Origin of the sequence: Streptomyces sp. NPDC021115, from assembly GCF_044333065.1 — a bacterium.
Classification (GTDB): Bacteria; Actinomycetota; Actinomycetes; order Streptomycetales; family Streptomycetaceae; genus Streptomyces.
The window spans coordinates 1-114076 of sequence record NZ_JBIRQF010000009.1 but is presented as its reverse complement, the minus strand read 5'-3'; the positions used below and the strand labels follow the sequence as shown (position 1 = coordinate 114076).

Annotated in this window: 94 protein-coding genes and 3 pseudogenes (1 of these 97 cut by a window edge); 49 read left to right on the top strand and 48 right to left on the bottom strand. The window is 71.8% G+C overall.

Annotation, left to right across the window (positions count from 1 at the left end; all coding sequences use genetic code 11):
* Positions 1 to 90: the 3' portion of an alpha-N-acetylglucosaminidase gene (locus tag ACH4TL_RS26475; protein WP_398320382.1), read on the top strand. It extends 3048 nt beyond the left edge of the window; only the last 90 of its 3138 coding nucleotides appear in the window; its start codon lies off the left edge, out of view; the stop codon is at positions 88 to 90.
* Between the two features lie 91 nt (positions 91 to 181).
* A complete protein-coding gene (locus tag ACH4TL_RS26470) occupies positions 182 to 2167 on the top strand; it encodes a hypothetical protein (protein WP_398320385.1) in 1986 nt (661 codons plus the stop codon).
* A gap of 22 nt (positions 2168 to 2189) precedes the next feature.
* Here ACH4TL_RS26470 and ACH4TL_RS26465 read toward each other — a convergent pair whose 3' ends face one another.
* From ACH4TL_RS26465 to ACH4TL_RS26450, 4 genes are read right to left on the bottom strand one after another with little or no spacing between them, the layout of a single operon-like run.
* The gene (locus tag ACH4TL_RS26465) at positions 2190 to 3596 is read right to left on the bottom strand and encodes an alpha-amylase family protein (protein ID WP_398320388.1); all 1407 of its coding nucleotides are present in this window, start codon (positions 3594 to 3596) and stop codon (positions 2190 to 2192) included.
* A gap of 23 nt (positions 3597 to 3619) precedes the next feature.
* Positions 3620 to 4450 (bottom strand): sugar ABC transporter permease, encoded by an 831-nt coding sequence (locus tag ACH4TL_RS26460; protein WP_398320391.1) that lies wholly within the window; start codon positions 4448 to 4450, stop codon positions 3620 to 3622.
* Between the two features lie 5 nt (positions 4451 to 4455).
* Positions 4456 to 5391: a carbohydrate ABC transporter permease gene (locus ACH4TL_RS26455; RefSeq protein ID WP_398320394.1), complete on the bottom strand. Its 936-nt coding sequence runs from the start codon at positions 5389 to 5391 to the stop codon at positions 4456 to 4458.
* Between the two features lie 11 nt (positions 5392 to 5402).
* Positions 5403 to 6677, bottom strand: a complete 1275-nt coding sequence (locus ACH4TL_RS26450) for an extracellular solute-binding protein (RefSeq protein ID WP_398320397.1) — start codon at positions 6675 to 6677, stop codon at positions 5403 to 5405.
* Between the two features lie 266 nt (positions 6678 to 6943).
* On the opposite strand from ACH4TL_RS26450, the gene ACH4TL_RS26445 reads away from it, so the two are divergent.
* The 6 genes from ACH4TL_RS26445 (at position 6944) to ACH4TL_RS26420 (ending at position 13405) form a co-directional block, all read left to right on the top strand.
* On the top strand, positions 6944 to 8605 hold the full coding sequence (locus tag ACH4TL_RS26445; RefSeq protein WP_398320400.1) for a glycoside hydrolase family 13 protein: 1662 nt from the start codon (positions 6944 to 6946) through the stop codon (positions 8603 to 8605).
* Positions 8606 to 8630: 25 nt separating this feature from the next.
* Positions 8631 to 9656, top strand: coding sequence for a LacI family DNA-binding transcriptional regulator (locus tag ACH4TL_RS26440; protein WP_398320403.1), 1026 nt, complete (start codon positions 8631 to 8633; stop codon positions 9654 to 9656).
* Between the two features lie 50 nt (positions 9657 to 9706).
* Positions 9707 to 10510 (top strand): phosphatase PAP2 family protein, encoded by an 804-nt coding sequence (locus ACH4TL_RS26435; RefSeq protein ID WP_398320406.1) that lies wholly within the window; start codon positions 9707 to 9709, stop codon positions 10508 to 10510.
* Between the two features lie 177 nt (positions 10511 to 10687).
* A complete protein-coding gene (locus ACH4TL_RS26430; RefSeq protein WP_398320690.1) occupies positions 10688 to 11488 on the top strand; it encodes an HAD family hydrolase in 801 nt (266 codons plus the stop codon).
* Between the two features lie 109 nt (positions 11489 to 11597).
* Complete coding sequence (locus ACH4TL_RS26425; protein WP_398320409.1) at positions 11598 to 12749, top strand: pyridoxal-phosphate dependent enzyme; 1152 nt, start codon at positions 11598 to 11600, stop codon at positions 12747 to 12749.
* Positions 12746 to 13405 (top strand): transcriptional regulator, encoded by a 660-nt coding sequence (locus ACH4TL_RS26420; RefSeq protein WP_398320412.1) that lies wholly within the window; start codon positions 12746 to 12748, stop codon positions 13403 to 13405. The genes ACH4TL_RS26425 and ACH4TL_RS26420 overlap by 4 nt, the downstream gene beginning before the upstream one ends.
* 1 nt (position 13406) lies before the next feature.
* On the opposite strand, the gene ACH4TL_RS26415 is transcribed toward ACH4TL_RS26420, so the two are convergent.
* From ACH4TL_RS26415 to ACH4TL_RS26405, 3 genes are all read right to left on the bottom strand, one after another.
* A complete protein-coding gene (locus ACH4TL_RS26415; RefSeq protein ID WP_398320415.1) occupies positions 13407 to 14963 on the bottom strand; it encodes a hypothetical protein in 1557 nt (518 codons plus the stop codon).
* Positions 14960 to 17113: a hypothetical protein gene (locus ACH4TL_RS26410; protein ID WP_398320418.1), complete on the bottom strand. Its 2154-nt coding sequence runs from the start codon at positions 17111 to 17113 to the stop codon at positions 14960 to 14962. The genes ACH4TL_RS26415 and ACH4TL_RS26410 overlap by 4 nt, the downstream gene beginning before the upstream one ends.
* A 75-nt stretch (positions 17114 to 17188) precedes the next feature.
* Positions 17189 to 17869 (bottom strand): response regulator, encoded by a 681-nt coding sequence (locus ACH4TL_RS26405; RefSeq protein ID WP_398320421.1) that lies wholly within the window; start codon positions 17867 to 17869, stop codon positions 17189 to 17191.
* A 174-nt stretch (positions 17870 to 18043) separates the two neighbouring features.
* Here ACH4TL_RS26405 and ACH4TL_RS26400 point away from each other — a divergent pair, with 174 nt between their 5' ends.
* From ACH4TL_RS26400 to ACH4TL_RS26380, 5 genes are all read left to right on the top strand, one after another.
* Entirely contained in the window at positions 18044 to 19021 is a 978-nt protein-coding gene (locus ACH4TL_RS26400; RefSeq protein ID WP_398320693.1) for a Bug family tripartite tricarboxylate transporter substrate binding protein, read from the top strand.
* Positions 19018 to 19548, top strand: coding sequence for a tripartite tricarboxylate transporter TctB family protein (locus tag ACH4TL_RS26395; protein ID WP_398320424.1), 531 nt, complete (start codon positions 19018 to 19020; stop codon positions 19546 to 19548). Before ACH4TL_RS26400 ends, ACH4TL_RS26395 begins: the two co-directional genes overlap by 4 nt.
* Positions 19549 to 19552: 4 nt before the next feature.
* Positions 19553 to 21046 (top strand): tripartite tricarboxylate transporter permease, encoded by a 1494-nt coding sequence (locus ACH4TL_RS26390; protein WP_398320427.1) that lies wholly within the window; start codon positions 19553 to 19555, stop codon positions 21044 to 21046.
* A gap of 55 nt (positions 21047 to 21101) precedes the next feature.
* Entirely contained in the window at positions 21102 to 21659 is a 558-nt protein-coding gene (locus ACH4TL_RS26385; protein WP_398320430.1) for a GNAT family N-acetyltransferase, read from the top strand.
* A 70-nt stretch (positions 21660 to 21729) separates the two neighbouring features.
* Positions 21730 to 22359: a maleylpyruvate isomerase family mycothiol-dependent enzyme gene (locus ACH4TL_RS26380; protein ID WP_398320433.1), complete on the top strand. Its 630-nt coding sequence runs from the start codon at positions 21730 to 21732 to the stop codon at positions 22357 to 22359.
* A gap of 13 nt (positions 22360 to 22372) precedes the next feature.
* Here the strand turns inward: ACH4TL_RS26380 and ACH4TL_RS26375 are convergent, their stop codons facing one another.
* Both ACH4TL_RS26375 and ACH4TL_RS26370 read right to left on the bottom strand, forming a co-directional pair.
* Complete coding sequence (locus ACH4TL_RS26375; protein WP_398425351.1) at positions 22373 to 22873, bottom strand: hypothetical protein; 501 nt, start codon at positions 22871 to 22873, stop codon at positions 22373 to 22375.
* A gap of 30 nt (positions 22874 to 22903) precedes the next feature.
* Positions 22904 to 23452: an SMI1/KNR4 family protein gene (locus ACH4TL_RS26370; protein WP_398320439.1), complete on the bottom strand. Its 549-nt coding sequence runs from the start codon at positions 23450 to 23452 to the stop codon at positions 22904 to 22906.
* Positions 23453 to 23605: 153 nt separating this feature from the next.
* Between ACH4TL_RS26370 and ACH4TL_RS26365 the strand changes: the two genes are divergently transcribed.
* From ACH4TL_RS26365 to ACH4TL_RS26355, 3 genes are all read left to right on the top strand, one after another.
* On the top strand, positions 23606 to 24688 hold the full coding sequence (locus tag ACH4TL_RS26365) for a hypothetical protein (RefSeq protein WP_398320442.1): 1083 nt from the start codon (positions 23606 to 23608) through the stop codon (positions 24686 to 24688).
* Entirely contained in the window at positions 24685 to 25842 is a 1158-nt protein-coding gene (locus tag ACH4TL_RS26360; RefSeq protein WP_398320445.1) for a hypothetical protein, read from the top strand. Before ACH4TL_RS26365 ends, ACH4TL_RS26360 begins: the two co-directional genes overlap by 4 nt.
* 117 nt (positions 25843 to 25959) lie before the next feature.
* Entirely contained in the window at positions 25960 to 29208 is a 3249-nt protein-coding gene (locus ACH4TL_RS26355; protein WP_398320448.1) for a bifunctional [glutamine synthetase] adenylyltransferase/[glutamine synthetase]-adenylyl-L-tyrosine phosphorylase, read from the top strand.
* Between the two features lie 7 nt (positions 29209 to 29215).
* Here ACH4TL_RS26355 and ACH4TL_RS26350 read toward each other — a convergent pair whose 3' ends face one another.
* The 4 genes from ACH4TL_RS26350 to ACH4TL_RS26335 all read right to left on the bottom strand — a co-directional run bounded on the left by ACH4TL_RS26350 (position 29216) and on the right by ACH4TL_RS26335 (position 36488).
* Positions 29216 to 33529, bottom strand: coding sequence for a trypsin-like peptidase domain-containing protein (locus ACH4TL_RS26350; RefSeq protein WP_398320451.1), 4314 nt, complete (start codon positions 33527 to 33529; stop codon positions 29216 to 29218).
* A gap of 100 nt (positions 33530 to 33629) precedes the next feature.
* The gene (locus ACH4TL_RS26345) at positions 33630 to 34010 is read right to left on the bottom strand and encodes a universal stress protein (protein WP_398320454.1); all 381 of its coding nucleotides are present in this window, start codon (positions 34008 to 34010) and stop codon (positions 33630 to 33632) included.
* Positions 34011 to 34054: 44 nt separating this feature from the next.
* Positions 34055 to 35473: a sugar porter family MFS transporter gene (locus ACH4TL_RS26340; RefSeq protein WP_398320457.1), complete on the bottom strand. Its 1419-nt coding sequence runs from the start codon at positions 35471 to 35473 to the stop codon at positions 34055 to 34057.
* A gap of 64 nt (positions 35474 to 35537) precedes the next feature.
* Positions 35538 to 36488, bottom strand: a complete 951-nt coding sequence (locus ACH4TL_RS26335) for a sugar phosphate isomerase/epimerase family protein (RefSeq protein ID WP_398320460.1) — start codon at positions 36486 to 36488, stop codon at positions 35538 to 35540.
* 295 nt (positions 36489 to 36783) lie between these two features.
* Between ACH4TL_RS26335 and ACH4TL_RS26330 the strand changes: the two genes are divergently transcribed.
* Positions 36784 to 37842 carry a LacI family DNA-binding transcriptional regulator gene (locus ACH4TL_RS26330; RefSeq protein WP_398320463.1) on the top strand — a complete coding sequence of 353 codons (1059 nt, stop codon included), beginning with the start codon at positions 36784 to 36786 and terminating at the stop codon, positions 37840 to 37842.
* Between the two features lie 31 nt (positions 37843 to 37873).
* On the opposite strand, the gene glnA is transcribed toward ACH4TL_RS26330, so the two are convergent.
* Positions 37874 to 39235, bottom strand: coding sequence for a type I glutamate--ammonia ligase (glnA, locus tag ACH4TL_RS26325; RefSeq protein ID WP_398320466.1), 1362 nt, complete (start codon positions 39233 to 39235; stop codon positions 37874 to 37876).
* A gap of 425 nt (positions 39236 to 39660) precedes the next feature.
* On the opposite strand from glnA, the gene ACH4TL_RS26320 reads away from it, so the two are divergent.
* The 4 genes from ACH4TL_RS26320 to ACH4TL_RS26305 all read left to right on the top strand — a co-directional run bounded on the left by ACH4TL_RS26320 (position 39661) and on the right by ACH4TL_RS26305 (position 44820).
* On the top strand, positions 39661 to 41256 hold the full coding sequence (locus ACH4TL_RS26320) for a multicopper oxidase family protein (RefSeq protein ID WP_398320469.1): 1596 nt from the start codon (positions 39661 to 39663) through the stop codon (positions 41254 to 41256).
* A 111-nt stretch (positions 41257 to 41367) separates the two neighbouring features.
* A complete protein-coding gene (locus ACH4TL_RS26315; RefSeq protein WP_398320472.1) occupies positions 41368 to 43128 on the top strand; it encodes an NAD+ synthase in 1761 nt (586 codons plus the stop codon).
* A 118-nt stretch (positions 43129 to 43246) separates the two neighbouring features.
* Complete coding sequence (locus tag ACH4TL_RS26310) at positions 43247 to 43654, top strand: YciI family protein (RefSeq protein ID WP_398320475.1); 408 nt, start codon at positions 43247 to 43249, stop codon at positions 43652 to 43654.
* An 8-nt stretch (positions 43655 to 43662) separates the two neighbouring features.
* Positions 43663 to 44820 carry an RNA polymerase sigma factor gene (locus ACH4TL_RS26305; protein WP_398320696.1) on the top strand — a complete coding sequence of 386 codons (1158 nt, stop codon included), beginning with the start codon at positions 43663 to 43665 and terminating at the stop codon, positions 44818 to 44820.
* On the opposite strand, the gene ACH4TL_RS26300 is transcribed toward ACH4TL_RS26305, so the two are convergent.
* Positions 44817 to 45443, bottom strand: coding sequence for a TetR/AcrR family transcriptional regulator (locus tag ACH4TL_RS26300; protein WP_398320478.1), 627 nt, complete (start codon positions 45441 to 45443; stop codon positions 44817 to 44819). The genes ACH4TL_RS26305 and ACH4TL_RS26300 overlap by 4 nt on opposite strands.
* An 81-nt stretch (positions 45444 to 45524) precedes the next feature.
* Here ACH4TL_RS26300 and ACH4TL_RS26295 point away from each other — a divergent pair, with 81 nt between their 5' ends.
* On the top strand, positions 45525 to 46457 hold the full coding sequence (locus ACH4TL_RS26295; RefSeq protein ID WP_398320481.1) for an NADP-dependent oxidoreductase: 933 nt from the start codon (positions 45525 to 45527) through the stop codon (positions 46455 to 46457).
* A gap of 55 nt (positions 46458 to 46512) precedes the next feature.
* On the opposite strand, the gene ACH4TL_RS26290 is transcribed toward ACH4TL_RS26295, so the two are convergent.
* From ACH4TL_RS26290 to ACH4TL_RS26275, 4 genes are all read right to left on the bottom strand, one after another.
* Positions 46513 to 47718 (bottom strand): MFS transporter, encoded by a 1206-nt coding sequence (locus ACH4TL_RS26290; protein ID WP_398320484.1) that lies wholly within the window; start codon positions 47716 to 47718, stop codon positions 46513 to 46515.
* 131 nt (positions 47719 to 47849) lie between these two features.
* A complete protein-coding gene (locus ACH4TL_RS26285; RefSeq protein WP_398320487.1) occupies positions 47850 to 48875 on the bottom strand; it encodes an endonuclease/exonuclease/phosphatase family protein in 1026 nt (341 codons plus the stop codon).
* Positions 48876 to 49115: 240 nt separating this feature from the next.
* Entirely contained in the window at positions 49116 to 49766 is a 651-nt protein-coding gene (locus ACH4TL_RS26280; protein WP_398320490.1) for a TetR/AcrR family transcriptional regulator, read from the bottom strand.
* Positions 49763 to 51358 carry an MFS transporter gene (locus ACH4TL_RS26275; protein ID WP_398320493.1) on the bottom strand — a complete coding sequence of 532 codons (1596 nt, stop codon included), beginning with the start codon at positions 51356 to 51358 and terminating at the stop codon, positions 49763 to 49765. Before ACH4TL_RS26275 ends, ACH4TL_RS26280 begins: the two co-directional genes overlap by 4 nt.
* A gap of 189 nt (positions 51359 to 51547) precedes the next feature.
* On the opposite strand from ACH4TL_RS26275, the gene panB reads away from it, so the two are divergent.
* From panB to ACH4TL_RS26260, 3 genes are all read left to right on the top strand, one after another.
* A complete protein-coding gene (panB, locus tag ACH4TL_RS26270; protein ID WP_398320496.1) occupies positions 51548 to 52426 on the top strand; it encodes a 3-methyl-2-oxobutanoate hydroxymethyltransferase in 879 nt (292 codons plus the stop codon).
* A gap of 118 nt (positions 52427 to 52544) precedes the next feature.
* Entirely contained in the window at positions 52545 to 53567 is a 1023-nt protein-coding gene (locus ACH4TL_RS26265) for an ATP-binding cassette domain-containing protein (RefSeq protein WP_398320499.1), read from the top strand.
* Positions 53564 to 54388, top strand: coding sequence for an ABC transporter permease (locus tag ACH4TL_RS26260; RefSeq protein ID WP_398320502.1), 825 nt, complete (start codon positions 53564 to 53566; stop codon positions 54386 to 54388). Before ACH4TL_RS26265 ends, ACH4TL_RS26260 begins: the two co-directional genes overlap by 4 nt.
* A gap of 21 nt (positions 54389 to 54409) precedes the next feature.
* On the opposite strand, the gene ACH4TL_RS26255 is transcribed toward ACH4TL_RS26260, so the two are convergent.
* Positions 54410 to 57712: a BTAD domain-containing putative transcriptional regulator gene (locus tag ACH4TL_RS26255; protein ID WP_398320505.1), complete on the bottom strand. Its 3303-nt coding sequence runs from the start codon at positions 57710 to 57712 to the stop codon at positions 54410 to 54412.
* Between the two features lie 43 nt (positions 57713 to 57755).
* Positions 57756 to 58310 (bottom strand): Uma2 family endonuclease, encoded by a 555-nt coding sequence (locus ACH4TL_RS26250; RefSeq protein ID WP_398320508.1) that lies wholly within the window; start codon positions 58308 to 58310, stop codon positions 57756 to 57758.
* Positions 58311 to 58463: 153 nt separating this feature from the next.
* On the opposite strand from ACH4TL_RS26250, the gene ACH4TL_RS26245 reads away from it, so the two are divergent.
* Positions 58464 to 59261: a site-2 protease family protein gene (locus ACH4TL_RS26245; RefSeq protein ID WP_398320511.1), complete on the top strand. Its 798-nt coding sequence runs from the start codon at positions 58464 to 58466 to the stop codon at positions 59259 to 59261.
* On the opposite strand, the gene ACH4TL_RS26240 is transcribed toward ACH4TL_RS26245, so the two are convergent.
* The 6 genes from ACH4TL_RS26240 to ACH4TL_RS26215 all read right to left on the bottom strand — a co-directional run bounded on the left by ACH4TL_RS26240 (position 59251) and on the right by ACH4TL_RS26215 (position 64594).
* Positions 59251 to 59463, bottom strand: coding sequence for a hypothetical protein (locus ACH4TL_RS26240; protein ID WP_398320514.1), 213 nt, complete (start codon positions 59461 to 59463; stop codon positions 59251 to 59253). The two genes, ACH4TL_RS26245 and ACH4TL_RS26240, sit on opposite strands and share 11 nt — an antisense overlap.
* Before the next feature lie 106 nt (positions 59464 to 59569).
* Positions 59570 to 60307, bottom strand: coding sequence for an NADPH-dependent F420 reductase (gene npdG / locus ACH4TL_RS26235; protein ID WP_398320517.1), 738 nt, complete (start codon positions 60305 to 60307; stop codon positions 59570 to 59572).
* 24 nt (positions 60308 to 60331) lie between these two features.
* Complete coding sequence (locus ACH4TL_RS26230) at positions 60332 to 61201, bottom strand: carbohydrate ABC transporter permease (protein WP_398320520.1); 870 nt, start codon at positions 61199 to 61201, stop codon at positions 60332 to 60334.
* Positions 61198 to 62154 (bottom strand): carbohydrate ABC transporter permease, encoded by a 957-nt coding sequence (locus ACH4TL_RS26225; RefSeq protein ID WP_398320523.1) that lies wholly within the window; start codon positions 62152 to 62154, stop codon positions 61198 to 61200. The genes ACH4TL_RS26230 and ACH4TL_RS26225 overlap by 4 nt, the downstream gene beginning before the upstream one ends.
* Positions 62151 to 63488, bottom strand: a complete 1338-nt coding sequence (locus ACH4TL_RS26220; RefSeq protein ID WP_398320526.1) for an ABC transporter substrate-binding protein — start codon at positions 63486 to 63488, stop codon at positions 62151 to 62153. Before ACH4TL_RS26220 ends, ACH4TL_RS26225 begins: the two co-directional genes overlap by 4 nt.
* Positions 63485 to 64594 carry an exo-alpha-sialidase gene (locus tag ACH4TL_RS26215; protein WP_398320529.1) on the bottom strand — a complete coding sequence of 370 codons (1110 nt, stop codon included), beginning with the start codon at positions 64592 to 64594 and terminating at the stop codon, positions 63485 to 63487. The genes ACH4TL_RS26220 and ACH4TL_RS26215 overlap by 4 nt, the downstream gene beginning before the upstream one ends.
* A gap of 236 nt (positions 64595 to 64830) precedes the next feature.
* Between ACH4TL_RS26215 and ACH4TL_RS26210 the strand changes: the two genes are divergently transcribed.
* Positions 64831 to 65439 (top strand): hypothetical protein, encoded by a 609-nt coding sequence (locus tag ACH4TL_RS26210; protein ID WP_398320532.1) that lies wholly within the window; start codon positions 64831 to 64833, stop codon positions 65437 to 65439.
* Between the two features lie 308 nt (positions 65440 to 65747).
* Here ACH4TL_RS26210 and ACH4TL_RS26205 read toward each other — a convergent pair whose 3' ends face one another.
* A complete protein-coding gene (locus ACH4TL_RS26205) occupies positions 65748 to 66749 on the bottom strand; it encodes an aldo/keto reductase (RefSeq protein WP_398320535.1) in 1002 nt (333 codons plus the stop codon).
* Positions 66750 to 66877: 128 nt separating this feature from the next.
* Between ACH4TL_RS26205 and ACH4TL_RS26200 the strand changes: the two genes are divergently transcribed.
* A complete protein-coding gene (locus tag ACH4TL_RS26200) occupies positions 66878 to 68188 on the top strand; it encodes an MFS transporter (protein WP_398320699.1) in 1311 nt (436 codons plus the stop codon).
* 396 nt (positions 68189 to 68584) lie between these two features.
* Here the strand turns inward: ACH4TL_RS26200 and ACH4TL_RS26195 are convergent, their stop codons facing one another.
* Positions 68585 to 68809 carry a hypothetical protein gene (locus ACH4TL_RS26195; RefSeq protein WP_398320538.1) on the bottom strand — a complete coding sequence of 75 codons (225 nt, stop codon included), beginning with the start codon at positions 68807 to 68809 and terminating at the stop codon, positions 68585 to 68587.
* A 59-nt stretch (positions 68810 to 68868) separates the two neighbouring features.
* Between ACH4TL_RS26195 and map the strand changes: the two genes are divergently transcribed.
* From map to ACH4TL_RS26165, 6 genes are all read left to right on the top strand, one after another.
* Positions 68869 to 69726: a type I methionyl aminopeptidase gene (gene map, locus ACH4TL_RS26190; RefSeq protein ID WP_398320541.1), complete on the top strand. Its 858-nt coding sequence runs from the start codon at positions 68869 to 68871 to the stop codon at positions 69724 to 69726.
* 93 nt (positions 69727 to 69819) lie between these two features.
* On the top strand, positions 69820 to 70470 hold the full coding sequence (locus ACH4TL_RS26185; protein ID WP_398320702.1) for a heme oxygenase (biliverdin-producing): 651 nt from the start codon (positions 69820 to 69822) through the stop codon (positions 70468 to 70470).
* A 163-nt stretch (positions 70471 to 70633) separates the two neighbouring features.
* A complete protein-coding gene (efeO, locus tag ACH4TL_RS26180; protein WP_398320544.1) occupies positions 70634 to 71767 on the top strand; it encodes an iron uptake system protein EfeO in 1134 nt (377 codons plus the stop codon).
* A gap of 10 nt (positions 71768 to 71777) precedes the next feature.
* Complete coding sequence (gene efeB, locus ACH4TL_RS26175) at positions 71778 to 73037, top strand: iron uptake transporter deferrochelatase/peroxidase subunit (protein WP_398320547.1); 1260 nt, start codon at positions 71778 to 71780, stop codon at positions 73035 to 73037.
* A 46-nt stretch (positions 73038 to 73083) separates the two neighbouring features.
* A complete protein-coding gene (gene efeU / locus ACH4TL_RS26170; RefSeq protein WP_398320550.1) occupies positions 73084 to 74055 on the top strand; it encodes an iron uptake transporter permease EfeU in 972 nt (323 codons plus the stop codon).
* Positions 74006 to 74914, top strand: a complete 909-nt coding sequence (locus tag ACH4TL_RS26165; RefSeq protein ID WP_398320553.1) for a hypothetical protein — start codon at positions 74006 to 74008, stop codon at positions 74912 to 74914. Before efeU ends, ACH4TL_RS26165 begins: the two co-directional genes overlap by 50 nt.
* Before the next feature lie 119 nt (positions 74915 to 75033).
* On the opposite strand, the gene ACH4TL_RS26160 is transcribed toward ACH4TL_RS26165, so the two are convergent.
* A complete protein-coding gene (locus ACH4TL_RS26160) occupies positions 75034 to 75780 on the bottom strand; it encodes a bifunctional DNA primase/polymerase (RefSeq protein ID WP_398320556.1) in 747 nt (248 codons plus the stop codon).
* Positions 75781 to 75949: 169 nt separating this feature from the next.
* Between ACH4TL_RS26160 and ACH4TL_RS26155 the strand changes: the two genes are divergently transcribed.
* Positions 75950 to 76852 carry a glycerophosphodiester phosphodiesterase gene (locus ACH4TL_RS26155; RefSeq protein ID WP_398320559.1) on the top strand — a complete coding sequence of 301 codons (903 nt, stop codon included), beginning with the start codon at positions 75950 to 75952 and terminating at the stop codon, positions 76850 to 76852.
* Here the strand turns inward: ACH4TL_RS26155 and ACH4TL_RS26150 are convergent.
* Positions 76839 to 77465 (bottom strand): TetR/AcrR family transcriptional regulator, encoded by a 627-nt coding sequence (locus ACH4TL_RS26150; RefSeq protein WP_398320562.1) that lies wholly within the window; start codon positions 77463 to 77465, stop codon positions 76839 to 76841. The two genes, ACH4TL_RS26155 and ACH4TL_RS26150, sit on opposite strands and share 14 nt — an antisense overlap.
* A gap of 45 nt (positions 77466 to 77510) precedes the next feature.
* On the opposite strand from ACH4TL_RS26150, the gene ACH4TL_RS26145 reads away from it, so the two are divergent.
* On the top strand, positions 77511 to 78533 hold the full coding sequence (locus ACH4TL_RS26145) for a small ribosomal subunit Rsm22 family protein (RefSeq protein ID WP_398320565.1): 1023 nt from the start codon (positions 77511 to 77513) through the stop codon (positions 78531 to 78533).
* 1 nt (position 78534) lies between these two features.
* Here the strand turns inward: ACH4TL_RS26145 and ACH4TL_RS26140 are convergent, their stop codons facing one another.
* Both ACH4TL_RS26140 and ACH4TL_RS26135 read right to left on the bottom strand, forming a co-directional pair.
* Positions 78535 to 79560: a serine hydrolase domain-containing protein gene (locus tag ACH4TL_RS26140; protein WP_398320705.1), complete on the bottom strand. Its 1026-nt coding sequence runs from the start codon at positions 79558 to 79560 to the stop codon at positions 78535 to 78537.
* Positions 79561 to 79577: 17 nt separating this feature from the next.
* Positions 79578 to 80909, bottom strand: coding sequence for a multidrug effflux MFS transporter (locus ACH4TL_RS26135; RefSeq protein WP_398320568.1), 1332 nt, complete (start codon positions 80907 to 80909; stop codon positions 79578 to 79580).
* 85 nt (positions 80910 to 80994) lie between these two features.
* Between ACH4TL_RS26135 and ACH4TL_RS26130 the strand changes: the two genes are divergently transcribed.
* From ACH4TL_RS26130 to ACH4TL_RS26110, 5 genes are all read left to right on the top strand, one after another.
* A complete protein-coding gene (locus ACH4TL_RS26130) occupies positions 80995 to 81993 on the top strand; it encodes a Gfo/Idh/MocA family protein (protein ID WP_398320571.1) in 999 nt (332 codons plus the stop codon).
* A 70-nt stretch (positions 81994 to 82063) separates the two neighbouring features.
* Positions 82064 to 82780, top strand: a complete 717-nt coding sequence (locus ACH4TL_RS26125) for a DUF6879 family protein (RefSeq protein WP_398320574.1) — start codon at positions 82064 to 82066, stop codon at positions 82778 to 82780.
* Positions 82781 to 83194: 414 nt separating this feature from the next.
* On the top strand, positions 83195 to 84400 hold the full coding sequence (locus ACH4TL_RS26120) for a helix-turn-helix domain-containing protein (protein WP_398320577.1): 1206 nt from the start codon (positions 83195 to 83197) through the stop codon (positions 84398 to 84400).
* A gap of 100 nt (positions 84401 to 84500) precedes the next feature.
* On the top strand, positions 84501 to 85046 hold the full coding sequence (locus ACH4TL_RS26115) for a hypothetical protein (RefSeq protein ID WP_398320580.1): 546 nt from the start codon (positions 84501 to 84503) through the stop codon (positions 85044 to 85046).
* Complete coding sequence (locus tag ACH4TL_RS26110; RefSeq protein WP_398320583.1) at positions 85046 to 85471, top strand: hypothetical protein; 426 nt, start codon at positions 85046 to 85048, stop codon at positions 85469 to 85471. The genes ACH4TL_RS26115 and ACH4TL_RS26110 overlap by 1 nt, the downstream gene beginning before the upstream one ends.
* Here the strand turns inward: ACH4TL_RS26110 and ACH4TL_RS26105 are convergent.
* A complete protein-coding gene (locus tag ACH4TL_RS26105; RefSeq protein WP_398320586.1) occupies positions 85434 to 87056 on the bottom strand; it encodes an alkaline phosphatase D family protein in 1623 nt (540 codons plus the stop codon). The genes ACH4TL_RS26110 and ACH4TL_RS26105 overlap by 38 nt on opposite strands.
* Positions 87057 to 87229: 173 nt before the next feature.
* Here ACH4TL_RS26105 and ACH4TL_RS26100 point away from each other — a divergent pair, with 173 nt between their 5' ends.
* The 3 genes from ACH4TL_RS26100 to ACH4TL_RS26090 all read left to right on the top strand — a co-directional run bounded on the left by ACH4TL_RS26100 (position 87230) and on the right by ACH4TL_RS26090 (position 89804).
* Positions 87230 to 88006: an SDR family oxidoreductase gene (locus ACH4TL_RS26100; protein ID WP_398320589.1), complete on the top strand. Its 777-nt coding sequence runs from the start codon at positions 87230 to 87232 to the stop codon at positions 88004 to 88006.
* A gap of 165 nt (positions 88007 to 88171) precedes the next feature.
* Complete coding sequence (locus ACH4TL_RS26095) at positions 88172 to 88828, top strand: hypothetical protein (protein WP_398320592.1); 657 nt, start codon at positions 88172 to 88174, stop codon at positions 88826 to 88828.
* Between the two features lie 100 nt (positions 88829 to 88928).
* Positions 88929 to 89804, top strand: a complete 876-nt coding sequence (locus ACH4TL_RS26090; RefSeq protein WP_398320595.1) for a glycosyltransferase family 2 protein — start codon at positions 88929 to 88931, stop codon at positions 89802 to 89804.
* A gap of 16 nt (positions 89805 to 89820) precedes the next feature.
* On the opposite strand, the gene ACH4TL_RS26085 is transcribed toward ACH4TL_RS26090, so the two are convergent.
* Positions 89821 to 91497, bottom strand: a complete 1677-nt coding sequence (locus ACH4TL_RS26085) for an ABC-F family ATP-binding cassette domain-containing protein (protein ID WP_398320598.1) — start codon at positions 91495 to 91497, stop codon at positions 89821 to 89823.
* A gap of 301 nt (positions 91498 to 91798) precedes the next feature.
* Positions 91799 to 92692, bottom strand: coding sequence for a LysR family transcriptional regulator (locus ACH4TL_RS26080; RefSeq protein WP_398320601.1), 894 nt, complete (start codon positions 92690 to 92692; stop codon positions 91799 to 91801).
* A 103-nt stretch (positions 92693 to 92795) separates the two neighbouring features.
* Between ACH4TL_RS26080 and ACH4TL_RS26075 the strand changes: the two genes are divergently transcribed.
* The gene (locus ACH4TL_RS26075) at positions 92796 to 93887 is read left to right on the top strand and encodes an alcohol dehydrogenase catalytic domain-containing protein (RefSeq protein WP_398320604.1); all 1092 of its coding nucleotides are present in this window, start codon (positions 92796 to 92798) and stop codon (positions 93885 to 93887) included.
* Positions 93888 to 93952: 65 nt separating this feature from the next.
* Here ACH4TL_RS26075 and ACH4TL_RS26070 read toward each other — a convergent pair whose 3' ends face one another.
* Positions 93953 to 94915: a helix-turn-helix transcriptional regulator gene (locus ACH4TL_RS26070; RefSeq protein ID WP_398320607.1), complete on the bottom strand. Its 963-nt coding sequence runs from the start codon at positions 94913 to 94915 to the stop codon at positions 93953 to 93955.
* A gap of 61 nt (positions 94916 to 94976) precedes the next feature.
* On the opposite strand from ACH4TL_RS26070, the gene ACH4TL_RS26065 reads away from it, so the two are divergent.
* Both ACH4TL_RS26065 and ACH4TL_RS26060 read left to right on the top strand, forming a co-directional pair.
* On the top strand, positions 94977 to 95558 hold the full coding sequence (locus tag ACH4TL_RS26065; RefSeq protein ID WP_398320610.1) for a DinB family protein: 582 nt from the start codon (positions 94977 to 94979) through the stop codon (positions 95556 to 95558).
* A 1-nt stretch (position 95559) separates the two neighbouring features.
* A complete protein-coding gene (locus ACH4TL_RS26060) occupies positions 95560 to 95997 on the top strand; it encodes a VOC family protein (RefSeq protein ID WP_398320613.1) in 438 nt (145 codons plus the stop codon).
* Between the two features lie 12 nt (positions 95998 to 96009).
* Here the strand turns inward: ACH4TL_RS26060 and ACH4TL_RS26055 are convergent.
* Both ACH4TL_RS26055 and ACH4TL_RS26050 read right to left on the bottom strand, forming a co-directional pair.
* Positions 96010 to 96234 (bottom strand): annotated as a pseudogene (locus ACH4TL_RS26055) (beta-mannosidase); the annotation flags it as partial.
* Between the two features lie 41 nt (positions 96235 to 96275).
* A pseudogene (locus ACH4TL_RS26050) lies at positions 96276 to 97076 on the bottom strand (IS200/IS605 family accessory protein TnpB-related protein); the annotation flags it as partial.
* Between the two features lie 175 nt (positions 97077 to 97251).
* Here ACH4TL_RS26050 and ACH4TL_RS26045 point away from each other — a divergent pair.
* Both ACH4TL_RS26045 and ACH4TL_RS26040 read left to right on the top strand, forming a co-directional pair.
* Positions 97252 to 97455 (top strand): hypothetical protein, encoded by a 204-nt coding sequence (locus tag ACH4TL_RS26045; RefSeq protein ID WP_398320616.1) that lies wholly within the window; start codon positions 97252 to 97254, stop codon positions 97453 to 97455.
* 349 nt (positions 97456 to 97804) lie between these two features.
* Positions 97805 to 98080 (top strand): annotated as a pseudogene (locus tag ACH4TL_RS26040) (LysR family transcriptional regulator); the annotation flags it as partial.
* Positions 98081 to 98848: 768 nt separating this feature from the next.
* Here the strand turns inward: ACH4TL_RS26040 and ACH4TL_RS26035 are convergent.
* The 9 genes from ACH4TL_RS26035 to ACH4TL_RS25995 form a co-directional block, all read right to left on the bottom strand.
* Positions 98849 to 100900 carry an FAD-dependent oxidoreductase gene (locus ACH4TL_RS26035; RefSeq protein WP_398320619.1) on the bottom strand — a complete coding sequence of 684 codons (2052 nt, stop codon included), beginning with the start codon at positions 100898 to 100900 and terminating at the stop codon, positions 98849 to 98851.
* Positions 100897 to 101688 (bottom strand): SDR family oxidoreductase, encoded by a 792-nt coding sequence (locus ACH4TL_RS26030; protein ID WP_398320622.1) that lies wholly within the window; start codon positions 101686 to 101688, stop codon positions 100897 to 100899. The genes ACH4TL_RS26035 and ACH4TL_RS26030 overlap by 4 nt, the downstream gene beginning before the upstream one ends.
* Complete coding sequence (locus tag ACH4TL_RS26025) at positions 101688 to 102824, bottom strand: acyl-CoA dehydrogenase family protein (RefSeq protein ID WP_398320708.1); 1137 nt, start codon at positions 102822 to 102824, stop codon at positions 101688 to 101690. The genes ACH4TL_RS26030 and ACH4TL_RS26025 overlap by 1 nt, the downstream gene beginning before the upstream one ends.
* Positions 102825 to 102826: 2 nt before the next feature.
* The gene (gene aroA, locus ACH4TL_RS26020) at positions 102827 to 105799 is read right to left on the bottom strand and encodes a 3-phosphoshikimate 1-carboxyvinyltransferase (protein WP_398320711.1); all 2973 of its coding nucleotides are present in this window, start codon (positions 105797 to 105799) and stop codon (positions 102827 to 102829) included.
* Between the two features lie 237 nt (positions 105800 to 106036).
* On the bottom strand, positions 106037 to 106960 hold the full coding sequence (locus ACH4TL_RS26015; protein WP_398320625.1) for a LysR substrate-binding domain-containing protein: 924 nt from the start codon (positions 106958 to 106960) through the stop codon (positions 106037 to 106039).
* A gap of 56 nt (positions 106961 to 107016) precedes the next feature.
* A complete protein-coding gene (locus ACH4TL_RS26010) occupies positions 107017 to 107967 on the bottom strand; it encodes a class I SAM-dependent methyltransferase (protein WP_398320627.1) in 951 nt (316 codons plus the stop codon).
* 62 nt (positions 107968 to 108029) lie between these two features.
* Complete coding sequence (locus tag ACH4TL_RS26005) at positions 108030 to 109628, bottom strand: bifunctional 3-(3-hydroxy-phenyl)propionate/3-hydroxycinnamic acid hydroxylase (protein WP_398425348.1); 1599 nt, start codon at positions 109626 to 109628, stop codon at positions 108030 to 108032.
* Positions 109629 to 109652: 24 nt separating this feature from the next.
* On the bottom strand, positions 109653 to 110429 hold the full coding sequence (locus ACH4TL_RS26000) for an arylamine N-acetyltransferase (protein WP_398320633.1): 777 nt from the start codon (positions 110427 to 110429) through the stop codon (positions 109653 to 109655).
* Positions 110430 to 110455: 26 nt separating this feature from the next.
* Positions 110456 to 114055: an SDR family NAD(P)-dependent oxidoreductase gene (locus ACH4TL_RS25995; RefSeq protein ID WP_398425354.1), complete on the bottom strand. Its 3600-nt coding sequence runs from the start codon at positions 114053 to 114055 to the stop codon at positions 110456 to 110458.
* Positions 114056 to 114076: the final 21 nt, after the last annotated feature.

Genomic DNA, 114076 nt, shown 5'->3' with positions numbered 1-114076 from the left:
GCGCAGGACGCCGGGCTGTTCATGAGCGCGGCGAACGGCGGCAGCGGGGCGCGCGGCACGGTCGAGTTCAGCGGCTGGCGCGTGAGCTGACGCCACACTTCCGGGTGAGGCTCCGCCGCCGCTTCCGGTGGCGGAGCCGTCCGCTTTGTGACCTCCGCCCGCTGCCGCTCGTTTACGCCACGTGGAGCAGCAGCAGGCGACAGCCATCCCCCTCGACGACACTGACGACACCGACGACTTTGCCGACACCGCGGGCCCGATCGATGTCGAGCAGGCCGAGGCCGCCATCGTCGAGCACTATCCGCGGCTGGTGCGGCTCGCGTATCTCATCCTGCCGCCCGGCATGGGCCGCACCCGGCGCGTGCTGGCCGCGCACGCGCTGGCGCAGCGGGCCCTGCCGCGCAACCAGGGCAGGCCCGAAACCCAGGAGGTCGAGCTGCCGTGGCAGCGCGGCACCAAGGGGACGGCGGGCGACGCGGGGTACGCCTACGTGCGGCTGCGCGTGCTGCGCTCCGCGCTGCGGGCGGGCCGGCCGCGGCGCCCCTGGGCGCTGTCCGCGCCGCTGCCGCTGGTGTGGGGGCTGCGGCTGTTCCCCCGGTCCGGCGGGGCCGATGAACTCGCCCTGGACAAGGCGCTGTCCGAGCTGTCAGGGCCAGGGCGGGCCGCGTACGTACTGCGCGAGCTGGAGCGTCTGGACGACCGCGAGGTGCGGGCGCTGCTCCACGCCGCGGGCGTCGAGGACGCGCGGGACGCGCTCGACGAGGCGGACGAGGTGCCCGAGCCCGCGGGCAGCCGGGACGACGGTTCGCTGCTGGAGTCGGCCGAGTTCGACCCGTGTTCGCTCCAGGCGCGGCCCACCGATCTGATGCGCCGCCGCCAGCATCTGCGGGCGCTGCTGGTGACCCTGGTGGCGCTGGTGGTGTGCGGATCGCTGCTGGGGATGCCGGGCGACGGCTGGGGGCAGAGCGGCGCGGCGGCGCCGAGTTACGCCCGTAACCCGTCCTCCGAACGGGCCCTGGACCCGGACCGGTTGACGCGCGCCGAACCCTTCGCGTGGCGCACCGCGACCCGCGCGGACTTCTCGTCCTGGCCCGCCCGCGGCGACCGGCTCGGCGACACCGCGCTGCTGCGCCGCGCGCTGGCGGTGTGGGCGCGGCCGGGGCGTTCGGTGCGGGTGTCGGCGACGGCGGGCACCCAGTCGGGGCCGCCGTCCGGGCCGCCGCAGCTGCTCTACGCGGGCGTGGTGGACCAGGCGGCCGTGGTGTTGCTGTACGACGGGCTGCGGGTCGCCCGGTACGCGGAGGGGGCGGAGGACAGCGGCGGCGGGGACGGCACGGTGGCCCTCGACCTCGCCCGCCTCGACGCGGCGGACGCCGCGGCGTCGACCGCGCTCGTCCTGGGCCGCACGGACGGCAACGTCCGCTATCTGACCGCCCCCTGGGTGCGCCACACCTCCGTACGCGACCTGCTGCGCCCCGCCGAGCGGCCGCGCCCGGTGCGCATGACCACCGACGGGGTGACCGACCCGGTGCGCACCGTGCCCCGGCTGCGCCCGTGCCGGGGCTGGCCCGCGGTGCGGTTCGGCTCGCACCTGGTGGCCGACCTCGGCGAACTGGCCCCGGCCCGGCTGACGTACGGCGCCCCCGGGTCCGCCGCCCGCGGCGGGCCGCGCGATGTGGCGGGCCGGGACGCCCTGCTGAGCTGGGAGCGGACTGCGTGCCGGCTGCCGCTGATGACGGGGCGCGGGGTGCGGTCGGTGAACATCTGGCGGTTCGGGACCCAGCGGCTGCCCGAGGCGGGCGGCCGGGCGGCCTGGCTGTGCACCCGGGCCGAGACCTGGCGGGGCGCGGGCAGCCGGGTGCTGGCCCAGTTCCAGCCGTGGACCACCCGGCGCGGCGCGGCGGGCGCGGTCGCCGCCACGGCGGACGGCTCCGCGGCCTGCGGGCCGCGCGCCCCGCGGGTGCTGGCGGGCGTACTGTGGAAGGCCCGCTCCGGCCACTGGTTCCTGCTGGCCGCGGGCAGCCGCCAGGTCACCGCGATCACGGCGACCGGCGGCGTCAGGGCCCGCTCCGGCCACCGGGCCCTGACCGCCCCCGCCAAGCCCGGCGCCCACGCCACCCTCAAGGCCAGGATGGCCGACGGCACCCGGCTGGGCGCCCTGCGCTAGCACCCGGCGGTGTGCTCGACCGTCAGGGGACCTCGGCCGATCCGCAGTCGCGCGCGCCCACGTGCAGCGCCACCGCCGTGTCGGCGCCCAGGGTGGCGGTGAACCGGCCCGAGGAGTCGACCGTGACGGTCCTGCCGCTCTGCACGTCGCAGTAGCCGCCCGGCGGCAGCGAGGTCTGGAAGGTCCGGGTGAGGGAGCCGCTTTCGTGGTTGATGGCCACGTACGCCTTGTCGCCGCGTCCGAAGGCGATGGCATCGTTGCCGTTGTCCCACCAGTCGGTCACCGGCGTGCCCCGGGCGGTGTTGCGGAGGGCGACCATGCTGATGATCTCGGGCCACTTGTGCTGGCACTTCCAGCCGTCCCGGTAGCAGGCGCCCACCGTGCCCCCGCCCGGCGGACCGGCGTCGTTGTCGCTGAACTCGTAGCCGGAGTGGACGTCCGGGGAACCATAGGGCCAGGCCAGCATGAAGACGTTGGCCAGGGTGTAGTCGGCGTCGTCCTTGTAGCTGAGGGTGGAGCCGTTGCGTTCGGTGTCCCAGTTGTCGACGAAGACACCGGCCTGGCCGCTCGCCAGGTAGCCCCAGCCCTCGCCGAAGTTCTTCAGGTACGCCAGCTTCTCGTCCCGGAACACCCGCTTGAGGTCACGGCCGTAGCGGAACTCCTGGACGTCGCCGTTGCCCAGGTACTCCGCCGGGGAGACGGCCTCGCCCTCGCCGTGGATGACCTCCTGTTTCCAGTAGACGCCGGGGTCGCTCAACTGACTCTTGATGGCGGCCAGGTCCTCGGCCGGTATGTGCTTGGCGGCATCGACGCGGAAGCCGTCCACGCCGAGCGAGAGCAGGTCGTCGAGGTACTGCGCGAGCCGGGTACGGACGTACGGCTCACCGGTGTCCAGGTCCGCGAGGCCCACCAGCTCGCAGTGCTGCACGTTCCAGCGGTCCTGGTAGTCGCTGATCTGCGCAATGCAGTCGTCCATGTCCTGGGGCTGGTAGATCCCGGAGTAGGTGTACTTGGTGTACGAGGAGCCGCCGGTGCCGGTGCCGCTTCCGGCGGACATGTGGTTGATGACGGCGTCGGCGACGACCTTGACGCCCGCGGCGTGACAGGTGTCGATCATGTTCTTGAAGGCGGTGCGGTCGCCGAGCCGCCCGGCGATCTTGTAGCTGACGGGCTGGTAGGACGTCCACCACTGGCCACCCTGGATGTGCTCGGTGGCCGGGGACACCTCGACAAGGCCGTATCCGGCGGGGCCCAGGGTGCTGGTGCACTCCTTGGCGACGGAGGCGTAACTCCACTCGAAGAGTTCGGCGGTGACGTCCTTGGTACCGGGCGGTGCCGCCTGGGCGGTCTGTGGGGGTACGGCGACGAGCGCCGCCGCGCCCGCCGCGAGGGCGAGCGCGGTGGCGAGGGGGGTGCGGCTGCTGGCCATCGTTCCTCCGTGGGGGAGTCCCGTCATGACTTGGTCGCTCCGGCCGTGAGCCCCGCCACCAGATGGCGCTGCACCCAGGCGAACACCAGCGCCGCCGGGACGGCGATCATGACGGCCGCGGCGGTCATGGCGCCCCAGTCGGAGGTGTACTGGTTGACGAACGTCTGAAGGCCCGCGGCGAGGGTCAGGTTCTCCTCGCCCGTCATGAAGGCGGAGGCGTAGGCGACTTCGGCCCATGCGGTGATGAAGGTGTAGAAGGCGGTGACCGCGATGCCCGGCTTGGCGAGCGGGACGACCAGCCGCCAGAAGGCACCGAAGGGGTTCAGCCCGTCGACCCGCCCCGACTCGTCGATCTCGGCCGGGATGGTGTCGAAGTAGCCCTTCATCATCCAGGCGCAGAACGGCACGGCCACCGTCAGATAGGTGACGATGAGCGAGATGGGCTGGTTGAGCCAGCCGAGCGTCGACATGATCGTGTAGAGCGGCACGATGAGGATGGCCACCGGGAACATCTGGGTGATCAGCAGCAGCCACATCAGCGGCCGCATCCCGGGGAAGCGGAAGCGGCTGACGGCGTAGCCGGTGGTGGCCGCGATGAACACTCCCAGCACGGTCGTGCAGCCGACGACCAGAGCTGAGTTCCCGAACCAGGTCAGGAACTCCGTATCGCCCAGCACATGGGTGTAGTTCCGCAGCGTGGGGTCCTTGAGCACGGCGGTGCTGAACGCCTCGCCCCGGGGTTTGAACGAGGTCGCCAGCAGCCACAGCGGTGGGAAGACCGCGACGGCCGAGGCGAGGACCAGGGTCGTGTGCAGCCCGATCGAGGCGAGCGGGCCGCGTCGCCGGTCGCGCATGGCGATCACACCTCTCCCTGCTTGCGGAGCGCGCGGCGGTAGACCACCGCGAAGAGCATGAGGATGAGCAGGATGAGGACGCCCCACGCGGAGGCGCCCGCGTAGTCGCGCGGGCTGTTGACGAAGGAGATCCGGTACGCGTACGTCACCAGGATCTCCGTGGTGTCGCCGGGCCCGCCCCGGGTGAGCAGGTAGATCACCGGGAACATGTTGAAGGTCCAGATGGTGGAGAGCAGGACCACGGTGGCGGAGACCGGCCGCAGCCCGGGCAGGGTGATGTGGCGGAACCGCTGCCAGGGGTTCGCGCCGTCCATCTCGGCGGCCTCGTACCGCTCGCCGGGGATGGACTGGAGCCCGCCGAGCAGGGCGACCAGCATGAACGGCACCCCGATCCAGACGTTGACGGCGATCACCGAGACCTTGGCCAGGGTGGGGTCGTTCAGCCAGGGCACGGCGTCGATGCCGCCGCCGTCGAGGAGCTTGTTGAGGATGCCGTTCCGCTCGTTGTAGAGCAGCCGCCAGGCGAAGACGGAGACGAAGGCGGGCACCGCCCAGGGCAGGATCAGCAGCGAGCGGTAGACGGCGCGCCCGGCGAACCGGCGGTTCAGCAGCACGGCGAGGCCGAGGCCGAGGCAGAACGTGACGGTGACGCAGGAGACGGTCCAGGTCACCGTCCACAGCAGCCGGTCAAGGAAGACCTGGTCGGTGAGGACCGCGGTGAGGTTGTCGAGGCCGGTGAAGCGGTAGGTGGCGGGGATGTGGTTGATCCCGATGGTGCGCTCGACATTGGCCTCGTTGGCGTCGGTCAGCGCCAGATAGACCCCGCGGCCCAGTGGATAGCCGATGATCAGGCCGAGGACGATCACGACGGGCGCGACCATGGCCCAGGCGTACCAGTGGCGGGCCAGCGCGGTGCGGATGCGGCCGGTGTCGGCGGTCATCGTCACCGGCCCTACTTCCAATCGCCCTTGAGGAGCTTGCGGTACGCGTCCCCGACCGCCGTCGCGGCCTCCTTCGGCGGCGTCCTGCCCGCGAGCACGTTCGGCAACTGGACCAGGATCGCCTGGAAGAGGCTGTTGCCCTCGGGGATCCACGGGCGCTCGACGGCCTTGTCGACGGCGGCCTTGAAGAACTTCACGTTCGGGTTGGCCGCGACCGTCTTGTTCCGGTAGACGGAAGTGCGGGTGGGCAGCAGGCTCAGCTTCTCGGTGGTCTTCGCCTGCACCTCGGCCGAGCTCATGTACTGGGCGAAGGTGTACGAGGCGTCGAGGTTCTCGGAGCCCGCGTAGACGGTGAGGTTGTGGCCGCCCTGCGGGGCGCCCTGGCCGCCGCTGCCCGCCGGGACGGGGACCACGCCGAGGTTGGACGGGTCCTTGAACGCCTTGCCCGCCAGGGTGTCCTCGATCGCCCAGGGCCCGTTGAGGGTCATCGCCACGTCGCCGTTCTTGATGGCGTGCTGCATGGTGTCCCAGCCGTCGGTGGCGTCGGTCTCGGCCGCGCCGGAGGCGACCAGGTCGCGGGCGGCGGCGAACGCCTTGACGCCGGGCGCGTCGTCGACGGTGATCTTCTTCGCTCCGGTGTCGAGCAGATCACCGCCCTCGCCGTAGAGGAACGGCAGATACCAGTAGGCGTCGTCGCCGCGCAGATAGAGCCCGGTCTTCCCGGTCTTCTGCTTGATCTTCTCCGCGGCGGCCTTCAGCCCGGTCCAGCTGGTGGGCGGCTCCACCCCGGCCTCCTTGAGCATCTTCTTGTTGTAGAAGAGGCCGAGGGTGTCGATGACCTGGGGTACGCCGTAGGTCGCGCCCTTGAACTTCGTCCCGGCGGCCGCCTTGGGCAGATAGTCGGACTGGTCGGCGAGGGCCGGGGTGCCGTCCAGCTTGGCGAGATAGCCGATGTTGGCCAGGTCCTGGGTCCAGGCCACCTCGGCGCGCAGCACGTCGGGCGCGCCGGAGCCGCCGGAGCCTGCGGCGTTCTTGAACTTGGCCAGCGCCTCGCCGAACGGGACGTTGACGTAGTTCACCTTCACGTCCGGGTACTTCTTCTGAAAGCCGAGGGCGAGCTGCTTGTACGTGCCCTTCTCGGCCTCGTTCGAGGTGTCCCAGTAGGTCACGGTGCCGGAGATCTTGCCGTCGGCACCCTTCCCGCCGCCGTCGCCGTCACCGCCGCACGCGGTCGCCGTGAGCGCGATGGCCGCTACGAGCGCGGTGGCCGCCATGCCATGTCGCATCCGAACCCCTCCCAAACCGACCGGCGGCGCCATCGCGGCGCCGGATTGCGGAGGAACGTAACAGCGGCACTGTCACCCGGAAAGACCCCGGAAAGACCTTGCGTAAGTTTTCTGCAAGCGGACCTGATCGTTACGCCCGCGTATCCCGTCGGTAGCCACCCAGGCGCTTGACAGGGGCGCCGCAGGGCCCCGTAGTGCGCCTTCGCGCGCCACGCACCCCTGCAAGCTCTTTCGCAAGACATTGCAGAGCTGTTACGTTCACCGGCATGACCCAGGAGCTCACGACCTCCCTCCAGGCCGGGCCCGCGCGATCCTCCGAGGGGACCCGCTGGTGGCGGGACGCCGTCATCTACCAGGTGTACGTCCGGTCCTTCGCCGACAGCGACGGCGACGGCATCGGGGATCTGCGCGGTGCGCGCGAGCGGCTGCCGTATCTCGCCCGGCTCGGGGTGGACGCCGTCTGGCTGACGCCGTTCTACGCCTCGCCGCAGGCCGACGGGGGCTACGACGTGGCCGACTACCGCGCCGTCGATCCGCTCTTCGGTACCCTCGGGGACGCCGACGACCTGGTGCGCACCGCCCATGAGCTGGGGCTGCGGGTGATCGTCGACGTGGTCCCCAACCACACCTCGGACCGCCATCCGTGGTTCCTCAGCGCGCTCGCGGACCGGCCTCGGGGGGCGGCCCGCGAGCGCTATCTCTTCCGTCCGGGCCGGGGCGCGGACGGTGAACTGCCGCCGAACGACTGGGAGTCCGTCTTCGGCGGCCCCGCCTGGACCCGTACCACAGGACCGGACGGCACCCCGGGCGAGTGGTATCTGCACCTCTTCGCTCCCGAGCAGCCCGACCTGAACTGGGACTGTCCTGAGGTCCGCGAGGAATTCGACTCCGTGCTGCGCTTCTGGCTGGACCTGGGCGTGGACGGATTCCGTATCGATGTCGCGCACGGCATGGTCAAGGCCCCGGGGCTGCCGGACATCGGCCGCACCGAGCAGGCCAAGCTGATCGGCTCGCAGGTGCTGCCGTTCTTCGACCAGGACGGGGTCCACGAGATCCACCGCGGCTGGCGGCGGCTGCTGGACTCCTACCCCGGGGAGCGGATCGGCGTCGCCGAGGCATGGGCGCCCAGCGCCGAGCGGCTCGCCCTGTACGTACGCCCTGACGAGCTGCACCAGGCGTTCAACTTCCAGTTTCTCAAGTGCCCGTGGGACGCGGCCGCGATGCGCGAGGTGATCGACGAGTCGCTGGCCGCCACCGCCTCGGTCGGCGCCCCCACCACCTGGGTGCTCTCCAACCACGACGTGGTCCGGCACCCCACCCGGTACGCCGACGGCGGCCCCGGGCAGGGGCTGCGGCGGGCCCGGGCCGCGGTGCTGCTCACCCTGGCGCTGCCGGGGTCCGCGTATCTGTACCAGGGCGAGGAGCTGGGCCTTCCCGAGGTGCTCGACCTGCCGGACGAGGCCCGCCAGGACCCGGCGTTCTTCCGTACCTCCGCCGAGGGGCAGGACGGCCAGGACGGTCAGGAGGGCCGTCGCGACGGCTGCCGGGTGCCGCTCCCCTGGTCGCGTTCGGGCCCGTCGTACGGGTTCGGTCCCGGCGGCAGCTGGCTGCCGCAGCCCGCCGGATGGGCGGACACGTCCGTGGAGGCGCAGACCGGCGACCCGGAGTCCACACTGGAGCTGTACCGCGCCGCGCTCGCCCTGCGCCGGGAGGTGCCGGGCCTGGGCGACGGGCCGATGAGCTGGCAGCCGGCCCCGGCGGGGGTGCTCGCGCTGTCGCGTCCGGGCTTCCTGTGCACGCTCAACACCCTCGGCGACGAGGTCCGGCTGCCCGTCCCGGGGCGCGCGCTGCTGTCCTCAGCACCGCTGGCGTACGACGCCGATACGGTGCGCATTCCCGCCGAATCCTGCGTGTGGTGGGCAATCTGACATGCGACCGGTAAGGTCCCACTCCATGACCGCACGGCTTGCCGACATCGCAGCCCAGGCGGGGGTCAGCGAAGCCACCGTCAGCCGCGTCCTCAACGGCAGGCCGGGGGTGGCCGCGGCCACCCGCGAGTCCGTCCTCGCCGCCCTGGACGTCCTCGGCTACGAGCGGCCGGTGCGGCTGCGGCAGCGCAGCGCGGGGCTGGTGGGACTGATCACCCCCGAGCTGGAGAACCCGATATTCCCCGCGCTCGCCCAGGTGATCGGGCAAGCGCTGACCCGCCAGGGCTACACCCCGGTGCTGGCCACCCAGACCCCCGGCGGCTCGACCGAGGACGAGCTGACCGAAATGCTGGTGGACCGGGGGGTGGCCGGGATCATCTTCGTCTCGGGGCTGCACGCGGACACCTCGGCCGATATGCAGCGCTATGACCAGCTGCGCGGCCAGGGCGTGCCGTTCGTGCTGGTGGACGGCTTCTCGCCGAAGGTGCGGGCGCCGTTCATCTCCCCCGACGACCGGGCGGCGATGCTGCTGGCCGTCACCCATCTGGTTTCCCTCGGGCACACCCGGATCGGGCTGGCGCTCGGGCCCAGGCGGTTCGTCCCCGTACTGCGGAAGATCGAGGGCTTCCAGCACGCGATGCGGGACCGGCTGGGGGTGCCGCCCGAGGAGTCCGAGGAACTGATCCAGCATTCGCTGTACACCCTGGAGGGTGGTCAGGCGGCGGCGGGCGCGCTGATCGACCGGGGCTGTACGGCGGTGGTGTGCGCGAGCGACATGATGGCGCTGGGCGCCATACGCGCGGCCCGGCGGCGGGAGCTGCGGGTCCCGCAGGACGTCTCGGTGGTCGGCTTCGACGACTCCCCGCTGATCGCCTTCACCGACCCGCCGCTGACCACCATCCGCAAGCCGGTGCAGTCCATGGGGCAGGCGGCGGTGCGGGCGCTGCTGGAGGAGATCGGGGGCACTCCGGCGCCGCCCAGCGAGTTCGTCTTCCTGCCCGAACTGGTGGTCCGGGGGTCCACCGCGGCGGCTCACGGCGCCCGCCCGTAACGGGACATAACCGCACCCCGTATCGGACATCTCTGGCAGACTGTTGCCCTATGGGTGAAGCGACATCTCGGACCGCGATGGACCGGCTGCGGACGCCGCGGCGGCCCCGGCTCTGGTTCGAGAGCGTCCTGATCGTGGTCAGCTACTGGACGTACTCCCTGATCCGCAACGCCGTCCCGGAGCAGCGCGCCGAGGCCCTGCGCAACGCGGGCTGGATCTGGACTTGGGAGCACCGGCTCGGCATGGCCTTCGAACGCGGCGTCAACCATGCGAGCGACTCGATCAGCTGGCTGATCGTCGGCATGAACTACTACTACGCCACGCTCCACTTCATCGTGACGCTCAGCGTGCTGGTGTGGCTCTACCACTGGCACCCCGGTCGTTACGCCGCCATGCGGCTGGCCCTGTTCGCGACCACCGGCGTGGCCCTGCTCGGCTACTACCTCTTCCCGCTGGCCCCGCCCCGGCTGATGCACGGCGGGCATTTCATCGACACGGTCGTGGTGCACCACACCTGGGGCTCGATGGCCTCGGGGAACCTGGCCACCATGTCCAACCAGTACGCGGCGATGCCCTCGATGCACATCGGCTGGTCGCTGTGGTGCGGCCTCACCATCGCCACCCTGGCCCGCCCGGTGTGGGTGCGGATCCTGGGGCTGCTGTACCCGACAGCGACGCTGCTGGTGATCGTCGCGACGGCGAACCACTTCTGGATGGACGCGGTCGGCGGTGTCATCTGCCTGTCCTTCGGCTTCGGACTGTCGTACGCCTGGTACGGAGAGCTGCCGTACCGGCTGCCGAAGCAGGTGACCGGCCGGCGGCGGGCCCCTGAGGGCGAGCTGCGCCCCGCCTAGCCCTTTTCGGCGCCTGCCTGCACGGTTTGATCGGCCCCGGCCGACCCGCCATTCTGATGCACCGTGTACATCACCGGCGCCACTTCTGCGACTCCCGCACCCATCGTCACTCCCGCCACCGCCGCGTCGCCGGAAGCCCTGCTCCCGCGCCCCCGGGCCGCGGGGCCGCGCTTCCGGCTGGTGGCCACCGACCTCGACGGCACCCTGCTGCGCGGCGATCTGACGGTCTCGCCGCGCACCCGTGCGGCGCTGGCCGCGGCGGGCCGCGCCGGGGCGCGGCACCTGGTCGTCACCGGGCGCCCGGCCGCGTCCTGCCGGGAGTTCCTGGTGGCGATCGGCTACCGGGGGCTCGCGGTGTGCGGACAGGGCGCGCAGCTGTACGACGCGACCGCCGACCGGCTGCTGGTCTCGGCCGCGCTCGACCGCGACCTGGGCCGGTCGGTGGTGGAGCGCACCGAGGCGGCCCTGGGCGCGGGCCCGCTGGAGCTGGCCGTGGTGACCGCCGCGCCGGAGAACCACTTCGTGGTCACGCCCGGGTTCGCCGAGGGGCGGCGGCCGGGGTGGGACCGGATGGTGGACCGGGAGGCGCTGTGGGCGGGGCCGATCGAGAAGGTGCTGATGCGCCACCGGGAGGTGGCGGACGACCGGGTCGCGGCGGCCGCGGCCCGGATGGGCGCGGGCGAGGTGTCGGTGACCCACTCGGAGAAGGGCATGGTCGAGGTGCTGCCCTCGGGCATCACCAAGGCGGTGGGTGTCGAGCTGGCCGCCGACCGGATGGGGTTCACCCCCGCGGACACCATCGCCTTCGGCGACATGCCGAACGACATCCCGCTGCTGGGCTGGGCCGGATACGGCGTCGCGATGGGCAACGCGCATCCGGATCTGATCGCGCTGGCCGACGAGGTGGCACCGCGCAACGACGAGGACGGGGTGGCGGTGGTGCTGGAACGGCTGTTCGCGCACAGGGCGTCCGCTTGAGCGCATCGTGATCCCGGCTTGCGCCCGACTTGCTCGCGACTTGCCCCCGACTTGCGCCCGGCTTGAGTCGCCCCCAGAGCCCTTGACGGTGATTACACAACTAAACAGAATGTCCAAGGTGCGAGTTGAACCCCATTACGTCGACGAGCGCTCCGGCGCCACATACCCGATCGACGAGCCGCGCTGGTGCGGCGACGACGGCGCCCCGCTCACCGTCTCCGCACTGCCCGGCATCACCCCCGCGCAGGTGGACACCGGGGTCCGGTCGCTGTGGCGCTACCGAGCGGCCCTCCCGGTGCGCATCGACACCCCGGTGTCCTTGGGAGAAGGATGCACACCGCTGGTCGAGAAGGACTGGGGCGAGGGTCGGGTCCGCTTCAAGCTGGAGTGGTTCAGCCCCACCGGCAGCTTCAAGGACCGCGGCACCAGCGTGATGATCTCCCTGCTGGCGCAGCGCGGCGTCCGCGAGGTCATCGAGGACAGCTCCGGCAACGGCGGCGCCTCCGTCGCCGCGTACTGCGCCGCCGCCGGAATCCGGGCCCGCATCCTCGCCCCGGAGTCGACGTCACCGGCCAAGGTCCTCCAGAGCCGGGCGTACGGCGCCGAGGTGCGGCTGGTGCCCGGCGACCGGGACGCCACCGCCGCCGAGGCGCTGCGCCAGTCGGCCGCCACGTACTACGCGAGCCACAACTGGCACCCCTTCTTCCTCCAGGGGACGAAGACCCTCGCGTACGAACTGTGGGAGGACCTGGGCTTCACCGCCCCCGACGCCGTGGTGACGGTGGCCGGCGCCGGGTCCACCGTGCTCGGCTGCGACCTCGGCTTCGGCGAGTTGCTGACGGCGGGCCAGATCGCCCGTAGGCCCCGGCTGCTGGTCGCCCAGCCGGCCAACTGCGCGCCCATCCACGCCGCGTTCCACGGCGGGAGCGCCGCCCCGGCCTTCGCCCCCACCGTCGCCGAGGGCACGGCCATCCGCGAACCCGTCAGGCTGCCGGAGGTGGTGAGCGCGGTCCGCCGCTCCGGCGGCGACATGGCCGCCGTCCCCGAGGACGCCATCGTCGCCGCGGTCCGCAGGCTGGCCGCGACGGGGCTGTACGCCGAGCCGACCAGCGCGACCGCGGCCGCGGCGATCGACGTCTTCCGGGCCCGCGGCGCGATCCGCCCCGGGGAGACGACGGTCGTGCTGCTGACCGGCTCGGGGCTGAAGGCGGCGACGACGATGGGCGCCCTGTTCGGCCCGGAGGGCGGTGGGCCGCGATGACCGATACGACCGACGAGCAGCCGCGCGGCAGCGCCGAGGACGAACTGCTGCTGCGCGAGGCCGAGAAGATCGTCACCGCCATCGGCCGGATGTTCCCCGGTCTGTGCGAGGTGGTGCTGCACGATCTGCGCCGCCCCGACCAGGCCATCCGCGCCATCGAGTCCAATCTCTCCGGCCGGTCGGTCGGCGATCCGGCCACCGAACTCGGCCTGGCCCGCATCGAGGACCCGGACTTCCCCGGCATCGTCCAGAACTACTCCAACCGTTTCCCGGACGGCCGCCCGGCCAAGAGCACGTCCATCGGCATCAAGAACAGCGCGGGCACCTACATCGCCGCCGTCTGCCTCAACCTCGACGTCTCCCTCTTCGCCAGCGTCGCCCGCAGCCTCACCAACCTGGTCCGCACCGACGACCAGGAACAGCCCCTGATGGAGACCCTGCGGGCCCGGACCGTCACCGAGCTGCGCACGGTCGTCGAGGAGTTCGCCGCGGCCCGCGGCCACACCCCGCGGGGCCTCGGCACAGCCGCCAAGAAGGAACTCGTCCGCTCCCTCCAGACCCGCGGCTTCCTCCAGGTCAAGCACTCGGTGCAGGTGGTCACCGAACTCCTCGGCGTCTCCCGCGCCACCGTCTACAACTATCTGCGCTCACCGTGACTCAGTCCGGCGCCGCCGTGCACTGCTCGGAGGGCGGGCGGCCGTCCGGCCAGGCCAGCTTCTCGAACACGATGTGCCGGTCCTTCCTCGGCGACAGCCGCACGATGGCCACCGCCTTGTCGTACGGCGTCCCGTAGCCGTTGAGGCAGATCCAGCCGCTGGCCCCGCGCACCATCTGGTCCCCGTGCAGCCGCGGCCACGCCGCCGCGATGGAGCCCAGGTCCGGCACCTGCCCCTTGGTGGTGGTGCGGTTGCGGATGCCCGCGACGGCCGTCGTCGCCGAGTCGTAGGTGGTGATCGTCCGGCCGTCGGCGAGCCCGGTCGGGCCGATGTCGCCGACCTCGGAGGACTTGCCGCCGCCACCTCCGACGAGCTTGCTGAGGCCGCGGAAGTCGACCGCCGAACCGCCCGTCGCGGGCGGGCTGCCGGTGGTCCAGGCGCTCTCATGGGTGATGGTCGCGTACTCGACGGTCAGCCCGGCGCCGTAGGAGAACGCGCCCCAGTCCATCGAGGGGTCGTACGCCAGCGTCGACGCGCCCGAGACCGTGACCACGCGGTAGTGCTGGTCCGCGCACCCGCGCTTGCCCAGTGCCCTGATCAGCTGGGCGAGCGCGGGTGGGCGGCCGGAGAAGTAGACCGTGGTGGCCCGGGAGTCGCAGAGGTTGTTGACCATCTGGACGAAGTCGTTCGGGATGGCCTTCGACGAGTCGTACTCCTCCGAGTACGGCGTGCCCCGCGTCTCCTCGCGGAACGCGGCGCGCAGCGACCGCGCGTAGAGGTCGTCGGCGTGGGTGTCCTCCACCAGGAAGGTGTCCCGGGGCTTCACCTTCAGATGGTGGGTGAGCGCCTGCGCCTGGTCGCGGTTGGACGGCACGACCTTCGCGAACCCCGGGTATCTCCGGGGGTGCGCACGGTCGTTGCCCAGATCGTCAGCGGTGATCGGACCGCCGACGACCGCGATGCCCTTCTCCCTGGTCAGATAGGCGATGGTCTGCTCGGTGCGGGTGACGCTCAGGTTGAACCCGAAGACCGCGCGCAGCCGGTCCTTCCCCGACCGCGCCATCCCGGCGAGCTGGTCCGACACCTCCTTCCAGCGGGTCATGTCGCGGCCCGGGTTGGCGAGCACCAGACGGATCGCCGGTTCGTCGTCGCTCTCGTGGTTCGCCCGGTACTGCGCGAGATACGCGCCCTGGACCTCCCGTACGACCTGGGCACGCTCCGCCACGTCGTCCTCCCGGAACGTCATGGGGATCATCAGGGCGATGGTGGCGTACGCCTTGCCGCCCTCGGTGACCCTGGCGTTCTCGGCCTTGATGCGGTCCGACACCGGGCCCAGCCCGGGCATGAAGGCGTAGCCGCCGTCGGTGACGCCCGTGCACTCGTCGTCGTCCGCGCGCTTGTCGACCCCGGCGCCGCACGAGCGGTCGGGCGTCAGCGTGACGACGCCCACCGCCACCAGGGCGCCCACGACCACGCCGGCCAAGGCCCAGTTGAGGGCGCGGCGGATCGGCGGGAGGGCGGAGTGCCAGTTCCGGATGGCTCTGAGGGGATGGTTCATCGGCTGCTTCCCTTGACTGGGAGGTCAGGGGCCTGCACCCCGCTGACCAGGGCGTCGATCCAGCCGCCGGCCGCGATGGCGTCGACATACGCGTTGTACGCCCGCTCGCGGCGCGGGCTGTTGCCGTAGTCGGAACACAGCGCTTCCAGCGCTGTCCCCACATGCACCAGGTCGGCGTCCCGGTAGCTGGGCGGCACCGCCGACAGCGGCGCCGACAGCCGCCATACGGTGGCCAGCAGCCGCCGGATCGCGGCGTGGACGCGCCGATCGGTCCCGGGCTCGCAGGACGCGCACGGAGGCAGGTCGTCGGTCGCCTCTTCCGGCGGGTCCTCGGTGGCGAAACCGGCCCACGCCTGGGGCGCGGCCGCGATCAGGTTGAGATCGCCCAGCCACTCGGCGGGGGTGCGGTGGAGATAGCGGTAGTGCAGCGCCCGCACCACCAGGGTGTCGATGCGGCCCTGGGCGAGCGCGTGGTGCAGATAGCGCGGATCGTGCCGGTCCGAGTCGTGGGAGCGCACGTCGCCGTCGTTGTAGCGGGCGGCCGACAGGGCGTGCAGCCGGGTCCAGGACGCCTCGTCGGCCCCGGCTCTCAAACAGTGCAGCAGGAGCGCGCGCAGCGCCCGGTCGGTGATCAGCGGCGGCTGCCCGGCGGGCCCCGGCGGCCAGGGCCTGTGGTACCAGTGCGGCCGCTCGAGGGTGGCGTCCCGCAGCCGCCTGACCCGCAGTTCGGGGCTGAGGCCGGGCAGCGCGGCGCGATCGGCGCGGAGCAGTCGCGCCGCGGCCTCCGCGTCCAGCGCGGGCGCGATCCGTAAGCCCTCCGCCCGTACGTCCCGGTCGGGCAGCAGCCGGGCCAGCAGCCGCGCGCCCACGGGTTCCGCCGCGCCGGGTACGGCAAGTGACAGCAGCTGATCGAGGGCGAACGGTTCCGGCCCGCGCAGCCGCGCCACCGCGGCCCCGGCGAGCGCCAGGGCGTCGCCCGTACGCCCGCCGCTCAGCCGGTCGATCACGGTGGGCAGCGACGGCGGGTACGCGGCGTCGCCGAGCATCGTACGGATCTCCGCCTCGCCGACCCTGGGGATGCCGAGCCGCAGCAGCCACGCGTGCGGCGGGCACCGCTCCGGCTTCGTCCACGGGGGCGCGTCGGTGGTGAGCGCGCCCGGTGCGGAGCCGTCCCCGAGCGAGGTGACGAAGACGGCGGGGAGCATGACGCGCCCGCGCCCTCGCCACTCCCGGGTCTCCCGTGCGTACCGTGCGACGAACGGGTCGAGGAAGCGCTCGCGCAGCGCCTCGTCCACGTCGTCCAGCAGGATCAGCGACGGATGCTGGGTCCTGCGCGCCCAGGGGCCGTACGCGCCGTTGATGTCCGCCAGCAGCGCGGCGATCAGATCGGCCTCCACCTCGGCCCGGTCCGCCCCGCCCCTGCGGAACTTCCGCACCAGCGCGAACAGCCGCTGCACGGCGTCGCCGTCGATCCGGTCCAGATGGGAGCGCCACCACGACGAGCCGTCCCGGCCGTCGTCGCCCCGCGCGAGCAGGGTGTCGGTGGCGGCGCTCAGCACCTCCTGGAGTCCCGGCACCCCTGGCAGCAGTCCCGCCACGACCCCGCCCAGCGCGTTCAGCCAGCGCCCGATGACCACCTTGCGCGCCTGCGGGTCGGGGTTGCGCTGCGCCAGGATGTCGCCCAGCTCCTCCTCCGCCGCCACCAGATCGGCGGGCGCCACCTCCGCGCGATCGTGGTCGTCCGGCCGCCAGGCGGTGATCACCAGCAGCGCGGGGAAGAGCCGGGGGAAGGTCAGGGTGCGGCTGTTGCCGTCGCGCTCGTAGCCGAGCTGATGGGAGACGGTGAAGAGCAGGTTGGTCACCGGGGACGCGTTCGCGGTGTCCAGCCGGGCGCGGTCGCCCTGATCGTCGGCCGAGTACGGCCCCTCCCCCAGGTCCACCCGGGCCGTGGGCACCGCCGCGTGATAGCCGTCGTAAAGGGCGTCCAGCAGCGCCGTCTTGCCGCTGGCCCGGCCGCCGACGACCTCCACCACGGGCTCACCCGCCGGGAACCGCCGCTTCTCCCACGGCCCGCCGCCCGGCGGCATCCCGAGCAGGGCAGGGGCGAGCGTGTCCATGACGCGGCTGAGGTTGTACAGGCCGCTCCCCATCGTGCCCCCCGTGGCTCGCCCTTCCCCCGCTATACCCCCGTGGCGCGCCCCTGTACCCCGGTGCCCGTACGGAGGTCAGGCGATCCAGCGGTAGCGGTGCTCGGGGCGGCCCGTGCCGCCGTAGCGCAGGGTGACCTCGGCCTGGCCCGTATCGGCGAAGTACTCCAGATAACGGCGCGCGCTGACCCGCGAAAAGGCGCCCGCCTCGGCGCATTCGGCGGCGGACAGCCCGTCGGCGTGGGCCCGCAGGGCCCGCTCGACGAGGTCGGCGGTGTGCGCGGCCAGCCCCTTCGGCAGCTCGCGTGAGGCGCGCGGGCGCCCGCCGAAGATCTGGTCCACGTCCTCCTGGCGCGCCTCGCCGAGGGCGTCGAGCCGGGCGCGCAGGGCCGCCGCGTGCCGCAGCTGGTCCTGGAGCGCGGCCCGGTCGAACGGCTTGATGAGGTAGTGCAGCGCCCCCGCGCGCAGCGCCTCGCGCACCACGTGCGCGTCCTTGGCGGCCGTCACGAACAGGGCGTCCACATGAGGCCCGCCGTCCCGCTGCCTCGCGCGCAGCTCGCGCAGCACGCTGATGCCGTCCATGTCCGGCAGATAGATGTCGAGGAGCAGCAGGTCGGGGCGGAGCTCTTCGGCGGCGCGCAGCGCCTCGGCCCCGGTGTGCGCGACCCCGGCGACAGTGAAGCCCTCCGTGGCCGCCACGAAGCGGCTGTGCAGCTTGGCGACCATGAAGTCGTCCTCGACGACCAGCACTGTCGTCACCGGTCGCCTCCCTTCTTACGAACGCCCCGCGGACACAACGACCACAAAATCCTTTAATACCGGAAGCGAGACAGCCCGGTAACCCATAGGCAACATGTGGCCCACCTCACAGGCAAGCCCGAAAGGTGGTGTCACCAGGTGCGACAGCGTTCGAGCCTGCCGCTGCCCCCTGCCCTGCGTACCCCGCTCGCCGTCCTCTCCGCAGCCCTCCTCGTCCTCCTCGCGCCGCCGTTGCTCAGCTCCGGGGACGGCTCCTCGAGCGGAACCCACATTCCGGGCCTGCGCTTCATGGTGCCCAACACCCCCGGCGGCGGCTACGACATCACCGCGCGCACGGCCGCCAAGAGCGCCGAGGACGCCGATCTCGCCAACAACATCGAGGTCTTCAACCTCCCCGGCGCCGGCGGCACGGTCGGGCTGAGCCAGCTGGTCGCCGAGCGCGGCAACGGCAAGCTCGCGATGTCCATGGGGCTCGGCGTCGTGGGCGCCGTCCACACCAACCACGCGCCCTCCTCGCTCGCCGACACCACGCCCATCGCGCGGCTCACCGAGGAGCCGGACATCGTGGTCGTCGCCAAGAACTCCAAGTACCGGACCTTCGAGCAGCTCCTCGCCGACTGGCGCAAGAAGCCGCACGGGCTCCCGGTGGGCGGCGGCTCCTCGCCCGGCGGGCCGGACCACATCGCCCCCATGCTCATGGCCAAGGCCGCCGGGATCACCCCGAAGACCGTCAACTACATCGCGTACGACGGCGGCGGCGAGCTGCTCGCCTCCGTCCTCGGCGGCAAGGTCGCCTTCGGCGTCTCGGGCATCGGCGAATACCTCGACCAGATCAAGTCCGGCGATCTGCGGGTGCTCGCGGTCACCAGCGCCGAGCGGCCCAAGGGGCTCGACGCCCCGACGCTCAAGGAGTCCGGTCTTGACGTGACGTTCACCAACTGGCGCGGCATCGTCGCCCCGCCCGGCCTGAGCGACAGCGAACGCGACAAGCTCACCGGCCTGATCGACGAGCTGCACGCCTCGCAGGAGTGGAAGGACGCCGTCAAGCGCAACCAGTGGACCGACGCCTATCTGCCGGGCGAGGACTTCGGGCGCTTCCTGGACGCGCAGGACAAGCGCGTGGACACCGTGCTGAAGGAGCTGGGCCTGTGACCGACACCCCCGACACCCCCGAGGCCCCCACGCTCGCGGACCGCCTCCGCGGCCGCTCCGAACTCGGCGTCTGCGCGCTGCTGCTGATCCTCGGCGTCCTCGTCCTCGGCGACGCCCTCACCATGGACGCGAGCTTCACCCAGCGCGGCCCGGTCGGCCCCAAGACCGTGCCCGTCGTCGTCGGCGCCGGGCTGCTCCTGGTCGCCGTCCTCCTCGCCGTGGACGTACTGCGCGGCGGGCGCGGCGAGGCCGAGGGCGGCGAGGACATCGACCTGAGCGCGCCCGGCGACTGGCGCACCGTGCTCCTCCTCGGCGGGGTCTTCCTCGGCAACGCCGTCCTCATCCAGCCGCTCGGCTTCCCCATCTCCGGCGCGCTGCTCTTCTGGGGCTCCGCGTACGCGCTGGGCAGCCGCTCCTTCCACCGTGACCCGATCATCGCGGCCGTCCTGTCGGTGGTCACCTTCTTCGTCTTCGACCGGCTGCTCGCGGTGCCACTGCCCGGCGGGCCGCTCATGGGGGTGCTCTGACCCGATGGATTCCCTGAACTCCCTCCTGGACGGCTTCGGCACCGCCCTCTCCCCGCTCAACCTGCTGTGGGCGGCCGTCGGCGTGCTGCTCGGCACCGCGATCGGCGTGCTGCCCGGCATCGGCCCGGCGATGGCGGTCGCGCTGCTGCTGCCCGTCACGTACGGGCTCGACCCCACGGCCGCGTTCATCATGTTCGCGGGCATCTACTACGGCGGCATGTTCGGCGGCTCCACCACGTCCATCCTGCTCAACACCCCGGGTGAGACGGCGGCCGTGGTCGCCGCGATGGAAGGCCATCCCATGGCCAAGTCCGGGCGCGGCGCCCAGGCCCTCGCCGCGGCCGCCATCGGGCACTTCGCGGGCGGCATGATCGGCACGACCCTGCTCGTGTTCCTCGCCCCGACCGTCGCCGACCTCGCCGTCGACATCGGCGCCCCCGACTACTTCGCCATCATGGTGCTGGCGTTCGTCGCCGTGACCTCCGTCCTCGGCAGCTCCCGCATCCGCGGCTTCGCCTCCCTCCTCATCGGCCTCACCCTCGGCCTCGTCGGCCTCGACCGGCTCACCGGACAGCAGCGGCTCACCTTCGGCTCGCTCCAGCTCGCCGACGGCATCGACGTCGTGATCGTCGCCGTCGGGCTCTTCGCCATCGGCGAGGCACTGTGGGTGGCCCTGCACCTGCGCACCCGCCCCGACCAGCCCATCCCCGTCGGCCGCCCCTGGCTCGGCAAGGCCGAACTGCGCCGCACCTGGCGCCCCTGGCTGCGCGGCCCCGCGATCGGCTTCCCCTTCGGCGCCATCCCCGCGGGCGGCGCGGAGATCCCCACCTTCCTCTCCTACGTGACGGAGAAGCGGCTCTCCAAGCACCGCGACGAGTTCGGCAAGGGCGCCATCGAGGGCGTCGCGGGCCCCGAATCCGCGGCCTCCGCGTCCGCCGCGGGCACCCTCGTCTCCATGCTCACCCTCGGCCTGCCCACCACCGCCGTCGCCGCGGTGATGCTCGCCGCGTTCCAGCAGTACGGCATCCAGCCGGGCCCGCTGCTCTTCGAACGCGAACCGGACCTCGTCTGGGGCCTGATCGCCTCGCTGTTCATCGCCATGGTCCTGCTGATCGTCCTCAACCTGCCGCTCGCCCCCCTCTGGGCCAAGCTGCTGAAGGTGCCCCGGCCGTACCTCTACGCGGGCATCCTCTTCTTCGCGGCGGTCGGCGCCTACGCGGTCGGCGGCGAGCCGCTGGACCTGGTCATCCTGCTCATCATCGGCCTGCTGGGCCTGCTCATGCGGCGCTACGGACTCCCCGTACTCCCCGCCGTCATCGGCGTCATCCTCGGCCCCGGCGCCGAACTCCAGCTGCGCCGCGCACTCCAGATCAGCGACGGCAGCCTGACGGGCCTGGTCAACACGCCCTTCGCGGTGACCGTCTACACCGTGATCCTGCTGATCGTGGCCTGGCCGCTGGTCCGCAAGCTGCTCCCGCGCGCGAGGACGGGAGCCTGAGGCGGCGTTGTCCCGGTCTTGCTCCGCGGAGCGGGCCGGGGCAGCATCCCCGTCCATGGGACAACCTGCCGAAATCCTCCGCAACGGCCAAGTCGAGCTGCGCCGTTGGCGTGCGACCGACCTCGATCCCCTGCACCGGGCGATCGAGGAGTCACTCGATCACCTCATGCCGTGGATGCCCTGGGCCGCCGTCCAGGAGCGGCAGCAGACCGCCGCGTACCTGGAGCGGAGCGAGAGGGAGTGGGATTCGGGCGAGGTCTACGGCTACGCCATCACCACGGAGGACACGGTCGTCGGCAGCTGCGGGCTCGCGCGCCGGATCGGCCCCGGCGGACTCGACATCGGGTACTGGCTCCACCCCGCGTGGACGGGCCATGGCCTGGCCACGCTGGCGGTGGAGGCGCTGGTCCGGCAGGGTTTCGCACTGCCGGGGATCGACCGGCTCGAGATCGTCCACGACGAGGCCAACCTGCCCAGCGCCGCGATCCCGCGCCGCCTGGGCTTCACCGAGGTCGCACGTCACCAGGTCCCCGGCGGCCCTACTGCCCCCGGCGAGGTGGGCATCGATGTGATCTGGCGGATGCACAAGCCGACCACCGCACAACACTCATAACCACCGCTTCTTCCCACCAGACCAACCAGCTCTTGGACTTATGGCCCCGGCTCCCGTCACCCTGAAACACATGGAGACCACGGGGACCATCAAGGACGCGATCGCGGCCGAACGACGCGAACTGGCCGACCTGTTGGACACCCTCACCCCCGCACAGTGGGACACCCCCTCGCTGTGCGCGGGGTGGCGGGTCCGGGAGGTGGCGGCGCACATGTCCCAGGGCTTCCGCTACGGGCTGCCCCGCACACTCCTCGCACTCCTCAAGACGCGCGGCAGCCTCCACCGCGTGACCGACCGCCTCGCCCGCCAGGACGCGGCCACCATCCCTCCCGCCCAACTCGCCGCACACCTCAGCGACAACGCCGACCACCCCTGGAAGCCCCCGGTCGGCGGCATCACCGCGGCACTGGGCCACGACGTGATCCACGGCCTGGACATCACGGTCGCCCTGGCCCTGGACCGCCACGTCCCCGAGTCCCGCCTACGCCCCCTCCTGGCGGCCGTGTCCCCCAGAACCCTGAAGTTCTTCGGCGCCGACCTCACCGGCGTCCAGCTCCGCGCCACCGACCTCGACTGGACCTACGGCACGGGCTCCCGCGTGACCGGCGCCGCCCAGGACCTGCTGCTGGTCGCCTACGGCCGCAAGCTCCCGCCGGGCCACCTCCACGGCGAACCCGCCGCGCGGTTCGTCACCGCCTGAGTAGCAATCACCTTCATGTCAACTGCGGGCCCTCGTAAAGGAAGTCGTAATAGTCCTCACTTCCGACAAGGACGGAGGTGAAATACACCGGAAGGCCACCGGGGCAGCGTGGAACCTCTTGTGAGGTTCGCCGGGTGAACCCGAACGAGACACCGGGAATGTACGCGTATTCACCATCCGCCGGATCGACGCTCCAGCCACGGTCGGCTGCCCGCTGAAGGATGTCGTCGGCAGGCGTCTGGAATACGTCGTCGCCCTCCAGGAGCACCCGCGTACTCGTTTCCCGCCCTTCGCCGGGCCACCACAGTTCGACCGCCGTGACGCGCTGGGCCTTCTCCAAGAGAACCTGAACACCGACTCGGTCACAGACGGTGGAGATATCCGCGGAAGCCCCGCCGCGGCGCTGGTGCACCTTGGGCTCTCCCCAAGGGGACACCGCGGCCACCGCCTCGTTCAGCGTCATTCCGAGCCGTACGGGCGCCACCCCACGAGGCGGATCCAGTACAAGGTCCATCGACGGTCACCCATTGCCTTCCGGTGCGGATTACCACAGTTGGAGGATGTCAGCGTTTGAATCAAACCGGCCCCTGTCTCCACCGAGGCCGGGGAGACAGTGGGAGCGGAGCGCCCCGGTCATGGCGGAGATCAGGAACTCGGCACACGAATGCGGATGATGTTCCCACTCGGGACCGCGCCCTTCGTTGAGCATAGTGGACCAGTCATTGGGTATTTGGCCGGGCTTCGCGAGCCAGTAAAGGTAGGCCCCGCTGCCTTCGACATAGGCCCAGGGGATGAGACGGGCACCCTTTTGCGCCAGTTCGACAGGCACCGGCTCACCAACCTCCCAGAGTCCGGCGAGGACTTCCGCACGTCTCGCGGTGAGAGAAAGGAGGTTGTAGTCCTCAACAGGGCAATACGGGTCGAGCAACCATATGGTCTCGTTGAAGACACCTCCCCCGTAGATATGGACGAGCTGCTTGTAGTCGCCGGGCAGCTCCGTCGTGAGTTGCCGCTCGACGGGCCGCCAGTCGCGCAACAGCGGGGTGGAGGGCGGTGTGATGAGCTGGGTGACGCTTTCGACCGCAGGATGCATGGGCCTCTCGTATCACGCCACTTGGGGTGGGCGAGGACGGAGTCGAACGCGCACGACCGGACCGCGACCGGATGCACTTGCCATGCCCGCTTCACACCCAAGGGGAGCCGATGGGTACCATCGGCCGTCACACGGGGGACGGGGTTAGGGACGATGAGGCAGTTCATACGCGCGCGCCGCAGGGTCGTTTGGGCCGGGGTCGCCATCGCGGTGGCCGTGGCGGCGGGGTTGGGTACGTGGGCCACGGGCACGTGGCCGTTCAACGGCAGGGGCACGTACTGCTGGGGGGCGTGGGAAGAGGACAGCGGGCCGGAGTTCCTGAGCGGTGAGGCCGAGCGTACGTCCGAGGAGACCGCGCCGACCGCGGAGCGGCCGCGTGGCCGGTGCACGGTCGCGTTGCATGCCGAGGAAGTCGGCAGCGACGGCGAGAAGAACGTCGACACGACCGAGATCAGGGTCGGTTACGGCCCCGCGCCCGAGGGTGCCGCGCGGCGTATGACGTGGATCGGCGGGTATCTCAGCGGCCGTGCGATGCCGCTGCCGGACGGGCTGCCGGGGGTCACCGACGGGAAACACGCGCTGCTGGTGCTGCCCGAGCGGTGCGATACGCGGGACGGGCGGCCGACCGCCGTCACGCTGGACGCGAAGGCGGAATCGACCTGGAGCGGCGGCACGTTGCCGGCGGACGCGGGGCTCGGCGATGCCCGTTCCGTGGCCGAGCTGCTCGTAGCGGCCGCCAACCGGGGCATGGAGGCGGCGGGGTGTGCCGGGGCGAAGCCGCTGCGGGTCGTCTCGCCGGTGCTCACCCTGCCCGAGGAAGTGGAGTCCTACCGCTCCCCCATGTGCCGGATCAGGGGGCTGGAGCTGGGCAAGGCGGCGGAGTACCTGGAGTACCAGGTCGGCGCGGTCACCCGGGACCTCCAGTTGTGTTCGGTGCGGACCAGGCCCGGCGGGGACCGGTACTTCGACGCCGTGATGGTCGCCCAGCCGCGGCTCGCCGCGCTGTTCGACGGCGCCACGGGCAGCAAGGCGCCCGCGCGCGGATGGCGCGGCACGGGGGTGTTCGCCGACGACTACAAGGTCGTACGGGCCGACTGCGCGGGGCGCCCCGCCACCTTCCTGATGCTGGCCCCGTCCCTGCGACGGCAGACCGCACCGCACTTCGTCACCTTCACCAACGCCGTGACGCAACACATCGGTTGCGCGCCTGTCGCACCCGGGGGGTCCGGTCGATGACCGACGTGGAGAGCAGCGGCGTGGAGAGCAGTGACGTGGAGAGCAATAAGGACAGCCGGTCGTGGTGGCGGCGTCTGACCCGTGGGCGGCTGCGGCTCGGCGTGACCATGGGGGTGGCCGGGGCCGTCGCCGGGGCGTTGCTGGGCGGCGCGGGAGTGGCCTGGCAGGCGGAGGCGGGTCCGTTCGCGGACGACCGGGCCTGCTGGGGTGCGCTCGACCGGGACGATGTGGCGGCGCTGTTCGGCGGCAAGACGGACATCAAGACGTCCGAAGTGCCCATCACCGCGGGTCGCGGCGGCAGCGAGGGCCCGTCGGGCATCTGTCGTCTCACCTCGCCGCGCGGCTCGCAGGTCACCGCCCAGGCGCACCGGCTGGACCCCCGGTTCGGCGGCGCGGGCGACCGGTGGGCCGATGAGTACCTGTCCTCCCGGCTCACTCCGCTGGGCGGCGGGCTGCTGGGCATGGCCTCGGACTCCCGGGCGTGGCTGGCGGTGCCCGAGGGCTGTGTCGGCCGGCAGAGCGATATCGACGGCCCCGTCGTGATCGACGTGGACGGCGGCTGGACCATCTACGACGACGGGGTCAATACCGCGGCGCGCGATCAGCTCGCCCGCGCCGTGGTGAAGCTCGTCAACGGCTACATGGCCGACCGGGGGTGTTCCGGCACCCTCGCCGACCCGGTGGACCGGTTGCCGAAGCCCGCGCGGTTCCTGGAGGAGAAGCCGGACGCCCTGTGCGGCATCGAGGGGCTGCGCCTCCCCGGCGCGGACAGGCACTATGCGCTGGAGCGTCCCCTGGTGACCCGGGGCGCGGGCCCGGTGCGCACCTGCGACCGCGATGTGCTGTTCGGCCACCCGAAGCTGCGGCTGATGACGGTCGAGGACCCCCGGCTGGCCGCGCTCTACGGGTCGCTGTCGCTGGACGGCGCCGCCCACCGGATCAAGGCCCGGGACCGTGACGGGGTCGGCTTCGTCAGGGACGACCTCGGCCTGTTCCAGGCGGAGTGCCAGACCGGCCCGGTCACCTTCCTGGTGCGGGCGGACGACGGCAGCCGCCCAGGGGACATCCGTGCGCTCCTCCCCCGCTACGTGGCCGCGGAGGCCGACCGCATCGGCTGCGGGCCGCTCCGGATCACCGTCCCCGGGGACGCCTGACGGCCCACGGCTTCGGGGGCGGGACCTGCCGCACCGCGGGGCCTGTCGCTTAGGCTCGGCAGCGGGCCTTGATCACGGCAGGGCGTGGGACGGAGACACGGGACGGAGGCGGCACGCATGGCCGTACCGCAGGGACGCAGGAGCAGCACCTTCACCCGGCTGCTCCGGCACGGCTTCACCGACCCCTCCGCTGCGCAGCGGCTGCTGGACTCGCCCGAGGTGGCGGGCGTACGGACGGACTCGGTGCTGCTGGACGCGCTCGGCGGGACCGCCGATCCGGATCTGGCGCTGCGCGGGCTGGTGCGGATGGTGGAGGCGCTGCCCGAGGAGTCCGGCGACGGTGAGGAGGCGGGGACGCGGCAGGCGCTGCTGGACACGCTGGTCACCGCCAAGCCGCTGCGGGACCGGCTGCTGGGGGCGCTCGGGGCGTCCGAGGCGCTGGGCGATCATCTGGCCCGGCATCCGCAGGCCTGGCACGCGCTGGTGACGTACGAGCCCGCGGATCTGCATCCGACGACGCCCGAGTTCGAGCAGGCGCTGGCCGAGGGGATCTGGGGCGGCCCCGGGGCTGGGGTGCCGCGGCCGGACGCGCTGCGCGTCGCGTACCGCCGGGCGCTGCTGGCGATCGCGGCGCGCGATGTGTGCGGGACCACCGATGTCACGCAGGCGGCGGCCGAGCTGGCGGATCTGGCGACGGCGACGCTGCGGGCGGCGCTGGAGATCGCCGCCGAGGAGCAGCCCGAGGACGCCGCGGCGTGCCGCCTGGCGGTGATCGGGATGGGGAAGTGCGGCGGGCGCGAGCTGAACTACGTCTCGGACGTCGACGTGATCTTCGTGGCGGAGACCGTGGACGGGGTGGAGGAGGGCAAGGCCGTACAGGCGGCCACCCGGCTGGCCGCGCGGCTGATGCGGATCTGCTCGGATGTGACCATCGAGGGCACGATCTGGCCGGTGGATGCCAATCTCCGGCCTGAGGGGCGCAACGGGCCGCTGGTGCGGACGCTCTCCAGCCATCTGGCCTACTACCAGCGGTGGGCCAAGACATGGGAGTTCCAGGCGCTGCTGAAGGCCCGGCCGGTGGCGGGCGACGGCGCGCTCGGGCAGGCGTACGTGGACGCGGTGGCGCCGCTGGTGTGGCAGGCGTCCGAGCGCGACAACTTCGTCTCCGATGTGCAGCAGATGCGCCGCCGGGTCGTGGAGAACATCCCGGTCGCGGAGATCGACCGGGAGCTGAAGCTGGGCCCCGGGGGCCTGCGGGACGTCGAATTCGCCGTACAGATGCTCCAGTTGGTGCACGGGCGGACGGACGACACGCTGCGCAGCGGCACCACCCTGGACGCGCTCGCCGCGCTCGCCGCGGGCGGCTACGTGGGGCGTACGGACGCGGCCGCGCTGGACGAGGCGTACCGTTTCCTGCGCTCCATGGAGCACCGCATCCAGCTGTACCGGCTGCGCCGCACCCATCTGGTGCCGGAGGACGAGGCGGATCTGCGGCGGCTGGGCCGGTCGCTGGGCTTCCGTACGGAGCCGGTCGCCGAGCTGGGGACGGCGTGGCGGCGGTACGCGCGCGAGGTGCGGCGGCTGCACGAGAAGCTGTTCTACCGGCCGCTGCTGGACGCGGTCGCCCAGCTGGAGCCGGGCGAGGCGCGGCTCAGCTCCCGGGCGGCGGGGCAGCGTCTGGAGGCGCTGGGCTACGCGGATCCGAGCGGCGCCCTACGTCATTTGGAGGCTTTGGCGTCCGGCGTGACCCGGAAAGCGGCGATTCAGCGTACGCTGCTGCCCGTGCTGCTGGGCTGGTTCGCCGATTCCGCAGACCCGGACGCCGGGCTGCTGGGCTTCCGCAAGGTCTCCGACGCGCTGGGCAAGACGCCCTGGTATCTGCGGCTGCTGCGGGACGAGGGCGCGGCCGCGGAGAATCTGGCGCGGGTGCTCTCCGCCGGGCGGCTCGCCCCCGATCTGCTGCTGCGCGCCCCCGAGGCGGTCGCCCTGCTCGGCGATCCGGAGGGGCTGCGGCCGCGCGGCCGCGGCCATCTGGAGCAGGAGGTGCTGGCCGCGGTGGGCCGCGCGGACGGGGCCGAGCAGGCGGTGGCCGCGGCGCGCGGGGTGCGGCGGCGCGAGCTGTTCCGTACGGCGGCGGCGGATGTGATCGAGAGCGCGCGGCTGGCCAACGGGGCGGTGCGGCCCACCGTGAGCTGGCCGCCGCCGGGCGGCGACGAGACGCAGGCCCCCGGCGCGGCCGCCGGGCCGTCTGCCGCCGGACGGTCTGCCGGACCGCCTTCCGGACCTTCGAAGGCGCCTGAGGTGCCGCGCGCGCTGCGCGACTCCGAACCCCACGTCCCGGCCCGCCCCGCGGCTCATGCGGCGCCCGCCGAGGAGCCGACGACGGACGCGGCGACGCTGGCCGACATGGTCGGCGACGCCGTATCCGACCTCAACGCGGCGACCATCGCGGGCGCGCTGCGCGCCGCCGTCCGCGACACCTGGGGCGACGAACTGCCCACCCGGTTCGCCGTGATCGGCATGGGCCGGTTCGGCGGCCACGAGCTGAGCTACGGCTCCGACGCGGACGTGCTGTTCGTCCACGAACCGCGCGAGGGCGCCGACGAACAGGAGGCGTCGCGGGCCGCGTTCGCCGTGGCCAACGAGATGCGGCGGCTGCTCCAGCTGCCCACCGCCGACCCGCCGCTGCTCATCGACGCCGACCTGCGCCCGGAGGGCAAGTCAGGACCGCTGGTGCGCACCCTCGCCTCGTACGCCGCGTACTACCGGCGCTGGTCGCTGGTCTGGGAGAGCCAGGCGCTGCTGCGCGCCGAGCCGGTCGCGGGCGACCCGGAGCTGGGGGCGCGGTTCATCGAGCTGATCGACCCGCTGCGGTATCCGGCCGAGGGGCTGGGCGACGACGCCATCCGCGAGATCCGCCGCCTCAAGGCCCGGATGGAGTCCGAGCGCCTGCCGCGCGGCGCCGACCCCACCACCCACGCCAAGCTGGGCCGCGGCGGCCTCAGCGATGTGGAGTGGACGGTGCAGCTGCTCCAGATGTGCCACGGCTGGGCGGAGCCGGGGCTGCGCACCACCCGCACCCGCCGGGCCCTGGCCGCGGCGCACGCGGCCGGGCTGATCGGCACCGAGGACGCCCAGACCCTGGACGAGGCGTGGGTGCTGGCCACCCGGGTCCGCAACGGCGTGATGCTGGTCCGCGGCCGCCCGGGCGACACCTTCCCCAGCGACTCGCGCGAACTGGCCGCGGTGGGCCGCTACTTGGGCTACGGCCCTGGCCACGTGGGCGAGATGCTGGACGACTACCGCCGCACGACGCGCCGGGCGCGGGCGGTAGTGGAGCGGCTGTTCTACGACTACGAGGACTGACCCGCCGTTACGAGCAGGGCGCGTCGCGCGGGGCGCCGGGCGGCAGCAGTCTGCGCTCGGCGGCGGTGAAGTCGCGGCCCACGGCGGCGCAGAGGCGGCGGAAGGCGCGGTCCGGGTCGAGGTCGGTGGCCTGGAACCAGCCGTCGCCCATGGTGAGGAGGCGGCCGTCGCCGACGGTCGCGGCGCGCATCTTGCTGAGGTAGGGAAATTCCGCGACCGAACCGCCGGTGTCGACGTCCCAGACGGTGAAACGGGGCTCGAACGCAGACATACCTTGAGTGACCAACCGGTCGCGTGCGGCGAAGCCGACCAGGTCATCGTTGGCACCGATCGGCAGGGTCTTGTCCAGCACGGTGCCCTGGTCGACGTCCCACACCCGCACGAAGTTGTCGGAATTCTCCGTCGCCATGCGCTCCCCGTCGCGGGTGAAGCCGATGCTCCGGTTGGTGCGCTCATCAACGTTCCGCCCCTCGACGGGACCCACCGAGAGGGTCTTGAGGCGCTTGCGTGCGCGCAGGTCCCACAGCTGGACTTTTCCGTCCCTGAGTCCGTCCCGCGTGACCACCGCTACCTGGCCGGGGTGCCCGGGCCGGGCGCGGAACTGCCCGTAGGACGCGAAGGGGTCGGAGGCGGTCTTGGGCGTCATGCGCCCGACGTTCACCGGCCGGGTCAGGGGTTTGCCGGTGGCCGTGTCGATCCGTACCAGCGTGCCGTCCGCGGTGAGAACGGCGACTTCGCTGCCGCGCAGGGGCTCTACTGCCTCCACCTCCTCACCCGATCCGCCGGGCAGGATCGCCGCCAGATCCAGCACGATGCCCCGCCTTGGATCGTCCGTGGAGACCACGTGGAGACGCCGCGGTCCCCGGCTCCAGAGGATGAGCCGTCGTGAATCCGCCGTCCACGACGGATTCCAGCCGTCCGGCAGTCCGGACGCCGAGGGCGGGGTCGCCGTCCTGCTCGCTCCCTCATCTGTGGGCAGGAGCTCCAGACGCTTTCCGGAGACCGCGGCCACACGCTTGCCGTCCGGGGAGGGGGCCATGCGCAGGGTGGTCGCCTCGGCACCGGGGTCGTGCCGGGGCAGCGTCACCGGCACGGCCCGAGCGGTTATGAGCGCGTCCCCTGCGGCGACGAAGACGGTCAGCGTCCCATCGGCACGCGCCATGGCACCCACGCCGTGGTCCTCGATCGCGTCGACGGAGGAGGACAGCGGCACCCTGGTCCCGTACGTCTTGCCGGTGCGCAGCGCGGTCAGCGTCAGCTGGGCGTAGTGCCCGTCGTCGGAGGACTCCGGCGAGAGGGTGTACTCCGCGGTGACGTCCGGTTCTGTGCTGGTGTCGTCGGGCGCGTTCGCCACGTGCCTGGCCGTGCGGTCGGCCTTCAGCACCCGTGAGACGAGCCCCTTGCCCATCAGGAGGAGTTCACCACCTCCCCTGATATCTGCGGAGTCACCTCCGGGCACCTTCCGCACCAGACGGCCCGTGCGCAGGTCGCGGAGTTCCGCCCGAGCGCGGACACCTTCGTGGGAGACGCTGGTGAGCACCACCATGCCCGGATCGGCGGTGAAGGCGGCGCCCGAGAGATACTGGTCGAATTTCAGGTCCCGCCCCAGGGGCAGCCGGCGGCCGGTTCGCACGTCCCATGCGGAGAATCCGGGACGGCGTTCGTTCTGCGACGTCAGCGTTCTGAGCAGCCGTCGGCCGTCGCTGCTGAAGTCCAGGGTGATCTCGCTGACCTTGAGGCCCGCCTCGTCGTCCGTGCGCAGGACGCGCGGCCCCGTGCGCTCGCGCAGGTCCCAGACGCGGACGTCCCCGTCCGCCGTGCCGATGGCGTAGCTGTGGCCGTCCGGGCTGACGGCACCGCTGGCCTCCGAAATGGGGACACCCGACAGTCGCCATGGGCGGGGGCGTCCCTCCGGCAGGCCGGTGACCACCGTCACGACGCCGCGCTTGCTCCGCTCCGGCACCGAGCGGATCACCACCGTACGGCCGTCCGGCGTGGCCGTCATGCGCGAGAAGCGGCCCGGCCACAGGGCGGGGTGGCTGCCGGTGAGCCGCAGCCCCCGGACGTACTGGCGCAGCAGTGCCGCCGACGCCTGCGGGGTGCCGCGGGTGCGCCAAGCGGCGAGGGCCAGTTGCAGCGAGGTGGCGGGCTGGCTGCCGAGGCGGCGGTTGGCGGCCTCGGCGAGCAGGCCGGAGGCCTCGGTGCGCCGCTGCTGCTCGATCCGCTGCTGACCGCTCCAGGCGACGAACGACAGCGCCGCAGCCACCAGGACCAGGGCGGTGAGCCCGGCGGTCACGATTCGCCACCGCCGTCTGCCGCGGCGCTCATGGCGGCGGCTCAGCTCGATGTAGTGGCGTTCCGCGGGGGTGATGTCCTCCGGCTTCCGGGCCAGGCGGTCGACGGCCGTCGCCAGGGTGCCGCCGCGCAGCAGGTCCGCCGGTTCCTCGCCCTGCTCCCGCCAGCGCCGCAGATCGCCGCGGAGCCTTTCCTGCCAGGCCCGGAACTCCTGGGAGTCCACGAGCCAACGGTGGAGCCGCGGCCAGAGCCGGGTCAGCGCCTCATGGGCCAGGTCGACGATCTCCTCGCCGTCGGGCGCCCGGCCGTGGACGACCAGTTTGGTGGGGCTCAACCGGCTTGCGAGGTCCCGCAGTTCGGGTTCGAGGTCGGCCGTACGGACGGGCAGGCGGGAGAAGCCGCCGCTGTCGTCGGGGCGGGTGAGCTGCGCGAACAGCCGCCGGACGGTGGGCTCCTCGGCCTCGGTGACACGGTCGCGGAAGACGTCCTCGGCGTAGCCGACCAGCGCTCCGGGGACGCCTCCCAGGGCGTCGTACGTGGCGTGGGTGAGCATCGACTCGCTGCGCCGCTCCCACAGCCGGGTCAGGGCGAACTCGACCAGGGGCATCCGCCCTGGCTCTTCCGCTGCGTCGGCGGCGATCCGCTCGGGCAGCCCCGGCTCGAACCACAGCCCGGGGACGGCGTCGACCGGGGCGGTGATCGCGCGGAGCAGATGGTGCGAGGAGAGCGGGGCGAGGAAGCGGGTGGCGTCGCTGAGCACGTTCGCCGTGTGCGGGGTCACCAGGGTGTCGAGGGTTTCGGGCCGGGCGGTGACGACGATGCGCAGGGCGCGCTCCCGGGGCGGCCCGGCCTCGCCGCCGAGGGCGATCAGGAGGCCGAACAGCTCGCGTGCGGCGGCGGGTTCCGAGGCGGCGTACTCCTCGAACTGGTCGACGAAGAGCAGATGCCCGCCCTGGCCGCCCAGGGCGGCCAGGCGCGCGCCCAGGTCGGCCGCCACGCCGTTCGACGCCTGCCGGGAGTCGGGCGCACGGACGGCATCGGGCTCAGGCGCCGCGGACCCCTGGAGCAGTGCGGCCAGCTCCGCCGCCCTCCGCAGCCGTTCCACCTCCCCCGCGTCCGGCTCCAGCAGCGGCATCACCGTGCGGGCGAGGGCGGCGGCCGGGGGCGCCCCGGGGACCGGGCGGAGTTCGGAGACGGTCACCCCCCGCGCCCGTAACGGGGGCAGCAGACCGGCCCGGACCAGGGACGACTTACCGCATCCCGACGGGCCGACGACCACGGTGAGCATCCCGCGGTCGAGGGCGTCGCGCAGCCGCCGGGCGTCGTCCTCCCGCCCGTGGAAGAACTCCTCGTCCTCCTCCCGGAACGGCGACAGCCCCCGGAAGGGGCAGCGCGGGCGCAGCACCCGCTCGTCGACCAGCGACGCGGACGGGATGAGATAGGCGGTGGTCGAGGCGTCGCCCCGCTGGACGGCCACGGTCATGCCGACGACGCCGCCCTGCTCCTCGTCCCACACCGGGGACCCGCTGAATCCGGGCGAGACGCGACGGCCCGTCGGCTCCGACTCCATCTGGAGCCAGCCCGCGCCCTGCGGCCCGCGCAGCGTCCCGGCCGCCCATACGCCCTGTTCGCCGCCCCGGGGGTAGCCCAGTACGCGGAAGCCGTGGCCCCATACCTGGGTGCCGTCGACCAGCGGCACCGGGCGGGCGCCGCGCACCGGGCCGTCGAGCCGCAGCAGCGCGACGTCGGCGCTGCCGTCGTCGGCCCACCGCCAGGTGACGACGGTGGCACGGCCGTCCGGTACGGCCCCTTCCGCGTCCCGTAGCAGCGGGAAGTCCAACGCCACCGCGTCGGCCGGGGGTTCCTCGGGGACATCGTCCAAGTCCAGCGCCCGGGCGACGACATGGGCGCAGGTGCACACCACGTCCGCGGCCACGAGGAATCCGGCTCCGACCACGGTCCCGGAGCTGGTGCGGATCCGCACCAGCGCGGCCGTCAGGACATCCTGTTCACGAACAGCCGTCACCGCATGTCCCCCGGCCCCCGTCGTGTCAGCCCCGCGCAGCCCCCTGGCTGCGGCGCGTCACACTTCACGGTAGCCGACACCGGGTCAGGGGGACGAGGCATCAGCCCGAAGAGCCCTCGCCCGGGGCCGGGGGCTTGACCGCGACGACGGGGATGGGGCTCTGCAACAGCAGCCGCTGACTCACGCTGCCGAGCAGCGCCTTGCCCACCGCTGAGCGGCGGCGGATGCCGATGACCAGCCGGTCGATGCCGGGGCGGGCGTCGATTTCGTCCAGGACGGCGTCGACGGGGTCCCGGTCGCCGGGGCCGCTGCGCTCGACGAGCGTGATGGTGACGTCGTCGGGCAGACCGGAGTGGTCCAGCGCCGACAGCCGCAGGTTGACGACCACCAGATCGGTGGCCAGCAGCCGGGCTTCGGCGATGCCCGCGGCCAGCGCGTGGTCTCCTTCGCGGCCCTCGGCGACGGCAGTCATGACGGTCATGATGGGTGAACCCTTCTCTCGTACAGCGGGCGGGACGGGCCGGATCAGGAGTAACGCGCGCGGAAGTCGTCCTCCAGCTCCTCCAGCGAGCGGTCCTTGGTCTCGGGGACGCAGGTCCCGATGAAGATGAGGGCCACCACGCCGAAGGCGGCGAAGGCGAGGAAGGTGTTCGAGATGCCCAGGGCCTTCACCACGGGCGGGAAGCCGAGGGCGACCAGGGCGTTCGCCATCCACAGCACGAAGATGCTGATGCCGATGGCCATGCTACGGATCTTCAGCGGGAACATCTCGGAGAGGATGAGCCAGACCAGCGGGCCGATGGTGGCCTGCATGGAGAAGACGAAGAGCACGACGAACACCAGGATGAACCAGGCCTTCGCGCCGCCGTCGGGCATCAGCATCGCGGAGAGGCCGACGAGCAGGTGGAACGTCGTGGTCAGGGCGAAGCCGCCGAGCAGCATGGTGCGCCGGTTGATCTTGTTGATGACCGACAGGCCCACGGTGATGCCGATGACGCTGAAGGCGCCGTTCAGGGTGTTCGCGATGATGGCCGAGTTGCCCGAGAACCCGGCGTCGCCGAGGAGCTGGGTGCCGTAGTACATGACCGAGTTGATGCCGGTGAACTGCTGACAGATGCCCAGCGCGGCCCCGATCAGGATGAGTACGCGGACCCAGCGCACCCCGAGGTCCACCGCACCGGCGGTCTTGGACGCGCGCTCCTCCTCGGCGAGCCGGTGGACCTCGGCCATCTCGGCCTGGGCGCGCTCGGCGGTGCGGACTTGGGAGAGGACCGCGAGCGCCTCGTCGTCCCGGCCCTGGGCGACCAGCCAGCGCGGGCTCTCCGGCAGCCGCAGCATGCCGATGAACAGCCCGATCGCGGGCAGCACGGCGACCAGCAGCATGAGCCGCCAGATGCCGTCGGTCTCGCCCCAGACGTTGAAGATGAGCGCGTTGATGACGAACGCGGCGAACTGACCGCTCACGATCATCACCTCGTTGCGGGTGACGATGCTGCCGCGGCGTTCGACCGGGGCGATCTCGGCCAGGTAGACCGGCACCGTCGCCGAGGCGCCGCCGACGGCGAGCCCGAGGATGAACCGGAAGAGGGCGAGGACCTGCCAGTTCGGCGACAGGACGCAGCCCACGGTGCCGAGCATGAACACCAGGGACAGCATGATGATGTTGTGGCGGCGGCCGTACTTGTCGGACAGCGAGCCGCCGATCATGGCACCGAAGGCGGCGCCGAAGACCAGGATGCTGACGACCACTCCCTCGGTGAACGCGGTCAGACCGAGATCGGCGGTGAGCGGTTCGAGGGCGCCGTTGATCACGCCGGTGTCGTAACCGAACAGCAGGCCGCCGAAGGTCACGATGACGGAGACCAGGCCCAGCCGTCGCGTATGGGGTCCCGGTGCGTCCGGAGGCAGTCCGTGGGAGGTGGGGCTCGGGCTGGTCCTGGTCATGCCTGTGGCTCCTCTGGGGACGTTCGTGAAAGGAGGGGGAAGGGTCCTGGGGTCCGCCGGGTGGTTACCGCGCCGCCGCGACCGGCCCGGCCGGGAGCGCGGCGCGCAGCAGATCGACCGACCGGCGGACGCCGTCGGTGGGGGTGCGGGCGAGGTCTTCGTGCTCGATGCTCAGCGTCCCTGCGTAACCGGCCGCGCGGAGTGCGGAGAGGAACGCGGACCAGAAGCCGGTGCCGCCGGGGTGGCCGTCGCCGAGGGTGACGTAGTTCCAGGACCGCTCGTGGACGCGGTCGAACGGCAGGGTCTCCAGCCGGGACGTCAGCCCCTGCCGTTCGGTCTCGAGCCGGGTGTCCTTGGCGTGCACGTGGTAGACGGCGTCGCCGAGCGCCTCGATGCTGCGGATCGGGTCGGCGCCCATCCACATCAGGTGGCTGGGGTCCAGGTTGGCGCCGACGACGGGGCCGACCGCCTCGCGCAGGCGCAGCAGGGTCGGCGCGTTGTAGACGAGCTGGTGGGCGTGCATCTCCAGGGCCAGCCGCACCCCGTGGTCCGCCGCGAAGGGGACGAGCTGCCGCCAGTACGGAAGGGCGGCCTCCCACTGGCGTTCCAGCACCTCGGTGTTCTCCGGCGGCCAGCAGGTGGTGATCCAGTTGGGGGTGGTGTCGCCGGGCGCGGCCGGGAGCCCCGACATGAGGACGACCGTGTCGACGCCGAGCAGCCCGGCGAGCCGGATCGTGCCGTGGACGACGCGGTCCTGTTCGGCGCCGGTGACCGGGTGGAGCTGGTTTCCGTTGGCGTTCAGCGCCGAGATGCGCAGCCCCCGGCGGCTCACCGCCGCGCCCAGTTCGGCGCGGGCGGCGTCGTCGGCGAGGAGGCGGTCGAGGTCGACATGCGGCGCGGTGGACCAGTTGCCGGTGGCGAACTCGACGGTGTCGAGCCCCAGGTCGGCGGCGAGGTCCAGCGTTTCTACTGTGGTCAGCGCCGCGACGCTGTCGGTCATCAGTCCGATGTCCATGCTCGTGCCTCCTCGTTGAGGACGTGGGGGGGGGGGGGGGACGGTGCGGCCGTCCGCGCCCGGGGGCGGAACGGCGGTGATGGCGGTGACGGCGGTGATGGCGGGGTCGCCTCGACGGGTGCGGTCGTCCCCGTGCCGAGTGGGTGCGGGCATGGTTCAGCCGCTGGCAGACAGCGTCCGCGTGTCGTGTGTGACGAACCACCGGGCGCTTGTTCGTACTACTAATACGTACTAGTTCCCCGGTACTATGTGCCTCGGTGTTATGCATGTCAATACCTGAACGCGGGAGGCGCACATGCGAGACCCAGGGGTCACCGGCCGGGCGGACGAGCCCGCGGCACCACCCGCGATTCGCCCCAAACGCCCCACGATGTCCGACGTCGCGGCGCGCGTCGGGGTGTCACAGGCCCTCGTGTCCCTGGTGTTCCGCAATCAGCCCGGCGCGAGTTCCCTGACCCGCCAGCGGGTGTTCCAGGCGGCCGAGGAGCTGGGCTACCGCCCCGACACCGCCGCCCAGCTCCTGCGCCGCACCCGCAGCCGCCAGTTGGGCGTGCTGTTCACCATGCGCCACCCGTACGACGTGGGCATCGTGGAGGCCCTGTACCCCGCCGCCCAGCAACACGGCTACCACCTCGCGCTCAGCGCCATGGTCGCCACCCGCGACGAGCGTCAGTCCGTGGAGCAGCTGCTCGGGCTGCGCAGCGAAGCCATCATCATCATCGGCGCCGAGTCCAGCCCGCAGCACCTGGTCACGGTCGCGGGCCACACGCCCCTCATAGAGATCAACCCCTGCACCAGGGCCGCCGGGGTGGACGTCGTACGCACCGCCAACAGCAAGGGCATCCGCCAGGCCGTCGACCACCTCACCGCACTCGGCCACCGCGCCATCACCCACATCGACGGCGGCACGATGCCCGCCGCCGACGAGCGGCGCCGCGGCTACCGCACCGCGATGCGGCGCCACGGGCTCGCCGAGCACATCCGGATCCTCCCCGGCGACTACACCGAGGAGTCCGGCGCCCGGGCGGCCCGGGAACTCCTACGCCAGGGCGAGCTGCCCACCGCCGTCATCGCGGGCAACGACCGCTGCGCCCACGGCGTGCTCAACACGTTCCTGCGCGCCGGTCTCACCGTGCCCACGGACGTGTCGATCGTCGGCTACGACGACAGCCAGCTCGCCCAGCTGTCCTTCATCGACCTCACGTCCGTGCGCCAGGACGCCGCCCAGGTGGCAGGGCTCGCCGTCCAGGCGGCCGTCGAACGCCTCGACGAGGGGCGCACCGTCGACCGCGACATCATCATCGACCCCACCCTCGCAGTCCGCGGCAGCACCGGCCCGCCCCGGGACCTCTGACCCCGGGGCGGGCTACGCCACGACGAAGGGGCTACAGCACCGGCAGGCTCTTGCGCAGCTCGAACGGAGTGACCTCCGACCGGTACTCCTCCCACTCCTGCTTCTTGTTCCGCAGGAAGAAGTCGAAGACGTGCTCGCCGAGCGTCTCGGCGAGCAGCTCGCTGCGCTCCATGAGGGTGATGGCCTCGCCGAGGTTCTGCGGCAGCGGCTCGATGCCGAGCGAGCGGCGCTCGGCGTCGGACAGCGCCCAGACGTCGTCGTCGGCGCCGGCCGGGAGTTCGTAGCCGCCCTCGATGCCCTTGAGTCCGGCCGCCAGCAGGACGGCGTAGGCGAGGTAGGGGTTGGCGCCGGAGTCCAGGGAGCGGACCTCGACCCGGGTGGAGCCGGTCTTGCCGGGCTTGTAGAGCGGGACCCGGACCAGGGCGGAGCGGTTGTTGTGGCCCCAGCAGATGTACGAGGGGGCCTCGCCGCCCGCGCCCGCGGTGCGCTGGGAGCCGCCCCAGATGCGCTTGTACGAGTTGACCCACTGGTTGGTCACGGCGGAGATCTCCCCGGCGTGGCGGAGCAGCCCGGCGATGAAGGAGCGGCCGACCTTGGAGAGCTGGAACTCGGCGCCCGACTCGTAGAACGCGTTGCGGTCGCCCTCGAAGAGGGAGAGGTGGGTGTGCATGCCCGAGCCGGGGTGCTCGGAGAACGGCTTCGGCATGAAGGTGGCCTGGACGCCCTGCTCCAGCGCGACCTGCTTCATGACCAGGCGGAAGGTCATGATGTTGTCGGCGGTGGAGAGCGCGTCGGCGTAGCGCAGGTCGATCTCCTGCTGGCCGGGGGCGCCCTCGTGGTGGGAGAACTCGACCGAGATGCCCATCGACTCGAGCATGGTGATCGCCTGGCGGCGGAAGTCCATGCCGATGTTCTGCGGGGTGTGGTCGAAGTAGCCGGAGGAGTCGGCGGGCACCGGGCGGCTGCCGTCCATGGGCTTCTGCTTGAGCAGGAAGAACTCGATCTCGGGGTGGGTGTAGAAGGTGAACCCGAGGTCGGAGGTCTTGGCGAGGATGCGCTTGAGGACGTAGCGCGGATCGGCGAAGGAGGGGGAGCCGTCCGGCATCAGGATGTCGCAGAACATCCGGGCGGTCCCGGGGGCCTCGGCGCGCCAGGGCAGGATCTGGAAGGTACCGGGGTCCGGCTTGGCGATCATGTCGGACTCGTAGACCCGGGCGAAGCCCTCGATGGCGGAGCCATCGAAGCCGATGCCCTCGTCGAAGGCGCCCTCCAGCTCGGCGGGTGCGACGGCCACGGACTTGAGGAAACCGAGGACGTCGGTGAACCACAGCCGCACGAACCGGATGTCGCGCTCTTCGAGGGTACGGAGCACGAACTCCTGCTGCTTATCCATGGTCCCCTATCCTTGCAGGTCAAACGGCTCTTTCAGCGGGCGCGGGGCACCTCTACGGCCCCAGTATCACGCGGCGGGGTTTCGGCGAGGTTTCGGACCCGGCCGGACCCGCTCCTCGCGCTCCGGCACGATGTGTGCATCGTACTTTCATGCGGCCCGCTCACGGACCCGTGCGTACGGCGACTCAAGGCCGCCTCCGGCCCCGCGACGCCCCTTTTGATACCCCTTGGGGGTAGTCTGTCGTATTGTCTTGATCATCAGACCATGAGACCGGGGAGAACGGCGGTGCGCGAAGGCCACCGGCTGCTGGTGCAGCGCATAGAGCGGCGCGTCCGCCGCACCCCGCGCCGATAAGGGCGCGCGGGACGCGGCGGCCGCGCCGGCCGCTCATGCGCACATCTCCCACCAGCATTGGGGTCTCATTCATGGACGCACCCTCTCGCCGCGCCGTGGTCGGCGCGGGAATCGCCGTCGCGGGCGGCGGTCTGCTCGGCGCCTGTAGTTCCTCAGGCGGCCGCCACGGAACGGACAACCCCGGGGCGGGCGGGCGCGCGGGACCGGCCGCGGCCACCCCGTCGGAGTACCTCTCCCCGCACGGCCCCGAGGTCCGGGACCGCGAACGTCAGCGGGGCCTCGGCCCGGTCCGGCGGCTCCAGCTCATCGCCGCCGCCACCACCCTCGACCTCGGCGCCCGCCAGGTGAAGTCCTGGGCGTACGACGACCAGGTCCCCGGCCGGGCGCTCCGCGCCACCGCGGGCGAGACCCTGGCGCTCACCCTCGTCAACCAGCTGCCGGAGCCGACCAGCCTGCACTGGCACGGCATCCGGCTGCGCAACGACATGGACGGCGTCCCAGGCATCACCCAGCCGCCGCTCAGGACCGGCACGGCCTACGACTACCGCTTCACGGCGATCAACCCCGGCACCTACTGGGTCCACCCCCACAACGGCGTGCAGCTCGACCGGGGGCTGTACGCGCCGCTGATCGTCGAGGATCCCAAGGAGCCGCTGAAGTACGACAAGGAGTGGATCGTCGTCCTGGACGACTGGCTCGACGGGGTGGGCGGCCGCACCCCCGACAAGGTGCTGCGGCAGCTGAACGGCGGCCGGACCATGGCGCACGGCATGGAGACCGCCGCGAGCCACATGCCGCCGATGCCCCGGCACGTCGGCAAGCCGTCCCCCGCCCGCTCCGCCGCGTCCGGCCTGCTGACCGGCGCCACGAGCGCGCTGCTCGGCGGCGACGCGGGCCATGTGGCGTACCCGTACTACCTCATCAACGGGCGCACCCCCGACTCCCCGCAGGTCTTCCGGGCCAAGCGCGGCGACCGCATCCGGATCCGGATCATCAACGCGGGCGGCGACACCGCCTTCCGGGTGGCGCTCGGCGGCCACCGGATGACCGTCACCCACACCGACGGCTATCCCGTGCAGCCCACCGCCACGGACGCGCTGCTGCTGGGCATGGGCGAGCGGTACGACGTGCTGGTGACCGCGAAGAGCGGGGTGTTCCCGCTCGCCGCCCTCGCCGAGGGCAAGAAGCGGTCCACGCTGGCCGTGCTGCACACCAGCGGCAAGGGCTCCAGGAAGTTCAAGCGCCCCAAGGAGCTGGACGGCAAGCTGGTCTGGGCCGGCCAGCTGAAGGCCGCCGAATCGGTGCGGCTGGAGTCCCGGACTCCGGACCGCACGATCAGGCTGCGGCTCACCGGCTCGATGAAGAAGTTCGACTGGGCGATCAACGACAGGCCGTACGAGCCGACGCAGCGCTATCCGGTCCGGGCGGGCGAGCGGGTGCGGCTGACCTTCATCAACGCCACCCCGATGTGGCACCCCGTCCATGTGCACGGCCACACCTACGCGCTGCCGGACGGCGGGCCGCGCAAGGACACCACGGTCCTGCTGCCGCACCGGAAGGTGAGCGTCGACTTCGACGCGGACAATCCGGGGCTGTGGATGATCCACTGCCACAACGTGTACCACTCGGAGTCGGGGATGATGACCATCCTCGGCTACCAGAAGTAACGACGTCCCGCCGGTTCCCAGCGGGGTGGGACCCGGCGCGGGCCCGGTACGCGGCTTTCGGTACGGACACGCACCGGCTATCGCGTCAGACAGACGATTACACTGGGCGCCGTGCCTCAACTTCGCCTCGCTCTGAACCAGATCGACTCGACCGTCGGCGACCTCGCCGGGAACGCCGAGTCGATAGTCCACTGGACCCGGCACTCCGCCGAGCAGGGCGCCCATATGGTGGCGTTCCCCGAGATGGCGCTGACCGGGTACCCCGTCGAGGACCTGGCCCTGCGCTCCTCCTTCGTCGAGGCGTCGCGCGCCGCGCTGCGCGCGCTCGCCGAGCGGCTGGACGCCGAGGGCCTGGGCGAGCTGCCGGTGGTCGTCGGCTATCTCGACCGCAGCGAGCGGGCCCGGCGCTACGGCCAGCCCGCCGGCTCCCCGCAGAACGCCGCCGCCGTGCTGCACCGCGGCGCGGTCGTCCTCACCTTCGCCAAGCACCACCTGCCGAACTACGGCGTCTTCGACGAGTTCCGCTACTTCGTGCCCGGCGACACCATGCCCGTCGTGCGCGTCCACGGCATCGACGTCGCGCTCGCCATCTGCGAGGACCTGTGGCAGGACGGCGGCCGGGTGCCCGCCGCCCACTCCGCCGGGGCCGGGCTGCTGCTGTCGATCAACGCCTCGCCGTACGAGCGCGAGAAGGACGACACCCGGCTGGACCTGGTCCGCAAGCGCGCCCAGGAGGCGGGCTGCACCACCGCGTACCTGGCGATGATCGGCGGTCAGGACGAGCTGGTCTTCGACGGCGACTCGATCATCGTCGACCGCGACGGCGAAGTGATCGCCCGCGCCCCGCAGTTCGCCGAGGGGTGCGTCGTGGTCGACCTCGACCTCCCCGCCGCCGACCCCGACGCGGTCCCGGAGGGCGTCGTGGACGACGGCCTGCGCATCGACCACCGCACCCTCTCCGCCGACACGCTCCCCGCCTACGACCCGGAGCCGGGCCTCGCGGGCGGCGAGGCGGAGCGGCTCGGCGACGACGAGGAGATCTACACCGCGCTGGTGGTCGGGCTGCGGGCCTACGTCGCGAAGAACGGCTTCCGCAGCGTGCTCATCGGGCTCTCCGGCGGCATCGACTCCGCCCTCGTCGCCGCCATCGCGTGCGACGCGGTCGGCGCGCAGAACGTCTACGGCGTCGCCATGCCGTCCCGCTACTCCTCCGAGCACTCGATCGCCGACGCGGAGGAGCTGGCGCGGCGCACCGGGCTCAACTTCCGCACCGTCCCGATCGCCCCGATGTTCGACGCCTACATGGGCTCGCTGCACCTCACCGGGCTCGCCGAGGAGAACCTCCAGTCGCGGCTGCGCGGCACGATGCTGATGGCGATCTCCAACCAGGAGGGCCACATCGTGCTCGCCCCGGGCAACAAGTCCGAGCTGGCGTGCGGGTACTCGACGCTGTACGGGGACTCCGTGGGCGCGTACGGCCCCATCAAGGACGTCTACAAGACGTCCATCTTCCGGCTGGCGAAGTGGCGCAACCGCGCTGCGGACGAGCGGGGCCAGACCCCGCCCATCCCCGAGAACTCCATCGCCAAGCCCCCGAGCGCCGAGCTGCGGCCGGGCCAGGTCGACACCGACTCCCTGCCGGACTACGACGTGCTCGACCGCATCCTGGAGCTGTACGTCGACCGCGACCAGGGCCGCCGGGAGATCGCCGCGGCGGGCTACGACGACGAGCTGGTGACGCGGATCCTGCGGCTGGTCGACACGGCGGAGTACAAGCGGCGCCAGTACCCGCCGGGCACGAAGATCTCCGCCAAGGGCTTCGGCAAGGACCGCCGCCTCCCCATCACCAACCGCTGGCGCGAACACACCTGAGTCTCCGGTGGAGGTCAGGAAAAAAACCTTTCCGCGGGATGTCGAGATGCGGCGGGCGGCTCCGTCCCTGGGGTGGACGCGACGACAATGAGTCGCATCGGCACCGAGGAGAGACATCATGGCCAAGTACCTGCTGCTCAAGCACTACCGCGGCGCTCCGGCTCCGGCCAACAACGTCCCCATGGACCAGTGGAAGCCGGAGGAGATCTCGGCGCACATGAAGTACATGCAGGACTTCGCGGCCCGGCTGGAGGGGACCGGGGAGTTCGTCGACGGGCAGGCGCTCGCGCCCGAGGGGGCGTGGGTGCGGTACGACGGTGAGGGGCGTCCGCCGGTCACCGATGGGCCGTTCGCCGAGACCAAGGACCTCATCGCGGGCTGGATGGTGATCGACGTCGACAGCTACGAGCGCGCCGTCGAGCTGGCCGGGGAGCTGTCCGCCGCGCCCGGTGCTGGCGGGAAGCCGATCCACGAGTGGCTGGAGGTGCGCCCGTTCATGGCCGCTCCGCCCACCGTCACGGAGTGACCTCGTCCATGGACGAGGCCCTGCTCAGGAGCCTCACGCCGAGCGTGATCGGGATCCTCGTCCGCCGCGGAGCAGACTTCGCGGCGGCCGAGGACGCCGTCCAGGACGCGCTGGTCGAGGCGGTCCGCGTCTGGCCGGACGAGGCGCCGCGGGACGCGAAGGGCTGGCTGGTCACCGTGGCGTGGCGCCGGTTCCTCGACGCGACCCGGGCGGACGCCGCCCGCCGTCGGCGCGAGGACCTCGTGGACGAGGAACCGGCGCCCGGGCCCGCGCCCGCCGCGGACGACACGCTCCAGCTGTACTTCCTGTGCGCCCACCCGTCGCTGACCCCGTCGTCCGCGGTGGCGCTCACACTGCGGGCGGTCGGCGGGCTGACCACCCGCCAGATCGCTCAGGCGTACCTGGTGCCCGAGGCGACGATGGCGCAGCGCATCAGCCGGGCCAAGCGCACCGTCTCCCGGGTCCGGTTCGACCAGCCCGGCGACGTCGCCACCGTGCTGCGCGTCCTCTACCTGGTCTTCAACGAGGGCTACTCGGGCGATGTCGACCTCGCCGCCGAGGCCATCCGGCTCACCCGGCAACTCGCGGCCGCGTACGGCCATCCCGAGGTGGCGGGGCTGCTCGCCCTGATGCTGCTCCACCACGCCCGGCGGGCGACCCGGACCGCGCCGGACGGCGGTCTGGTGCCGCTCGCCGAGCAGGACCGGGGCCGGTGGGACACCGGGGCGATCGCCGAGGGCGTGGAGATCCTTCAGGCGGCGCTGGCCCGCGACCGGCTGGGCGAGTTCCAGGCGCAGGCCGCCATCGCGGCGCTGCACGCCGACGCGCCCACGGCCGAGGAGACCGACTGGGTGCAGATCGTCGAGTGGTACGACGAGCTGGCGCGCCTGACGGACAGCCCGGTCGTCCGGCTGAACCGCGCGGTGGCGGTCGGCGAGGCGGACGGTCCGCGCGCCGGTCTCGCGGCGCTCGCGGCGCTGGACGACACGCTGCCCCGGCACGCCGCGGTGGCCGCGTACCTCCATGAGCGCGACGGCGACCTGACGACGGCGGCGCGGCTGTACGCCGAGGCGGCCCACAAGGCACCCAACCTCGCCGAGCGCGACCACCTGACCCGCCAGGCCGCCCGCCTCAACGCCCGCCTCAACGCCCGCCGGAACATCTAAGGGAAGGCGAGCGGCGCGGGCGGGGGCAAGGGGGCCGGCGGGGTGGCCGGGTGGGCGCGGAGGGACTGGAGCAGCAGGGCCACCAGGCGGCGGGACGCGGCGCGCGCGGCGGCGCGGGACCCCGCACCGATGCCCCCGTTGGCCATGATCAGCAGCTTGATGTCGCCGGGCACGAAGTCGGGCCGCAGCTGTCCGCTGCGCTGGGCGCGCCGCGTCAGTTCGGCGAAGCGGCGCAGATGGTGGTCGCGGACGCGCGCGAAGTCGGGGGTCAGCGAGTCGGGGAGGGCAGCGAGGAAGGCGTCGGTGAAGCCGCGGTCCTCGGCCTGCATGGCGCACACCTTCTCGATGAACGTGGCGAAGCCGTGCCAGGGGTCGGGGTCGGCGAGGGCGGCGTCGAGGGTCGCGACGCAGCGGGCCAGCTGATCGGCGAAGGTCTCGGCGACCAGCGCCTCCTTGGTGGGGAAGTGGCGGTAGAGCGTCGCGGGCCCGACACCCGCGCGACGGGCGATCTCCCGCATCGGCACATCGAGCCCGTCGGCGGCGAAGGTGTCGCCCGCGACCTCGATGATGCGGTGGCGGTTGCGCCGGGCGTCGGTGCGCTTCCGAGACGGTTCGTCGGTCATGCTCTCTCACTTTACGCGGAAACGGACGCCCTGTTCCGATTCGCTGTTAGCGTCGGCCGCAGTCGAGCGAGAGGTACCGAAATGTTCGCTTTGCAGTACTCCGAACTGGGCCCGCCGGAGGTGCTCACCGTCGGTGAGGCCGAGGAGCCGCACGCCGGGCCCGGTGAGGTCCGTATCGCCGTACGGGCCACCGGGCTCACCCCGGCGGACTGGAAGCTGCGCGCGGGTGCGATCCCGGCCGAGGTCGAGGTGCGGCTCGACTGGCCGCACATCCCGGGGCTGGACGCCGCGGGGGTCGTGGACGAGATCGGGGAGGGGGTGAGCGATGTGGCGGTGGGGGACGCCGTGTTCGGGGTGGTCGACTTCGAGAAGCTCGGGGGCGCGGCGGCCGAGTTCGCGGTGCTGGCCGCCTGGGCGGCCAAGCCGGACGCGCTGAGCTGGGAGGAGGCGGGCGGCGCAGCGGGCAATGTGGAGACCGCCACCCGCGCCCTAGATCTGCTGGGCGTCGGCGAGGGGACGACGCTGCTGGTCGAGGGCGCGGCCGGGGGCGTCGGCACGGTGACGGTCCAGCTCGCGGCGGCCCGCGGGGCCACCGTGATCGGTACGGCCCGGGAGGCGAACCACGCGTTCCTCACCGGCCTGGGCGCGACGCCCACCACCTACGGCCCCGGCCTCCCGGAACGGGTCGCGGCGCTGGCGCCGCAGGGGGTCGACGCGGTGCTGGACGCGGCGGGCTCGGGCTCGCTGCCGGACCTCGTCGCCATCGCGGGGGACGCGCGGCGGGTGGTGTCGGTGGCCGACATGGCCGCGCATCAACACGGCGTCCATCTGACCTGGGCCCGCAGCGGCGACACACCCGGCTACGACGGGCTCGCGGTGGCGGCGCGGCTGGCCGCCGAGGGCCGGTTCCGGGTGCCGCTGCACGGGGTTTTCCCGCTGAAGGACGCGGCGAAGGCGCATGAGCTGAGCGCCACCGGCCACGTCCGGGGGAAGGTCGTGCTGACGGTGCCGTAGACGTACGAACGCGCCCCCGCCGTGCGGTGGGGGCGCGTCGCGCGACGGAAGAGGGTCAGCGCACCTCGGACAGCGTCGGCACCGAATCGCTGCCCGCCACGATCCGGGACTTCTGCGAGGAGCCGCGGTCCAGCAGTCCCGCGGTCACCGCTATCGCCAGGCCGACCACCGCGAGCGCCGCGCCGACCAGGGTCGGGGACGTCCAGCCCCATCCGGCGGCGATGGCGACGCCGCCGATCCAGGCCCCGCCGGCGTTGGCGAGGTTGAACGCGGAGTGGTTGGAGGCCGCGGCGATGGTCGGGGCGTGCTTGGCCTTGTTCATGACGAGCATCTGGAGCGGGGTGGTGGTCATGAAGCCCACCGCGCCGAGCAGGACGACGGAGACCAGCGCCGCCCACTTGATGTGCACGGCGAAGTCGAACACCACCAGCATCACGGCCAGCGCCGCCAGCGACCCGTACAGCGTGGGCCGCAGCGCGCGGTCGGTGAGCGGCCCCGCGACCAGCGCGCCCAGGGTCATGCCGATGCCGAAGAGGGCGAGCACGATCGTGACGGAGGACTCGGCGAAGCCGGTGACCTCGGTCACCATCGAGGCCAGGTAGCTGTAGACGGCGAAGACGCCAGCGAAGCCGAAGACCGCGGTGAGCAGCCCGAGCAGCACCTGCCGGTCGCCGAGGGCGCGCAGCTCGTGGACGAGGCCGCCGTGCTGGTCCTGCGGCACCTGCGGGACGAGCCGGGCGAGCGAGGCCATGGCCAGGACGCCGATGCCGGTGACGACGAGGAAGGTGGCGCGCCAGCCGAGGCCCTGGCCGAGGGCCGTGCCCACCGGTACGCCGACGATGTTGGCGATCGTCAGGCCCAGGAACATGGTGGCGACCGCGCGGGCCTGCTTCTCCTCACTCACCAGCCGGGAGGCGACGACCGCGCCGACACCGAAGAACGCGCCGTGCGGCAGCCCGGCGAGCACCCGCCCGGCGAGCAGCAGCCCGAACGAGGGGGCGAGCGCGGAGGCGAGGTTGCCGACCGTGAAGAGCCCCATCAGCAGGACGAGCATGCGTTTGCGCGGGATGCGCGAGCCGAGGGCGGTGAGCAGCGGGGCGCCGATGACGACGCCGATGGCGTAGGCGGACACGAGGTAGCCAGCGGTCGGCACCGAGGTGCCCAGATCGTCGGCGACGTTGGGCAGCAGGCCCATCATCACGAATTCTGTGGTGCCGATACCGAAGGCAGAGACCGCGAGAGCGAGCAGTGCCAGGGGCATGAGAGACCTTTCACAAGCGGGAAGCAAGAAGATCGTGCGTATGTTCTCTAGTGGAACAAAGTCTCTCACGCACTTATTTCCTGAGCACCATCCCCAAGGTGAACAGCGTGTTAGATCTTCGATTAGCAGGTTCAGAGGGTAACCGACGCCGCGACCGGAAGGTGGTCGCTACCGGTCTGTGCCAGCGTCCAGGCCGAGACCGGGTTCACCCCGCGCACCATGATCTGGTCGATGCGGGCCATCGGGAACGAGGCGGGCCAGCTGAAGCCGAAGCCGTCGCCCGCCGCACCCTGTGCGGAGCGCATCTGGGAGGTGACGGGGGCCAGCGAACGGTCGTTCATCGTGCCGTTCAGGTCGCCGAGCAGGACGACCTTGTCCAGCGGCTCGTCCCGGATGGCCTGGCCCAGCGCCTCGGCGCTCGCGTCGCGCTGCCCGGCGGTGAAGCCCGCGTTGAACTTCACGCGCACGGAGGGGAGGTGGGCGGCATAGACGGCGACGTCACCGCTCGGCGTGGCGACGGTGGTGCGCAGCGCCCGGACCCACCCCATCTTGATGTCGACCGGCTTGGTGCCGGACAGCGGGTACTTGCTCCACACCCCGACCGTGCCCTGCACCGCGTGGTAGCGGTAGGCGGACGCGAGCGCCTTCGCGTACGTCGGCACGGCCTTGGTGGTCAGCTCCTCCAGCGCCACCACCTGCGCGCCCGAGGCGGCCACGTCCTTCGCGGTGGCGACCGGGTCGGTGTTGTCGGCGTTGACGTTGTGGGTGACGACGGTGAGGTCGCCGTCGCCGCCGGACTTGTCGGCGAACATCAGCCCGCCGAAGAGGTTCAGCCAGACGGCCACCGGCAGCACCAGCGCCACCAGCGCGCTCGCCGACCGCCGTACCAGGCCGAGCACCAGCAGCAGCGGCAGGAACACCCCCAGCCAGGGCAGGAACGTCTCCAGCAGGCTGCCGAGGTTGCCGACGCGGTTGGGGATGTCGGCGTGAAAGACCATGATCAGGGCGAGCAGGACGGCGAACGCCGCGAGCACCAGCCCGCGCCGCCAGATGCCGCGGCTGTGCCGGAGCCGGTCGCGCAGGTGGCCGAACCGGGAGTCGGTCCGCTGGGGTGCGTCCCCGGACTGTCCCGTCTCCTGCGTGTACGCCTGCACCATGCGTTGCCCGTCCCTCACTTGCCGCTGCCCGCCGTATCGTTCAAGACCCTAGGCGATGACCAGGGCATTCCCGACGCCCCCACCGGGCGTCCCTGCCCGGTGGACGCCCGGGCGGTAGGCCGGGGTTCCGCATCCCGCGACAACGGGGGCGGTTGTGACGCAACAGGCACAAAGACACAGTCAGGCACATGCGCGGGCGGCCATCGGGAGCGCCGTCCGTCCTACGCTCGCATATGCCCCTCAGCCGCGTGCCGAGGCCCCCTCCAGAACGGTGTCCACGATCCGCTCGGCCAGCCCCTCCGGCAGCTCCCGCCACTCGTGCAGGATCGCGCGCGACAGCATCGGCCCGGTGAACAGGTCGGCCAGCAGCTCCGGATCGGTGTCCGCGCGGATCTCCCCGTTGGCCACGCCCCGCCGCAGCACCGACCGCAGCATCTCCCGGCGCACCTCGATGACGGTCTCGTCGTACGCCCGCCACAGCTCCCGGTGGGCGTGCGCCTGGGCCAGGACGCTGCGCATCAGGGCGGAGTCGCGCTTGGCCAGTCCGCGCCGCCGCATGAACTCCAGGATGGTGACGAGGTCGTCGCGGACCGAGACCCCGGCTGGTTCGGGGCCCGGCTCCTCCAGCGACCGCAGGACGTCCAGCAGCAGCGCGTCCTTGCCTGACCAGCGGCGGTAGACGGTGGCCTTGCCCACCCCCGCCGCGCGCGCGATCCCCTCGATGGACAGCGCGCCGACGGACGAGCCCTCCTCCAGCAGCCGCAGCGCGGCCTCGATGATCGCGGTGTCGGTGGCGGCCTTGCGCGGCCGCCCCCGCGACGGAACCCTGCGGGACGTCACCCCGCCCGCAGGAACCCCGTGCGCCGGGACACCGGCCGGGGGCGCGGTCATCGGTCGGCTCCCGCCCCCGCCCGCTCGCGCGGCTGCCCGCTGCCGGGGCCGCCGCCGTCCGGGTTCTTGCCGGGCAGGAAGGCCGCCACGACCAGCGCGCCGAACAGGGCGACACCGGACGAGCCGAGCGCGGTGATGTGCATCGCGTGGACGAAGGAGTCGTGCGCGGGGCCCAGCAGCGCGTGCCCCGCGGGCCCCATGCGCTCGGCGAGGCCGAGGGTGGCCTCGACGGACTCGCCCGCGGAGTGCCGTGCGGAGTCGGACAGACCGGGGACGGCGGCGAGGGTGCCCTGGATGCCCTCGCGGTACGTGGCGGAGAGCACCGAGCCCAGGACGGCGACCCCGAGCGCGCCGCCGACCTGCCGGAAGGTGTTGTTCAGGGCCGAACCGGAACCGGCCTTCTCGCGCGGCAGGGCCTGCATGATGCCGGTGGTGACCGGCGGCATGATGTGCGCCATCCCCGCGCCCTGGAAGAAGAACAGCACCTCCAGCACCCACAGCGGCGAGTCGGTGTCCAGCAGCAGGAACCCGGCCATGGTGGCGGCCACCAGCAGCATCCCGCCCGTGCACACGGCGCGGGCGCCGAACCGCTCCACGACCAGCCGGGCGCGCGGCGCGAACAGCAACTGCGCCGCGGCCAGCGGCAGAAGCAGCAGCCCGGAGTCCAGCGCGCTGAAGCCGCGCACGCTCTGGATGTAGAAGACCATGAAGAAGGTCACGCCCATGAGCGCGAAGAAGACCAGCGCGACGGCGGCGATGGCGGCCGAGAAGGCGGGATTCCGGAAGTAGTCGATGTCGATGGCCGGATGGTCGCTGCGCTTCTCGTGCCACACGAACAGGGCCAGGACGAACAGTCCGGCGCCGATCGTGGACAGCACCTGGGCCTCGGTGAAGTCGGCGAGCTGGCCGCCCTTGATGATCCCGTACACCAGCAGTACCAGACCGACGACGGACAGCAGCACGCCCAGCGGGTCCAGCCGGCCGGGCGCCGGGTCCCTGGAGTCGGGGACGAGCAGCACCATCGCGATGATCCCGATGGCCACCACGGGGACGTTGACGAAGAAGACCGAACCCCACCAGAAGTGCTCCAGCAGCAGCCCGCCGGTGATCGGCCCGATGGCGATGGCGAGGCCGACCGCGGCGACCCAGATGCCGATGGCCTTCGCCTGCTCCTCGCGCTCGAAGACGTTCACCAGGATCGCCAGGGTGGCGGGCATCACGAAGGCCGCGCCCAGGCCCATCAGCGCCCGGAAGCCGATCAGCTCCCCTGGCGAACCGGAGAAGGCGGCCAGCACCGAGCCGATGCCGAACACGGTCATGCCGCCGAGCAGGATCTTCTTGCGGCCGAGCCGGTCACCGAGGAGCCCGGCGGTGAAGAGCAGCCCCGCGAAGACCAGCGTGTAGGCGTTGATGGCCCACTCCAGCTGGCTCTGGGTGGCGCCGAGACCGGTGGGCTTCGGGGTGGCGATGGTCTTCATCGCCACGTTGAGTATCGAGTTGTCCAGGACGACGACCAGGACGCTGACCATGAGGACGACCAGGATCGCCCACCGTCTGCGGTGGATCGCCTCCGCGGAGGGTGCTGCTGCCATGCGGCCCAGGCTAGAACCGTTTCGATACGGTCCCGTCTCGTATGGGAAAGACTTTGCGAGCCTTTGTCCATCGAATGTCTATCCGTGCGCGAATGTCCCTACTTTCGAAGCGCCGGGAGGCGTGCCAGCATGGGGGTGGTCCGGGGACGCCGTCAGGGCGCCTCGAGATGACGAACAGGAGCCGTCGTAATGACGCACGTCAGCCCTGCGCACACACCACACAATCCGGAGGGGCAATCCTCCAAGGCGCTGTACGGGGGGACGTCCTCCCGCCGCGTCACCGTCCGTGACCTCGCCGCCGCCAAGGAGCGCGGCGAGAAGTGGCCCATGCTCACCGCGTACGACGCGATGACCGCCTCCGTCTTCGACGAGGCGGGCATCCCGGTCGTCCTGGTGGGCGACTCGATGGGCAACTGCCATCTGGGCTACGAGTCCACCGTGCCCGTCACGATGGACGAGATCGCCCTGCTGTCCGCCGCCGTCGTACGCGGCACCAAGCGCGCCCTGGTCATCGGGGACCTGCCCTTCGGCTCGTACCAGGAGGGCCCGGTCCAGGCGCTGCGCAACGCCACCCGGCTGGTCAAGGAGGCCGGGGTGGGCGCGGTCAAGCTGGAGGGCGGCGAGCGCTCCGCCCACCAGATCGAGCTGCTCGTCCAGTCCGGCATCCCGGTCATGGCGCACGTCGGCCTCACCCCGCAGTCCGTCAACGCGTACGGCGGCTACCGGGTGCAGGGGCGCGGCGAGGAGGCCGCCCAGCAGCTGCTGCGCGACGCCAAGGCCGTGCAGGACGCGGGCGCCTTCGGCGTCGTCCTGGAGCTGGTCCCGGCCGAGCTGGCCGCCGAGGTGACCCGCTCGCTGCACATCCCGACCGTCGGCATCGGCGCGGGCGTGGAGTGCGACGCCCAGGTGCTGGTGTGGACGGACATGGCGGGACTGACGGGCGGCCGGATGCCGCGCTTCGTCAAGAGTTACGCCAACATGCGGGAGGTGCTCGGCGACGCGGCGCGCGCCTTCGCCGAGGACGTCGTCGGCGGGGCGTACCCGGCCGAGGAGCACTCCTTCCACTAGCGGCCACCTGGTGGTACAGAGCCATCGCGGTACATCGACAGCCCGCCGATCTTCCCCCGTCGGCGGGCTGTCTGCCGCTTGTCGGTGATCTGTCGGCGACGGCTGTCACTCTTGCGACATGACGCGACAGGAACACAAGATCAGGGACGGCAACGCCGTCGAAGTTCGGGGGCTGGTCAAGCACTTCGGCGACACCAAGGCGGTCGACGGGGTGGATCTGGACGTGCCGGAAGGCACCGTCCTCGGTGTGCTCGGCCCCAACGGAGCCGGGAAGACCACCCTCGTCCGCTGTCTGTCCACCCTGCTGGTGCCGGACGCCGGTACCGCCGTCGTGGCGGGGTACGACGTGGTGCGGCAGCCCCGGCAGCTGCGCCGCACGATCGGCCTGACCGGGCAGTACGCCTCGGTCGACGAGAAGCTGTCCGGCTGGGAGAACCTGTACATGATCGGGCGGCTGCTCGATCTGTCCCGCAAGGACGCCCGGTCGCGCGCGGACGCCATGCTGGAGCGGTTCTCGCTGACGGACGCCGCGAAGCGGGCCGCGGCCACCTACTCCGGTGGCATGCGCCGCAGGCTGGACCTGGCCGCCTCCATGATCGGCCGCCCCGCGGTGCTGTATCTGGACGAGCCGACGACCGGTCTCGACCCGCGTACCCGCAACGAGGTGTGGGACGAGGTCAAGCGCATGGTCGCCGAAGGCTCGACGGTGCTGCTGACCACCCAGTACATGGAGGAGGCCGAGCAGCTGGCGCACGACCTCACGGTCATCGACCGCGGCAAGATCATCGCCGAGGGCCGGGTGAACGAGCTGAAGGCCAAGGTCGGCGGGCGCACCCTGCAGATACGCCCCGCCGACCCCGGTGAGCTGAACCGCATGGTCGGCGCCATCGCGCAGGCCGGGCTCGACGGCGTCGGCGGCGCGACCGCGGACGTCGAGGAGGGCCTGGTCAACGTGCCGATCGTCAGCGACGAGCAGCTGACCGCGGTGATCGGCCTGCTCGGCGAGCGCAACTTCGCGATCGCCGGGATCGACACCCATCTGCCCAGCCTGGACGAGGTGTTCCTGGCCATCACCGGCCAGAAGACCTCGACGCCCGAGAACAGCGGACACGACAAGGCACTTGAGGAGGTGGCCGCGTGACCACGGCAACGGTGCCCGCGTCCGCGAAGGACCTGCCGGGCGAGGGGCGGATCGGGCTGCGCGCCAATCTCCGGCACATCGGCGCGCTGGTGCGCCGTAACGCGCTCCAGATCAAGCAGGACCCGGAGTCGATGTTCGACGCCCTGCTGATGCCGATCGTCTTCTCGCTGCTGTTCACCTATGTGTTCGGTGGCGCGGTGTCGGGCGGCGACCGCAGCGAGTACGTCAACTACTTCATCCCCGGGATGATGGCGATGGGCGGGCTCAACATCGCCATGTCGGTCGGCACGGGCGTCAACGACGACTTCCGCAAGGGGGTGATGGACCGCTTCCGCACGATGCCGATCGCCCGCTCCTCGGTGCTGATCGCCAAGCTGATCGTGGAGACCGGGCGGATGCTGGTGTCCACCCTCATCCTGCTGGCCATGGGCTTCCTCATGGGCTTCGAGCTGAAGACCGGACCGGCCGAGCTGGCGGCCGCCGTGGTCCTGGCCCTGATCTTCGGGTCGTCGCTGACCTGGGTCTTCATGCTGCTGGGGCTGTCGCTGAAGACACCGCAGGCGGTGCAGGGCCTCGGCTTCCTGGTGATCATGCCGCTTCAGTTCGGCTCGTCGATCTTCGCGCCGACCAACACCATGCCGGGCTGGCTCCAGTCCTTCACCAAGTACAACCCGCTCTCCCAGCTCGCCGACGCGGCGCGCTCGCTGACCAGCGGTCATGGCCCGCTCGCCCATCCGGTGACCGTCGCCATGGTGTGGGCGCTGGTCATCACGGCGGTCATGGCGCCGCTGGCGGTGCGCAAGTTCCGTACCAAGACCTGAGCCCCGCATGCGTGCGGCGGTTCAGACGAGGGCGGCGGCCTCCTCCACGGTGAGGCCGCCGCCCTCCGCGTACGCCCGCTCGTAGCTCGCGTCGTCCAGCCAGGCCCGTACCGCCGCCCCGCCCGCCTCCCGGTCCTGACGCTCGTTGTCCGGAATCCGCTGGATGCCGGGCCGCAGCGCGTCGTACGTGCCGAGCAGCCGTGCCGCGACCTCGGCCCGCTCGGCGCCGCCGAGGGCGGCCAGCGCCCGCGCGGCCGTCATCAGCTGGATCACGGGCACCTGCGGGGCGATCACCTGGGACATGAAGTCACCGGTCTTCGCCAGCGCCCCGCGAACCCGGGTCAGCGCATCCTCCGGCTGCCCCTCCATCAGGTCCAGCCAGGCCAACGTCCCCTCGACCAGGCCCTGGAACAGATCCAGCGCCCGGCTCTGGAACTCCTCGTGCAGCACCGCCAGATGCTCCCGGGCCTCGGCCACCCGGCCCGTGACACCGCACCGGTGGGCCAGGTGCATCCGGACGTACGACGCGGCCTCGGCATCCGCGTGGCCCCGCTCCGCCAGCAGCTCGCGCAGGACCCGCTCGCCCTCCGCCGCCTCCGTCTCGTCACCGTGCTCGACGTGCAGCCCCGCCAGCCGGGCCCTGAGCAGCGAGACCTGGGCATGGGCGTCCAGCTCCTCGACGTAGGTGATCGCCGCCCGGTAGTCGTCGGCCGCGGCCCGGCCGTCGCCGATCAGCTCCAGGGTCTCGCCGCGCCCGGACAGCGCCTCGGCCACACCCCAGGCGTCACCGAGCTCGATGAACAGCTCCAGGCTCTCGTCGGCGTCCCGGCGCGCCTGCTCCCCGAGATCGCCGCCGCCGCGCTGGGTCATCACCTTGGCCCGCATCTGGAGGGTGAAGGCCAGCTCCCAGGTGTAGCCCAGCTTCCGGCTGGTGCGCACCGACTCGTCCACGACCTCCCGCAGCAGGGCGAGGTCGCCCCCCAGCAGCACCGCGAAGAACCACATGACGCCCGGGACCCGGCAGGTCTGCGGCAGCCCCGGGCGGTATGCCTCGACGATGCCCCGCATCTCGTGCCGGACCTCCTCGTCGTCCATCGCCTTCATGTTGCCTTCGAGGTTGGCCAGCGCGAACAGCCGCACCCCGCGCCGCGCCTCCTGAAGCAGCTCGGGCCCCATCGGCGGCGGTTCGGCCGTGCAGCTCTGGTACAGCGGGGGCGCCGGCGTGACGGGCGACTCGAACGGGTTGGGGCCCAGCCGCGCCACGGCCGTCGCCCAGTGGCGGCCGTCGCTGCGGTGGCCGCGCAGGTTCCAGAACCAGCCGAGCGACAGCACCAGGCACAGCGCCTCCTGCTCGTCGCCCGCCGCGACGGCCCGGCGCAGCGCGGTGCGCAGGTTCTCGTGCTCGGTCTCCAGCCGGGTCAGCCAGACGCGCTGTTCGCGGCCGCGCAGCAACGGGTCGGCGGTACGGGCCAGCTCCCGGTACGCGACCAGGTGCCGCCGTTCGACCGCCGCCCGCTCCCCCGCCTCGTCCAGCCGCTCCGCCGCGTACTCGGCGACGGTCTCCAGCAGCCGGTACCGCATCTCGCCGTCCGTCCCGGGCGCGGCGACCACCAGCGACTTGTCGACCAGCGAGCCGAGCAGCGCGGCGACGTCCCGGGGGTCGACCGGGCCGCGGTCGCGCGGATCGCCGCAGACCGCCTCGGCCGCCGGGAGGTCGCAGCCGCCCGCGAAGACGGAGAGGCGGGCGAGGACGGTGCGCTCCCGGGCGTCGAGCAGGTCCCAGGACCAGTCCACGACGGCGCGCAGCGTCTGCTGGCGGGGCAGCACGGTGCGGCTGCCGCTGGTCAGCAGGCGGAAGCGGTCGTCGAGGCGGTCGGCGATCTGACGGGGGGTGAGCAGCCGCAGCCGGGCGGCGGCCAGCTCGACGGCCAGCGGCAGTCCGTCGAGGCGGCGGCAGATCTCGGCGCACGCCGCCGGGTCGTCGTCGGTGCGGAAGCCGGGGCGGGCCGCCGCGCCGCGCTCCTGGAACAACCGCAGCGCCACCGGGTCCGGCAGCGGCTCCACCGGCCGCACCAGCTCGCCGGGGACGGCGAGCGGTTCGCGGCTGGTGGCCAGCACGGTGACGCCGGGGCAGCGGGCCAGCAGCGAGTCGGCGAGCCGGGCCGCGGCCTCGACCAGATGCTCGCAGTTGTCGAGCACGATCAGCATCCGGCGCGGTTCGCAGTGCTCCACGAGGCGCGCGAGCGGATCGTGGGCGGTCGGGTCGGCCGCGGCGCGCAGCCCCTCGGCGGCGCTGCCGCGGATGACGGTCTCGCGCGCGCCGAGCGCGGTGAGCACCGTCTCGGGCACGGTCTCCGGGTCGTCCACGGGGGCGAGTTCGGCCAGCCACACCCCGTCCGGCCAGGCGGTCGCGACCGATTCGGCGGCCTCCTGGGACAGCCGGGTCTTCCCGGCGCCGCCGGGCCCGAGGAGGGTGATCAGCCGGTGCGCGGCCAGATCGGTGCGCAGCGCCGCCAGGTCGGTCTCCCGGCCGACGAAGCTGGTGAGCCGGGCGCGCAGATTGCCGCCGCGCGCGGGGCGCTCCCGCCGCGGGGCCTTCGGCGGCTCGGCTTCCAGCAGTTCGGCGTGCAGGGCGCGCAGCTCGGGGCCCGGGTCCGCGCCGAGCCGGTCGGCGATCTCGGCCCGGATCGCCTCGTACGCGGCCAGCGCCTCCGCGGGGCGTCCGGTGTCCCGCAGGGCGCGGATGCGCAGGCCGTGCAGCGGCTCGTCCAGGGGGTAGGCGTCGCACAGCTCGGCGAGCGCGGGCAGGGCCCGGGCGGCCTCGCCGAGGGCGAGGGCGGCGGTGATCCGGCCGCGCCGCGCGTCCAGCCGCCGGGCCTCGGCGCGGGCGGCCGCGGCCATCCCGTCGGGGAGGTCGGTGAGCGCCGGGCCGCGCCACAGGGCGAGGGCGTCGTCGTAGTGGGCGGCGGCCCGGGCCGGGTCGCCGTCGGCGAGGGCCCGGTCGCCCTCGTCCGCGAGCCGTTCGAAGCGGAGCAGATCGACGTCGTCGGGCTCGGCGCACAGCCGGTAGCCGCCGGGCGCGGACGCGATCGCCTCCTTGCCGACGGCCCGCCGCAGCCGCCCGACGAGGGCCTGGAGGGCGCCGTTCTCGTCGGCGGGCGGGTCGGTGTCCCAGACCTCGGCGATGAGCGCGCCGTTCGTCCGCAGCCGCCCCGGGGTCAGGGCGAGGGCGGTCAGCAGGGCGCGCAGCCGTGCGCCGCCGAGGTCGACGGGGGTGCCGTCGTCGTGGTGGGCCTGGGTGGTGCCGAGGATGGCGTAGCGCACGGCCCCATTGTTGTCGACGGCCGCGCCCGGCGGGGCATCGGCCTCAGGCCCGGACCACCCGGACGAACTGCGAGGAGTCGAGGACGAGCGTCTGGTCGTCCACCGGGATCTCGATCTTCTCGCCGAAGTCGCCGGTCACGGTGTGCCGGTAGGTCCCGTCCTGCGGGCGGGTCAGCAGCGTCCAGCGGGCGGTGAGCACGTTGACGACGAGGTACGCCTCGATGTCGCGCAGGGCGTAGTGATCGGCCTTCGTGCTGTAGTCGCGCTCCTCGCTCTCCGGAGAGACGACCTCCACGACGAAGCGGAGCAGGTCTTCCGCGAACTTGCTGGCACCGGGGGGAGCCTTGTCACTCGGCACAGCTGACACGTCCGGCTCCGGGCTATACCCCTCCCGAGGCGGGACCACGCTGAACTCGCCCACCGCTGTCCAGCCGGGCAGACGCTCGTCGATCTGGAGTGCGATGCGCTGCTGGGTCTTCCAGTGCGCTTGGGTAATGGGTACCAACGTCATTCCGTTCCTGGTCAGCCGCAGCCGGACGCTCCGGGGCAACTGGATCCGCTGCTGCAGTTCCACCGCCCGGTCCTCCATGGTCGTCATGCTTCCTCCCTGGCCAGGTCGCTCCCAGACTAGCCGCTGGAGCCCCCGTGCGCGTGGCGCTGATCACGTCTGTTCCCTCCCGGCCGGAACTCTGCGCACACTGATCGTCGTTCTTCCGTCAGTGCCCACCACCCCGTACGGAGATCTCACTCGATGACCACCGCCATCAGCCGCCGCGAGCGGCGGATCAGCCCTGTGTTCCTCGGCCTGGTCGCGATCATGGCCGTGTCCGCGTGGGCGGTGTGGACGGACTACTCGGCCAGCCCCGGCTTCGCCGTCTTCCTCTTCGTGGTGTCCGGCTGGGTCGTCTCGCTGTGTCTGCACGAGTACGCGCACGCCCGCAGCGCGCTGCACAGCGGTGATCTGTCGATCGGCGCGAAGGGCTACCTCACCCTCAACCCGCTGAAGTACACGCATGTGGCCCTGAGCATCGTGCTGCCCGTGATCTTCGTGATCATGGGCGGGATCGGGCTGCCGGGCGGGGCGGTCTTCATCGAGCGGCACCGGATCCAGGGCCGCTGGCGGCACAGCCTGATATCGGCGGCGGGGCCACTGACGAACGTGCTGTTCGCCGCCGCGCTCACCGCCCCGTTCTGGCTCGGCAGCGCGGACCAGGTGCCGCTGGTCTTCCGCTTCGCGCTGGCGTTCCTGGCGCTGCTCCAGGTCACCGCCGCGATCCTGAACTTCCTGCCGGTCCCGGGGCTGGACGGCTACGGGGTGATCGAGCCGTGGCTGTCGCACCGCATCCGGCGGCAGGTCGAGCCGTACGCGCCGTTCGGGCTGCTCGCGGTGTTCGGCATCCTGTGGATCCCCGAGGTCAACCAGGTCTTCTTCGACGCGGTCGACGCGATCATGCGGGGCCTCGGGGTGTCGCAGTTCGAGACCTACTTCGGCCAGGAGTTCTTCCGCTTCTGGCAGGGCGAGCCGCAGTTCCCCGGGCTCAGCTCGTAGCGCCCGGGGCCCCCGCCGCCGCCTCGCGCTCGGCGTCCCGCTCGGCCTTGGCCCGGCGGGCGTAGAACCAGGCCATGTTGGACGAGACCCCGGCCAGCAGGACCCAGACCACGCCGAGCCAGCTGCCCCGCGCGAACGAGACGACGGCCGCGGCGACGGTGAGGACGCAGACGAGGAGGGCATAGAGGGCGAGGCGGGGCATGGGGAAGGCTCCTGTGGGGTCCTGTCGGGGGTGACGCTTCCGACATTGTCGCCCATGCCCCGCCGGGGCGTACGGGTCGCCCTCGTCCAGCAGGGAGGTGTCCGGCTCAGACGTCCGTGACGCGCAGGCCCGCGTGGGCCTTGTAGCGGCGGTTGACCGAGATCAGGTTGGCCACCAGGGACTCGACCTGGTGGGCGTTGCGCAGCCGTCCCGCGAAGACGCCCCTCATGCCGGGGATGCGGGCGGCCAGGGCCTGCACCAGATCGGTGTCCGCGCGGGACTCGCCCAGCACCATCACATCCGTGTCGATCTCCGCGATCTCCGGGTCCTGGAGCAGCACGGCCGACAGATGGTGGAAGGCGGCGGTGACCCGGGAGTCCGGGAGGAGGGCCGCGGCCTGTTCGGCGGCGCTGCCCTCCTCCGGCTTCAGCGCGTACGCGCCCTTCTTGTCGAAGCCCAGCGGGTTGACGCAGTCGATGACGAGCTTGCCGCTCAGCTCCTCGCGCAGCGACTCCAGCGTCTTGCCGTGGCCCTCCCACGGGACCGCGACGATCACGATGTCGCTGCGCCGCGAGCACTCGGCGTTGTCCGCGCCCTCGATGCCCAGCTCGGCGCCGCCCAGCTCCTCGGCCGCGGTCCGCGCGCGCTCGGCCGCGCGCGAGCCGATGATCACCTTCTGCCCGGCCCTGGCCAGCCGGTAGGCGAGGCCGCGGCCCTGGTCGCCGGTGCCGCCGAGCACGCCGACGACCAGTCCTGAGACGTCCGGGAGGTCCCAGGGGTCCTTGGCGGGGGCCTTCTTGGCGGGGGCTTCGTCGGTGGCGGTCGTACCGTCAGGAGTAGTCATGACAGCGATACTGTCACGCCCACGTCATGCCTTCACGCTCCCCTCGGTCAGCCCCGTGCGCCAGTACCGCTGGAGGACACCCATCAGCACCATCAGCGGCAGCACGGACAGGAAGGCGCCCCCGACCGTGTACTGGTACAGCTCCGGCTGCCGGTCCGCGTAGCCGGTCCAGGAGGTCAGCCCGAGCTGGATCGGATAGAGGTCGGAGTCGGAGAGCATGACCAGCGGCAGGAAGAAGTTGTTCCAGATGTGCACGAACTGGAACAGGAAGACGGTCACCAGCGCCGGGGTCATCAGCCGCAGCCCCACCGTGGAGAAGATCCGCGCCTCCCCCGCCCCGTCGATCCGCGCCGCCTCCATCAGCGAGTCGGGGACGGCGGCCGCCGCGTAGATCCGGCACAGGTAGACGCCGAACGGGCTGACGACGCTGGGGACGAGGACGGCCCAGTAGGTGTTGGCCAGCCCGACGCGACTGAAGAGGAGGTAGAGGGGCAGCGCGAGCGCGGTGCCGGGGATGAGCACCCCGGCCAGGATGACGTTGAAGATCCCCTCCCGCCCGGGAAAGCGGAACTTGGCGAGCGCGTACCCGGCGGCGGCCGACAGCAGCGTGGCGGCGAGCGCGCCGACACCCGCGTACATCAGGCTGTTGGCGAACCAGCGCGCGTAGATCCCGTCGTCGTACGTCAGTACCTGCCGCAGACGGCCGAAGAGGTCCGGGTCGTGGAACCAGAAGCCGAACGTGCCGAAGAGGTCGCTGCTGGACTTGGTCGAGGAGACGACGAGCCAGTAGACGGGCGTGAGGAAGTAGACGGCGGCGACGGCGAGCAGCGAGGCGGTGATGACGCGGTACCGCAGCGGGGGCCGGGCGGCGCCCGGGCGGCTCTCCGCGCTCACCGGTCCTCCCCGCCCTTGCCGCGCTGGCCCACCAGGCGCAGGAAGCCGAACGACAGCACGCACGCGACGAGCGCCAGCAGCACCGCCTCGGCGGCGGCGATGTGCTGGTTGTTGCTGGTGAACGCCTCGTTGTAGGCGGCCAGGTTGGGGGTGTAGCCGGAGTCGATCGCGTTGCTGAGCGGCTTGAGCACCTTGGGCTCGGCGAACAGCTGAAGCGTGCCGATGAGGCTGAAGACCGTGGTGAGGACGAGGGCGGGCCTGATCAGGGGGAGCTTGATGTGCAGCGCGATCTGCCAGGCCCGCGCGCCGTCGATCTTCGCCGCCTCGTACAGCTCCCCCGGCACCGCCTTGAGCTGGGCGATCAGCACCAGCATGTTGTAGCCGGTGAACTGCCAGGTGACGATGTTGGCGATGGACCACAGCACGGTGGAGCGGCCGAGGAAGTCCACGTCCCAGCCCGCCGAGTGGGCCATCTCCACCAGCGGGCTGATGCCCGGTACGTAGAGGAAGCCCCACAGGATCGAGGCGATCACTCCGGGCACCCCGTACGGCAGGAAGAAGGCGGTGCGGAAGAAGCCGACCCAGCGCGCCGACGCCGCCTCCAGCAGCAGCGCGAGCGCGGTGGCGAAGGCGATCATCACCGGGATCTGGACCGCGCCGAAGAGCAGCACCCGGCCGAATCCGGCGGTGAAGTGGCCGTCCTGGAGGGCGTGGGTGTAGTTGGACAGGCCCGCCCAGACGTCCTTGGTCTCCCCGCCGAGGCCGAGCGGCCCGGTGCGCTCGACCTTCAGCAGGCTCTCGTAGAGCGCGAAACCGATGGGGGCGATGAAGCAGAGGAGGAACAGCGCGAGGAACGGCAGCAGGAAACCGGCCGCCGCCCGCGCGCCGCGCGCCTCGGCCCGGGTCATGCGCCACCCGTGGCGCCGCACCCGGCCCGCCGTCCGGCCTGTCATCCGGCCTCCGCCTTGAGGCCCTTTTCCTTGAGGTCGCTGATCGTGTCCCGCTGGACCTTCTTCAGCACGGAACGGAACGACGACCCGTCGCCGATCGCCGCCGTGAACGCGTCGCCGAGCCGCTGGTAGAGGGTGTCCGTGGCCGGGCCCCACTTCCAGCTGGTGTCCACGCCCTTGCTCGCGTCGTCGAACACCTTGCTGTACGCCTGCCCGCCGAAGAAGTCCTTGTGGACGTCGAGGTCGGAGGTGGCGTACCCCTGCTTGGCGCCGGGGGTGCCGTAGCCGTTCTCGATCAGCAGCTTGATCGACTCGGGGTCGGTGTTGAGCCAGATCGCGAAGTCCAGTGCGTCCTTGGGGTACTTGGACTTGGCGAAGACGGCGGTCGTCGAGCCGCCCCAGTTGGCGTACGCCCCCTCGCCCCGCTTCCACTGCGGCATGGGGACGACCCGCCACTTCCCGGAGGTCTTGGGGGCATTGCCGACCAGCAGCGCGTCGCCCCAGCTGGCGCCGAGCCAGGAGGCCATGGCACCGGTCTGGACGTCCTTGTACCAGGCGTTCTGCCGGTCCGGGATGGTCTTGATCAGCTTGCCCTTGACCAGCGCGTCCCAGTAGTCGGCGACCTTACGGGTCGGCTCGTCGTCGATCGAGACGGTCCAGGTGTCGCCCTGGGTGCCGAACCAGCGCGCCCCGGCCTGCCAGGCGAGGCCCGCGAAGCGGTTGCCGTTGGTCGCCGAGAACGTCTCGATCCAGGCGCCCTTCTTCCGTATCGCCTTGGCCGCCGCCTCGTACTCGTCCCAGGTGGCGGGCGGCTCGACGCCCCACTTGTCGAACAGGTCCTGACGGATGAACAGCCCCATCGGCCCGGACGCCTGCGGTACGGCGTACACGGCCTTGCCGAACACCGACTGCTGCCACTGCCAGCCGACGAACTTGTCCTTGTACCGGTCGATCCCGTACTTGGTGAGGTCCAGCAGCCCGTTGTCGATCAGGAAGCTGGGCACCACCGGGTACTCGATCTGGCCGAGGTCCGGCGGGTTGCCCGCCTTGATCGCGGCGTGCATCTTGGCGTACTGGGCGCCGTCGACCGCCGACACCTTCTCGACCTTGACCCTGACCTCGGGGTTCTTGCTGTTCCACAGGTTGACGGGCTTGTCGATGCCCGGCACCCAGGACCAGAAGGACAAGGTGATCTTCTGGCCCTTCTTACGGCCCTTGGGCTCGTCGCCACCGTCGTCGTCCCCGCCGCAGCCGGTGAGGGCGAATCCGGCCGCCGCGGCGGCGGCACCGCCGAGGACGGCACGCCGTCGGGGGCCCGCTATATCTGACATGCTCATACCAGCTCCTCCACCGGAATGCGCCGGAATGTGATGGTCGAGTAGGCGCTGAAGTCGCCGGTCTCGTAGAGCAGTCCGACCGTGTCCTGATCGATCCTGACCAGGTCGGAGTAGGCGGCGGGCAGCCCGTCCACGGTGTGCACCGACTGCCAGGTGACGCCGTGGTCGCGGCTCGCCCGCACCGTCATCAGGGCCCGGAAGCCGGGCGCGGCGGGGCCGGAGTACAGCAGCAGATCCGGCTCACCGAGGTGCAGCAGGCTCCCCTCGACCACCGGCGTCACCAGCCCGGCCTGCGGCCGGAAGGGGGTGGCCAGGGTGGCCCCGCCGTCGTGCGAGTAGGCGTCGGCGCGGGTGCCGGGCGCGGTCGCGTCGTTGCGGGTGTTGAAGTAGACCCGGCCGTCGGGGAGTTCGGCTGCGGTCGTCTCGTTGACGTTGACGTAACCGTCCGGGTCGTCGTCCACGTACCCGATCCGCCAGGTCGCGCCGTCGTCGTCGCTCAGCAGGTCGTGTCCGGCGTTGTACCGGCCCTCGGTGCCGATGTCGCCGGGGACCGTCGGGGGGAGGGAGTGGTTGGCCGGGACGACGATCCGGCCCGCGTGCTCGCCGTGGCGTAACCGCAGCGCGTGTCCGGGGGTCGTGGCGTACCAGCGCCACTCGGGGCGCTTGGTCCCGTCCGTGATCTCGCGGACCTCGCTCCAGCTCACCCCGTCGTCGTCGCTGTACGTCAGCCACACCCGCCGCCCGTCCGCCGCGGACACCTCGCCGCGGCGGATCTTGTCCTCGGTCGCGGAGGCGGCGCTGCGGACGTGCACCAGGACGACGCGGCCCGCGTGCGGTCCGTCCTCCAGCACGACGGGTGCGGGGTTCCCGGCCGTTCCGTTCCCGTTGCGGGCGACGACCTGGGGCGCGTCCCAGGTCCGGCCCCCGTCGGCGGACCGCTTCAGCACCAGGTCGATGTCCCCGTGATCGGCGGACGACCCCACCCGTCCCTCGGCGAAGGCCAGCAGCGTCCCGGCGCGCGTCCGCACCACCGCCGGAATCCGGTAGCTCGCGTATCCCCCGGTCCCGGCCCGGAACGGAACCGACACCTCGTACGGGCGTGCCATGCAGACCCTCCCGATGCGCCGTTGCAATCGATCGAGTGCTCAGCTGGAAATATGGGACGTAGGACGTCCCTTGTGTCCGGCGACCATAGGGTTTGCCTCACAGAGCGTCAAGAGACGGCGCAATGAACAGTTGTCGCCGCAGTTGTCGCCGCGCTGCGCCGCACATGCCCCCAATGGGGTGACCGTGCCCCGTTCCCCGGGCGCCCGCGCCGTGGGAACGGCAGGATGCGGGTGCCATGGACGCCGTACGGGTCGCGCTGCTGCGCGAAGTGCTCGCCGGGACCGAGTGGTTGCAGTCCACCCGCCGCTTCGCGGGCTCCCTGCGGGCCTCGATCGGCTCGCGCGAGGGTGGATTACTGCTCGTGGGCAGCGCGGAGTACGAACCCTGGCATCTGGCCGCGCACCTCGACGACGAGGCCGCGTGGTCCGGGCTGCCCGAGCTGTCCCCCACCCTGGTCCGCCACCGCGTGCCCGTCGGCCGCGCGATCCCGGCCCATCTGGCGGTCGGCCTGGGCCGGTTGGAGGCCGCCGGGCGCGGTGAGACCCTGCTCGTCGTCGCCCCGGGCGACCCGGGCAGCGGGCTGCTGGAGCGCGTCCACGACGCCCGCCGGGGCGGCGCCACCGTCCTCGCCCTCGACGGCGGCGACACCGAACTCCACACCCTGGCCCATGATGCGCTGTCCGCCCCCGAGGGCGCCGATCTCGATCTGGACACGGTCCAGCACCTGGTCAGCGCGGCTGCCGGGGAGAACACCCTCCCGTCCCGGCCCGGGCGCCGCCGCATCCGCGACCGCTTGGCCCGCCTGGCCGACCAGCTGACGGCCCCGCCCCCACCGTCCTGGTGAGCCCGGGGTTCTTCCCCCACCCCGCCCCTTCCTGAAACCGGGGCTCCGCCCCGGACCCCCGCCGGGGCTCCGCCCCTGGACCCCGCTCCTCAAACGCCGGAGGGGCTGGATGCTGGCGCATCTCCGCCCCGCACCCGCCACCTCCACGCCAGGCCAGGACGACGCGCGCGCCGGGCCCGGCCAAGGGCCGCGCCGCGTCCCCGCACCCCAGCGACGGCGCGCCATACCCGACGACCTCCGCGTCATACAGGCTCCCGACGCCCCCGCGGCACGTCCGGGCGGCGGGTGTCAGGGGGCGAGGCGGGATGTCAGTCGTGCCAGGACGCGATGCGGTCGATCAGCTGGTACGGGTAGTTCGGCGTCGGCGGCGTGCTGGCCTCGGTGAGGCGGGACGTTGCCGGCTCGTCCAGGTGGAGTGCGACCGCGGCCAGGGATTCGCGCAGTTGCGCTACGGTCCGGGCGCCGACGATCGGGGCGGTGACGCCCGGGCGGTCGGCGGCCCATGCCAGGGCCGCCTGACCAGGCGTCACACCGTGCCCGTCCGCGACGTCGCGGAGCACCTCGATGAGGGACCACACCTCCTCGGTGTTCCGCCGGTGCCACGCCTCGCTCGTCGCCTCCCCGGCCCGGGCGACCCGCGTACCGTCCGGTGGCTGCTGGTCGCGCCGGTACTTCCCGGTGAGCCACCCCTGCCCCAGCGGGCCGTACAGCAGCGTGCCCAGACCGGCGTCCACACCGGCCGGGATGACCTCCCACTCGACCGCGCGGGCCAGCAGGCTGTACTGGATCTGCTGGGAGACCAGCGGCGGGCCGCCCCGCTCGGCCAGCAGCCGGGCGAGCTTGGCGACCTGCCACCCGGCGAAGTTGCTGATGCCCACGTGGCGGGCCTTGCCCGCGGCGACGATCTCGGCGAGGAAGTCGACGATCTCGTCCACCGGATGCTCGGCGTCCGGGCCGTGCAGCTGGTACAGGTCGACGTGGTCGACGCCGAGCCGGGAGAGGCTGGCGTCGAGCGCGGTGCGCAGGTACGGCGCCGTCAGGCTCGCGCCGGGGAAGCCGAAGCGGCCCTTGGTCGCGAGCAGGACGCGCTCGCGCAGGCCCGGCCGGGCGCTCAGCCACCGGCCGACGATGCGTTCCGACGCACCGGCCCCGTACATGTCCGCCGTGTCGATCAGCGTGCCGCCCGCTTCGGCGTACGCGTCGAGCATCTGGTGGGCCGCCGCCTCGTCCGCGTCGCCGCCGAACGTCATCGCCCCGAACGCGAAACGGGACACTGCGGGCCCCGACCCGCCCAGCCGTCGAGTCTCCATACGGCACTCCTTCCGTCGTGGCGCCCGACACTGGCAGTTGGAGTGCGCTCCAGGGCAAGACCCCGCGTACGGCGGGTAATTCGGTTGCCGCCGGGGGCGGGGCGGCCAGAGCATGTGCGTTCGTGACCGTGACCGACGAAGACGGGCCCTCCCCGACGCCGCGACGGGCGAGGCGTTCCCGCGCCCTGCTGCCCGACCTCGCGCCCTGGCGCTCCTCCCGCGACTTCCGCCTCCTGTGGACGGCGGGCCTGGTGACCGCGTTCGGCAGCTTCCTGACCATGGTGGCGCTGCCGCTCCAGATCAAGGAGCTGACCGGTTCGACGGTGGCGGTGGGCGCGATCGGGGCGGTGGAGCTGGTGCCGCTGATCGTCTTCGGCCTGTACGGCGGGGCGCTCGCCGACGCCGTCGACCGCCGGAAGCTGATCCTCGCCACCGAGGCCGCGCTCGGGCTGCTCTCCGTCCTGCTGCTGGTCAACAGCCTGTTACCGGACCCCCTGCTGTGGCCGCTCTACGTGGTCGCCGCGCTGAGCAGCGCGCTGATGGGGCTTCAGCGCCCGGCCCTCGACGCGGTCGTGGCCCGTATCGTCCCGCACGACCAGCTCACCGCGGCGGCCGCGCTGAACTCCCTGCGCTGGCAGCTGTCGGCCATCGCGGGCCCCTCGCTGGCCGGTGTGGTCGTCGCGTACGCGGGTCTGCCGCTCGCCTACGGCCTCGACCTGCTGACCTTCCTCGTCTCCCTGCTCCTGGCACTCGGCCTCACCCCCGCCCCGCCCGCCCATGACGCCGAGCCGCCGTCGGTGCGGGCGATCGCGGAGGGCGCGCGGTACGCCTGGCAGCGCAAGGAGCTGCTGGGGACGTACGCGGTGGACATGGCCGCGATGTTCTTCGCCTTCCCGAACGCGATCTTCCCCTTCCTCGCCGACGACCTGGACGCCCCCTGGGCGCTCGGCCTGATGTACGCGGCTGGCTCGGTCGGCTCGGTGGCGGTCAGCGCGACCAGCGGCTGGTCTTCCCGGGTCCACCACCACGGCCGGATGGTGGTCCTGGGCGCGGCGGTGTGGGGGCTCGCGATGGCCGCCGCCGGGTGGCTGTCGAACATCTGGCTGGTGCTGTTGTGCCTGGCGGTGGCGGGTGGCGGCGACATGGTGAGCGGGCTGTTCCGCGCCACGATCTGGAACCAGACGATCCCCGACAAGCTCCGCGGCCGCTTGGCGGGCATCGAGCTGCTCTCGTACGCCACCGGCCCCCAGTTGGGCCAGGTCCGCGCCGGAACCGCGGCCGGTCTCATGGGCGTGCGGAGCGCGGTGTGGTCGGGCGGTGTGGCCTGCGTGGCCTCGGTGGCCCTGCTGGCGCTGGCCCTCCCGCGGCTGATGGCGTACGACGCGCGGACGGACGCCCACGCGAGGGCCGTCCGCGAGGCGGCCCCCACAACAGCCTGACCCCGCCACCCGGGCCCCGAGGGCCTTCCGTCGACTGCGTCGGCCGGTGGCGGGGGCGGTTTTCCCCCACCCCGCCCCTTCCCGAAACCATGGGCGCCGCCCCTGGACCCCGCCCCGGGCAGCAGCGGGCTGCGCGCGGTAGGCGCGGCCGGGCCCGGTCCGGGCCTCGGTGACGTGCCTGACGTCACGGCGTACCCACCGACCCACGGCAAGGGCCCGGGCCGGGGCAGGATGGCCGGTTGGCGCGGATCGGACCGGTACCGGGTCGCTCGGCGGACGACAGCGGCCCGCGCGGGACGACGCTGAGCCCCCCTGCGGGGCGGGCGCGGCCGGGGCCGGTCCGGGCCTACGGGCGCGCCACCGCAGAGTGCGCACCGGTCCGGCAGGGTCACGCGCTCAGCTGGAGTCGCCGGGGGCTTCGTCCTGCCATCGGGGATCGTTCTGCCACTGGGCGTTCCGCTCCTGCGCCGTTTCGAGGGCGCGGGCGGCCTCCTCCGGGGTGCCGTACGGGCCCAGGCGGTCGGCGGCTCGGCATTCCGGGCCCTCTTCGACCTTGTGATGCTTGACGCAGTAGTACCACTCGCCCGGCTTTCCGACGGGACCCTTCCTGAACAGCGCCATCGCGGCCTCCTCTTCCTCGCGGCCATGGTGCCCGATCCGGCGCCGATACACTCGCTGATATGTCTGGCCAGTCACTCCTTGTTCCGGGGAAGCTCTCCCCCACCCGCACCGTCCCCGCCTCGATCTCGCGGCCCGAGTACGTGGGGAAGGAGGGTCCCGCGCCGTACGAGGGGCCCGAGGTGCAGGACGCCGAAACGATCGAGCGGATGCGGATCGCGGGGCGGATCGCCGCGCGGGCGATGGAGGAGGCCGCGAAGCTGATCGCGCCGGGGGTGACGACGGACGAGCTGGACCGGGTCGCGCACGAGTACATGTGCGACCACGGCGCCTACCCGTCGACCCTCGGCTACCGCGGCTTCCCCAAGTCGCTGTGCTCCTCGGTCAACGAGGTCATCTGCCACGGCATCCCGGACACCACCGTCCTGCGCGACGGCGACATCGTGAACCTCGACGTCACCGCCTTCATCCACGGCGTGCACGGCGACAACAACGCCACCTACCTGTGCGGCGACGTGGACGAGGAGTCGCGGCTGCTGGTGGAGCGGACGCGGGAGTCGCTCAACCGCGCGATCAAGGCCGTCAAGCCGGGCCGGAAGATCAACATCGTCGGCCGGGTCATCGAGTCGTACGCCAAGCGCTTCGGCTACGGCGTGGTCCGGGACTTCACCGGTCACGGCGTCAACACGTCGTTCCACTCCGGCCTGATCGTGCCGCACTACGACAGCCCGCACCACACGACCGAGATCAAGCCGGGCATGACGTTCACGATCGAGCCGATGCTGACGCTCGGCACGTACGAGTACGACATGTGGGAGGACGGCTGGACGGTCGTCACCAAGGACCGCAAGCGGACGGCTCAGTTCGAGCACACGCTGGTGGTGACGGACACCGGGGCGGAGATCCTGACGCTTCCCTGAGCCGAACCGAGCAGCCGGAGGTTTTGCCGACAGGGCGTCGGGAAAGGGTGGGTCAGGTCACCCTGACCCACCCCGGAGGCCGTCTTGGACGCCATGCCCACGCCCTTCTCCGCACTCCTCCGCGCCGCCTCGCACGAGCAGCACACCCAGGTCGCCGGGTCGGCCTTCATGGGCGACCTGCTCGGCGGGCGGCTGGGCGTGGACGCGTACCGGCAGTACACGGAGCAGCTGTGGTTCGTGTACCGCGCCCTGGAGTCGACCCCCGGCCACCTCGCCGAGGACCCGGTCGCGGGCCCGTTCCTCCGGCTCGACCTGGCCCGCACCGAGGAGCTGGAGCGCGATCTGGCCCATCTCGGCGGCCCGCGCTGGCGCGCCGGGCTGGAGCCGCTGCCCGCGACGGCGGAGTACGCGGCCCGGATCGAGACGTGCGTGCGCGACTGGCCCGGCGGTCTTGTCGCCCACCACTACACCCGCTACCTGGGCGATCTCTCCGGTGGCCAGATCGTCCGCGGGATGGCCGAGAAGACCTGGGGCTTCGACCGCAAGGGCGACGGGGTGCGGTTCTACGTCTTCGAGTCGATCGACAATCCGGCCGCCTTCAAGCGGGAGTACCGCACCCTGCTGGACGCGCTGCCGGTGGACGACCTGGAGAAGCAGCGCGTGGTCGACGAGTGCAAGCACGCGTACGGGCTCAACACCGCGCTTCTCCGTGAGCTGGGCCGCCGTTTCCCGCTCAGCGCTTGAGTGACTGAGGCAATCAATCTCGGCCAACTTGGCTGAAACTTTGCCATTCACAAAGAGATCCTTGGAAATACATAGACTCCACACAGGTAAGGCTCAGTTAAGTTAGGTCGGCCTTATTCGTCGGCCTCATCTGTTCTGTCCCCGAGCCCCGTATGGAGCCCGCATGCGAGCCGCCCGCACCTCCGTCGTCGCCGCCATATCGGCGCTGACGACACTCACCGCCGTCGCCGGCTGCGCCGAGAAGTCCGATGCCAAGGGCTCCGACGCCGTCCAGGTCACGGCGTCGGACAGCGCGTGCGAGGTCTCCAAGAAAACCTTCCCGGCCGGGCATGTGAAGCTCGCCGTGGAGAACAAGGGCTCCAAGGTCACCGAGGTCTACGTCTACGCCCCCGGCGACCGCATCGTCACCGAGCGGGAGAACATCGGGCCCGGCACCAAGGCCGTGATCAACGCCGAGGTGAAGACCGGTTCGTACGAGATCGCCTGCAAGCCCGGGATGAAGGGCCACGGCATCCGCCAGAAGGTGTCCGCTTCGGGTAAGGGCGCGGCGGCCAAGAGCGATCCGCGGCTGGACAAGGCGGTGGCCGCGTACCGCGCGTACGTGCGGAAGCAGGCCGATGACACGCTGCCGAAGGCTCAGGCGTTCGCCGACGCGATCAAGAAGGACGACCTGGGGGCCGCCAAGAAGGCGTACGCGCCCTCCCGCGTCGGCTGGGAGCGCACCGAGCCGGTCGCCGAGTCGTTCGGCGACATCGACCCGAAGGTCGATGTGCGCGAGGACGGGCTGGAGAAGGGCCAGAAGTGGACCGGCTGGCACCGGCTGGAGAAGTCGCTGTGGCACACGAAGAAGATCACCAAGGCCGACCATGACCTCGCCGACCGGCTGATCACGGACCTCAAGGACTGGCAGAAGCGCGTCGGCACCGCCGAGATCACCCCCACCGGCATGGCGAACGGCGCCAAGGAGCTGCTGGACGAGGTGCAGACCGGCAAGGTCACCGGCGAGGAGGAGCGCTACAGCCACACCGACCTGGTGGACTTCGAGGGCAACGTCGAGGGCGCCCAGACCTCGTACCAGCTGCTGAAGCCCGTGGCCGCGAAGAACGACCCGGCGCTCGCCAAGGACTTGGACAAGCAGTTCGCCGCGGTGAAGAAGCAGCTGGACGCGTACCGCGAGGGCGACGGCTTCGTCTCGTACGACACCGTCTCGGAGAGCAAGCGCAAGGAGCTGTCGGACGCGGTCAACGCACTGGCCGAACCGCTGTCCAAGCTCGCCGCCGCCGTCGTTTCCAAGTGAGGACCGGGTCATGACCGACGAGGCCACGACCTCCCACTCCCGCCGCGCCCTCCTCGGCTGGGGCGGTGCCGGGCTCGCGCTCGGCGCCGCGGCCGCCGGGGGCACGGCCGCCGCACTCTCGGCCACCGGTGACGACGCCCGGCCGGTGGCCGACAACGGCGGCGCCGTCCCCTTCCACGGGGCCCACCAGGCGGGCATCGCGACCGGCGTCCAGGACCGGCTGCACTTCGCGGCCTTCGACGTCACCACCGACGACCGCGCCGAGCTGATCGATCTGCTCAAGGAGTGGACGAAGGCGGCAGCCCGGATGACGCAGGGGCACGCGGTCGGCGACGGCGCCGTCAGCGACCTCGTCGAGGCGCCGCCGGACGACACCGGCGAGGCCCTGGGCCTCAAGCCGTCCCGGCTGACCCTCACCTTCGGCGTCGGGCCCACCCTGTTCAAGAACAAGAAGGGGAAGGACCGGTTCGGGATCGCGGAACGCCGCCCCGAGGCGCTGATCGACCTGCCCGCCTTCCCAGGCGACGACCTCGACGCCGCCCGCAGCGACGGCGATCTGTGCGTCCAGGCGTGCGCCGACGACCCGCAGGTGGCCGTGCACGCCATCCGCAACCTGGCCCGCATCGGTATGGGCAAGGTCGCCGTCCGCTGGTCGCAGCTGGGCTTCGGCAAGACGTCCTCGACCACCCCGGACGCGCAGACGCCGCGCAACATGATGGGCTTCAAGGACGGCACCCGGAACATCTCCGGCACCGACACCGCCGCCCTGACCAAACACGTGTGGGTCAGCGAGAAGGCGGGCCCGGCCTGGATGGCGGGCGGCTCGTACCTGGTGGCGCGCCGCATCCGCATGCACATCGAGACCTGGGACCGCACCTCCCTCAAGGAGCAGGAGGACGTGTTCGGGCGGGACAAGGGCGAGGGCGCGCCGTACGGCAAGCAGCGCGAGCGCGATACGCCCAACCTGAAGGCGATGCTGCCCGACGCCCACGTCCGGCTCGCCCACCCCGACTCCAACGGCGGCATCCGCATCCTGCGCCGCGGCTACTCCTTCACCGACGGTACGGACGGCCTGGGGCGGCTGGACGCCGGGCTGTTCTTCCTCGCGTACCAGCACGACGTGCGCGAGGGCTTCGTACCGCTCCAGCAGCGGCTGGCGCGCACCGACGCGCTCAACGAGTACATCCAGCACGTGGGTTCGGCGCTGTTCGCCGTCCCGCCGGGCGTCCGGGACACCGGCGACTGGTGGGGCAGGGCGCTGTTCACCTGACCTCCCACAGCACACAGGGACAGAGAACGAAAGGAAGGCGGACCCCGTGTTCGGCAACTACCTGATCGGGCTGCGCGAAGGGCTCGAAGCCAGCCTGATCGTGTGCATCCTGGTCGCCTATCTGGTCAAGACCGGCCGCCGGGACGCGCTGCGCCCGGTGTGGCTGGGCATCGGCGCGGCGGTCGCGCTGGCCCTGTCGTTCGGCGCGGCACTGGAGTTCGGCTCACAGGAGCTGACGTTCGAGGCGCAGGAGGCGCTGGGCGGCTCGCTGTCCATCATCGCGGTCGGCCTGGTGACCTGGATGGTGTTCTGGATGCGGCGCACCGCCCGCCACCTCAAGCACGAGCTGCACGGCAGGCTGGACGCGGCGCTCGCCATGGGCACCGGCGCGCTGGTGGCCACGGCGTTCCTGGCGGTGGGCCGGGAGGGCCTGGAGACCGCGCTGTTCATCTGGGCCGCGGTGCGGGTGGGCAACGACGGCTCGGCGGACCCGCTGATCGGGGCGGCCCTGGGCCTGCTCACCGCGGTGGTGCTGGGCTGGCTGTTCTACCGCGGCGCGCTGCGGATCAACCTGGCGAAGTTCTTCACCTGGACGGGTGGCATGCTGGTCGTAGTGGCGGCAGGCGTCCTCGCGTACGGCTTCCACGACCTCCAGGAGGCGAACTGGCTTCCGGGGCTGCACTCCCAGGCGTTCGACATCAGCTCCACGATCGCGCCGGACACCTGGTACGGGACCCTGCTCAAGGGTGTGTTCAACTTCCAGCCGGACCCCACGTGGCTCCAGGTCACAGTGTGGCTGCTGTATCTGGTCCCCACGCTGACCTTCTTCTTCGCCCCGGGTAGGGTGGCGCCGTCCAACGCAGCCCCGAAGGAGCCGCAGCCCCATGACACGCAGGTCACCTCGTCGGCCGTCCGTCCTTCCGACCGCAGCGACGGCGCTGGTGCTGGGGATGACACTGACGGGGTGCATGACGGTGCACGGCGAGCGGGAGAACATCCCGTCCGTGGACAAGGCTGAGGCCGCCGAGGCGCTCAAGGACTTCACCGCCACGTACAACAAGGCGTACCGCGAGCTGGATCCGTCGCTGGCGAGCAAGGTGGAGACCGGCCCGCTCGCGGAGATCAGCCGGGCCGACCTCAAGGCCCAGCACGCCAACTCCCCGCAGGGCAACCCGAAGTACCCGGCGCTGAAGCTGTCCGACGCGAGCTTCCACATCCCCCGGCAGATCGGGTGGCCGAAGTTCTTCGTGGCGGACACCGACAGCAATCGGGACGCCAACCGGTGGCTGGTGGTCTTCGTCCGGCAGGGCGCCGACGACCCGTGGAAGGCCGCGTATCTGTCGATCCTCAGCCAGGACGAGGTACCGGCCTTCGCGACCGACAAGGACGGCTGGGCCAAGCCGGTCAAGGCGGCGGGCCCGGTGCCGCGGCTCGCCGTCCGGCCGGACAAGCTGAGCAGCACCTACACCGACTACCTGATGACGGGCAAGGGCGGCACCTTCGCCGACGGTTCGGCGACGTCAGGGATGCGGGACTCGCGGGACAAGTTCAAGAAGACGCCGAAGTTCTGGACGCAGTACATCGACATCCCGGCGTCCGGCGGCGGCGCCGAGGCCCCGGTGGGGCTGCGGACGAAGGACGGCGGCGCGGTGGTCTTCTTCACCTCGCACCACCGCCAGAAGCAGACCATGGCCAAGGGGTTCCGACCCAACCCGGACCCGCAGGTCAAGGCGCTGATGACGGGCGAGGCGAAGCGGGCGGTGACGCTGACCCGGGTAGCCGAGTCGGCCGTCCGCGTCCCCGCGAAGGACGCGGCCGACCCCAAGGTCGTCTTCCTGAACCGCCTGGAAGGCGTTACAGGCGCCAAGGGCGAGTGACACGTTGTGCAGGTGTCCCGCCGGGGGGCACCTCCCAGCGGCAGCTGGGGGAGGGACGGGTGGGCGCAAACCGGCCACCGACCCGCACCCGGCAACGAAACCCCAGGCTTAAGCGACCGCTACCGTCCTATGGGCCAAGCCGCACCCTCGTGCGCCTCAGGCTCCTCCTCCACGGCCAAGCGGCACGCATCGGTCAGCGCCTCCAGAAGCGTCAAGGGATCCGGAAGCGGCCGCTCCGGCCCCAGGAGCCAGGCCACCCGCCCTTCTCCCGGCAACCGCGCAGGCGGCACCAGCACATAACTCCCCCGGCAATGCCACCGCAGCCCCGGATGTTCATCCATCGTCTCGGGGTGGCAGTCCAGCTCGCACGGCCACCACTCGTCCTCGTCGTCCGGCGTACCCCGCGTAGCCGTGAAGAAGAGCATCCGCCCCTGCCGCACATCCAGATCCGCACCGCTCGTCGCGACCGGCCCGACCTCCACGTCCGTGGCGCCCAGCCGCTCCAGGGCCTGCCGCCCCGCGTCGACGGGCACGTCGAGCACATCGTGGACCAGGCCGGTGGCGGTGATGAAGTTGGCCTGCGGGTCGGCGTGCAGCCAGCGGCCGACCTTCTCCGGGTCGGCCGACGCCTGGGTCGCCCAGGCGAAGGACACGGGGTGCCGGGCGGGGGTCGGACAGCCGATGCGGTCGCAGGAACAGCCGTAGCCGGAGGGGTACGCGGCGGGCGCGAGCGGGAATCCGGCGGCGGCCGCGGCCATGAGCAGGTCCTCGCGGGCGCCAGCGGCGCCCGCCCCCGAGCCGGTATCGCCGCCCGTCGCGCTTCTCGGCCGGCGCAGCCACTGGGTGAACCTGCTCTTGCGTTCCATCTATCGCCTCGCTTCACCGCCGCGACCGGCGGTACCGCCGGTACCCGATCAATGCTGCCACCATCCTGCGCCCGAGGTGGCCGGTGTCCGCATCCGGGGTGACGCCAGGACCCACGTCCGGGTGCCGATATCAGGACATAACGTCACGAGCACCCCTAGCGTTCCCTTTATGATCACCAGGTATTTTCTGACCGGTGTGGCGGTCCTCACCCTCTCCATACCGGCGGCCGTCCTGGCGTACCCCACCGCCCGTCCAGCGGCCCGCCCGCAGGAACGGCACCCGGACGATCAGCTCGACCAGATACCCACCGCCGCCGCCCCCGCGTCCCCGCCGATCATCTACACGGCCCACCGCGGCGGCGCCCTCGAAGTCCCCGAGAACAGCATGGCCGGGCTGACCACCGCCCTGGCCCGCAGGGACGCCCAGGTCCTGGACTTCGACATCCGCACCCTGCGCGACGGCACGCTCGTCGTCATGCACGACGCGACGCTGGACCGTACGACGTCCCGGACCGGGCCCGTGAACGCCCTCACCGCCGCCCAGTGGCGCACCGTACGGCTTCGCCCCGCGCCCACCCTGCGCGGCGCCTGGAAGCCCGAGCGGCCGCCGACCGTGGCCGAGGCGCTGGACCGGCTCGGCGGCCGCACCACGCTCATGGTCGAGACCAAGGACCCGGCCGGACTGCCCGCACTGGCGCGCATGATCCGCGACCGGGGGCTGATCCACTCGGTCTACGTGAACTCCAACCACCCGGACGTCGCCCGCGAGGCCCACCGGATGGGGCTGATGGCCCAGCTGTGGCGGTCCGCCCGGCAGATGCGCCACGACCGCCCGAGCCGGTGGCGCGGGATCGTGGACCTGCTGGACGTCGACTACCGGGCGCGGGAGGCGGACATCCGGCGGGCCGTCGCCTCCGGTGTGCCCCATGTGTGGGCGCACACCGTGAACACTCCCGGTCAGCGCGACCGCATGGTCAGGCTGGGCTGCGACGGGATCATCACGGACGCCCCCAGCCTGATGATCACCACCCCGATGAGAGCCCCGATCGGAGCGCGGCTCAGCGGGGGCTGAGCCCGCGCAGCGCCATCTCGACCACGGCGTCCGCGTACGCATGGGTCAGCGGCTGCGTCCGCAGCAGCCAGCGGGCGGTGACCGGGCCGGTCACCAGCTCCAGCGCGAGCCGCGGATCGAGGTCCGCCGCGACCTGTCCGGCCCGCTGGGCGGCGCGCAGCCGCTCCACGTAGAGCTGCAGCGAGGGCTCCATCACCCGGCTCACGAACTCCGTGGCGATCTCCGGGTTGACCATGCCCTCGGCGGCCAGCGCCCGATAGGGCAGGTCGTACGTGGGCGACAGCAGCTCGTCCACCGTCGCGCGCAGCACGAACTTGAGGTCGGCCTCCAGGTCTCCGGTGTCGGGGAACGCGTACGGCGCACCGCCCTCCGGCCCCTCCGCCTCCCGCGCGGCGCGCTCGCCGAGGGCGACGAAGGCGTCCAGCAGGACGGCCGCCTTGGAGGGCCACCAGCGGTAGATCGTCTGCTTGCCGACCCCGGCACGCGCGGCGATGGCCTCGATCGTGAGCTTGGGATAGCCCACCTCGGCGACGAGTTCGAGTGCGGCGTCGAGGATCGCGCGGTGCGAACGTTCGCTGCGGCGGGTCGCGTCGGGAACTGCTTTTCCGGCCATGCGGGCCAATGTAGCGCCCCCTTTCGACCCCGTAGAATCCACGGAATGCATGCCCCGCACGCCGCCCCCACCGCCGAGACGCTGCGCGCCGCGCTCGCCGGGCTCCTCGACGGACTGCCGCCCCGCCAGGCGGCCCAGGCGGTCGACCGGCTGATCGCCAACTACCGGGGCCGCACCCCGACCGACGCGCCCGTTCTGCGCGACCGCTCCGACGTCGCCGCGTACGCCGCGTACCGGATGCCCGCGACGTTCGAGGCCGTACGGGCCGCCCTCGACGCCCTCCGCGAGCGCGCCCCCGACTGGGCGCCCGCAACCCACCTCGACATCGGCGGCGGCACGGGCGCGGCCAGCTGGGCCGTGGCCGCCGCGTGGCCGGACGGGGGTCACACCACCACCGTCCTGGACTGGGCCGAGCCCGCCCTCGCCCTCGGCCGCGAACTCACCCGCGAGTCCCCCGCCGCCCCGCTGCGCGACGCGAGCTGGCAGCGCCGGGCCCTCACCGCGGACCTCGCCCTCCCCGGCGCGACGGACCTGGTGACCGTCTCCTACGTGCTGGGCGAACTCACCGCGGCCGACCGCCGCGCGGTCGTCGGCGAGGCGGCGCGGACGGCCCAGGCGGTGGTCCTCGTCGAACCCGGCACCCCCGAGGGCTATCTGCGCATCCGTGAGGCCCGCGACCAGCTCGTCTCAGCGGGCCTGACCGTCCTGGCCCCCTGCCCGCACAGCGCCGCCTGCCCCATCGAACCGGGCGCCGACTGGTGCCACTTCGCGGCCCGGGTGAGCCGTTCGTCGCTGCACCGCCAGGTGAAGGGTGGCTCGCTGGGGCACGAGGACGAGAAGTACGCGTACGTCGCCGCGACCCGCTTCCCCGCCTCCCTCACGGCCCCGTCCCGCGTCACCCGCCACCCCCAGACCCGCAAGGGGCAGGTGCTGTTGGACCTGTGCACCCCCGACGAGGGCCTCACCCGCCGCACCGTCACCAAGCGCCACGGCCCCCTCTACCGCGCCGCCCGCGACACCACCTGGGGCGACGCCTGGCCGCCGCCGGAGCAGTCGCCCGAGCAGTGATCTAGAGGGCGCGGGCCAGGGCGGTGGCCGCCGCCGCGCGAGGTGCGCTGTCGCCGGGGCGGCGGCGGGGGTGGACGGTGTTGGCCAGGAGGATCAGGTAGCAGTCCCGGGAGCGGTCCAGGACCAGGCTGGTGCCCGTGAAGCCGGTGTGCCCGGCCGCGCCGCGGCCCGCCAACTCGCCCATGAACCACGGCTGGTCGACCTCGAAGCCCAGCCCCGGGGCGGTCAGCATCAGGTCCACCGAGGCGGGGGAGAGCACCGGGCCGCCGCCCGCCAGCAGGGCGCGGCACAGCGTGGCCAGGTCGGCCGCGGTGGAGAAGAGCCCGGCGTGGCCCGCGACGCCGCCGAGCGCGCACGCATTCTCGTCGTGCACCACGCCCCGCAGCATGCCCCGGTCGAGCTTGCCCCAGGGGCGCCGCTGGTCCTCGGTCGCGGCGATGCGCGGGCGCCAGGAGCGGGGCGGGCGGAAGCGGGTGGACGCCATGGCCAGCGGGCCGGTGATGCGGTCGTGGACGAGGTCGTCGAGCCTGCCGCCGGTGACCCGTTCCAGCACGCGCTGCGTCAGCAGCAGGTTCAGGTCGGAGTAGCGGCGGGCGGTGCCGGGCGGGGTGGCGGGCGGTTCGGCGTACAGCCGCGCCCAGCGCTCCTGGTCGCCGTCGTAGTCGTACAGCGGCAACTCCGGGATCAGGCCGGAGCGGTGGGTGAGCAGCTGGCGCACCGTGATGCCGTGGTCGGCGGCCGCCGTGCACTCGGGGGCGTAACGGGCGACCGGGGCGTCCAGCGCGATCTCCCCGCGCTCCAGCGAGCCCACCGCCACGATCGCGGTGAACAGCTTCGTCAGCGAGGCGAGGTCGAAGACCGTGTCGGCGTGCGCCGGGACCCGTTCGCCGCGCGGCAGCTCGCGGTCGTACGCGGCGTACCGCACCGCCCAGCCGAAGGCGCCCTCGGCAAGCGGCCCGGCGCCGGTCCCGGCGGACACGACCGCGCCCGCGCACCAGGGGCGCTCCCCCTCGGGGAGCGCCTCCACGGTGCGCAGGAGGTGGCTCAGGCCACCGTCACGCTCTGCTTGGTGCGTCGCTGCCACGGGCGGCAGAGTCCCACGAAGCAGCCCGTGGCGGCCAGCGCGCACACCAGCTGGACGACGGCCATCGGCACCGCCGTGGTCTCGCCCGCGATCCCCACCAGCGGCGAGGCGGCGGCCCCGAGCAGGAAGGTGGAGGTGCCGAGCAGCGCGGACGCGGAACCGGCGGCGTGCGGGGTGCGCATGAGCGCCTGGGCGTTGGTGTTGGGCATGGCCAGGCCCATCGACGACATCAGGACGAACAGGCAGGCCGCGACCGGCGCCAGACCGACCTCGCCGAAGACCCCGGCGGACAGGACCAGCAGCGCGGTCGCCGCGAGGGTGATCATGGTCAGCCCCACGGCCAGCACCTTGTCCATGCTGACGCGGCCGACGAGGATCCGGCCGTTGACCTGGCCCATGCCGATGAGGCCGATCGAGTTGAGCCCGAAGAGCAGGCTGAAGGTCTGCGGCGAGGCGCCGTAGATCTCCTGGACGACGAAGGACGAACCGGAGACATACGCGAAGAGGGCGGCGAAGGCGAAGCTGCCGGCGAGCATGTAGCCGGTGAAGACGCGGTCGGCGAGCAGCCCGCGCACGGTGCGCAGCGTCTCGCCGAGCCCGCCGTCGTGGCGCCGCTCCGGCGGCAGTGTCTCGCGCAGGAAGCGCCAGACGACGAGGGTGAGCAGGGCGCCGACCACGGTGAGGAAGACGAAGACGCCGCGCCAGTCGGTGAAGCGCAGGATCTGGCCGCCGATCACGGGCGCGGCGATGGGCGCGACGCCGGAGATCAGCATCAGGGTGGAGAAGAAGCGGGCCATCGCGATGCCGTCGTACAGATCGCGGACGACGGCGCGGGCGATCACGATCCCGGCCGACCCGGCGAGCCCCTGGAGCAGCCGGAAGCCGATGAGCGTCCCGGAGGTGGGCGCGAAGGCGCAGATGGCGGTGGCGATGACGTAGATCACCATGCCGATGAGGAGGGGACGGCGGCGGCCCCACTTGTCGCTCATCGGGCCGACGACGAGCTGGCCGAGCGCCATGCCCATCAGACAGGCGGTGAGGGTGAGCTGCGCGGTGGCGGCGGAGCTGTGGAGCGCGTCGGTGACCTCCGGCAGGGCCGGGAGGTACATGTCCATCGAGAGGGCGGGGAGAGCGGTGAGCCCGCCGAGGACGAAGGTGACGAGGAGGCTCGCGCGGCGCTGGGCGGTCGACGGAGCGGTGACCTTGGGCGCGGTGGCGGCAGAGGAGGGAGAAGAGAGTTCGGGTCTGGATACCCGGTCGGGAGCGGCGGCCGTTTGGCCGGGCTGCTGCATGCTGGCCTTCCATGAGTCGTTGAATCGTTGTCTATGCTCTCAGCTGAATTGGAGTGCTCACGACCGAATAAGCCAGGGGGTGGGGATGTCCGGACCGAAGGCCGAGCCCGTGCGATGGGGGATCCTGGCGACCGGCGGGATCGCCGCGTCGTTCACGGCCGATCTCCTGGACATGGCAGACGCGCAGGTCATGGCGGTGGGCTCGCGCGGCCAGGAGTCGGCGAAGCGGTTCGCCGAACGCTTCGGGATACCCCGCTCGTACGGCAGCTGGGCCGACCTCGCGGCCGACGACGATCTCGACGTGATATACGTCGCTACGCCGCACGCCGCCCACCGCACCGCGGCCGGGCTGTGCCTGGAGGCGGGCCGGGCGGTGCTGTGCGAGAAGGCGTTCACCCTGAACGCGCGCGAGGCGGACGAGCTGATCGGCCTCGCCCGCGCCCATGACCGCTTCCTGATGGAGGCGATGTGGACGTACTGCGATCCGGTCGTCCGCCGCATGACCGCCCTCGTCCGGGACGGCGCGATCGGCGAGGTGCGCGCCGTGCACGCGGACTTCGGCCTCCCCGGCCCGTTCGACCCCGCCCATCGCCTGCGCGACCCGACCCAGGGCGGCGGCGCCCTGCTCGACCTCGGGGTCTACCCGGTGTCCTTCGCCCAGCTCCTCCTGGGCGAACCCGCCGACGTCCGGGCCCGCGCCGAGCTGTCCCCGGAGGGCGTCGACGTGAACACCGGCCTGCTGCTGGGCTGGGACACCGGCGCGGTGGCGCTGCTGAGCTGTTCCCTCACCGCCGACACCCCCATGACGGCGGCGGTGACGGGCTCCGCGGGCCGCATCGAGTTCCCCCGCGGCTTCTTCCACCCCGACCGCTTCGTCCTCCACCGCCCGGGCCACGACCCGGAGGAGTTCACGGCCCCCGGGGCCTTGCGCTCCTACCAGCACGAGGCGGCGGAGGTGATGCGCTGCCTGCGGGCGGGCGAGCGCGAATCCCCCCTCGTCCCCCTGTCGGGCACGCTGGCGGTGATGCGCACCCTGGACGCGGCCCGCGCGCAGATCGGCGTCCGCTACCCCGGCGAGGGTTGAGCCAGGCATCGACGCGCAAACCGCTCTGGATGCACTCCGGCTCGCCCAGTATCGTTTCCGTATTGTGCCGATGACATTCCGTCACGGCATGAAAACTGGAGGTTGGCAGGTCATGGCCCGAGCGTGGGAAGCCGATCCGTCAGCGTTATTCGTCACACGATTGGGCAAGTCGGCCAAACCTCCCGCGCTCCTCCCGGCACGCGGCCAGCGGCTGGAGAACGAGGAATACCTCCAGGACTTCCGCAAGCGGGACGCGGCGATCCGCAACGGGAACTCATGGAAACTCGAACGGCGTCAGCACTTCGAAGAGGTGGGCAGCCCGTCCCGTGACGCGCTACGGCGCGGGGAGTGGGACGCGACGTTGCGCCTATTCGAGGAGGGTCGTGACGGTCTGCGCGGAATCCAGGCGGACGAGGAAGCTCGGGGCTCGGTGTTTCACCGCGTGCGCGTGGTGGAGAAGCCGTTGACGCCGTACGTGCAGTGGGAGCTGCATTCGTTGCGGATCAGCGCCGAGTACGGGGAGCGCGTACGAATCCTGCCCGCCGATACGGTCGCCGCGGCCGAGACCGACGGACCGCTTCCGGAATTGACCATCCAGGACGACAAGGTGCTCTTTCACGTCCTGTACACAGATACCGGGGTGCCGGACGGTGCGATCCGTTTCACCGACCCGGCCATCGTCGAGCCGTGGACGGCCTATATGCGGGAAGCCTACGCGGCCGCAGAGGACATCAGGACCTACTTCGAGCGGGCCATCGCGCCACTCCCTCCGCCCCCGGCCGCCTGAACGGGAAGGGAAGCACCGATCGGCACGCCAGCAGACGACGCCCAGGGACGACGGCGCCGGACGTGGCGCCGCAGACCCTCACCGGTCAGACCTGAAAGCCAGGTTGGCAAAACTGGGCTGAAAGATACGGTATTGGAGGGAGCGGTCCCCCTGCTAATCTATGGGCAGACTTAAAGGGGCACTCGCTGTTTACAGCCACTGCCCCTTTCTTCATGCCCGGCATCTCCCCACACCCTTGACCGACCCCGAGCCGAGGCTGCCCGCTCACGCTTGAAGAGGCGGCTGGCCGTCCCGGCGACTGAACGCGTTGTCAACACAACGCGACGGCCCACCGAAATTGGAGCCGATCGACCGACCTCTCAGAGCCGCCGCGGGTACCGTTCTGAGTGTCCAGGGCCAGAAACGGAGTTCAGCATGCCACAGAGCCGTGAGGAGCACACGGGCGCACGGATCGCGGACTACCGGAAGCTGCGTCAACTCACCCAGACCGCACTCGCACAGCGAGCGTTCCTCGCGCGCAGCACCATCGCCAAGGTCGAGCGGGGGCTGGCGCCCGCCACGCCCTCCGTCGTAGCGGCCATCGCCCGAGTCCTCCAAGTCGATGTGGCGGTACTCAACGGACAGCCATACATCTCCGAGCTACAGCAGGACCATCTCGACCGCCTCATCACCCCACTGTCCGAAGCCCTTGACCTGTACGACCTCGGGCCGGACCCCCACATCAGGACCAGGCCCACCGACCAGGTGGAGAGTGACGTACAGGCGCTGTGCGCCGGGGCCTCCGCCACGGAGTACAAGGTCATCGGCTCGAAGCTCCCCGGCCTGCTGGGGGAGCTCACCACCATGGTCAGCCTGTTGCCTCCAGGAGAGGAGTACCGGCGCGCGGCGTCCTCGCTCAGCTGGTGCTATTGGGTCGCCTACGAATTCGCGTACCGGGTCGGCTATCACGATCTCGCGTCCATCGCGCTGGAGCGCATGGGGTGGATGGCTGAGCAGGCAGAGGATCCCCTGTTGCTCGCCATCCGCTTGAACAAGCGCTCAAGCATGCTGCTCCGGCGAGGGAACAATCAGATGTCGCTACAGGTCATCGCGCGCGGTCATCGACTCATCGATCAGGCCGAGCGGGCCCAATCGGTGGAAGCGCTGGCTGTGACAGGCAGCCTTCACCTCGCGTCTGCGATCGCGGCTGCTCAAGCACAGGACGGTGATGCCGTCACCGGGTACATGGGTCTCGCACGGGAGACGGCAGACAAGATCGGCCGAGATGTGCCCGAGGTGTACTGGTCCTCGTTCGGCCTCACGAATGTGCAGCACTTCGAAGTTGCGACGAACGTCGAGCTCGGAGAGCTTGGCGAAGCGGTGAAGTTGTCCAAGAAGCTGCACTTCCCGGAGACCCATCCGCGCATGCGCATCGGCCGGTACTACATCGAGATGGCGCGGGCCTACGCCCAGATGGGGAAAGCGGAGCCCGCTGAACGGTTCCTGGTGCGCGCGCGCCGCGTCGCGCCGCAGCAGGCCCGCTATCACCCTTTGGTGCGAGAGACCATCGGTACCTTGGTGCGCCGTCAGCGGCGGGCGCCCGAGTCGCTGTCCTCTCTGGCCACGTGGGTGGGCATGTAGCAACGTCAAGGTCCGCCGATGTTCCCTATCCGGGAACACTCACAACCTCACAGGTCGGCACGATGTGACGGTTACAGCACCGTCCGTAATGGAGCCGATCATGACGTCCGAAGCCCTGCCATGGAAGCCGCCGTCCGCCGCGGACGTCGAGGCGTTACCGGTTGGCCGCTGGTGGGACGCCGTCCGCGTGACCCCGGCCGTCGGGAACCGCGCCCTCAAACTGCTCGGCGACACGACCGGTGCCGTCATCCAGGACGGCTACACCACCCTGTACTGGCTCATCGCGGTGGGCAGCGCCAAGAGCTGGCACCTGCGCCAGGTCCACGTCCTCACCAAGCTCGCCGATGAGGACCACTATCTCGGCGTACCCCCGGTCCACTGGACCACAGGACCGGGCACCCACTGGCGTGTCCCCCTGGGCCGCGACCGCTTCCTCACTGCCACCCGGGCGCTCTGGGACGCACTGGCCGAGGCCGTTCGCACCGAACTCCGGACCGTTCCGGAAGGCCGCCAGCTCTGCTACCGCTGCCAACTGCCCACCGATGAGCCGATCCCGCTCACGGTGGAGCACAGCGGCAGCGTCGCCAGTCCGACGATCTACGTCTGCCCCAGGCACGCCCCCCGTTACCGACGGGACCAGTCCTGATGACGGGGAACCCGAAGATCGATCCGGCCGCCCTCACCCGTGAGCAGCTCCACGGCTGGGACTGTGTGCTCTGCGGCGCGCGCCTCGCCGCCGACCGGTCGGCCGGAACGGTCACCGTCGACCGGGGGTCGACCCGGACGACGTACGAGGTGTGGGCCTGCGCACCCGCCTGCGGCGGGAGCGCCGCCGCGCAGGAGCCGACGGCCTGGAGCCGGTTCCTCGACCACGCCGCCACCACATGCGCCGACTGCCGGACCGGTCGGCAGTGCGCCGCCGGGAGCGAGCTGCACCACGCGGCCCGGGAGGAAGCGCGCGCCGCCACGGTCGCGGCACCGTGGACCGGGCTGAGCCCGCGGCGCCGGGCGGGGCGCCGCGGGCGTTCGCCGGTCAGACCTGCTGAAGCCCGGGGTTCCCGGCTTCGGTGACGAACGACGCCGCCGTGGTGAGCGGCGCGCCCGGGGTCGTGACCGCGGAGACCGTCTTGTAGTCGGCCCGCGCCTGAGAGCCGTCCAGCGTGACCGTCACATAGCCGCGGCGCCCGTTGTAGAACTTCATGTGCGGGTTGGCGGCCGTCATCGTGGACCAGTTGGCCGGTTTGTCGGCGCCGTCCTTGCCGCTGGTGATCGACGTGCCGACGAGCTCGACGCCCAGGGTCTTGGACGACGGGTTGTTGAAGTCCTTCTTGATGTCGAAGGCGTAGTGTACGTGGACGTCGCCGGTCAGGACGACGAAGTTCTCGATGCCCGCCTGCTCCACACCGGCCAGGACGCGTTCCCGCGAGGCGGGGTAGCCGTCCCAGGCGTCCATGGAGAGCTTGGAGCGGTCGGCCGTGGTGTTCTTCCGCTGCGAGAAGGTGACCTGCTGCGGGAGGACGTTCCAGGTGGCGGTGGAGCGCCGGAAGCCGTCGAGCAGCCAGCGTTCCTGGGTGGCGCCGGTGAGCGTGCGGGACGGGTCCTCGGACTCGGGCCCGGGGTACTGCCAGCCGTCGCCGTACGCCTGGTCGGAGCGGTACTGGCGGGTGTCGAGGATGTCGAACTGGGCGAGCCGGCCGTAGTGGAAGCGCCGGTAGAGCCGCATGTCCGGGCCGTCGGGGCGCTGGGGCATGCGCAGCGGCATGTTCTCCCAGTACGCCCGGTAGGCGGCGGCCCGGCGGATCAGGAACTCCGCGGGCGGGTCGTTCTTGTCGTCGACGTCGCCCGCGTAGTTGTTCTCGGTCTCGTGGTCGTCCCAGGTGACGAACCAGGGGAAGGCGGCGTGGGCGGCCTGGAGGTCCGGGTCGGACTTGTAGAGCGCGTAGCGCAGCCGGTAGTCCCCGAGGGTCATGGTCTCGGTGTTGAAGAGCGCCGGGAGGGTGCGGTCGGTGTAGTTGCGGGCGCCGCCGACGGCGCTGACGGCGTACTCGTACTGGTAGTCGCCGACGTGGAAGACGGCGTCCAGGTCCTCGGTGGCGAGGTGCTTGAAGGCCGTGAAGTAGCCGTCGTGGTACGCCTGGCAGGACACCAGGCCGAACCGCAGGTCACGGATCTTGGCGCCGTGGCCCGGGGCGGTGCGGGTGCGGCCGACGGGGCTGGTCCACTTGCCCGCCCGGAAGCGGTACCAGTAGACGCGGTCGGGGTCGAGGCCCTTGGCGTCCACGTGCACGGTGTAGTTGAACTCGGCGTGGGCGGTGGCGTTTCCGCGCCGGACGACGCGCCCGAACTTCTCGTCGCGGGCGATCTCCCAGTCGACCCGGACGGCCCCCTCCTCGGGCAGCCCGTTGCCGGGCTCGTAGGCGCGGGGCGCGAGTCTGGTCCACAGCACGACGGCGTCGGGCAGTGGATCGCCGGATGCCACGCCGAGCGTGAAAGGGTCTTCGTTGAGCGCGTCCGTACGTACCTGCGCGGCCTCGGCGCTGGGCAGGTTGGTGGAGAAGGCCAGTGCGGCGGCTGCTCCGGTGACGGTGAGGAAGCGGCGGCGGCCCAGATGTGCAGCCGCGGCTCGCATCGCCTGCTGATGTGCGGCGTGTGCCATGTGCTCTCCCCTGGCTCGTGGCGTCAGAGGAATTGGAGTGTCAGGGGGAGGCCGCACGCTTGCCTATACACGACGCAGACATGTCCGCTCGGTGAGGTCCGTTTCCGGATAGGACGTTTACCGCGATACACCTTCGCTACGCAGGCATGCACCGTCGCGTACGCTGCCGCACCATGAACGGAACCGAAGGTGTGCCGGTGGTGTCGAGGGTCGCGGTGGTGACGGGCGCGGGCTCCGGGATCGGCCGGGCGGTGGCGCTCGAACTGAGCGAGTCGGGCTGGTCCGTGGTCCTCGCCGGGCGCCGCGAGGAGACCCTGGCGGAGACGGCGCGGCGGGCGGGCGACGGCCCCTCGGTGCTGGCCGTGCCGACGGATGTGAGCAGGCCCGAGCAGGTGGACGCGCTCTTCGCGGCCGTACGGGACCGCTTCGGCAGGCTCGATCTGCTGTTCAACAACGCGGGCAGCTTCGGCCCGCGCGGGGTGTCGGTGGAAGACCTCCGCCACGAGGAGTGGCAGGCCGTCGTGGACACCAATCTCACGGGGGCGTTCCTGTGCGCACAGGGCGCCTTCCGGCTGATGCGTGATCAGGAGCCGCAGGGCGGACGGATCATCAATAATGGCTCGATTTCCGCCCATGCCCCGCGCCCGAACAGCATCGCGTACACGGCGACCAAGCATGCGCTGACCGGGCTGACCAAGTCGCTGTCGCTGGACGGACGGGCGTACTCCATCGCCTGCGGTCAGATCGACATCGGCAACGCGGCAACAGACATGACCGGGCAGATGCAGACCGGCATCCTCCAGGCGAACGGGGAGGTGGTGGCCGAGCCGGTGATGGACGTGGCGGATGTCGCACGTACCGTGCGGCACATGGCGTCGCTGCCCCTGGAGGCGAACGTGCAGTTCGCGACGGTACTGGCGACGGCGATGCCGTACATCGGTCGCGGCTGACGGGCAATGGGTCGTCACCCGATCGTAGATAACCCCCGGCGTGATCGAATAATGTAACCGAGCGGAAATTCACCCCAAGAGATCAGCCCCGCACGGAGATCCGCCCGGAAATCCGACCACAGATCCGCCCGCAGATCCGACCGCCCACGATCGAAGAAGACCGCATTGCGTTCTCTCCCGCTCACCCTGGTCGCCCGCATACTGCCCGTCGCCGTCCTCGCCGTCGCAGGCGTGGCCATGACCACCTCCGGCTCCGGCGATCCGGACGACTCGCGCCCCCAGGCGGCCGACGCCTCCCCGACCCCGTCCGCGGCCGATCCGACCGGGGGCGGGGCCGGGATCACCCCGGACGGGGGCGCGGGCGGTGCGAGTACGAAGCCGCGCTACGCCAAGCCTCCGGCGGAAGCCTGCTCCGCGATCCCGGCCGCCGCGGTCAAGAAGCTGGTGCCGGGCGCGAAGACCAGCGGGAACGAGCTGAAGAGCAGCGACCTCAGCCGCCGTTCGGGCTGCTCCTGGCATGCGCTGGACGGTTTCGACTACCGCTGGCTGGACATAAGCTTCGACGTCACCGGACGGGCGCCCGCCGGCTCCGGCGAACCGGTGTCCGGACTCGGCGACAAGGCGACCGTCACCGACAAGCTCACCAGCGACGACGACCAGAAGGTGCGCGAGGCGGTGGTGACGGTCCGCAAGGACAACGCGACCATCGTGGCCACCTACAACGGCGGCGATTTCGAGAGCCACAAGGCGCCCTCGTCCAAGGTGGTACGGGACGGAGCGATCAGCGCGGCGAAGAATGCGCTGTCCGCACTCGACGGATGACCGCTTTTGCGTATGTCGATGAACATGCGCCGTGCTTCGACAGGACGCTTCGGCGACTGGTTACGATCACCGCACCGTAACCAACCTCTGGAGTTCCACCGTGTCCGAACCACGCCTGGGCGTCGCCATCCTGACCATGGGCAACCGGCCCAGAGAGGTGGCCGCCCTGCTGGAGTCGGTCGCGAAACAGGACGTACCGCCCACCCGCATCGTCGTCGTCGGCAACGGCTCCCCGCTCCCCGAGATGCCGGAGCACGTCACCGCGGTCGAGCTGGACGAGAACCTGGGCGTCTCCGGCGGCCGCAACGTCGCCTGGCAGCGGCTGCGCGACTTCGGTGACGTCGACGTCGTGATCGACCTCGACGACGACGGACTGCTGGTGGACGCCGATGTGTTCCGTACCGTGCGCGACCGGTACGCGGACGATCCGCGGCTGGGCATCGTCAGCTTCCGCATCGCCGACGAGACCGGCCTGACCCAGCGCCGCCACGTCCCCCGGCTGCGGGCGGGCGACCCGATGCGCGGCGGCGAGGTGACCACCTTCCTCGGCGGCGGACACGCCCTGTCCGTTCCGATGCTGAATCAGATCGGCGGCTGGCCGGATGAGTTCTTCTTCACCCATGAGGAGACCGATCTCGCCTGGCGGGCGCTCGACGCCGGGTGGAAGGTGCTGTACGCGCCCGAACTGCTGCTCCAGCACCCCCGCACCTCCCCCGCCCGGCACGCGGTCTACCACCGGATGACCGCGCGCAACCGCGTCTGGCTCGCCCGCCGCCACCTCCCGCTGCCGCTGGTCCCCGTCTACCTCGGCACCTGGACCCTCCTCACCCTCGCCCGCACCCGCGCCCTCGACGGTCTGCGCGCCTGGGCGGGCGGCTTCCTGGAGGGCGTCCGCACCCCGTGCGGCACGCGGCGCCCCATGCGGTGGCGCACGGTGTGGCGGATGACGAGGCTGGGCCGCCCTCCGGTGATCTGAGGCGCCCTCCCTCCCCTCACGGTGTCTCCGATCGCTGTGTCTCCGACGCCTCCAGCAGGTCGCGCACCTCCTCCGCCGAGGTCTCCTGAAGCTCCTCGCCGACGAGCAGCCACCGGGTGATGCCGACCGACGCGAGGAACGGCAGATCGTGTCCGGCGATCAGCAGCGCGCCCCGGTACGAGGCGAGCGCGCTGGTCAGCTGGCGCACGCTCGCCACGTCGAGGTTGTTGGTGGGCTCGTCCAGCATCAGCAGCTGCGGGGCCGGGGCGGCGAGCAGGGTGGCCGCGAGGGCGGCCCGGAAGCGTTCGCCGCCGGAGAGGCTGCCCGCGGACTGTTCGGCGCGCGCCCCCTTGAACAGGAACCGGGCGAGCTGGGCGCGGATGTGGTTGTCGCCGACGCCGGGCGCCGTGCGGGACACGTTCGCCGCGACGCTCAGCCCGTCGTCCAGCACATCCAGGCGCTGCGGCAGGAACCGCAGCGGTACGAACGTCCTGGCCTCGCCGGACAGCGGGACCAGCTCCCCGGCCAGGGTGCGCAGCAGCGTCGTCTTCCCTGACCCGTTCCTGCCGACCAGCGCGATGCGTTCGGGGCCGTGCACCCGCAGGTCGGCGCCGCGCAGGCGGCCGAAGCGGGGGCGCAGCGCGCTCAGGGTCAGCACGGTGCGGCCGGTGGGAACAGCGGTGTGGGGCAGGTCCACCCGGATCTCGGCGTCCTCGCGGACCGCGTCGGCGGCCTCCTCGCGCCGCTCGCGCGCCTCCCGCAGCCGGTCCTCGTGCAGCCCGCGGAGCCCCGCGGCCGACTCCTGGGCGGACCGTTTGCGTTCGCCCGCGACGATGCGCGGGGCCCGCCGCTGGGCGTCCATCTTCTTGCTGTGCCGCTCCCGGCGGGCCACCTTGATCTGGGTTTCCTCCAGTTCCCGCTTCTGACGGCGGACGTCGGCCTCGGCGGCCCGCAGCTGGCGCCCGGCCGCCTCCTGCTGGACGGCAAGCGCCTCCTGGTACGCGGACCAGCCGCCCCCGTACCAGCCGACCTCCCCGGACCGCAGTTCGGCGATGCGGTCGACCCGCTCCAGCAGGTCGCGGTCGTGGCTGACGACGATCAGCACGCCGGAGCGCCAGGAGCCGACGGTCTCGCAGAGCCTGCGCCGCGCGAACAGGTCGAGGTTGTTGGTGGGCTCGTCGAGCAGCAGGACGTCGGGGCGTTCCAGCAGCAGCGCGGCCAGCCGCAGCAGTACGGTCTCGCCGCCGGACATCTCGCCCACGGTGCGGTCGAGTCCTAGGCCGCCGAGGCCGAGCGAGCCGAGCGTGGCCAGGGCGCGTTCCTCGACGTCCCAGTCGTCGCCGACCGTCTCGAAGTGTTCCGTGGCGACGTCCCCGGACTCGATGGCCCGCAGCGCGGCGCGGCGCTCGGCGATGCCCAGCGCCCGGTCGACGCGGAGCGCGGTGTCGAGGGTGATGTTCTGCGGCAGATAGGCGAGGCTGCCGCTGGTGGTCACCGACCCCCGGGAGGGGCGCAGCTGACCGGCCAGCAGCCGCAACAGGGTGGATTTTCCGGTGCCGTTGGTGCCGACGAGCCCGGTGCGGCCGCGGCCGACGCTCAGCGACAGACCGTCGAAGAGCGTGCTGCCGTCGGGCCACTGGAAGGAGAGGTCGGAGCAGGTCACGGCGGCGCCGGGGGTGGTGGTACGGGTCATGGTTTCTCGCAGTCGTCAGCGCGGGGATGGGGGCGTCGTATGCGAGCACCACGCGGCGGCCGGGCCGGGAGGGCGAAGGGGGTGCGGGGCCTGTCGGAGTGAGGGACGGCTCATGCACCGAGGTCGCATCCACGCGTACGGCAACGCCGTACCGCGCGATGATCGCGAACCTCAGATGCGCAACGTCCACCTCTATCGGAGACAACAGGACGCGGCCACGATAGCGCGGCCGCCGGGCCACGGCACCGCATTTTTCGTACCCCCTCTGCTCGGCCCCGGCTCACGCTAGCTCGGCCCCGGCTCACGCTCCGGCGGCCAGTGCCCCGCTGACGGCCGCGACGCCCGGGGCCGGGCGGCCGGGGAGCCGTGCCACGAGGATCCGGCGCACCTCCGGGGGCGCGCCCTCGACGCGCAGCAGGCGCACGCCCGGCGGCAGCACCGGCGCCATGCGAGACGGCACGGTGGTCACCCCGAAACCCCCCGCGACCAGCTGGAGCTTGGTCAGCCAGTCGCGCGCGGTGTGGACGACGCGCGGCCGCCCGGGCAGCCCGGGCCAGACGCCGAGCAGCGGCTCGGACGCCGACGACGGGGCCGCGATCCAGGGCGCGTCGGCGAGTTCGTCGAGGTGCACCGCGGTACGGCCCGCGAACGCGCCGGTGGCCATGGCCGCCACGCGCAGTTCGGTGTCCTCGGCGGTCTCGATGTGCAGCCGGGGCGATTCGCCGTCCGACGGCCGGTGCGGCGGGCGGGACGTCAGCACGGCGAGGTCGATCGACCCCGCCCGCAGGGCCCGGATCAGGGCGGGTGTGGTGCCCTCCCGCGTCGTCACCGTGATCTGCGGGCTGTCCGCCGCGAGCCGGGTGAGCACCGGGGGCAGGAGCATCGCCCCGGCGACGGGGAACACCCCCACCCGCACCCGTTCCGTGCCCGGGGCGGAGCCGGTGAGGTCGCGTTCGGCCGCCGCGACGGAGTCCAGGATCGTACGGGCGTGCCGCAGCAGGGTCAGCCCGGCGGGGGTGAGCCGCACCCCGTCGAAGTGGCGCTCGAACAGGGCGGCGCCCGCGCTCCGTTCGAGGGCGGCCGCCTGTCGCGAGACCGCCGACTGCGTGTAGCCGAGCCGGGCGGCCGCGGCGGTGAAGCTGCCCGACTCGGCGACCTGGCGCAGAACCCGCAGAGCGGTGCTGGAGAAGTCCATGCGTCTTACGCATACCAGATATGCCAGATCGTCGCTTGGCGCATGGCTCCCGCCTTCCTAGGCTCGCAACGGAACGAGTGAAGGCGATCAAGGAGGTCGGCAGGTGCGCGCAGCGGTTCTGACGGAGTTCGGTGTCCCGCTCACGGTGCGGGAGGTCCCCGATCCCGCGGCGGGCGGCGGGGAGGTACTGGTGCGGGTCCTCGCCGCCGGTGTCCTCCCGTACGCCGGGGAGGTCTTCGGCGGCGGGCGCGCCTATCCGCTCGTACCCCCGGTGGTCCCCGGCACCGGCGGGGTGGGGCGGGTCGTCCACGCCGGCCCTGACGCCGCCCGGCTGCGCGTCGGCGATCTGGTGTGGTGCGACCCGACGGTGCGTTCCCGCGACGGCGTGCCGACGCCCGACATCGCGCTCCAGGGCTGGAGTTCGCGCGGCGAGGGCGGTGCGCGGCTCGCCCGGCATCTGCACGACGGGGCGTTCGCCGAGCTCATGCGGGTGCCCACGGAGAACGCGTACCCGCTGCCCGCTGAGGCGGCGGACGACCCGGCGCGCTGGTCCGCGCTCGGCGTTTACGGCATCCCCTACGGCGGCCTGCTCGCGGGCGGGCTCGCCCCCGGCGAGACGCTGCTCGTCAGCGGGGCCACCGGCAACCTCGGCAGCAGCGCGGTCGCCCTGGCGCTGGCCATGGGGGCGGGCCGGGTCGTCGCGCCGGGCCGCAACCGCGCCGTGCTCGGGCTGCTCGCCGAGCGGTTCGGCCCGCGGGTGCGCCCGGTCGAGCTGACCGGGGACGAGGACGCCGACCGTGCGGCCATGACCGACGCGGCCGGGGGCCCGGTCGACCTGGTGCTCGACCTCCTGCCGCCCTCCGCGCCCAGTTCGGCGACGCGGACGGCGGCCATGACCGTGCGGGAGTACGGCCGCGTCGTCCTCATGGGCGGTGTCGGCATGCTCGGTGGGCCGGACCTCGCCCTCCCCTACCCGTGGCTGATGCGCAACTCGGTCACCGTGCGCGGGCAATGGCTGTGCCCGCCCGCGGCGAACGTCGGCATCATCCGGATCGTCGCGTCGGGTGCGCTCGACCTCGGCGCCGAATGCGTCCGGACCTTCCCGCTCGACGCCGTCAACGAGGCGGTCGCGTACGCCGCCGCGCACGGCGGGCCGTTCGACCGCACCGTCCTCACCCCGTCGTCCGACGGCTGACGGCTGACGGCTGACGGGTTCCAGCTGATGGGTTTCAGCTGACGGCTGACAGATTTCAGTATCCGTCAGTCAGGAGCGGTCGCCATCGCCGCGATGCGGCGGGCGAGCCGGGCGGCGGCCTCGCGCAGCTCCCGCGGCTCCAGCACCTCCGCCTCGAAGCCGAGGCGGGCCACATGGACGGCGAGCCAGTCCAGGTCGTCGCCGCCCGCGACGAGCACGCACCAGCCCTCCCGGTCGTCCTCGACCCGCCCCACCTGGGGCGGTACCAGCTCCCGCACCCGGTCGGCCGGGGCGTGCAGCCGCACCCGGGCGACGTACCGGTACGGCGCCCCGGTCACCGACTGCTGGACGTAGGCGACCGGGTCCGGGTGCTCCCTCGGCCGGAAGCGCCACGTGGTCGCGGCCACCTCGCGCATCCGGTCCAGCCGGAAGGTGCGCCAGTCGTCGCGGCCGGTGTCCCAGGCCATCAGGTACCAGCGGCGGCCGGTGGTGACCATCCGTACCGGCTCGACCGTGCGCTCGCGCTCGTCGCCGCCGCGGGCGGCGTACCGGAACCGCACCCGCACCGCGTCGCGGCAGGCCCGCGCGAGGGTCACCAGCAGCTCCGCGTCGATCTCGACGCCGGGGCCGACCAGGGTCTCCGTCGCGCCGTGCACCGCGCGCACCTCGGCGCGCAGCCGGGGCGGCATCACCTGGTCCAGCTTGGCGAGCGCCCGCAGCGCCGCCTCGCCCGCCCCGGCGACCGTGCCGCCCGACGCCAGCCGCAGCGACACCGCCGTCGCGATGGCCTCCTCGTCGTCCAGCAGCAGCGGCGGCAGCCGCGTCCCCGCGCCGAGCTGATAGCCGCCGCCGACGCCCGCCGTGGCGTGGACGGGGTAGCCGAGCGTGCGCAGCCGCTCCACGTCGCGGCGCACCGAGCGGTCGGTGACGCCCAGCTCGGCGGCGAGTTCGGTGGCGGTCCACGAGGTGCGGCGCTGGAGCAGCGCCAGCAGCCGCAGCACCCGTTCGGTCGTCCCCTCGGCGGTCATACGCTCATCCTTCCACCGATCACGGAACGATCCTGTCCGCTATCTGCGGCAGGCTGCGCTCATGACCGACCAGAGATGGAACCCCCTGCTGCGCGACCAGATCGGCTGGCACTGGACCCACCAGCTGCGCGACCGCCTCGACGGACTCACCGACGACGAGTACTTCTGGGAGCCGGTGCCCGACTGCTGGAACGTGCGCCCGCGCGGCACCGGCACCGCCCCGGTGCAGGCCGGGTCCGGCCCGATGACGATCGACTTCGCGATGCCGGAGCCCGACCCGCCGCCGTTCCCGACGATCGCCTGGCGCCTCGCGCATGTGATTGTCGGCGTCCTCGCGATGCGCAACGCCTCCCACTTCGGCCGCACCGCCACCGACTACCAGTCGTATCCGTACGCCCCGACCGCGGCCGAGGCGCTGGACCAGCTCGACGCGGAGTACGCCACCTGGCAGGCCGGGGTCGAGTCGCTGGGCGAATCCGGGCTCGCCCGCCGATGCGGGGAGGCAGAGGGCCCGTACGCCGACCATCCGATGGCGGCGCTCGTGCTGCACATCAACCGCGAGATGATCCACCATCTGTCCGAGGTGTGTCTGCTGCGCGATCTCCATCTGCACACCCACCGGACCCGACAGGAGGCGAGCTGACATGGCCCGCGACGTCCAGATCACCTTCGACTGCGCCGATCCGGCCGCGCTGGCCGCGTTCTGGGCCGAGGCCATGGGCTACCGGGTGCAGGACCCGCCCGGGGGTTTCGACTCGTGGGACCAGGCGCTGGAGGCGATGGGCGTGCCGCCCGGGAGACGCGGCGACGCCTCGGCGCTGCTCGACCCGGACGGCTCCGGGCCGCGGCTGTTCTTCCAGCGGGTGCCGGAGGACAAGCGGGCCAAGAACCGGGTGCACCTCGACGTACGGGCCGCACCCGGCCTCGACGGCGACGCGCGGATGGCGGCGCTGGAGGCGGAGGCCGAACGGCTGACCTCCCACGGCGCCACCCGGCTGGAGCGCCACGAGCCCGCTCCCCCGCTCCTCACCGGGCACATCGTGATGGCCGACCCCGAGGGCAACGAATTCTGCCTCGACTGACCGGGCGCGCGCTCAGGCCAGCTCCAGGACCCGTACGCCGTACGCGTCCATCCCGATCTCCGCGACCGGTTCGCCCGTCGCGAGGTCGTGCAGCGTTCCGTCCGCCACCGGGCGTACCGCCAGCGGCTCCGCCGACTGGCCGACCAGCCACACGAAGCGCCGACCGTCCCTGTGCACCAGCACATCGGCCCCGACATACGGGGTGTCGAAGGTCACCGGGCGGGCCGCACCGGCGAGAGCGCGAGGACAAGGGCCCCTCCGGCACCGGTCAACCGTTCCTAAAGACTGGGCGGGAGTGAGTCCTGGTGCCAGAACTCATGCTCAGCCGGGTGCTCCGAACGGTTGTGGGCTCCCCCAGCTACCGCTGGGAGGTGCCCCCTCTGGTCGCCCGCTTTCGCTCCGCGTCCGGTGCCGACGGATCGTGTCCGTGGTCCGGGAATGCGGGGGCGGGTTTCCTCACGCCCCGGAGCCACCGGTGCGGCCTGGACGGTCCGATGCCCCACAGCATCGCTCCGGTGCTGTGGGGGCGGTGCCGTCCGTCGCCGGATCGGATACCCCAGGGCGCGCCTGCCGATCGCCACCGCTGCCGCGTCATGGCGTGTGGTTTTCCTGGTGGTGCTGGTGAGGGGCTTCTGCCAGTGCTGGGCGCCCCACTTGGAGGTGTACGCCGGGTCGACGGCCACGATGGTGATGCCGAGTTCGGCGGCCATCGATGCCAGTCGTGCCCGCAGCTTGGAGGTGGGCATGCCGGAGATCAGCTTGCGGAACCGCTTCCGCCTGCCGTGCTTCTCCCGTGTCTTCTCCGCCTGGAAGTCCAGATCCTCGATCGCGATGCTCACCCCGTGGCGCTGGGCCCAGTGCAGGAGGCGGACCAGCGCGTGCCGTACCTGGGCGTCGCGGTAGGCGGCCGGTCCGTTCAGGTCGTAGGAGAACCGGCGCGGGTCACCGACCGGGTTGCCGTACTCGTCCAGGCGCCATGCGGCGAGGTGGTCGGCGTTGGTGTCGACGCCGATCAGGCCACCGACGCGGGCCTGGGCCAGAGGAACGGTTCTGGCTGGCGGGATCGTCCACGAGGCGGTCGCGTCCACCGGGGCCTCCTCCCTGCCCGCCACGCTCGGCTCCACGGTCCTCGCCGGGTTCGGGCACGGGCTCGCGTACGGCGGTGCCGCCCGAGCGGTCGACGCGCGGACACCGGTCGGGCAGCGCGGCGGGGTCGGGGCCGCCCTGTACCTGCCGTTCTACTGGGGCTCCGGGGTGCCCGCGGTCGCCGTCGGGCTGCTGACCACCTGGATGCCGCTCACCACGGCGGTGACCGGGCTCAGCTGGGCCGGAGCCGCCCTCACCGGGCTCGCCCTGGCGGCCGCGCACCGGTTCTCCTCCCCCGCGCGGCGGCGCCGCGCGGAGGCGCGTCCTCCGGCCGCGTCAGGCGTCGATCACCAGATCCTCCAGGGGCGTTGAGCAGCACAGCAGGATCTTGTTCCGCGCCACGTCCCCGGGGCGGAGGCCACCGTTGTCCCGCATGGCGACATTCCCTTCTCCAGGGTGGTGACGCACGTACCGCACAGGCCCTGCCCGCAGGTGAACACCTCGCGCCGGGGCAGATCGGGGGCGATCCGCCACAGCATGTCGAGGGTGAGACGGTCTCCCGCTGCCGCCGACCACGGCCTGACCCACTACCAGGGCGTGGCGGGCAGGCTCGCCGCCGCGGCGCCCCGGGATGGCCCGGGGGACGGAAAGTAAGGAACTTGCTAGGGACTGTGCCCGCTTAATGCTGTAGGGGGCAGCGGCTCGGGTTCAGTTACGGAGAATGATGCGGCAGCAGACGTTCGGGGCAGGCGAGGGCGGTTCCAGGCCGTGCGGCGGGGAATCGGTGTCGGGCGCGGAGGAGGCGTCTTCGCTGCTGCGGCGCAAAATCGACATCAACCTCATGATTCCGCTGCACGCCCTGCTGACCGAGGCGAACGTGACGCGCGCCGCCGAGCGGACCATGGTGGGGCAGCCCGCCATGAGCGCGTCGCTGGCGAAGCTGCGCAAGCACTTCGGCGATCCGCTGCTCGTGCGCGACGGCCGCAAGATGGCGCTGACCCCGCTGGGGGCGTCCCTGCGGGGGCCGGTGACCAGGGCCATCGAGTCCATTCACGCGGTGATGGACAGCACGTCCTCCTTCGACCCGAGCCTTCTGGACCGCACGTTCACCGTCGTCGCCAGCGACTACGTGTCCATCGTCCTGCTGAAGCCCTTTCTGCGGTCGATCGCGGACGAGGCGCCACGGCTGCGGCTGAACATCGTCGCGCCGCGCGACGGCATGGTGCCGCTGGTGCGGCGGGCCCAGTGCGATCTGCTGGTGGCGCCGAGTCCGCTCGTGCCGAAGGAGATCCTCAGCTACCGGAACCGGGATCTGTTCGACGACGAGTTGCTCGTCATCGCCGACCGGGACAACGACCGCGTCGGTGAGACCGTCGGCGTCGAGGAACTCCAGCGGCTCGGGTACCTGGAAGCGATCCCGCAGCTCTTCCAGGACTCCGGGCCGGAGAGCCCCGCCGCCGGCGCCGGGCGCATCATCTCCGGGGGTTACTGCTCCGTCGCGATGCACGTGGTCGCCGGGACACGGCTGGTGACCCTGGCGCAGGCCCGGTTGTTCTCGCTGCTCGGACCTGCGTGCGGGCTGCGGGCGGCGAGGCTGGACGCGGAACTGCCGCCGCTGGTCCACACCATGTACTGGCATCACCGCCACACCGCCGACCCGGCGCACCTCTGGCTGCGGGACAGGCTCGCCGAGGCCGCGGCGGCGCTGGAGCCGCTGGGGAGCGTACTGGCCGGGCTGCCGCCCGCCCGGCAGGAGCAGGGGGCCTCACGGCGGGTCCATGGCGTACTCGGACGCGACGGACAGGCCGTCCGCGGTGGCCAGCACGGCGTCCAGCCCCTTCGTGACGCGGGCGCCGCCGATCACGCGGTGGTCGATCCCGGCGCGGCGGAGGAGCCCGCCGAGGGCCGATTCGGACTCCTGCCCCACGGCGACGACGACCGTGTCCGCCGCGACGACGGCTTCGTTGCCGTCGGCGTCGACGGTGTGCACGCCCTCGGCGGTGATCCGTGAGCAGTGCGCCCCGAACACGGTGCGCACCCCCCGGCGGCGCAGCGCGTCGAGCGCCACCCAGCGGCTGGAACGTCCCAGCGCGGCCCCGAGCCGTTCGCCGCGGTGCAGGATCGTGATGCTCCGTTCCGGCGTCGGCACGTCCGGCGCGGCGCCGGGCACGAGCCCGTATTCGCGCCGGAACCGCTCCGCCGGACCGCTACCGGCCGTACGGGCCACGGTGTGGGCGGCGAAGTGGGCGAGGTCGACGGCGACCCCGCCGCCGCCGATGATCGCCACCCGTTCGCCGAGCGCACCGGGCGCGAACGCCTCCGGGTAGGACAGGACATGGGGCAGATCGGCGCCGGGGATCGGCACGTTGCGCGGGCGGACCCCCGTGGCGACGAGCACGCCGTCGTAGGACCGCAGGAGGTCCAGGTCCGTCTCGGTGATCCGGTGGCCCGGGGTCAAGGTGACGCCGAGCCGGGCCAGCTCCGCGCCGAGCTGGTCGATCGCGGCCGCGTAGTCGGCCTTGCCGGGGACCCGGCAGGCGAGCCGGAACTGGCCGCCCAGCTCGGCTTCCGCCTCGTACAGGTCGACCCGGCAGCCCGACTCGGCGAGGGTGCGGGCGGCTTGGAGACCGGCCGGTCCGCCGCCGATCACCGCCATCCGCCGCGCGCCCGGATCGGCGGGCCGGGGCGGGCGGCGCCGCGGGAACTCCAGCTCCCGCGCGGCCCGCGGGTTGACCAGGCAGCTCACCTCGGCGTCGGACAGGGAACGGTCGATGCACGCCTGGTTGCAGCCGACGCAGATGCCGCCCGGCCGGTCGTCCCGGGCCCTGGCGACCAGCTCCGGATCGGCCAGGAACGGCCGGGACATCGAGACCAGCGCCACCTGTCCGGCGTCGAGGATCGACTCGGCCTGTTCGAGGCGGTTGACCCGGTTGCCCGTGATGACGGGGACGGGCGCCACGGCACCCGCCAGGGTCTCGGCGATCGGCGTCCACACCCCGGGCGGCACCACGGACTGCACGGTGGGCACCGGCGACTCGTGCCAGCCCACGCCGACGTTGAGCGCGTCGGCGCCCGCGGCGACGACCTTCCGCGCGAACCGGACGACGTCCTCGGGGCTGTTGCCGCCGTCGAGGAAGTCGGCCCCGGTGAGCCGCACGATCACCGGGAAGTCCGGCCCCACAGCGGCGCGGACCCGGCCCGTCAGCTCCGCGCCGAACCGGGTACGCCGCTCGGCGTCGCCGCCCCAGCCGTCGTCGCGCCGGTTGGTCAGCGGGGAGAGGAACTGGTCGACGAGATACCCCTCCGACCCCATCACCTCGACGCCGTCGAAGCCCAGCCGTCGGGCGTACGAGGCGCCTGCCGCGAAGTCGGCGAGCGTGGCCTCGATCCGCTCCTCGGTCAGCTCCTGCGGCGTACACCGGGAGACCCTGCTGTACACCGCCGACGGCGCCACCGGACGCGGTCCGGCGGCGCTCGGGTTCGCGTACCGGCCCGCGTGGAACAGTTGCAGGGCGATCAGCCCGCCCGCCTCGTGCACCGCGTCGGCGACCCGGCCCAGCCGGGACCGGAAGGCGGGGTCGGACAGCACGCCGTAACCGGCCCCGCCCGCGCCGACCCGGCTGACCGCGGCGCCGCCGGTGACGATCAGCCCGGCGCCGCCCCGTACCCGCTCGGTGTAGAACGCGGCCAGCGCGGCGCCGCCGTCGTCACGGGCCTCCAACCCCAGGTGCATGGGGCCCATGACGACGCGGTGCGGCAGGGTCAGCGTGCCGATCCGCGACGGCTGGAAGACATGGCGGAATCGCTCGGTCGTCATGGTGTGAGCGGCGGGGTCATGTCCTCGATGTACGGGGGCACCGCCACCGACAGGCCGCCGTCGACGACGATCGTCTGACCGGTGATGTACTCCGCCCCCGGGGACAGCAGGAACGCCACCGTCTCCGCCATCTCCGTCACGGTGCCCGGCCGCCCCTTGGGGATCTTCGACAGCACCTTGGACATGGGGGCCATGCCGGGCACGTTGTAGAAGTAGTCGAGCGAGTCGGACTGGATGAGCCCCCCGCTGACCGCGTTGACGTTGATGCCCCGCCCGGCGAATTCGACGGCCATGGAGCGGACCAGGGCCTCGGTGGCAGCCTTGGCCGAGCCCAGCGCGGCGTACGTCATATAGGCGCGGGTGCCGCCGTAGCCCGACAGCGTGACGATCCGGCCGCCCTCGGGCATCAACTGCACCGCGCGCTGCGCCCCGAGCAGGAAGGCCCGGACGTTCATCGCGTAGGAGCGGTCGATGTGGTGCAGCTTCAGGTCCATGAGCGGCTTGAAGGCGCTGGCCGCCGCGTTGTTCACGAAGTGGTCCAGGCGGCCGTACTCGTCGCGCGCGGCGTCGAAGAGCCGGTCGATGTCCTCGGGGATCTCGACGTCGGCGGCCACGGTGATCGCCTGCCCGCCCGCCTGCTCGACGAGCTTGCGGGTCTCCTCGGCCAGTTCGGCGTTCTTCTTGTAATTGACCACGACTCTGCCGCCGTCGCGCCCGAGGCGCACCGCCAGCTCGCGGCCGATGCCGCGCGAGGCCCCGGTGATCAGGGTGACTTTGCTGTCGCTCATCAGATCGCCCCCAGAACGTCCCGTGCGATGACGGTCTTCTGAATCTCGTTGGTGCCCTCTTCGAACCGCTGCGCCCGGGCGTCGCGGTACACGCGCTCGATCGGGCTGGACTCCCAGTAGCCGATGCCGCCGTGCACCTGGAGCGCCTTGTCGGTGACCCGGGTGAGCATGTCGACGGCGTTCAGCTTGGCCATCGAGGACAGCCCGGCGGCCGCCTCGTCCCCGGCCTGCCACTGCCGCGCCGCGTGCAGCGTGAGCTGGCGGGCGGCCTCGATGTCGGTGGCGTTCTCGGCGAGCGCGAAGGAGATCGCCTGCCGCGCGGCCAGCGGCTTGCCGAACGTCGTACGCCCCCGGGCGTGCTCGACGGCCAGCTCCTGGGCCCGGCGCGCGAGGCCGACGCACGTCATGGCGACCGAGATCCGGCTGGGCGTGAGGAAGCCGCCCAGCGCCACGTCCAGGCCCCGGCCGACCTCGCCGAGGCGGTTGGCGACCGGCACCGGCGCCCGGTCGAAGACCAGATGCGCGTGATCGGTGCCGCGCACCCCCATGGTCTCCGACATGGGCCGCACGTCGACGCCGGGTACGTCGCGCGGCACCATCAGCGCGACCGTCCCGTCCTTGCCCGTGGTCCCCTCCAGCCGGGCGAACAGGAGCCAGTAGTCGCATTCGACGCCGAAGGTGATGAGGTGCTTCTCCCCGGACAGGAAGTACGTGTCACCCTCCTGTACGACGCTGCACCGCAGGTCGGCCCCGGTGCCCGCGGTGGGCTCGGTGAGCGTGAACGCCACGGTGGCGTCGGCCGACACCTGCGGCAGCACGAACTGCTTGCGCTGCTCGTCGGTGGCGAACTGGTCGATCGCCCGCCACACCCCGTTGTGGACGTGCACGATCATGCGCAGCGACGCGTGCGACATCGAGAAGAGTTCCATCAGTTCCAGGAACCGGGGGAACTCAATGCCCATGCCGCCGTACTCCTGGGGCGCGGCCAGCCGCAGATAGCCGCGGTCCCGCAGCTCCTGCTTGAGCGCGGCGGGCACCTTGTGGGTGCGTTCGATCTCCTCCGCGTACCGCTCACCTGGCCCGCGGACGAAATCCTCGATGTCCGCGGCCAATTTCCGGAAGTCCTGCTCGTCCATGCTCACGCCCCGCTCCTCATCAGCTTCTGAATGTCTTCGCGCAGAAGGAACTTCTGCACCTTGCCCGCCGGGTTACGGGGCAGCCGGTCGACCCGCACCAGCCGCTCGGGCCAGTACGGCTTGGCGACCTGTCGCTCGTCCAGGAAGCGCCGCATCTCCTGGAAGTCGAACTCCTCGCCCGCCACGACGTACGCGCAGGCGCGTTCGCCGAGCCGCGGATCGGGCATCGCCACGATCGCGACGTCACGTACCGCGGGGTGGGTGTGCAGCAGCTGCTCGATCTCCCCCACGGGCACCTTCTCGCCACCGCGGTTGACGACGTCCTTCACCCGCCCGCTGATGCGCACGTATCCGGACTCGTCGATGACGGCCAGGTCGCCGCTGCGGAACCAGCCGTCGGGGGTCGTCGCCTCGGCCGTCCACTCGGGACGGTCGTAGTACCCCAGGAACATGCACGGGCCGGAGACCTCGAAGTTGCCTTCCTGCCCGGCGGGCAGCACGGCGCCCGTGTCATCGGTGACGCGCAGCCGGATGCCGTCCAGCGCGCGGCCGTCCGTGCCCCACATCTTCGCCGGTTCGTCGCCGGGCGCGGACAGCGAGCCGAGGCATGTCTCCGTCGTCCCCCACGCGCCGCAGACCGACGTGCCCAGCACCTCGGTCGCCCGCTCGGCCAGCGCGCGCGGCACCGCCGCCCCGGTCGCGACGAAGATCCGCAGCGACGTCGGGGGCTCCCCGGCCTCCTCGACCGCCTCGACGAGGTCGCCGAGGAACGGCGTGGCGGCCTGGACGAACGTGCCCCCGTGCTGACGCAGCAGGCCGAGGGCGGTCTTGCCGTCCCACACCGGTTGCAGGATCAGCGGCACGCCCCGCAGGACGGCGAGCCACATGCCGTAGAGGAAGCCGGTCTGGTGCGCCAGCGGCGACGGGACGAAGACCCGGTCCTCGCCGGTCAGTCCGAGGTGGTGGATCTCCATGGCCGCGGCCCGGGTCAGCGCGTCCATCCGGTGCAGCACGCCCTTGGGCTCACCGGAGGTGCCGGAGGTGAACAGCAGCTGGGCCGGGGCGGCGGGCTCCGGGCGGCGGGCGTCGAGCCGGTCGCGGTCCGGCGCGCGGCGTACGGCGTCGGCGAAGTCGTGCCAGGTCGGGCCTGTTGTGGTCGGGGGTGTGGTGTTCCCGCCGATGACCAGGACGTGTTCGAGGGCGGGCGGGTCGTCCACGCGGAGCAGCTCCGCCACTTCGGCCGGATAATCGCGGCCGCGGAAGCTCGACGGAACCACCAGCACCCGGGCCCGGGCCCGGCGCAGCATGAAGGCCGTCTCCCGCTGCCGCAGCATCGGCATCAGCGGGCAGCTCACCGCTCCGATACGGGCGACGGCCAGGGCGAGCGCGACGAACTCGGCCTGATTCGGGAGCTGGTAGGCGACCGGCTCACCGGGCCGCACACCGAGGTCGAGCAGGAGCGTCGCGACCCTGTCGACCTGCTCGTCCAGTTCGCGCCACGTCCAGCTCAGTCCCCGTCCGCCGTCGGTGCCCGGGTCGAACACGGCGGGCTCGTCGGGACGGGTGTCGGCACACCGGCGCAGATGGTCCCCGATGGGGACGGTGGCGGCGCGGGCGGGCTCGGTGAAACCGGCGGGAGATGAAGGTGCCGGGCTGGGCGTACTGCTCGTCTTCCGGGTCTTCTCCACCGACAGCCCCAGCCCGATGCCGTTCATGTCGTCCAGGAAGCGCGGATAGGAGATGCGGTACGCGTTCGGGTAGGTCAGCCGGGTCTCGCCGTCGGCCACCGTGCCCGCGGCGGCCAGCGACATGAGCACGCGGTGGTCGTTGTACGAGGAGAGGTCCGCCCCGGTCAGCCGGTCGACGCCGTGGCACAGCAGCTGCTCACCGCGCTGTTCGAGCCGGGCACCCATCCGGTTGAGCTGCGTCATCGCCGCGACCCGGTCGGACTCCTTGAGCCGGACGTGGCCGATGTTGTCGAACACGGTGGTGCCGTCGGCCACCGACCCGAGCACGGACAGCACGGGCAGCATGTCGGGTACGGACCGGCAGTCCACCCGGACGGGGTTCAGCCGCGTGCCCTCGTGGCGGACCCGGACCATGCCGGTCTCCGGATCGGGCGTCATCGGCAGGCCCATGTCGGCGAAGATCTTCAGTACGTCCGCCTCGGGGTGGTCCACCTCGTGCGCGGGTATCGCGGGCAGGCCCCGGAACAGCACATCGGCCGGGTGCAGCGCCGCCGCGGCCAGGCCGAACGCCGCCGAACCGATGTCGGGCGGCAGGACCACGGTGGCCGGTCCCGGCTGCTGGTCCGGGGCGATGTCGAACCGCCGCCCGTCCTCGGAGACGTCGACGTACAGTCCGAACTGCTTCATCATCCGGACCGTCAGGTCGACGTACGACCGCTCGTTGAACTCACCCTCCACCGTGATGGTGCTCGGCCCCGTCGCGAACGGCGCCACCAGCAGCAGTCCGGAGATCCACTGCGAGAGGGTGCCCTGGATCCGTACGTGGCCGCCCTTCGGACGGCGTGGCCGCACGGAGATCGGCGGGCAGCCCGTGGGCGAGTCGAGGTCGATGCCGAGGTCGGACAGCGCACGCAGCAGCGGGCCGATCGGGCGCCGCTGGAAGTACTTCTGCCCCACGACGGTCACGGGCGTCTCGGCGAGACAGGAGAGTCCCGCGAGGAAGTAGAGCGTCGTGCCCGAACTGCCCACCGATATCTCGGTCCGCCGCGGACGGTACGGGCCGCCGTGCACGACGAAGGCGTCGCCGTCCACGTCGATCCGGGTGCCGAGGCTCCGCAGCGCGGCGAGGGTGTGCCGCACATGGCCCGCGTCCGACAGGCCCGCGATCCGGCTCACCCCCGGTGCGAGGGAGGCCAGTATCAGGGCCCGGTGCGCATGATATTTCGAGGCAGGAACGATGAGCTGCCCGCTGACCTGTTCGGACAGCCGCTTCACCAATAACCGCAATTCCAGTCTCCCGGTCCGCTGGTTCATAAGGGATGTGCATCGCGTTGGCAGAGAAGGGCTGCCCGCCTCGGATTCATCGATCAGGCGCCTTCATCGGCCAGGCGCCGACGTTCACGCTAGTGGCCGGGGCCCGGGCTTGAGAATGACGACTTTCCCATGCCTGACATCACTGCCGTCGATACTTGTTCACGCGGCCACCGACTTCACGCGGCCACCGGCTTCACGCGACCACCGACTTCACGCGGCCACCGCCCGGGGCACGGCCCGGCCGGACAATCCCGCGGCGATCCGCAGGATTGTCGAACGGAGCCACTGCTGCGCGGGATCGGCCGAGGACTGGGGATACCAGTACATCACTTCGGTCCACGCGGTCGTCGGCACCTCGATCTCGGCCGGACGGAGCCCGAGCGCCCGGCCGAATCTGTCGAAAAGCCGCCGCTGTGTGATGGTGAACATCCGCGTGCCGGGCAGCATATGCAGGGCGGAGGTCACGGTCTCCGTGGTGGCGACCGCGTTCCCCGGCCGAAAGGACTTCAGGAAGCGCGCCTCGGCCAAGGGCATGGCGGACCCGCCCACCTGCACATAGGGCAGGCGGGAGAGATCTTCGGCGAACAGCCGGCCGCCGACGTCGGGATGGTCCTCGGTCACCACCCCGACGAAGTCGTCGGACAACAGCACGGAACTGGGAAACGCGGACGCTCCGCCGGAATCCGCCGTCTGCTGCCGGAGTACGAGATCGCACTTCTTCTGGTGCAGCATGTCCAGCGGCCCGGCCTGATGCGCGATCAAGTTGATCCGCACCCGCGGCGCGAGGTCGGCCACCTCTTCCCACAGCGGGCCCATCATCAGGACCGCCGAGTAATCGTCGGCGACCACGGTGAAGGTCCGTCGGCTGGAAGCGGGATCGAAATGCGCCGTGCCGCCGAGCAGACACCCGATCTGCGACAGGACGTCTTCCAGCTGCTCCAGCAGGGAATCCGCCAAGGGGCTCAGCACCCACTCACGGCCGTCTCTGAGCAACAACGGATCGTCGAAGACGCGACGCAACTTCGCCAGCGCGGTACTCATGGTCGGCTGTCCAACCGACAGCCGCTCCCCGGCCTTCGTGACGCTTCGTTCGACGAGGAGCGCGTGCAGTGGCACGAGCAGGTTGAGGTCCATGTTGACCAGATTCGGGTTCCTCATCGCCCCTCCCTCCTTCGTACCGTCACCGAAGGTCAGCGCTTCTTGGCCACCAGGTGGCGGTAGCTGTCGACCGGCGGCATGAACTGCGACGGCAGGACGCCCAGCTTCTTCAGCAGCTTGGTGGAAGAGCTGTCCTGATAACCGGCGAAGGCCCCGCCGACGCCCTCAGGACCCACGCGCTTGGCCATATGGCGCTGGACCAATCCCGCGCGCTGCTCCTTCAGCGCCTTGTGGAAGGAGCCGTCAGGAGCCAGCCGCCGGTGAATCGCGGTCTTGACCTCCGACGAGATGTCGCGCTCGTGCACCCATTCCAGGCCGAGGTCCTTCTCCTTCAGCTCCACCATCTCCGCATGCCGTTGAGTGGTGAACAGATCGACGTGGGAGAAGTAGCCGCCCGGCTTGAGCACCCGCGCGACCTCGGTCAGGAACGTCTCCAAGTTGGGGTAGTTGTGCGCGCTCTCGATGTTGATGACGACATCGAACTCCCCGTCCTCGAAGGGAAGCTTCTCGGCATCCCCCTGGACGTAGCTCAGACCGTCTCTGCCCAGCGAGGCATTCGCCCGCTTGACGGCCTGCTCCGACAAGTCGAGGCCCACCATTCCGGCCGCCTTGGTGACGCGCGAGAGGAAGTTCAGCCCCTCCCCCAGGCCACAGCCGACTTCGAGTACGGACTTGTCCGCGAAGTCGTCCAGGTCGAAAGGAACCTGCTTGAGCGCGAAGAAGTACAGCTCCTCGGAGAATCCGTCGGTGTCGTAGTTCAGGAAGTCCGGGATCCTCGCGTTGATCTCCTTGGCGATCTGGTCGTCATGAAATCCCCAGTTCCACAGGATTCCCTTCTTCGACATCTGTGCCTGAAGGTCGTAGCTGACGGCGATGGACTTCTTGAGCTTGCCGTCCTTGGCGCTTCCCCGGTTGCGTTCGCCGGTGAGGTTGATCTCGTTGACGCTCGAGAACAGCCCGTACATATCCTCGCGTGTACCCATGGTCTTCCTCTCTTGCTGTGTTCTTTTTCGCTGGGTTCTCTTGCCGGTTCTACGTACCGCTTCTACGGGGCGGGAGCGGGCTCCGGTTCCCCGAGATGACGGCGAAGCTCTTCGACGAGCGATCCCAATTCATCGGCCCGGCCCGCCGCGCCGAACGCGTTGAAGTCCGGGCGTATCAGAAGGGCCGTCGCACCGGCCTCGGCCAGATAGGGCAGATAGCGGTCGTCGACGTCGACCACGGTGCCGGTGTCCAGCCCATTCGGGTCGGTTCCGGAGGGCAGCACATGGACGAACCGGGTGCCGAGCCGCTCCAGGAATTCCGTCTGCCCCTCGTCGAGGAAGGGCCTCGGATCGACCGACGCCAGCAGCACGAAGCCGAGCCCGACCAGCTCGTCGAACAGGCCGGTCCGGTCCCCGCTCGCCACCCGGGCCTGAGGGGTCAGGGCACCGGCCGGGCCGATCGGCGTGCCGTCCGCCGCACAGTGCAGCAGCCCCTCGGACAGCGGAATCGGCGTCGACATGGGCAGGGCCGCCGCACCGCCGCGCTCGCGCCCGGCCAGCATGATCGCGTCACGGTCGGCCGCCGCGACGGGATCGGTGACGCAGATGACCTTGCCCAGCTTCACCGACGTGGTGATGGCGTGCTGGACGTGCGCGCGCCGCTCGGCGGTGTACGTGTCCAGCAGGCGCTCGCCCGCGAGCCCGCGCAGCACGAGGTCGAGCTTCCAGGACAGATTGGCCGCGTCCCGCAGCCCCGAACACATCCCCTGCCCCGCGAACGGGGGCATCAGATGGGCGGAGTCCCCGGCGAGCAGGAACCGTCCGGTGTGCCACTGCCCGGCCCAGCGGGCCTGGAAGGTGTACACGGCGTGGCGCTCCAGCGTCGCGTCCTCGGGGCCGATGTCGAACATCGCGAGCAGGCGCCAGAGGGTGTCCTCCTTCTCCAGCTCGTCGATGCTCTCGCCGGGCAGCCGCATGAACTCGAAGCGGCGGTGTCCGGGCCCGGCCGACACCGCGGTCCGGGGCCGGGCCGGGTCACAGATCTGGAGGTTGTTCGGCCGGTATTCGCGCGGTTCGTTCAGCACCACGTCGCAGATCAGCCAGTCGTAGAAGAACCCCAGGTCGGTCAGCGAGGTCTCCATGCATTCCCGCACGAAGCTGTTCGCGCCGTCGCATCCGACGACCCAGCGGGTGGTCAGGGTGCGCTCGTTCGCGTCGGTGTCCTCAGTGACGATCTCGACGTGGTCCCCGTGGTCCTCCAGCTCCACCGCCTCATGGCCACGGATCACCGTCAGGTTCGGGAAGTCCTCGCCCCGGCTGATGAGCGTCGATTCAAGGCCGGGCTGATACATCGCCGTGGCCTGCGGCCAGCCGCAGTGGCCGTCCGCCGCGCTCTCCATGTAGACCAGCGTCTCGCCCGCCGCGTTGCGCCAGCCGTAGTCCCGGGAGTTCTCCCCCACCTTGCCCAGGAACTGCCCGATTCCCATGGTGGCGAGGATCCGGGCGGCCTCGTCGTCGAAGCCCACGGCACGCGGCATGGGATAGGGCTCGGGCCAGCGCTCGATGACCGTCACGCGCCATCCGCGCTGGGCCAGCATGATGGACAGCACCTGGCCGACCGGCCCGTAGCCGATGATGGCCACGTCGGTTTCGGGTCGCATCGTCGTCTCCATTCGACCCGGGCCTCAGCCGTTCCCGGCCAGGATGTCCTTGACGACGCTGTCGTACTCCGCCGGATCGATCAGGGTGCGGATCTTCTCGTAGCCGTCCTCCACCCGCAGCAGCCGCTTCCCGGTCAGCACCAGCTGGCCGTTGGGCAGCGCGCGTCCCCGTAGCGCCGTGCCCGCGAACAGCGAGTCGCCCACGACCTCTCCCACGCCCGTGCGCTCCGGGCTGTCCCACTCGGCGACCTCGCGGGGCCTGAGTTCGAAGCGGTAGACCGGCCGCCAGTCGCCGGACCGGTCCCTGCGTTCCAGGACGTGATAGACGCCCTGCTCGGTCAGCCGGTAGTCGCATCCGTACTGGTGGCTGACCTCGTCACTCACCCGCAGCGGCTCCAGGTAGGACGGCCCGGCGAAGCCCACATCGACCAGCCAGGTGTCGCCGTCGATCCGCACACAGCCGAAGGTGTGCTCCAGGTCGGGGCCGAACCGGCCGTTCGGCCACCGCTGCGAGGCCGCGAGGATCGCCACGTCGTAGCCGAGTTCCGCCAGCAGCCGCCGGAAGAGGCCATTGAGGTCATGGCACACTCCCCCGTTTCCGTTCACGACGATGTCGGTGAACGCCCGGTCGATGTCGATGTCGACCACGTTCCGGAAGCCGGTGAAGCTGTTGATGAAGTGGCTGCTGTCGTAGGCCACCGACATGAGGTGTCCCTTGTGCAGCGCCCGTAACGTCTCGACGGTGGGCTCGCGCTCCCCCGTGAACCCGATACGGCGCAGATAGGTCTCGACCTCGAACATGCGGATTTCTCTTTTCTCCCGGATCGTCACGCGTTCACGTCGTCCCACTTGCCCAACAGCTCGCGCAGTCGCGTGACAACGAGCTCGCGCGTCGTGTCGTCGTCCTGTACGGCCCTCGACATGGCGGATTCCAGCTTGTCCAGCTCCTCCGCCACGGAAGCCGAAGCCGACGGCACGGCAAGCGCGGCGAGGCCGGGCCGCAGCGCTTCCAGCATCAGGTCGGCGATCATGCCCGCGGTGGGCTGGTCGAAGACCAGCCCGGGCGGCAGCTCCAGCCCGGACAGCTCATTGAGCCGGTTACGGAGTTCCAGCCCGGTCAGCGAGTCGAACCCGATGTCCAGCAGGGCGACACCGTCGCGTACCAGGTCCTTCCCCGCATGCCCCAGCACGCGCGCGGCCTCGCCGCACACCATGTCGACCAGGGCCTGATGCTGTTCCGGCGCGGACAGCCCCGCCAGGCGCGACCGCAACTCCGCGGCGTCCCGGCCGCGTTCCCGTTCCCCGTCCGGGCTCGACGTCCCGTTGGCCGCTGTGTTCGACGCCGTGTTCGCCGCTGTGAGCGCGGCCACCTCCGGCAGGCCACGCAGCAGCGGCCGGTCCCGGGCGACCAGGAACGAGGGCGCGAACCGGGCCCAGTCGATGCCCGCCACCACCAGATGGCCTTCGTCCCGGCCCAGCGCCTGGGCCAGCGCCGATACGGCCAGCCGAGGCTCCATGAGCACCACCCCGGCCCCTGCGAACTCCTCCGCAACCGAGGCGTCGACCATGCCCCCACCGGCCCAGCCGCCCCACGCCACCGCAGTGGCGGGACGTCCAGCGGCGCGGCGGTGCCGGACCAGCGCCTCCACGAAGGCGTTCGCGGCCGCGTAGGCGCTCTGCCCCGCGGCGCCCCAGGCGGCGGCGCCGGAGGAGAACACCACGAAGGCGTCGAGATCCTGATCGGCCAGCAGCTCGTCCAGATGGACCGCACCGGCCACCTTCGCCATCCCCACCTCGGCGAACTGCTCGATGGTGGTGTCGGCCAGCTGCCGTGGTTCCTGGGCGACACCCGCCGTGTGGAACACGGCGGTCAGCGGCTGGGCGACCGGCACATCGGCGACCAGCTTGGCCAGTGCCGCGCGGTCGGTCACATCGCACGCCTCGATGGTGACGCGCGCGCCGAGCGCGATCAGCTCCGCCTCGAGGTCGGCCGCACCCTCGGCGTCCCGCCCCCGGCGGCTGATCAGCAGCAGGTGCTCGGCGCCCAGGCCGGCGGCCCAGCGCGCCACATGGGCGCCGATGCCGCCCGTGCCACCGGTGATGAGGACCGTACCGCGCGGTGTCCACGGCGTTGACGTGGCGTCCGCCGCGTTCTCCACGTTTGCCGCGTCCGCCACGTTCGCCGCGTCCGCGCCGACCCTGGCCCGCTCCATCCGGCGCGCGAACACGCCCTCCGGGCGGATCGCCACCTGGTCCTCGCCGTCCACCCCCGACAGCGTCGCGGCGAGGTGTCCCAGCGCCCGCTGGTCGGGCTCGGCGGGCAGGTCCACGAGACCGCCCCACGACTTGGGGTGGTCGAGGGACAGCACCGTGCCCACGCCCCACACCATGTGCTGGAACGGGCTCGCCAGCTCGCCGTCCTCCCTGACGGCCACCGCACCCGTCGTCACACACCACAGGGGTGCGGTGACGTCCCGGTCGCCCAGCGCCTGCACGAGCGTCACCGTCGTGGCCAGCCCGGCGGACAGGGTGGAGTACGTGTGCGGGTCGGACGAGCGATACGGGCGATCGTCCAGGGCCAGCAGGGACACCACACCCGACAGGTCGTCTGGGACGGTATCCAGCTGCGCACCGATGAGTTCGGCCAGCGGCCGACGTTCCTCATGGTCCACCGTTACGCGCAGAACACGGCCACCGTGCTCGGCCAGCGCACCGCCGACGGACTCGGCCAGCGGGCCGTCGTACGCGGCGGGCACCACCAGCAGCCAGGCACCGGCGACGGTGGCGTCGGCGGGGGCGTCGATTGGTTGCCACGCGATCCGATACCGCCAGTCGTCGACCGTCGACTGTTCCTGCCGACGGCTGCGCCACGTGGACAGGGCGGGCAGCACCTCGTCCAGCGCCGCCGCCTCAAGGCTGAGCGTCCGCGCCAGCGCATGGGCATCACCGCGCTCGACGACCTCCCAGAACTCGGCGTCGAAGTCGCTGGTGAGGGGTGCGGTGTCGGCTTCGCCTTCGAGCCAGTACCGCTGCCGCTGGAAGGCGTACGTCGGCAGGTCGACGCGACGCGCGCCCGTCCCCGCGAACACCTGCTCCCAGTCCACCTCGACCCCGCGTACATGGAGCCGCCCGATAGCGGTCAGCAGCGCACGAGCCTCGTCGGCCACATCGCGGCGCAGGGTCGGCACGCCGTCCTGCCCCAGCATCGCGGTCAAGACGCCGTCCGGCCCCAGCTCCAGGAACGTGGTCACCCCCTCCGCCCGCAGAGCCTCCACGCCATCGGCGAAGCGGACCGTGCCACGCACGTGCTCGACCCAGTACTCCGGCGAGCACAGACGCTCGGGGTCGGCCACCTCGCCGGTCAGGTTCGACACCACCGGAAGGCTCGGCGGGTTGTACGACAGACCGGCCGCGACCTGGCGGAAGTCCTCCAACATCCCGTCCATCAGCGACGAGTGGAAGGCGTGCGACACCCGCAGCTGCTTGGTCCTGCGGTCCTCAAAGTGCTCCGTCACGGCGAGGACCGCGTTCTCGACGCCGGACAGCACCAGCGACATCGGCCCGTTGATCGCGGCGATGCTCACGCCCTCGGTCAACAGCGGGACCACTTCGTCCTCGGTGGCCTCGACGGCCACCATCACACCGCCCTCGGGAAGCGCCTGCATCAGGCGGCCCCGGGCCACCACCAACGCCGCCGCATCCTCCAACGACCACACACCCGCCACATACGCGGCCACGACCTCACCGATCGAATGCCCCGCGACAAAGTCGGGCCGCACACCCCACGACTCCACCAGCCGGAACAGCGCCACCTCCACCGCGAACAAGGCAGGCTGCGCGAAACCCGTCTCATCCAGCAGCTCGGACTCGCCGAAGACCACCTCCTTCAACGACCGGCCGAGCAACCCATCCACGGCAGCGCACACCGCATCGAACGCCTCCGCGAACACCGGAGAGGCCCCATACAGCTCACGCCCCATACGCACCCGCTGCGACCCCTGACCGGTGAACACCACACCCAACCGGCCAGAGATCGACTCCTCACCGCGCACCGCGACCAGGCCCTCTCGCGCCTCATCAGCGGAATCCGCCACCACCACCGCACGGTGATCAAAGTGCGCCCGCGACACCGCCAACGAATACGCCACGTCCACCAGGCTCAGTGCGTCGTCCGCCTCCAGATGGGCAGCCAATCGCTCCGCCTGCTTCTGCAAGCTCTCCGGCGACTTCCCCGACACCACCAGCGGCACCGCACCACCGGAAGCGACCCGTTCGGCAACGTCTTCCTCGGGAGCGGCCTCCAGCACCACGTGCGCGTTCGTCCCGCTGATACCGAACGAAGACACCGCCGCGCGCCTCGGCCGATCCACCTCCGGCCACTCACGCGACTCCGTCAGCAGCTCCACCGCACCCGCCGACCAATCCACCTTCGGCGACGGCGCATCGAC

Excerpts from the sequence above, each read along its gene's own strand:
- ACH4TL_RS26360 (WP_398320445.1), top strand. The coding sequence starts at position 24,685 with ATGACCGACGTGGAGAGCAGCGGCGTGGAGAGCAGTGACGTGGAGAGC.
- ACH4TL_RS26070 (WP_398320607.1), bottom strand. The coding sequence starts at position 94,915 with ATGACCGCCGAGGGGACGACCGAACGGGTGCTGCGGCTGCTGGCGCTG.
- ACH4TL_RS26060 (WP_398320613.1), top strand. The coding sequence starts at position 95,560 with ATGGCCCGCGACGTCCAGATCACCTTCGACTGCGCCGATCCGGCCGCG.
- ACH4TL_RS26085 (WP_398320598.1), bottom strand. The coding sequence starts at position 91,497 with ATGACCCGTACCACCACCCCCGGCGCCGCCGTGACCTGCTCCGACCTC.
- ACH4TL_RS26025 (WP_398320708.1), bottom strand. The coding sequence starts at position 102,824 with ATGGACGAGCAGGACTTCCGGAAATTGGCCGCGGACATCGAGGATTTC.
- efeO (WP_398320544.1), top strand. The coding sequence starts at position 70,634 with ATGCGAGCCGCCCGCACCTCCGTCGTCGCCGCCATATCGGCGCTGACG.
- ACH4TL_RS26465 (WP_398320388.1), bottom strand. The coding sequence starts at position 3,596 with ATGGCCAGCAGCCGCACCCCCCTCGCCACCGCGCTCGCCCTCGCGGCG.
- ACH4TL_RS26455 (WP_398320394.1), bottom strand. The coding sequence starts at position 5,391 with ATGACCGCCGACACCGGCCGCATCCGCACCGCGCTGGCCCGCCACTGG.
- ACH4TL_RS26340 (WP_398320457.1), bottom strand. The coding sequence starts at position 35,473 with ATGACCAGGACCAGCCCGAGCCCCACCTCCCACGGACTGCCTCCGGAC.
- ACH4TL_RS26150 (WP_398320562.1), bottom strand. The coding sequence starts at position 77,465 with ATGGCCGGAAAAGCAGTTCCCGACGCGACCCGCCGCAGCGAACGTTCG.
- ACH4TL_RS26155 (WP_398320559.1), top strand. The coding sequence starts at position 75,950 with ATGATCACCAGGTATTTTCTGACCGGTGTGGCGGTCCTCACCCTCTCC.
- ACH4TL_RS26355 (WP_398320448.1), top strand. The coding sequence starts at position 25,960 with ATGGCCGTACCGCAGGGACGCAGGAGCAGCACCTTCACCCGGCTGCTC.
- ACH4TL_RS26460 (WP_398320391.1), bottom strand. The coding sequence starts at position 4,450 with ATGCGCGACCGGCGACGCGGCCCGCTCGCCTCGATCGGGCTGCACACG.
- ACH4TL_RS26160 (WP_398320556.1), bottom strand. The coding sequence starts at position 75,780 with ATGGAACGCAAGAGCAGGTTCACCCAGTGGCTGCGCCGGCCGAGAAGC.
- ACH4TL_RS26330 (WP_398320463.1), top strand. The coding sequence starts at position 36,784 with ATGCGAGACCCAGGGGTCACCGGCCGGGCGGACGAGCCCGCGGCACCA.
- ACH4TL_RS26385 (WP_398320430.1), top strand. The coding sequence starts at position 21,102 with ATGGGACAACCTGCCGAAATCCTCCGCAACGGCCAAGTCGAGCTGCGC.
- npdG (WP_398320517.1), bottom strand. The coding sequence starts at position 60,307 with ATGACTACTCCTGACGGTACGACCGCCACCGACGAAGCCCCCGCCAAG.
- ACH4TL_RS26335 (WP_398320460.1), bottom strand. The coding sequence starts at position 36,488 with ATGGACATCGGACTGATGACCGACAGCGTCGCGGCGCTGACCACAGTA.
- ACH4TL_RS26205 (WP_398320535.1), bottom strand. The coding sequence starts at position 66,749 with ATGGAGACTCGACGGCTGGGCGGGTCGGGGCCCGCAGTGTCCCGTTTC.
- ACH4TL_RS26370 (WP_398320439.1), bottom strand. The coding sequence starts at position 23,452 with ATGCATCCTGCGGTCGAAAGCGTCACCCAGCTCATCACACCGCCCTCC.
- panB (WP_398320496.1), top strand. The coding sequence starts at position 51,548 with ATGACGCACGTCAGCCCTGCGCACACACCACACAATCCGGAGGGGCAA.
- ACH4TL_RS26320 (WP_398320469.1), top strand. The coding sequence starts at position 39,661 with ATGGACGCACCCTCTCGCCGCGCCGTGGTCGGCGCGGGAATCGCCGTC.
- ACH4TL_RS26345 (WP_398320454.1), bottom strand. The coding sequence starts at position 34,010 with ATGACCGTCATGACTGCCGTCGCCGAGGGCCGCGAAGGAGACCACGCG.
- ACH4TL_RS26305 (WP_398320696.1), top strand. The coding sequence starts at position 43,663 with ATGGACGAGGCCCTGCTCAGGAGCCTCACGCCGAGCGTGATCGGGATC.
- ACH4TL_RS26000 (WP_398320633.1), bottom strand. The coding sequence starts at position 110,429 with ATGTTCGAGGTCGAGACCTATCTGCGCCGTATCGGGTTCACGGGGGAG.
- glnA (WP_398320466.1), bottom strand. The coding sequence starts at position 39,235 with ATGGATAAGCAGCAGGAGTTCGTGCTCCGTACCCTCGAAGAGCGCGAC.
- ACH4TL_RS26165 (WP_398320553.1), top strand. The coding sequence starts at position 74,006 with ATGACGGTGCACGGCGAGCGGGAGAACATCCCGTCCGTGGACAAGGCT.
- ACH4TL_RS26030 (WP_398320622.1), bottom strand. The coding sequence starts at position 101,688 with ATGAGCGACAGCAAAGTCACCCTGATCACCGGGGCCTCGCGCGGCATC.
- ACH4TL_RS26120 (WP_398320577.1), top strand. The coding sequence starts at position 83,195 with ATGCCACAGAGCCGTGAGGAGCACACGGGCGCACGGATCGCGGACTAC.
- ACH4TL_RS26380 (WP_398320433.1), top strand. The coding sequence starts at position 21,730 with ATGGAGACCACGGGGACCATCAAGGACGCGATCGCGGCCGAACGACGC.
- ACH4TL_RS26280 (WP_398320490.1), bottom strand. The coding sequence starts at position 49,766 with ATGACCGCGCCCCCGGCCGGTGTCCCGGCGCACGGGGTTCCTGCGGGC.
- ACH4TL_RS26285 (WP_398320487.1), bottom strand. The coding sequence starts at position 48,875 with ATGGTGCAGGCGTACACGCAGGAGACGGGACAGTCCGGGGACGCACCC.
- ACH4TL_RS26210 (WP_398320532.1), top strand. The coding sequence starts at position 64,831 with ATGGACGCCGTACGGGTCGCGCTGCTGCGCGAAGTGCTCGCCGGGACC.
- ACH4TL_RS26080 (WP_398320601.1), bottom strand. The coding sequence starts at position 92,692 with ATGGACTTCTCCAGCACCGCTCTGCGGGTTCTGCGCCAGGTCGCCGAG.
- ACH4TL_RS26450 (WP_398320397.1), bottom strand. The coding sequence starts at position 6,677 with ATGCGACATGGCATGGCGGCCACCGCGCTCGTAGCGGCCATCGCGCTC.
- ACH4TL_RS26100 (WP_398320589.1), top strand. The coding sequence starts at position 87,230 with ATGAACGGAACCGAAGGTGTGCCGGTGGTGTCGAGGGTCGCGGTGGTG.
- ACH4TL_RS26010 (WP_398320627.1), bottom strand. The coding sequence starts at position 107,967 with ATGGGTACACGCGAGGATATGTACGGGCTGTTCTCGAGCGTCAACGAG.
- ACH4TL_RS26215 (WP_398320529.1), bottom strand. The coding sequence starts at position 64,594 with ATGGCACGCCCGTACGAGGTGTCGGTTCCGTTCCGGGCCGGGACCGGG.
- ACH4TL_RS26410 (WP_398320418.1), bottom strand. The coding sequence starts at position 17,113 with ATGGGGAGCGGCCTGTACAACCTCAGCCGCGTCATGGACACGCTCGCC.
- ACH4TL_RS26310 (WP_398320475.1), top strand. The coding sequence starts at position 43,247 with ATGGCCAAGTACCTGCTGCTCAAGCACTACCGCGGCGCTCCGGCTCCG.
- ACH4TL_RS26375 (WP_398425351.1), bottom strand. The coding sequence starts at position 22,873 with ATGGACCTTGTACTGGATCCGCCTCGTGGGGTGGCGCCCGTACGGCTC.
- map (WP_398320541.1), top strand. The coding sequence starts at position 68,869 with ATGTCTGGCCAGTCACTCCTTGTTCCGGGGAAGCTCTCCCCCACCCGC.
- ACH4TL_RS26275 (WP_398320493.1), bottom strand. The coding sequence starts at position 51,358 with ATGGCAGCAGCACCCTCCGCGGAGGCGATCCACCGCAGACGGTGGGCG.
- ACH4TL_RS26425 (WP_398320409.1), top strand. The coding sequence starts at position 11,598 with ATGTCCAAGGTGCGAGTTGAACCCCATTACGTCGACGAGCGCTCCGGC.
- ACH4TL_RS26220 (WP_398320526.1), bottom strand. The coding sequence starts at position 63,488 with ATGAGCATGTCAGATATAGCGGGCCCCCGACGGCGTGCCGTCCTCGGC.
- ACH4TL_RS26365 (WP_398320442.1), top strand. The coding sequence starts at position 23,606 with ATGAGGCAGTTCATACGCGCGCGCCGCAGGGTCGTTTGGGCCGGGGTC.
- ACH4TL_RS26265 (WP_398320499.1), top strand. The coding sequence starts at position 52,545 with ATGACGCGACAGGAACACAAGATCAGGGACGGCAACGCCGTCGAAGTT.
- ACH4TL_RS26290 (WP_398320484.1), bottom strand. The coding sequence starts at position 47,718 with ATGCCCCTGGCACTGCTCGCTCTCGCGGTCTCTGCCTTCGGTATCGGC.
- ACH4TL_RS26250 (WP_398320508.1), bottom strand. The coding sequence starts at position 58,310 with ATGACGACCATGGAGGACCGGGCGGTGGAACTGCAGCAGCGGATCCAG.
- ACH4TL_RS26185 (WP_398320702.1), top strand. The coding sequence starts at position 69,820 with ATGCCCACGCCCTTCTCCGCACTCCTCCGCGCCGCCTCGCACGAGCAG.
- ACH4TL_RS26125 (WP_398320574.1), top strand. The coding sequence starts at position 82,064 with ATGACATTCCGTCACGGCATGAAAACTGGAGGTTGGCAGGTCATGGCC.
- ACH4TL_RS26130 (WP_398320571.1), top strand. The coding sequence starts at position 80,995 with ATGTCCGGACCGAAGGCCGAGCCCGTGCGATGGGGGATCCTGGCGACC.
- ACH4TL_RS26135 (WP_398320568.1), bottom strand. The coding sequence starts at position 80,909 with ATGCAGCAGCCCGGCCAAACGGCCGCCGCTCCCGACCGGGTATCCAGA.
- ACH4TL_RS26440 (WP_398320403.1), top strand. The coding sequence starts at position 8,631 with ATGACCGCACGGCTTGCCGACATCGCAGCCCAGGCGGGGGTCAGCGAA.
- ACH4TL_RS26295 (WP_398320481.1), top strand. The coding sequence starts at position 45,525 with ATGTTCGCTTTGCAGTACTCCGAACTGGGCCCGCCGGAGGTGCTCACC.
- ACH4TL_RS26015 (WP_398320625.1), bottom strand. The coding sequence starts at position 106,960 with ATGGACCTCAACCTGCTCGTGCCACTGCACGCGCTCCTCGTCGAACGA.
- ACH4TL_RS26105 (WP_398320586.1), bottom strand. The coding sequence starts at position 87,056 with ATGGCACACGCCGCACATCAGCAGGCGATGCGAGCCGCGGCTGCACAT.
- ACH4TL_RS26435 (WP_398320406.1), top strand. The coding sequence starts at position 9,707 with ATGGGTGAAGCGACATCTCGGACCGCGATGGACCGGCTGCGGACGCCG.
- ACH4TL_RS26110 (WP_398320583.1), top strand. The coding sequence starts at position 85,046 with ATGACGGGGAACCCGAAGATCGATCCGGCCGCCCTCACCCGTGAGCAG.
- ACH4TL_RS26195 (WP_398320538.1), bottom strand. The coding sequence starts at position 68,809 with ATGGCGCTGTTCAGGAAGGGTCCCGTCGGAAAGCCGGGCGAGTGGTAC.
- ACH4TL_RS26445 (WP_398320400.1), top strand. The coding sequence starts at position 6,944 with ATGACCCAGGAGCTCACGACCTCCCTCCAGGCCGGGCCCGCGCGATCC.
- ACH4TL_RS26390 (WP_398320427.1), top strand. The coding sequence starts at position 19,553 with ATGGATTCCCTGAACTCCCTCCTGGACGGCTTCGGCACCGCCCTCTCC.
- ACH4TL_RS26300 (WP_398320478.1), bottom strand. The coding sequence starts at position 45,443 with ATGACCGACGAACCGTCTCGGAAGCGCACCGACGCCCGGCGCAACCGC.
- ACH4TL_RS26245 (WP_398320511.1), top strand. The coding sequence starts at position 58,464 with ATGACCACCGCCATCAGCCGCCGCGAGCGGCGGATCAGCCCTGTGTTC.
- ACH4TL_RS26145 (WP_398320565.1), top strand. The coding sequence starts at position 77,511 with ATGCATGCCCCGCACGCCGCCCCCACCGCCGAGACGCTGCGCGCCGCG.
- ACH4TL_RS26225 (WP_398320523.1), bottom strand. The coding sequence starts at position 62,154 with ATGACAGGCCGGACGGCGGGCCGGGTGCGGCGCCACGGGTGGCGCATG.
- ACH4TL_RS26005 (WP_398425348.1), bottom strand. The coding sequence starts at position 109,628 with ATGCGACCCGAAACCGACGTGGCCATCATCGGCTACGGGCCGGTCGGC.
- efeB (WP_398320547.1), top strand. The coding sequence starts at position 71,778 with ATGACCGACGAGGCCACGACCTCCCACTCCCGCCGCGCCCTCCTCGGC.
- ACH4TL_RS26035 (WP_398320619.1), bottom strand. The coding sequence starts at position 100,900 with ATGACGACCGAGCGATTCCGCCATGTCTTCCAGCCGTCGCGGATCGGC.
- ACH4TL_RS26115 (WP_398320580.1), top strand. The coding sequence starts at position 84,501 with ATGACGTCCGAAGCCCTGCCATGGAAGCCGCCGTCCGCCGCGGACGTC.
- ACH4TL_RS26415 (WP_398320415.1), bottom strand. The coding sequence starts at position 14,963 with ATGAACCATCCCCTCAGAGCCATCCGGAACTGGCACTCCGCCCTCCCG.
- ACH4TL_RS26240 (WP_398320514.1), bottom strand. The coding sequence starts at position 59,463 with ATGCCCCGCCTCGCCCTCTATGCCCTCCTCGTCTGCGTCCTCACCGTC.
- ACH4TL_RS26065 (WP_398320610.1), top strand. The coding sequence starts at position 94,977 with ATGACCGACCAGAGATGGAACCCCCTGCTGCGCGACCAGATCGGCTGG.
- ACH4TL_RS26420 (WP_398320412.1), top strand. The coding sequence starts at position 12,746 with ATGACCGATACGACCGACGAGCAGCCGCGCGGCAGCGCCGAGGACGAA.